The organism is Modicisalibacter radicis (assembly GCF_900961225.1).
In the GTDB taxonomy this organism is placed as follows: Bacteria; Pseudomonadota; Gammaproteobacteria; order Pseudomonadales; family Halomonadaceae; genus Modicisalibacter.
In genome coordinates, this window is record NZ_CAAHFN010000109.1 from 113,111 (window position 1) to 197,198 (window position 84,088).

The window sequence follows — 84,088 nt, forward strand, 5'->3', positions numbered from 1 at the left end:
CTCCAGCTTTTAACCGTAAGCCATTTAAAGGCAACTACAGGATAAGCTCGTCATTTAACTTGAGGCGGAAACACCCGATCACCGGCCGTGTTAGCCCGCATCGAGGCACTGACTTTGCGGTAATTACTGGCACGCCAATCCAGTCTCCAGCAAATGGGCGTGTAGTCAAATCGGCCTATCAGGCAAATGGCGCGGGGAACTACGTTGTGATCCGCCATGATAACGGCTACAAGACTCGTTACATGCATCTATCCAAGCGTTTGGTATCTGAGGGTGAGCGCGTCTCCATAGGTCAAAAGATTGCACTATCCGGAAACACTGGCCGTAGCACGGGGCCGCATCTCCATTATGAATTAATGATTAATAACAGCCAAGTCGACGCCATGCGTGTCCAGTTACCGGAAGGCAAGCGTTTATCTGGACAAGCATTAGTAGCCTTTAAAAAGGACGCTAAGCAGTTTTTAGCTCAGCTCGATCACGATACAACTTCATCTATGGTTGCGAGCCGATCGAAACAACCCTAAAAAAAGCTAGCATCCTTCTCTGCCTTCAAGCTTTCGGCTGCGAGGAGTAACAAAGCAGCTGACTCCCTGTACTGGAAGAGGTGAACTAAAAACGCATCAGCCTGGGCAACCAGAAAAACTTTAACAAAATTAACAAATCGCGAGGTGCTTAACCCACGATCAAGAATGGCTATATTTAATATTTTAAAACAACCTTTATTCTATCTTCATGAGACTGCATTGATTGCGCCTCATCCAGCTGTCGGCCGGTCTCGGCGTCGGTGACGATGATATCGAACTGATCGAGGTCGGCGAAGAACGCCGGGCGAATGACCCCCAGCTTGCTGCCATCGGTGACCAGGATGCGCTGACCGGCGCTGGCGATGGCCGCCCGCTTGGGCACCACCTCGTGGAAATGAAAGCAGCTTACGCCTTTCTCGGGGTGGATGCCCGCCGCCGATATGAATGCCTTGTTGATGCCCAGACGGCTGATGGCCGCCGGCATGGCGTCGCTCTCGAACGATGACGACGAGGCATGGAAGAGCCCGCCGAGCAGTACCAGCCGCACATTGGCCAGATGACCGACCGCATTGGCGACATTGAGCGCATAGGTGACGACGGTCAGTTGCTCGAAGTTCCCCAGGGCGCCCACCAGCGGCATCAAGGTGGTACCGCAGTCGATGAACAGCGAATCGCCCTCGTCGATGAAGCTCGCCGCACGCTGACAGAGCCGCTGCTTGGCCAGCGGATGACTGCCCTTCTGCTCGTCGAGGTCGTAGAGCGGCGCGAACTGCGGATCGCCGGCCATCATCAGCCGGCCGCCGAGAAAGGTCATGGTGCCGCCGCTGGCCGCGACATCGCGACGGATGGTCATTTGTGAAACGCCGCACAGCCGCGCGGCATCGGCCAAGCGCAGCGTGCCGCCGCTGGCCAGCGCCTGCTGCAATCGCGCCAGGCGTATCGCGCTTTGCCCCTTCATTGGCTCTCCCCGTTGATGCTCAATGGCCCGATTGTTACCCAGATCGCCGCAAATCCCCAGCTTTGACGTTTGACAGCGCTCCCGGGTTGCGGCTATTCATGTTATTAAAATAACATTTGCGTGTTACCTGAATAACACCCTGAACGCTCACGACGACGGCCGCCGCGCCGCGCAGTGCGGTCGTGATCCTTCATTGCGCGTGACAACTACAACACCCAAGGAAACTGCCCCATGCTGAACGCCTCCCTTCGCCGTCTTGCCCCGGCCTTCTCCGGTGGCGCGCTACTCGCCGTCAACGCCCTGCCCGCCAACGCCGCCGGCCTCGACCCGCTGTGGTCGTTCGCCAACGTCTCGGTCAATTACCTCGACTGGTCGGATGGCACCGAACAGCGTACCGAGACCAATGCCGCCAAGGGCGACTTCTTCTATCTCGAACTGGAAGGCGGGGTCGGCTTCGACTGGGGCGAGTTCTACGGCTTCTACGATTTCGAGAACCCGCACAACGACCAGCTCGAGGAGGACGGTCGCGACAACCGGCGCAGCGCCGCCAAGGTGACCTCGCACATCTATCTCGGCGACACCCCCTTCTCGCTGTATTTCCACGTCTACGACTTCCGCGACTACGGCTACGACAGCGAGGAGCAGGACCGCGTCGTCGGCTTCGGCTATCGCCACACCTTCGACAACGGGCTGTGGTTCAAGCCGTTCGTCGGCAAGGCCTGGGTGGAAAGCCAGTCCAGCGCCTACAGCGGCGAGAACGGCTACATGCTGGGCTGGGTGCTGGGTTACGACTTCCAGGCTCATGGCGAGGATTTCAGCATCACCAACTGGCACGAGCAGACCTTCGACCGCGACGACGCGTATCTCGAGGAGAACTACGTCAACGGTCCGGCCGGCAGCCTGGGTACCAATGGCGCCGTGGCGCTGTGGTGGCACCCGGTCGAGGCCATCACCACCGGGGTCCAGTACCGCTACTCCAACAACAAGCTGGGCACCGCGGATCACTACCAGAACGCGATAATCTACACGCTGAAATACAACTTCCTTTGAGGCTTAATGGGCGGGCCCGGCCTCCTCGGCAGAGACCGGCCCCGTCTCGATGACGCGTGACGAACCGTTCGAGCTGACAAGACGTTAACAAAGGGAAGACCCATGACCATTATCATGAGCCTGGTCGGGATGGCGGTGCTGATCCTGATCGCGCTGCTGTTTTCCAGCAACCGGCGCGCCATCCGCCTGCGTACCGTGGGTGGCGCCTTCGTCATCCAGGCGTGCATCGGCGCTTTCGTGCTCTACGTGCCGTTTGGCCAGGCCGTACTCAAGACCATCTCCGACGCCGTCAGCCAGGTCGTGCAATACGCCGACGACGGCATCACCTTTCTGTTCGGCAGCCTCGCCGACCCCGGCAGCGGCGTGGGCTTCATCTTCGCCATCAAGGTGCTGCCGGTGATCATCTTCTTCTCGTCGCTGATCGCGGTGCTCTATTACCTGGGCATCATGCAGTGGGTGATCCGCATCCTGGGTGGCGCGCTGCAGAAGGTCCTGGGCACCTCGCGGACCGAGTCGATGTCGGCCACCGCCAACATCTTCGTCGGCCAGACCGAGGCGCCGCTGGTGGTGCGTCCGTTCATCGCCAACATGACCCGTTCCGAACTGTTCGCGGTGATGTGCGGCGGGCTGGCCTCGGTGGCCGGCTCGGTGCTCGGCGGCTATGCCGCGCTGGGCATTCCCATGGAGTACCTGGTCGCGGCGTCGTTCATGGCGGCACCGGGCGGTTTGCTGTTCGCCAAGCTGATCATGCCCGAAACCGAAAAGCCCAACGACGACGCCCACCAGGTCGAGCAGATCGAGGCCGAGGAGAAACCCTCCAACGTGCTCGACGCCGCGGCCGGCGGGGCCTCCTCGGGGCTGCTGCTGGCCGCCAACGTCGGCGCCATGCTGCTCGCCTTCATCGCGCTGATCGCGCTGATCAACGGCATGCTCGGCGGCGTCGGCGGCTGGTTCGGCATGGACAGCCTGAGCCTGGAGATGATCCTCGGCTGGCTGTTCTCGCCGCTGGCCTTCCTGCTCGGGATCCCCTGGAACGAGGCCATCGTCGCCGGCTCGTTCATCGGCCAGAAGCTGGTGGTCAACGAGTTCGTCGCCTTCATCAATCTGGCCCCCTATATCGAGGGCGAGCAGATGGTGGCGTCCACCGGCCAGATGATGAGCGAACACACCCAGGCGGTGCTCTCCTTTGCGCTGTGCGGTTTCGCCAATTTGTCGTCGATCGCCATCCTGCTCGGCGGTCTGGGCAGCATGGCGCCCAGCCGTCGCCACGAAATCGCCAGCTTCGGCCTCAAGGCGGTGCTCGCCGGCACGTTGTCCAACCTGATGTCCGCGGTGATCGCCGGGCTGTTCATCAGCCTGGCCTGAAGCACCTGTCGCCCCGGGCCGGCGAATCGAGCGTCGCACGCGGCGCTCGATTCGCCGGCGCTCCCAGCACGCTCTCTCTACAACGGTACAACGGTGACCTAACGATGACAGCACGCCAAGACGTTGCCCGTCGGGCCCTCGCCCTGATGGACCTGACCAGCCTCAACGACGACGACGACGAGGCGCGGATCAGCGCACTGTGTCGCCAGGCGGACACCCCCGCCGGCCACCCGGCCGCGGTCTGCATCTACCCACGCTTCATCGCCACCGCCCGCGAGGCGCTCGGCGCTGCCGGGCTGGCCGGACGGGTCGGCATCGCCACGGTAACCAACTTCCCCCACGGCGCGGCCGATGTCGCCGCCGCCGAGGCCGAAACCCGCCAGGCGATCGCCGACGGCGCCGATGAAGTCGACGTGGTGTTCCCCTACCGCGCGCTGATGGCCGGCGACGAGGAGATCGGCCGAGCGCTGGTCGAGGCCTGCAAGGCGGCCTGCGGCGAGCGCTGCCTGAAGGTGATCATCGAAAGCGGCGAACTCGCCGATGCCGAGCTGATCCGTCGGGCAAGCGAGATCGCCATCGCGGCCGGCGCCGACTTCATCAAGACCTCGACCGGCAAGGTCGCGGTCAACGCCACCCTCGAGGCCGCCGAGCTCATGCTCACCGTAATCCGCGACAGCGGCCGCGAGGTCGGCTTCAAGGCCGCCGGCGGGGTGCGCAGCGCCGACGACGCCGCACAGTACCTTGACCTGGCGGCGCGACTGATGGGCGAGGCCTGGATCAGCCCCGCGCATTTCCGTTTCGGTGCCTCGAGCCTGCTCGGCAGCCTGCTCGACACGCTCGATATCGCCCAGCCCGGCGACGGGACACCATCGGGAGGCTACTGATGCTCGCTTCGGAGATCATCCGCGCCAAGCGCGACGGCAAGGCACTCGAGGCTCGAGAGATCCGCCGGTTCGTCGACGGCATCGCCGATGGCAGCGTGGGCGACGAGCAGATCGGCGCCTTCGCCATGGCGGTGTTCCTCAACGACATGAACGACGCCGAACGCATCGCCCTGACCGAGGCGATACGCGACTCGGGCGAGGTGCTGGACTGGCGCGACATGGACCTGCCCGGCCCGGTGATCGACAAGCACTCCACCGGCGGCGTCGGCGACGTGGTGTCGCTGATCCTCGGCCCCTGGGTCGCCGCCTGCGGCGGGCACGTGCCGATGGTATCGGGGCGCGGGCTGGGCCACACCGGGGGCACGCTGGACAAGCTCGAGTCGATTCCCGGCTACGACATCGCTCCCTCCAGCGCCCGATTCCGGCGGCTGGTCAAGGAGGTCGGCGTGGCGATCATCGGCCAGACCGGCGATCTGGCACCCGCCGACAAGCGCTTCTATGCGGTACGCGACGTCACCGCCACGGTCGAGTCGATCCCGCTGATCGTCGCCTCGATACTCGGCAAGAAGCTCGCCTGCGGGCTCGATGCGCTGGTGATGGACGTCAAGACCGGCGGCGGTGCCTTTATGCCCACTCATGCCGCCTCCCAGGAGCTGGCAGTGGCCATCGCCACCATCGCCACCGGTGCCGGCACCCCGACCACCGCGCTGATCACCGACATGGACCAGGTGCTGGCGGGCAGCGCCGGCAACGCCGTCGAGGTCGCCGAGGCGATCGCCGTGCTGCGTGGCGAGCAGCGTGACGGCCGCTTGTACCGCGTGACCCGCGCGCTGGCCACCGAGATGCTCAAGGCCGGCGGGCTGGCCGGCGACGACGCCGAGGCGGCCGCGCGACTCGACAGCGCGCTCGCCTCGGGGGCCGCCGCCGAGCGCTTCGCGGGGATGGTCGCCGGGCTCGGCGGCCCGGCGGACATCGTCGAGCGCAGCGACCACTACCTGCCCAGGGCACCGATCGTGCGCCCGGTCTACGCTGGCGATAGTGGCCAGCTCGCCGCCATGGACACCCGCGCGCTGGGCATGGCGGTGGTCGAACTCGGCGGAGGTCGCCGCCAGGCCGGCGCGGCGATCGACCACGCCGTGGGACTGAGCGATATCGCCGCGCTCGGCGAACGTGTCGACGCCGAGCGCCCCCTGGCCTTCGTCCACGCGCGCAGCGAGGCCGACGTCGAACGCGCCGCGGCCAGCCTGCGCGCGGCCATGCAGCTCGGCGAGGCGCCCCCGCCGCGCCCGCTGGTCCACGCCATCGTCGGTCCCGACGGTCGCGTCACCGAACCCGGAGGTCAGTCATGAAACGCGCCATCGTGCTGGTACTCGATTCCTTCGGCATCGGCAACGCACCGGATGCCGGCGATTACGGCGATGCCGGCGCGGACACCCTCGGCCACATCGCCCGCCATCGGCTCGAGGCCGGTCGTCCGCTCCAGCTGCCCAACCTGGCGAGGCTGGGTCTCTACCATGCCCATCGCCTGAGCACCGGCGACTGGGCGGCGGGCGTCGACGTTCCCGAAACCGTCGAAGGTGCCTGGGCCTGCGCCCGCGAGATCTCCTCGGGCAAGGACACGCCCTCCGGCCACTGGGAGATCGCCGGGGTGCCGGCGCTGTTCGAGTGGGGCTATTTCCAGAAGCGCGAGAACAGCTTCCCGCCCGAACTGCTGGAATCACTGATCGAGCGCGCCGAGCTGCCCGGTGTGCTCGGCAACTGCCACGCCTCCGGCGTACCGGTGCTCGAGGCGCTGGGCGAGGAGCACATCGCAAGCCACAAGCCGATCGTCTACACCTCGGCGGACTCGGTGTTCCAGATCGCCGCCCACGAGACCCACTTCGGCCTGGAGCGGCTGTACCGACTCTGCGAGATCGCCCGCGAGCTGCTGATGCCCTACAACATCGGCCGCGTCATCGCCCGCCCCTTCGTCGGCGAGACGCCGGACACCTTCGAGCGCACCGGCAACCGCCGCGACTATGCCATCGAGCCACCGACGCCGACCGTACTGCAGAAGCTGCACGACGACGGCGGCACGGTACTCGGCGTCGGCAAGATCGGCGATATCTACGCCCACTGCGGGGTCACCAAGGTGATCAAGGCACACGGCCACGAGGCACTGTTCGACGCCACGCTCAGCGCCATCGACGAGGCCATCAACCGGACGCTGGTGATGACCAACTTCGTCGACTTCGACACACTCTACGGTCACCGTCGCGATCCCGAGGGCTACGCCGGCGCGCTGGAGGCCTTCGACCGCCGCGTGCCGGAGATCATCGACCGGCTCGAGCCCGGCGACCTGCTGGTTTTCACCGCCGATCACGGCAACGACCCGACCTGGCGCGGCACCGACCACACCCGCGAACAGGTGCCGGTGCTGATCGCCGGCGACGTCATCGCCTCCGGCGGCCACGGCCGCCGCGACACCTTCGCCGATATCGGCCAGACCCTGGCCGCACATTTCGGCCTTTCGCCGATGGAACATGGGCGATCGCTGCTGAAAGAGAACCCCACGAACGGAGACGAATGAGATGGCCACGCCGCATATCGAAGCCCGGCCGGGCGACTTCGCCGACACCGTACTGATGCCCGGCGACCCGCTGCGCGCCCAGTTCATCGCCGAGACGTTTCTCGAGGAGATCGAGTGCGTCAATCGCGTGCGCAACATGCTCGGCTTCACCGGCACCTATCGGGGCCGTCGAATATCCGTGATGGGCAGCGGCATGGGCATACCGTCGCTCTCCATCTACGCCAAGGAGCTGATCACCGAGTACGGCGTCGAGCGCCTGGTGCGGGTCGGTTCCTGCGGCGCGGTGCGCGACGACGTCGCGGTCGGCGATATCGTCGTCGGCATGGGCGCCTGCACGGATTCCGGGGTCAACCGTTCCCGCTTCAATGGGCACGATTTTGCCGCCATCGCCGATTTCGACCTGACCCGCCATGCCTTCGATGCCGCCCGCGAACGCGGCACGCAGGTCAAGGTGGGCAACCTGTTCTCGGCGGACCTGTTCTACACGCCCGACGTCGAGTTCTTCCAGACCCTGAAGCGTCACGGCATCCTCGGCGTCGAGATGGAGGCCGCCGGTCTCTACGGCGTTGCCGCCGAATTCGGCGCCCGCGCCCTGACCGTGTGCACGGTCTCCGATCATATCCTCGAGGGCGAAGCGCTCGATGCGGTGACTCGCCAGACCGGCTTTGCCGAGATGATGGCGGTCACCCTGGAGGGGCTCTCGAGGGATGACCGGGCGAGGCCGACGTCATGAGCGGCATCGACCCGAGCATCGTCGAGCGTCTGCTGGCGGTGCGCGACCAGGCCTACGCGCCCTACTCGGCGCATCCGGTGGGCGCGCTGATCGAGACCGCCTCCGGCCAGCGCTACGCCGGCTGCAACGTCGAGATCGCCAACTACAAGGGGCTGTGCGCCGAGGCCGGGGCGATCGCCGCGATGGTCGCCAACGGCGAGCGGCGCATCGACACGCTCTACGTGATCGGCCCCGCCGGGCATCTGTGCACGCCCTGCGGCGACTGCCGGCAACGGATCCGCGAATTCGCCTCGCCGACGACGCGCATCCACGTCCTCGACGGCCGGGGTCAATGGCTGAAGAGCTACTCCATGGACGCGTTGCTGCCGGACTCGTTCGGCCCCGAGAACATCGGCAAGCCCTCGCCGATGCACGACTGAACGGGTCCCGCCTCGCTCGAACGGCGCTGCGTGAGACCATCGGCGCAGTGCCGCCCCATCCATCCAACGCACCACTTGGGTATACTCGGCCTTCCGTCAGTCGCTCGCTCAATTCCCGCACCCCGTACGGAGTCGTCGATGGTCTCAGCGCGTTTCTCGCCGTTCGAGTTGCTGCTCCTCAAGAGCCGCAACCAGACGGATACCGCGGCCCTGCTGCTGCTGGCCTGGGTGATGGTCAGCAAGGGCAACGTGCTGCCCGAGGACCAGCAGTACCTGGAGACCCTGGCCGACGGCTTTCGCCACGGTCACGCCCTGACGCCGCTGATCGAGATCGCCGCCGGCCAGGACATGGCCGCCGTCCAACTGGCCGCCGAGGTGCTGCAGAAGGACTGGTGGAGCGAGCAGTCGTTCCCGTTCCTGCGCCAGGCCATCGGCCTGGCCACCAGCAACGGCCAGCTGGCCGCCAGCAACAACCATATCCTGCGCTTTCTCGCCGATCTGCTGGGTGTCGCGCCGGCAGCCTTCAGGGAGCTTTTTCAGGAGGTCGCCGGCCGGCCGCTGGAAAGCCCCGAGGATCCCAGCCGCGCCGACTACTGGCAGGCACGCGAACACGCCCGTCAGCAGCAGTCGCAACGCGACCACGAGCGAGAGCGGGAACGGGAACGGCAGTCGCGCCAGCGTCATGAGGAGGAGCGCCAGCGTCGCGATCACGAAGAACGGCAACGCCGGGAGCGCGAAGAGCATGCCTACCAGCGCCACTCGTACCGCCAGGGCGCCGGCGCCGAGGATCGCCACGAGCGCCGCCGCGACGAGCGACCGCCCCCCGGCGATCGTTCGCTGCGCGCACTGCATGTGCTGGGGCTCGACGCCCGGGCCACTCGCAGCGATATCAAGAAGGCCTATCGGCGGCTCGCCCAGATCCATCACCCGGATCGCTTCTACAGCCACGGCGAGCGGCGCATGGCGACCGCCTCGCAACGCTTCCAGCGAATCAAGAACGCCTATGAGTATTTGATGCAAGATGCGCGATCTGTATAAACGCCTGGGGGTCGAGCCGAGCGCCGACGACACCGCGATCGGCGCGGCCATCGACGCCTGCGACAACAGCGCCCTCAAGGCCGACGCCGCCGCGGTGCTCAGCGTCGGTGCCCGGCGCGAGGCCTACGATGGCCTCCACGGCATGCTCAGCGAACTGGGCCGGCTGCGTGCACGGCTGGGGCTGACCCACGGCGCGCACTGGCAGGGCGACGTGGCCAACGACTTCTCGCTGGCCCCCGATCTCGCCCAGTCGCGTCACGACCAGCTGGTCGCCAAGCTCGACGCCGCAGTGGCCGCACAGTCGACGCTGGGACGCTGGCGGCGCCGGATGCCGTGGTGGCTGGCCGGCGTGGCGACGCTGGGGGGCGCCGCCTTGGCGCTGGGCTGGTGGTTGAGCGGCCTCTAGTATCGCAGGCAACCGGAACGGTCGATCGCCCAGTCGGGGCGTTGCTCCCTGCTGCCCGTTAGTCGTTGCCCTTTGCCCTTCCCCTTCTTTTCGCGCTTCCTTCTACCCTGGCCCGCCTTGGCGCCACGCGTCCATCCAGGCCGTGTCGCTGGCCGCGACTCTTCGCGGCCAGCCATGCGCTGCACGCATGACCTCATTCCCAGTTTGCGTTTGGGAGCCCCCATGACGGGAGGGTTAGAGTAGTTCGTCATGCCAGCGGCGCATGAGCCGCACGATAACGACAACGGGAGACGGGTATGCAGACTTCGCTACGGCCACTGGTATTCTGGCCGACCTTTCTGATATTGCTGGTCGCGGTTATTGCCAGCTATGTCGACCTCGACGCCTTCCTGGCCACCGCCAGCGCGCTAAACGACGCGGTCCTGACCAACTTCTCGTGGCTGTTCAGCCTGGGCAGCCTCTATCTGCTGATCATGGCGGTGATCGTCTATTTCTCTCCGCTCGGTCGTATCCGCATCGGCGGCCGGGAGGCCACCCCGCTGCTCTCCCGCTTGCGCTGGTTCTCGATCACGCTGTGCACCACGCTGGCCGTGGGCGTGCTGTTCTGGACCACCGCCGAGCCGCTCTACCACTACATGGGCCCGCCCGCTTCCAGCGGCCTGGAGGCCGGTTCGAGCGATGCCATGCTGTTCGCGATGTCGACCATGTTCCTGCACTGGTCGTTCACGCCCTACGCCATCTACGCCGTACCGGCGCTGATCTTTGCGCTCGCCTTCTACAACCTGCGCCTGCGCTTTTCGATCTCGAGCATGCTGGAGCCGATCTTCGGCCCCGCGATCAAGCGCTTCGGCGGGCTGATCGATGCCATCTCGCTCTATGCGCTGGTCGCCGGCATGGCGTCTTCGCTGGGCACCGGCGCGCTGACCCTGGCCGGCGGCGCGGGCCAGTATCTCGGCGGCGAAACCAGCCCGCTGCGGCTCGGCGTGATCATCGCCCTGATCGTGGTGACCTTCGTGCTGTCCGCCGCCAGCGGTCTGCAGAAGGGGATCGCCCGGCTATCGTCGCTGAACGCCGTGCTGCTCGCGATTCTCGGCGTCTTCATGTTCATCGTCGGCCCGACGGTGTTCTGCCTGGCGCTGGGCGTCGAGTCGTTCGGCGTCTATCTCGACGGTTTCTTCACCAAGAGCCTGTTCACCGGCGCCGCCGCCGACGACCAGTGGCCGCAGTGGTGGTCGATCTTCTACTGGGCGGTATGGTTCGCCTGGGCGCCGGTGGCGGCGCTGTTCCTGGGCAAGATCTCGCGGGGCTATACCGTGCGCGAGTTCCTGCGCGTCAACCTGCTCTACCCGGCGCTGTTCGCCAGCGTGTGGATCCTGATCTTCTCCGGCACCGCGCTCTACTTCCAGTCGCATCTCGACACGGGCGGCGCCGATCTGTATGCCGTGCTCAACGATCGCGGCGTCGAGAACGTGCTCTACGAGCTGTTCCGCCAGTTGCCGTTCTCGCAGGTGTGGATTCCGCTGCTGCTGTTCATCGCCTACATCTCCTACGTCACCGCGGCGGATTCGCAGACCGACGCCATCGGCAATCTCTGCACCCGCGGCCTGACCGCCGACTCCGACCTCAATGCCGGCGTCCCGATGAAGGTGATCTGGGGCGTGATCGTCGGCGTGGTCTCCTGGGTCATGGTCAGCTTCGTGGGGATCGACGGCATCAAGATGCTCTCCAACCTGGGCGGGTTGCCCGCCATGCTGATCGTGCTGCTGGCCAGCGGTTCGCTGTGGGTCTGGCTCAAGCATCCAGGGCGGCTCGACACGGTGCCGACACGCAAGACCCCCTCACCCACCGCCAAGGACGAGGCATGAAGATCAGACAGGACTTCCCGCACCGCGTGCGCGAAATCGAGAACCAGTGGATCGTGCTGGCCGACGGCACTCGCCTGGCCGCCAGAATCTGGCTGCCGGAGGATGCCGAGTCAAGGCCGGTGCCGGCGATCCTCGAGTACCTGCCCTACCGCAAGCGGGACGGCACGGCGGTGCGCGACGAGCTGACCCACCCCTGGTTCGCCGGCCACGGCTATGCCTGCGTGCGGGTCGACATGCGCGGCAACGGCGAATCCGACGGCCTGATGGAGGACGAGTACGCCCCCCAGGAGCAGGCCGATGCGCTGGAAGTGATCGACTGGATCGCCTCGCAGCCCTGGTGCGACGGCAAGCTCGGCATGATGGGCATCTCCTGGGGCGGCTTCAACGGCCTGCAGGTGGCCGCGCTCAGGCCGGAGCCGCTCAAGGCGGTCATCACGCTGTGCTCCACCGACGACCGCTACGCCGACGACATCCACTACAAGGGCGGCAACATGCTGCTGGAGAATCTCGGCTGGGCGGCGACCATGCTGAGCTTCTCCGCGGCGGTGCCCGACCCGGCGCTGGTCGGAAGCCGCTGGCGTGAGATGTGGAAGCACCGCCTCGACAACATGCCGCTGCTGGCCGATCCCTGGCTCGAGCACCAGCACCGCGACGACTACTGGCGTCATGGCTCGATCTGCGAGAACTATGCAGCGATCGACGCCGCCGTCTACATGATCAGCGGCTGGGGCGATTCCTACGTCAATACGATCCCGCGCATGATGGAGAATCTCTCCTGCCCGAAAAAGGCGCTGCTGGGGCCGTGGATGCACAAGTACCCGCATTTCGCGATTCCCGATCCCGCCATCGGCTTCCTGCAGGAGGCGCTGCGCTGGTGGGACTACTGGCTCAAGGGCATCGATACCGGGATCATGGACGAGCCCGAGTGCACCTTCTACCTGCAGGATGGCGTGCCACCGGCGCCCAAGTATCTCGAGCGTCCCGGCCACTGGGTTCGCACCCACGGCTGGCCGGCACCGGCCGACGAGATCGAGACGCTGACATTGGGTCTCGGCGATCGGGGCCTGGAAGCCGATGGCCGTCTGAGCGCCGACCGCCTGATCGCCTCGCCGCTCACTGCCGGCTCGCTGCAGGGCGAGTACATCCCGCTGTGGTTCGGTGCCGACTTCCCGCCGGACCAGCGCCGCGACGACGGCCTGTCGCTGACCTTCGACTCCGAACCCTGCGCCGACGGGCTCGATATCCTCGGCCAGCCGGCGGTGTCGGTGACCCTGACCAGCAGCGAAGCGTGCGGCCAGTTCCACGTCCGCCTGTGCGACGTCGCCCCCAGCGGCGAAAGCGCGCTGATCAGCTACGCCACGCTCAACCTCAACTTGCGCGACGACCCGGGCAGGCTCACCCCGCCGGTACCGGGCGAGCCGATGGACGTGCGCGTGGCGCTGGATCTGATCGGCTATCGCCTGCCCAGGGGACACCGCCTGCGCGTGGCACTCTCCAGCGCCAGTTTTCCGCTGGTGTGGTCGCCACAGAAGCGCGCCGATCTGACACTCAAGGCCGGCGCACCGACGCTCGAGTTGCCGCTATCGAAAGCGGAGGCCATTCCCATGCCGTTCGAGCCACCCGAGAGCGCCACACCCTGCCGGGTCGACACCCTGCGTGCCGGCCGGCCCAAGCGCACCATCAGCGAGGATGTCGGCAGCGGCGAGGTCACGGTGATCGTCGAGGACGACATGGGCGATATCCGCTTCGCCGATCACGGCCTGCGCGTCGAGCAGAAGGCGAAAGAGGTCTATACCAGCCACCCGACCGACGCCACGCGTACCCGTGCCGACATCGAGTGGGTCTACCGCGCCCGCCGCGACGAAGGCGACGGGCAGTTCGCGGTCGAGGTGACCAGCCGTTATCAGCTGCACTGCGACGAGACCACCTTCTACCTGCGTGCCGAGCAGCTGGCGTACGAGGGCGAGACGCTGGTCAGCGACAAGCGCTGGGAGCGGGAGATTCCGCGTACGGCGATCTAGCCGTGAGCCGCCGAGCGACGACGGTTTTCGGCGCGCCGCATGCTATGCTCCGGGGCCGAGAGAACTCGGTTCCGGATGCTTTCATGTCTACTCGCGATGCGCTTCCTCCTCTGGCCTGCCTGCGTGCCTTCGAAGCCGCCGCCCGCCACTGCAGCTTCACCCAGGCGGGCAACGAACTCCACCTGACCCAGAGCGCCGTCAGCCGGCAGATCAAGCGGCTGGAGGACGACCTCGGTCGCCCGCTGTTCGAGCGTCACCACGACGGCCTGCGCCTGACGCCCGCCGGCGAGCATTACTTCCGCGTGGTTCAGGGCCTGCTGCGCGAGCTTCGCGACGAGACGGCACGCCTGCGTCGGCGCAGCGGCGAGCGTCAGCTCACCCTGGCCTCGAGCCCGACCATCGCCTCGATCTGGCTGGCGCGACAACTGCCCGACTTCCAGCATGCCCATCCCGATATCGAAATCCGCATCCTCACCGTCGAGGACCCCCACCGCCTCGACCTGGCGGAGTTCGACCTCGGCATCTATTACCACGTGCCGCACGAGGTCGACCCGCCCGGCCTGAACGCCGAGGCGATCTTCGATCACGAGGAGGTCGCCGCGGTCTGCAGCCCGGTCTACCTGGAGCGCCAGGGTGGCGTGCGCTCCCCGGGCGATCTGCTCGCCCATCACACGCTGATGGTGGTCGAGGACCACTACCGTGACTGGCTGACCTGGGAGACCTGGTTTCGCGCACTGGCGTTCGACTGGCATCCGCCCGCCCATACCCTGCGCGCCAACAGCTTCCAGCTGCTGATGAACGCCACCCTGGCCGGCCAGGGAGTGACGCTGGGCTGGACCCGGCTGCTGGCCGCCGAGCTCGACCAGGGCACGCTGGTGCGTGCCATGCCCCACTCGCTGCCCAGTCGTGGGCGACTCTCGCTGCTCATGCCGCGGCATCGCCACCTCAGCGAACCGATGCGCGCCTTCCGCGAGTGGGTATTGTCGCCCTCCGCCTGAGCCGGGCCGTGCGCGGGGCCCTGGCCGCTGCCTATCTAGCGCGGCATCACCCGCACCTCGCCCAATGCCTCCAGCGGACAGGGCCGATCGATCAGGAACCCCTGGGCGTAATCCACCCCCAGCCGTTCGAGCTGGTTCATGATCGCCCGGCTCTCGACGAACTCGGCAATGGTCCGAAGACCGAGCGTGTGGCCGACGGTATTGATCGCCTCGACCATCGCCCGATCGATGGGGTCGTTGTCGATGTCGCGCACGAAGCGCCCGTCGATCTTGAGGAAATCCACCGGCAGCTGCTTGAGATAGCCGAACGACGACAGTCCGGCGCCGAAATCGTCGAGCGCGAACTTGCAGCCCAGCGCCTTGAGCCGCTGGATCAGTTCGGTGACCCGCGACAGCTGGGCGATCGCGGTGCTCTCGGTGATTTCGAAGCATAGCGTGCCCACGGGCAGCGCGGCGGCGGCGACCCGCTCGATGAGCTCCTCGCAGAAGCGCTCGTCGGACAGCGACGCGCCGGACAGATTGACCGACCACAGACCGCAACCCTCGCGACAATCGCGACTGTCGGAGAGCCACGCCAGGACGTTGCCAACCACCCAGCGATCGATTCGTGGCATCAGATTGTAGCGCTCGGCGGCGGGCATGAAGGTGCCCGGCTCGACCAGCCGGTCGCCCTCCTGAATGCGCACCAGGATCTCGTGATGGCGCGGCCCATCCGGCCGGCCGATGGCGACGATCGACTGAGCAAACAGCCGCAGGCGATCCGCGTCGAGCGCCGCCTGCAGGCGTGGAACCCACTGCAGCTCGCCGTGACGTTCCATCAGCACGCTGTCGTCCGTCTGGTAGACGTGCACGCGATTGCGTCCCGCTTCCTTGGCCGCGTAACACGCGGCATCAGCGGCACTCAGTACGTCGCTCAGGGGACGCGCCCCGGAGACCTCGACCAGGCCGATGCTCACGCCGATCGAGAACGACCGCCCCTGCCAGGCGAAACGGAAGTCGTCGATCGCCCCGCGCAGCCCCTCGGCGAGCGCCCGGGCCTTGGCCAGCGGACAGTCGTAGAAGATGATGCCGAACTCGTCGCCACCCAGCCGGGCAAGCAGGTCCGAGGTGCGCAGCCTGTCGCGCAACAGCGCGCCGACCTGACGCAGCAGCTCGTCGCCGGCCATGTGTCCGCAGGTATCATTGACCACCTTGAACTGGTCGAGATCGAGATAGCAGAGCACATGATGGCCGCTTGTTCGCTCGACCAGTTCACCCAGCGCCGCCTCGAAGCGACGCCGGTTGGCCATGCCGGTAAGTGCGTCGTGATTGGCCTGATGATTGAGCTTGCGCGACAGGTCGCGGGTCACCGAGACATCGTGGAAGACCACCACCGCGCCGATGATGTAACCGTTGCGGGCGCGAATCGGCGCCGCCGAGTCCTGTACCGGGCAGGGCTCGCCGGCGCGTGCCCTCAACAGATGCGAGGCCGAGGCGGCGATCGGCTTGCCGCCGCTGAGCACCCAGCGCGCGGGGTTGGCGACCGCCTCGCCGCTGACTTCGTCGATCAGCTGATAGATTCGCCCGATCGGCTGGCCGAGCGCCGCCTGCCGGTCCCAGCCAGTCAGCCGCTGGGCCTCGCGATTGAGGAAAGTGATCAGCCCACCCTCGTCGGTGGTGATCACCCCGTCGCCGATCGAGGCCAGCGTGACCTGAGCCAGATCGCGCTCGCGATGCAACTGTTCCTGGATACGCCGCCGTTCGGTGACGTCGCGCACCAGCGCCGCGCATTCCGCCTCGGAACCCGACGCACCCTCGCTGAACTGCAGCTCCAGGTAGCGGGCGCCCTGCCGGGGATCGTTGACGCGCAGCTCGCGGCGCTGACCGGGCTGCGGCGGGGCGCCGCCGATCAAGCGCTCGAGCGGCTGGCCGACGATCTGCTCGGCGCTCACCCCGAACAGCGTCTCGGCGCCTGGATTGAGGCTGGTCAGGGTGCCGTCGGCGCGCCAGGTCACCAGTCCGTCGCGCAGATTGCGCACCAGGACCTGGGTCCGCGCCATGGCCTTTTCCAGCGCCGCCGAGACGCGATTGTAGCTGGCGGCGATCTCGCCCACCTCGGTGAAGGGGTCGGCGGCGACGCGACCCTGCACGTTGCCTCTATGCTCGTGCTGGCGCATCGCCTCGAGCAGCTCGAAGAGTTCGCTGCGTGCGCCATGCTCGGCGACGTTGAGACCCAGCTTCTCGGCTTCGGGCGAGACCCGCAGCGCCATCGCCCGGCCGATCAGTGCCAGCAGCAACCAGGCGCTGCCGCCGCCCCACAGCGCGCAGACGACAATGCCCAGGCACTGCGCCTCGATCTGCTGCCAGCGGGTCAGGCCGGTGCCCAGCAACGCGAGATCCCCCATCAGGCCGACCGCCAGGGTTCCCCAGATTCCCGCCACCAGGTGCGCGGGAATGGCCCCCACGGCGTCGTCGATGCGCCAGCGAAGCAGGGCCTCGCTGCTGAGGACCATCAACACGCCGCTGACCGCGCCGATCGCCAGCGCCTGTTCGGCGGTCAGTGCATGCGCGCCGGCGGTAATCGCCACCAGCCCGGCGATGGCACCATTCATGGCATAGGTCACCTCGGCATAACGACGCAGCCGCCAGCCCACCAGCATGCCCGACAGCACGCCGCCGACTGCACCCATCACGGTATTCACCAGCACCCCCGGAACCCGGGCATCGAGCGCCAGGGTGCTGCCACCGTTGAAGCCGAACCAGCCGAGAAACAGCAGCAGCACGCCGAGCATCGCCAGCGGCAGGTTGCTGGCGGGGACCGGCGTGGCCGGCTGGCCGTCGGTGAAGCGACCCTGGCGCGGGCCAATGCGCAACACCGCCACCAGCGCCACCCAACCGCCCAGGCTGTGGACCACCGTAGATCCGGCGAAGTCGACGAAGCCGCGCGTCTCGAGCCAGCCGGGATGCTCGCCCAACGCGCTGGCCCAGGCCCAGTGGCCGAACAGCGGGTAGACGAACACGCCGACCAGCAGGGTAATCAGCAGGTAGGCGAGAAACGGCATGCGCTCGGCCACCGCACCGGAAACGATGGTGGTGGCGGTGGCGCAGAACATCGCCTCGAACAGGAAGAAGCAGGCCAGCCAGGCATCCTCGCCGACCGCCAGACGGGGCAGAAAGTGCGAGCCGCCGACCATGCCGGCGATGCTGTCGCCGAACATCAGGCCGAAGCCGAGCAGCCAGAAGGCCGCCACGGTGACGGTGAAATCGGCGAGGTTCTTCATCGCCACGTTGATGGCGTTCTTGCCGCGGGTGACCCCCGACTCGAGGCACAGGAAGCCGGCCTGCATGATGAATACCAGCATCGCCCCCCACAGCACCCACAGCATATCCAGTAGCGAGACATCCATCGGCATGCGCTCCTCACGCTCTGCGACGCACCTTCACTCCCTGAATGCGGCCATGGGGGCTCGGTCCCGACCAGACGGGAACCGAGCCGTGTCGAGCACCCCGACGGTGCATTCGTCGCTCGCGGGGCATCAAAGCGGTGCCCCGGGCCGTCTCCGTCCGGGGGTCGGCCCGCCTGCGCCGCGCCACGACGTCGATGACAGGGCTCCTACATTAGTGAAAGCAATATCGGTGCCAGCCGCCACTACTGGGGCGCCTCGCCCTCCTGGGCGCCTTCCTGGGAGCGGGATGTCTCGCCCGGGGCGGTCATGGTCCGGCTGGCATCCTCGGAGGCGCCGCGCCCGGGGCCGGCCCCGTCGAAGGGCGGATTCTCGAACGTCACGCTGAGCCGCGGCAGCGACAGGTCGATGCCGTCGCCGTCCATGCGTTGCTTGAGACGCAGGTTGAAGGCCCGCGCCACGTCCCACTGCATCAGCGGGCTGGTGCGCATGCGCACGCGCAGGATCGCCGCGCCCTGGTCGAAGCTCTCGATGCCCTGCAGCTCGAGCGCCGACCAGATGTGATGCCGCATCATCGGGTCCTGGCGCAGTTCGTCGGCGACCTCGCGGACCAGGGCGACGGCGTCGTCGATGGGCATGTTGTGGGGGACCCGGATGCGCAGCAGGGCGATGCCGAATTCACGGGCGAAGTTCTGGATGCCCTTGATCTGGCTGAACGGGATGATATGCACGATGCCATCGAGATCGCGCAGCCGCACGGTACGCAGGCTGAGTCCCTCGACCGTGCCCATGTGGCCGCCGACATCGACGAAATCGTCGATCGACAGCGAGTCCTCGATGAGGATGAACAGCCCGGTGATCAGGTCCTGGACCAGCGTCTGCGCGCCGAAGCCGATCGCCAGCCCGATCACCCCGGCACCGGCGAGCAGCGGTGTGACGTTGACGCCGAGATTGGCCAGCCCGACGATCGAGGCGATCACCAGGATGGTGAAGAACACCACATTGCGGACCATCGGCGTGATGGTCTGGGCACGGGTGCTGTTGATGCGCCGCCCGCGGGTGCCGGAGGCGCTGCGCAGCGCCCGCTGGATGGCGGTATCGGCGAAGATCCACACCAGCCACGCCAGCAGCACGGTCAAGCCGATGCGCAGCAGGGCCTGACCGATGCGCGCGCTGACCGCGCCTTCATCGCCGATCCCCAGCAACGAGAAGCCCCAGATACGCAACGACAGCTCGGCGAACAGCACCCAGCACAGGAATTGTCCCAATGTGTAGAGGAAGCGCTTGAGCCGACGCCGGTACTGGGAGGTGCGCCTGGCCGCGCCGACCCGTTCGGCATGCCGCCGCAACCCGCCACTGGCGACCAGCGTCAGGATCAGCAACGCGGCGCACAGAATCGCCCGGGTGAAGGCGCCGTCGGCCTCCCCCGCCGAGACGAAGATCGCCGCCAGCGAGGCGCCGATCAGCAACAGCGCGGGAATGTGCCAGTAATTGCCCAGCATGATCGCCAGGTCGCGTAGCGAGCTCTGATCGCGGCGCTCGGCGTAGGGACGATTGCGAATCAGGTGCTTGACCGGACGCCGCAGGCGTATCACCAGAACCCCGCTCATCACGCCGGCCAGCACGTTGGCGAGTACCGATAGCCAGCTGGCCAGGTCGCCGCCCAGCAGCGTCGCCAGCCGTTCGCTGTTGACCGCATCGCTGAAGGCGGCCAGCGCGCCGATGATGAACAGGCGGCGCGGCGCCTGCCGGCGCAGGAGGGCCACCGCCACCCGACGATGCCCCCGGGTGAATACCGAGATCACCGCATCGAAGACCGTCGACAGGAAACGTCCACAGAGCGTCACGTAGGCGATGACCAGCACCGTGGCGCGGGCTGGCGTGGGCGCCGATAGCCAGCGCAGGCTGGCCAGCATCACGACGAAGGCCGCCACCCAGGGCAGCACCTTGCGCAGAAAGTGGATGGCCAACAGCTTGACGCCCGGCTCCGGGGGCAGCGCCAGCGGCCAGTCGCGGCGGCGTGCCAGCAATCGACCGCCGCCCATCAACAGCGTCAGCAGACCGAACCACACCGCCAGCAGCACGGCCGCCTCGGCGAGCTGACGCGCCAGCTCGGCACGCCCCATCGACTCGACCAGCTGGGCGGTGTCGTCGGCAGCGCGCCGGGCGCGTTGCGCCCAGATATCCAGCGGTGAATGGCCGGCCTCGGCCTGCTCGCCGAGATCGGTGAACGACTCGGCCAGCGCCCCCAGCAGGCCCTGGGGCGCTTCGCTCTCCTCGCCCGCTTCGAGCGCCCCGGCGCTGGCTCGCAGGCGCTTCAACTGGGTCAACAGCTCACCGCGCTGCGCATCGTTCTCGAGGGTGGCGATCACGCTATCCAGCGACTCGCGCAGCTGACCGGGATCGGCCGAGGCCTGGGCCTGCTCGCCGCCGCCCCCGGTGAGCGCGCTCAACGACATGCCCTGGCCCGGCGATGCGCTCGAGAACGCCACGCAAAGGCCTATCAGCCCGGTTCCAAGTAGCCGCTTTAAAAGCCCCCTGAACGGCATTTCCTCTCCCCCTGTGAGATCCGCGATAGGCAAGCCTGACGCCTGACAACGACAAAGCCAAGACCCGCAGGCCTTGGCTTTGCTCACGGACCCGGGCCGGGTTCAGCGGCCGGGATTGTCGCTCGCGGGCTGCGTGGAGGCCCCCGTGGTGGACTTGCCACGCTTGCGGTCGAACCAGTCCTCGAAGCGCATCACCAGCATGTAGAACATCGGCACGAAGAAGATCGCGATCAACGTGGCACCGAGCATCCCGCCGATCACCGCGGTACCGATCGAGTGGCGACTGGCCGAGCTCGCCCCCGAGGCGATCGCCAGCGGAATGACGCCGACGATGAACGCGAACGAGGTCATGATGATCGGCCGGAAACGCAGCCGCGCCGCCTCCTTGGCCGATTCGACGATGCCCTTGCCCGCCTGGTGCTGCTCGACCGCGAACTCGACGATCAGGATCGAGTTCTTGGCCGCCAGGCCGATCAGCACCAGCAGGCCGACCTGGAAGTAGACGTCACCCGCCAGACCGCGCAGGTACATCGCCAATACCGCGCCGAGCATGGCGAACGGCACCGCGGTGATGACCACCAGCGGCAGCGACCAGCGCTCGTACTGGGCGGCGAGGATCAGCACCACCATCACGATGCCGAAGACGAACGCCAGGGTCGAGTTGCCCGCGGAACTTTGCTGCTGGAAGGCTTCGCCGGTCCAGCCCAGCTGGTAGCCGGCGCCGACCGCTTCGCCGACCACCTCCTGCATCGCCGCGATGGCCTGTCCGGAGCTGTAACCCTCGGCCGGCTGACCCTGGATCTTGGCCGCCGGGAACAGGTTGAAGCGCTGGATGATGCTCGGCGCCTGGCTGCGCTCCATCGATACCACGCTGGACAGCGGTACCATCTCGCCGCTGTCGGCACGCACGTAGACCTTGCTCAGGTCGTCCGGGGTGTCGCGGTACTCCCCCTCCGATTGCAGGTTGACCTGGAAGTTGCGACTGAACATCGTGAAGTCGTTGACGTACAGCGTACCGAAGGTGCTCTGCATGGTGGTGTAGACGTCATCCAGCGAGAGGCCCATGCTGCGCGCCTTGTCGCGGTCCACCGTGGCGCTGTAGGTCGGCACCTGGGTGTCCATGGTGGTACGTACCTGGGTCAGTTCCGGGCGCTGATTGGCGGCCTCGACCAGCGCCTGCGCCTTGGCCTCGATCTCCTGCGGCGAGGCACCCTCGGTGGATTGCAGGAAGCCTTCGAAACCGCCGGTGGTGGACATGCCCTGGATCGGCGGTGGATTGAAGGCGATCACCCGCCCCTCGGGATGCCGGGCGCCCATCTGGATCGTCCGACCGACCAGTTCCGGCGCGGTCGCCTCGCGTTCGGCCCAGTCCTCCAAGGTCACGAAGGCCACCCCGGCGTTGGGAAGCTGGGCACTGGCGAGGAGGTCGTACCCGGCGAAGGAGACCGCGCTCTTGACCCCGTCGAAGTCGAGAATGTCGTCGATGACCGCCTGGTTGAAGTCATCCGTGCGCTGCAGCGACGATGCCGCCGGCAACTGGGTGATCGCCAGATAGAAGCCCTGGTCCTCGGACGGCACCAGCCCGCTGGGCAGCCGCGTGAACAGAAACGCGGCGATGCCGCAGAAGCCCAGGAACAGCACCACCCCGAGCAGCGCGCGCTTGATCATGAAGCTCACTCCGCTGAGATAGCCGCGGGTGGCGCGTGCGAATACCCGGTTGAACCAGCGGAACGGCGCCGCCGGCTGCTTGTCGTGGGGCTTGAGGAACAGCGCGCACATCGCCGGCGACAGGGTCAGGGCGACGACCGCCGAGATCAGCACCGAGATGGCGATGGTGATCGCGAACTGACTGTAAAGCTGTCCCGATATGCCGCCCAGGAAGGCGACCGGTATGAACACCGCCGCCATTACCAGGGTGACCGCGACGATCGGCCCGGATATTTCGGTCATCGCCTTGAGCGCGGCCTCCTTGGCGGAGACATCCTCCTCCTCCATGATCCGCTCGACGTTCTCGATGACGATGATGGCGTCGTCGACGACGATCCCGATCGCCAGGATCATCCCGAACAGCGTCAGCAGGTTGATCGAGTACCCCAGCAGATACATGCCCGCGAAGGTGCCGACGATCGAGATCGGCACGGCAATGATCGGCACGATCGCCGCGCGCCATTTCTGCAGGAACACGAAGACCACGAACACCACCAGCGCCAGCGCCTCGATGAAGGTGTGCACGACCTCCTCGATCGACAAGCGCACGAACTCGGTGGTGTCGTAGGGAATCGAGTACTCCATGCCTTCGGGAAAGTTCGCCGAGAGTTTTTCCAGGGTCTCGTTGACCGCCGTGGCGGTTTCCAGCGCGTTGGCCCCGGGTTGCAGGAAGATCCCGATCGGCACGGTGGGCTGGTTGTTCAGCCGGCCGACGAACGAGTAGTCCTGGGCCCCCAGCTCGATCCGCGCGACGTCACTCAGCTTGAGCGAACCGCCGCTCTCGTCGGTGCGCAGCAGGATGTTGCGGAACTGCTCGACGTTGGTGAAACGCCCTTCGGTGGTGATGGTGAACGTGTACGGGCGCGGATCCTTCATCGGCTCGGCGGCCAGCTTGCCGGCCGGGAACTGGGTGTTCTGCTGACTGACGGCATCGGCCACCTCGCTGGCGGTGATGTCGTAATCGGCCATCTTGGCCGGGTCGAGCCATACCCGGATCGAGTAGTCCTTGGCGCCGAACAGCTGCGCGTTGCCCACGCCCTGGGTGCGCTTGAGCGCGTCGATGATGTTGACCAGCGCGTAGTTGCTGAGGAAAACCGGATCGTACTCGCCGTTGGTCGACGACAGCGTCGCCACCTGGAGAATGCTCGACGAGCGTTTCTGGACCTGCACGCCCTGCTGCTGAACGACGCTGGGCAGTTGCGCCATGGCCTGCTGAACGCGGTTGTTGACGTCGATGGTCGCCTGGTCGGGGTCGGTGCCGATGGCAAAGGTCACCGACAGCGACAACGCCCCGCTATCGGCACTCGTCGAGTTGATGTAGAGCAGATTGTCGACGCCGTTGATCGCCTGTTCCAGCGGTGCCGCCACGGTCTCCGAAATGGTCTGGGCGCTGGCCCCCGGGTAGCTGGCGCTGACCTGGACCTCGGGTGGCACCAGTTGCGGATACTGCTCGACGGGAAGCACGCGCAAGGCCATGACCCCGGCGATCACGATGATGATCGACAGCACCGTGGCGAACACCGGTCGCCGGATGAAGAAACTCGAGAAATTCATCAGCCGTTGGCCCCTTGCGCGTCGTCATCGCTGTCGTCGCCCTGCTGCGCATCGCCCGACGAGCCGTTCGCTTGCGGCGAGCCAGATGCCTGGCCTTGCTGCCGGGCGTTGCCTTGTTCCCCGTCGCTCTCCGGCGAGGGGGTCTTCTCCGCCTCGCCGTCGAAGGGCCGTGCCTCGATCGCCCGGCCCGGCTGGGCGCTGGGCACGTTGCTGACGACCACCCGCTGCCCGGCCTCGAGACCGCTCTGGATGGCGATCCAGGGGCCGGAGCGTTCGCCCAGCTCGACCGTCACCGGCTTGGCCTTGCCGTCGGCGTCGACGATGTAGACCTGGGGCCCTTCGCGGCCCTCGGTGACGGCGATCTCGGGCACCGCCAACAGACCGGGCAGGACCAGGCCGTCCAGCGTCACCCGCACGAACTGGCCGGGCAGGAACAGCGCCTGCGGGTTGTCGAAGGTCGCCTGGACCTGAACCGTGCCGGTGTTCTGGTCGACCAGCGAACCGAGGAAGCTCAATTCGCCGGTCAGTCGGTCGCCGCCCTGGCCGCTACGCGCCGAGGCCACCGGGGTGATCGGGCGTTTCTCGTCGCTCGCACGGCGCTGCTGGCGAATCGCCATGGCGTCTTCGGGCGGCAGCGAGAAGCGCGCCTGCAGCGTCTTCAAGGGCGTTATGGTGGCGAGCAGCTGGGGCGCCTGAACCAGATTGCCGACATTGACCTCGCTCAAGCTGATCTGGCCCGCGACCGGCGCCTCGATGGTGCTGTAATCGAGATCCAGCTGGGCATCGTTCAACGCCGCCTGGGCCTGGGCGACCGAGGCCCGGGCGGCGAGCAGGTCGGCACGCGCCTCGTCGCGCTGCTGCTGGCTGACCGAGTTCTGCTGGTAAAGGCGCTGGTAGCGCTCCCAGTTGCGCTGGGCCCGGTACAGCTCGGCCTCGGCGCTCTCGAGGTCGGCCTGACTCTGACCGACCGCCGCCTGGTAACGATCCGGCTCGATGACGAACAGCGGATCGCCCTTTTCGACCTGGGCGCCTTCGTCGAACTGTCGCTGCTGCAGCACACCGGTGACCCGCGCCATTACCTCGACCTGCTGCTCGCTGCGCAACAGCGCCGAATACTGCTTGTCGACCGGCAGGTCGCGCGGTTCGAGTTCCAGCACCTGAGCCTCGAGCGGCGGCTGTTGCTGCTGCCCGCCCCCCGACGGTTGCGAGGACTCCTCGCCACAGCCGGCCAGGCCCAGCGCCAGAACCGTCAGCCACACCCAGCCCGAACGGCCTGCGCTCACCGATGTACGCATCGCATTATCCCTTAGTCGTGTAGCAGTTGGCCGGAAGCCTACAACCATACACCAATGAATGTAAATACACGTTCGTTGCGTTAAGATGACTTCAAAAAAGCTTCCCCATTTCGCACCCAGAGAATCCACGCGCCATGGTCAGACGCACCAAAGCCGAAGCCGAAGCCACGCGCGAAGCGCTGCTCGACGCCGCCGAGTCGCTGTTTCACGACAAGGGCGTCGCGCGCACCTCGCTCGAGCAGATCGCCCGTCACGCCGGCATGACCCGCGGCGCGGTGTACTGGCATTTCAAGAACAAGGCGGACCTTTTCCACGCCCTGCTCGAACGTGTGCGGCTGCCCTTCGAGGAACTCGCCGAGGATATCGAGGCCGCGCATGGCAACACCTCGCCACTGGAGTGCATCCGCCTGGCCTGCCACGAAAGTTTCCAGCGCCTCGAGCAGCCCAGCTACCAGCGCATCCATTCGATTCTCATCCATCGCTGCGAATTCTTCAGCGACATCGACCCGCTGGAGATGCAGCGCCGCCTGAGCCGCGAATGCTTCGACGCGATGCTCGAAAAGTTCCAGCAGGCCGCACAGGGGGACCAGCTGAAAGCGACGATCTCGCCGAAGATGGCCACCGAACTGCTGCAGTGCTGCCTCGGCGGACTGTTCCACGACTGGCTGCGCGACCCCCGGGCGCACTCGCTGCGCGAACGCGGCGAGCCGATCGTCGACACCCTGTTCGGGTTGCTGCGCAACGACAGCGGTTAGCCAGGCAAACCTGGCTGCTGCATCGCAGCATAGACGCTACACTGAGCGCATCGCCAAGGCCGAGGTCGCCCTTTCCATGGATGCACTCGAACTGATCCGCCACCGCGCGCTGGAGATCGCCGTGCGCGTCTGGCATCCCGACGCCGACAAGACGCTCGTCGCCTGGCACGGGTTGTCCCGCCACGGCGGCGACTTTCACGAACTGGCCCGGCGGCTCGGCCCCGAGTGGCGGGTGATCGCCCCGGACACTCCCGGGCGCGGACTGTCCAGCTGGTCGCTGTTTCCGGCCCACGATTATCTGTACAGCCACTACCAGGAAGTCGCGCTGGCCGTGCTCGACCATTTCGGACTCGAGCGCGTGGCCTGGCTGGGCACCTCGATGGGTGGGCTGCTGGGGTTGCTGCTGAGCGCAACGGAACAGGGCCACGGGCGTATCGAACGCCTGATCGTCAACGACGTGGGCCCGGAGATCGACGCCGACAGCCTGGCTCAGCTGGCCAGCTATTTCGCCGTGCCGCATCGCTTCGCCACCTTCGGCGCGCTGATCGAGGAGCTGCAGCGGCATTACGCGGAATTCGGCATCCAGGGCGATGCCGCCTGGCGGCGCCTGGCGTTGGAAAGCTCACGACGGCTGATCGATGGCAGCTGGGGGTTTCATTTCGACCCGCGTATCGCCGAGCAATTCATTCATGACAAACCGCTCGACCTGTGGCCGACCTGGGCCGCCATCGACCGCCCGGTCATGGCGATCCGCGGCGCGCGCTCGACGATCCTCTCGGCGGCGACCCTGGCCCGCATGCACGACGCGCAACCCGGCCTGCGCGTGCTCGAGGTCCCCGACTGCGGCCATGCGCCGATGCTCAACCAGCCCGCCCAGGTCGAGCCGATCCGCGATTTTCTCGACGCTCCGGCAGACCGGCCAGCGAACGGCCTGCTGGCCCGGCTGCGGCAGAGCCTGCGGCGCTGGCGCCGAGGCGCCTAGCCGGGGCAGCGCTCAGGCGAGTTCGGCGATGCCGCGCGTCACCGCGCTGCGATAACCGCCACCGAACAGCAGCAGATGGTTGAGCAGCGGGTAGAGCTGGAACAGCGTCCGGCGGCGTGGCCAGTCGCCTGGCTCGCCGGCGTCCCAGTAGGCCTCGAAGAAGGCGCCGCCCGGCGCGCCGAACAGCGTCAGCATCGCCAGGTCGACCTCGGGATAATGGTAATAGACGGCGGGATCGATGATCGCCGGGCCGCGTCCGGTATGCAGCACGTTACCCGACCACAGGTCGCCATGCACCAGGCTCGGCGGCGCGTCGGGCAGCCACTCCTCCAGGCGCCGGGCGACGCTGCCCAGCGCATCCAGGCTGGCGGCATCGAGCAGGCCGCGCTCGGCGCAGGCCTCCCCCAGCGGCAGCAGACGCTGCTCGCGCTGAAAGACCCGACCGTCGGCGCACGGCGTGTTGCGTTGCGGCGTGGGGCCGCAGCGGTTGTCGCTCGACCAGCCATGGTACGCGCCGGTCACCCCGTGCAGCTCGCGCAGCCCCTCGCCCAGTTGCGCTTCGCTCCGGCGACCGCGCGGCGCGCTGTCCAGCGCCTCCATGATCAGCAGGTCGTCGTCGAGCGCGACCACCTCGGGGACGATCAGCGAACTGCCGGCCCGGCGCAGGGCGCGCAGGCCATCGGCCTCCGCCGCCAGCGTCTCGGCGGCATCCCGCTTGACCACCAGCGCGCCGTGGGCGGTGGTCAGCCGCCAGACCTCGGCGATGTCACCCCCCGCCAGCGGCTCGGGGTCGCCGCGCGGGACGATGTCGAGCGCCTCGAGGCGCCCCAGCCAATCCGGACGTGTCATGGCTCCTCCTGAGGGTCGTGGATGTCAGCTTGCTTCCGGCTCGCTGCGGGCGGCGCCTGGCGCCTCGTCGCGCGGCGGCCGGCCGCTCAGCTCCTTCTGGAACAGCGAGCTCAGCTCCGCCATCGCCGCCCGCTCGTTGGCGACCAGCGACTCCTCGTCGTGGCGGATCTCGTAGGAGTCCTTGAGCAGCTTGATATCGAAATCGCGGAAGGTGCGCACCGCGTCCATGGCGTTGGAACTGGGATAGCCCACGCCCTTGAGCACTTCGAGGCTCATCTCCATGCTCGCCGCGAAGGTCTCGCGGACCACCGCCTCGACGCCGATTTCCATCAACTGCCAGGCATGATGGCGGTTGCGCGCCCGGGCGAAGATCTTGAGTTGCGGAAAATGGTGACGCGCCATACGGGCGATCCGCGTGGTGGTCTCGGCGTCGTCGACGGCGATCACCAGCACCCGGGCCTGCTCGGCGCCGGCGGCGCGCAACAGGTCCTGGCGCGAGGCATCGGCGTAATAGATCTGCGAGCCGAAGCGGCGAATGAATTCGACCTGGCGAATGTTCGGATCGAGCGCGGTGAAGCTGATGCCCTGGGTCTTGAGCACGCGGGCGACCATCTGGCCGAAACGCCCCAACCCGGCGATCAACACCGGCGGCGTGCGGTCGCCGAAATCGCCATCGAACGGACGACTCTCCTTGAAGCGGTTGCCGAGGCGCTCGCCGGCCTGGTAGAGGAATGGCGTCAGCGCCATGGTCAGTGTCACCGCGGCGATGCACAGGCTGGCAATACGCGCCTCGAACACCCCGGCGCTGACCGCCGCCGTCAGCAGCACGAAATCGAACTCGCCGCCCTGGGCGATGACCGTCGCCAGACGCGGTATCTCGGGTTTGGGCAGTCGCGCCGCCAGCCCCACCAGCGCGATAACGACCAGCTTGGCGGCGAGCAGGCCCAGGGTGATGCCGAGTACCCATAACAGATTGTCGAAGACCAGCGCCAGATCCACCGACATGCCCACGGCGATGAAGAACAGCCCCAGCAGCAAGCCCTTGAACGGCTCGATGTTGGCTTCCAGCTCGTGACGGTAGACGGTATCGGCCAGCAGCACGCCGCCCAGGAAGGCCCCCAGCGCCATCGACAGGCCGGCCCACTCCATGACCAGCGCCATACCCAGCACCATGAACAGTGCCGCGGCGGTGAACACCTCATGGACCTCGCTGCGGGCGACGAAGGCCAGCACCCGCGGGAACACCAGCCGACCGAAGCCGATCGCCGCCACCACCATGCCGACCCCACGCAGCACCTCGAACCAGGTATCGCCCGAAGCGGCACTGATCTCGTTGGCGAACAACGGCAACAGCGCCAGCAGCGGAATCACCGCCAGGTCCTGGAACAGCAGAATGGCGAACGCCGCCTGGCCGTGCGGGCTGGCCAGCTGATGACGCTCGTTGAGCACCTGCAGGGCGAAGGCGGTCGACGACAGCGCCAGGATCAGGCCGAGCAGAATCGACACCTCGAGGGTCAGCCCCAGCACCAGCCCGAGCGGTGTCAGCAGCGCCGCGCAGCCTGCCAACTGCAGGCTGCCCAGTCCCAGCAGGCGCTTGCGCAGGGTCCACAGCCGCGCCGGCTCGAGTTCCAGGCCGATCACGAACAACAGCATCACCACCCCGAACTCGGCGAAGTGCAGCACCGTTTCCGGCTCGGCGATGAACCCGCTGACCGATGGGCCGAGCACCAGCCCGGCGGCCAGATAACCGAGAATCGAGCCCAGCCCCAGGCGCTGGAACAGCGGTACCGCGATGATCGCCGCGCCCAGCAGCACGGCGGCTTCGAACAGAAAATCCATTGTGATCGTTCCTCGAGATCCTCGCATGCATGCTACAGCGAGCGGCTCCCCGTCAGCCAGGGCGTGGGTGCTGCGGACTCAATCGCGGCGAAACGGCAGGCGGGCCTCGGCGTCGCGATGGTAGGCCGCGACATGCTCGCGCTCCTCGGCGCAGAAGCGGGCCACGGCATGGCGAAAGCCGGGATGGGCGATGTGGTGCAGCGAACGCAGCCGGCGCGGCGCGAACCCGCGACTGAGCTTGTGCTCGCCCTGGGTGCCGGGGTCGAAGCGCGTCAGGCCGTTGGCCAGACAGTGCTCGATGCCCTGGTAGTAGCAGGTTTCGAAATGCAGGCAGTCGGCCTCGACCTCGCTGCCCCAGTAGCGCCCGTAGAGAGTATCGCTGCCCTGCAGGCACAGCGCGGCGGCCAGCGGCCGTTCGCCGTGGCGCGCCTGCACCAGCACCAGTGCATCGGCCATCGTCTCGCGCAGGCGGCGAAAGAAATCCAGCGTCAGGTAGGGCTGCTGGCCGCGCTCGAAATAGGTCATCTGATAACAGCGGTAGAAATGTTCCAGCGCGGCCGCATCGATTGCCGGGCCGGTCAGGCGTCGCAGGGTCAGGCCCTGTTCGGCGACCCGTCGGCGTTCGCGACGAACTTCCTTGCGGCGCTTGGCGTTCATCGCGGCGAGAAAGCCCTCGAAGTCGCCGAAACCGCGGTCCCGCCACTGGAACTGGACCGCCTGACGTTCGAGCAGCTCGGGTCTGATCGCCAGCCAGTCGTCGACCTCGTCGTCCTCGGCGAACAGCAGGTGCCAGCTGGACAAGGCGTCGTCGCAACACGCCCCGGCCAGGGCCGCGATCACCGTCCGTCGCTGCCGGCGCTCGACGATGTCCTGCGCCAGCAACAGTCGCGGGCCAGGCACCGGGGTGAAGGGGACCGCCGTCAGTCCCTTGGGGTAGTAATCGCCACCGGCACGCTCCCAGGCGTTCGCCCAGGCCCAGTCGAAGACGTATTCGCCGAAGGAGTGGTCCTTGCGATAGCGCGGCAGTGCGGCGGCGAGTTCGCCCCCGACACGCACCAGCAGGTGCTGCGGCGTCCAGCCGCTCGCCGGGCACACCGCTCCGCTGGCCTCGAGGGCATGAAGGAACTCATGACGCAGGAAGGGCTGGTCGGCCGGCACCAGGGCGTTCCAGTCGGCGGCCGGCACCTGCTCCATGGCATCGATCGTCTCGATCTCGCAATGCATCGTTCCCTCCCTGTGGTCGTCCTGCGCGGCTAACGCGTGCGCGTTGCATGCCCATCGTTCGCCCGGTAGTGATAGGGTATCGCCATCGACGATACGCGCGAAGTCACGACGCCGCGCGAGCGAAGCCTTGAGAGAACGAAGCCATGGATCGACGCCCCACGACCACGCCCCCCGCCGTCACCGGCGGCACCAACCTGATGGCGCTTGCCGCCTTCGCCCTCAGCGTGGTGTCGCTATTCGTTGCTCCCGCGGCCGTCGCCGGGGTGGTTTGCGGCCACCTCGCCCGCCGCCAGATCCGCCGGAGCGCAGAACGCGGCGACAGCTGGGCGCTGGCCGCGCTGATCATCGGCTATGTGATGATCGTGCTGGCGCTGGGCGGCCTGCTGCTGTTCGGCGGCTTCATGCTGACCCTGTTCGGCATCATGGCATTCACCGTCTAGCCGGGAGGCGCCATGGACACACCACAGACCGCGCTGGAGGCCCTGCTCGAACGGCAGCGCAAGGCCTTTCATGGCGATCCCTGCCCCGACCTGGCGACACGCCGCGAGCGTCTTGCCCGGTTGGCCCGGCTGACACGCCGCCACGCCGACGAGATCGAGGCAGCGATCCGCCAGGATTTCGGCCATCGTTCGGACGTCGAGACGCGGCTGGCGGAGCTCGCCACGCTGCTGCAGGCGATCGGGCACGCCCGGCGCCGACTCAAGCGCTGGATGCGTCCGCAGCGCGCCGCCGTCGACTGGCGCTTCATGCCGGCCCGTGCCGAGATACGTCGCCAACCGCTCGGCGTGGTGGGCATCATCGCGCCGTGGAACTACCCCTGGAGCCTGGCCATGCTGCCGGCGCTCGACGCCCTGGCGGCGGGCAACCGGGTGATGATCAAGCCCAGCGAGCTGACACCGGCCACCGCGCAGCTGATGCAACGGCTGGTGGCGCGTTACTTCGCCGACGACGAGCTGTGCGTGGTCACCGGCGACGCAGCGGTCGCCCGCGCCTTCGCCGCACTGGCCTTCGACCACCTGCTGTTCACCGGTTCGACGGCAGTAGGACGAGAGGTCGCTCGCGCCGCGGCCCGCAACCTAACCCCGGTGACGCTGGAGCTGGGCGGCAAGTCGCCGGCGATCATCGATGAAACGTACGATCTCGACGACGCCGCCCGGCGCATCGCCTTCGGCAAGTGGCTGAACGCCGGGCAGACATGCATCGCCCCGGATTACGTGCTGGTCCCGGAATCACGCCTCGGCGCCTTCTGCGAGGCCCTGGAACGGGCCGTCACCACGCTTTACCCCAGCCCGGCCGGCAACGGCGATTACACCGCCATCATCAGCCGGCGCCATCGGCAGCGGTTGATTGCGCTGCGCGACGAGGCGCACAACCATGGCTGCCGGGTGATCGAGATCGGCGCCAGCGCCGAACAGCTGGAAGCCAGCGGCAAGCTGCCGCCGACGCTGATCATCAACCCGCACGCCTCGCTCGGCGTCATGCGCGAGGAACTCTTCGGCCCGCTGCTGCCGGTCGTCGGCGTCACGGACTTCGCGGCGGCGCTCGACTTCGTCAATCGTCGCAGCCACGACGCCCGGGCGCACCCGCTGGCGCTATACGCCTTCAGCCACGACACCGCCCACCAGGCACGGCTACTGACCGATACCCAGTCGGGCGGCGTGGTACTCAACGATACGTTGTGGCATATCGCCCAGACCTCGCTGCCCTTCGGTGGCGTGGGCGCCAGCGGTCATGGCGCCTATCACGGCGAGCACGGCTTCTTGACCTTCAGCCATCGGCGCAGCGTGTTCCGCCAGTCGCGCCGCAATGCCGCGCGGCTGGTTCATCCGCCCTACCGCCGCTGGCTGCTCAAGTTGCTGCGCTTGATCTGAAGGGCTTGCCCCTCAGCTCTGGTTGAGCGCCTTGTCCAGCGCCAGCAGCGCAGCCTGCCAGGAGGCGGCATCGGCCGCGGCGTCGTAGCCGAGCGGCAGGCCGTGCTCCTCGCCCACGGCGGTGGCATCGGGATTGGTGAAGCCATGCTTGGCGCGCGGATAGTTGACCACCTTGATAGCGGCGCCCTGCTCCTTGAGCTTGGCGGCCATGGCCTTCAGCGCGTCGCGCTTGACCAGCGGATCGTCGGCGCCGTTGTGCAACTGGACGATGCCATCGAAGGGCTGTGGCTGGTTGACCGCCTGAGTGGGGCTGCCGTGAAAGCTGATCGCCGCGTCGATGGGCATGCCGGCCAGCGCCATGTTCATCACCACGCCCCCTCCGAAGCAATAGCCGATCGCCGCGATATGCTCGCCATCGACCGCCGGGTTCTCGCGCAGCTTGGCCATCGCCGCCTCCAGACTCGCGCGCGCCGTCGGCCAGTCCTGCATCACCCGGCTGGAGAACTCGCCCGCTTCGTCGGGGTGACCGGCGGTCCGGCCGTTGCCGTACATGTCGACCGCCAGGGCGACGAAGCCCAGCGCCGCCAGTTGATCGGCCCGCTGCTTGACATAATCGTTGAGCCCCCACCACTCATGGACGATCAACACCGCCGGGCGTGGCTCGGGGTCGGCGACGTTGCGTGCCAGGTAGCCCTGGTAGGTCTCGCCGCCGGTGGAGTACTCGAAGGGTTCGCCCTGGACCCTCGGCCCCTGGTCGATGGTCACCGTGGGCTCGGCCGTTTCGCTGGCCTCTTGTTGTGCCGTCGCCAGCGGGGCAACGGCCAGCGCGGGAATCAACCACATCAGCTTGAACAGGGTGCGCATAGGTTTCCTCGTTATTTAGGGTCTTTGCTTGACGGCATGGGCTCGGGCTCCGCACGCCGCTCGGTGAGTGCCTGCTGGACCCGGTTGCGGCCCTTGCGCTTGGCCTCGTACAAGCCCATGTCGGCACGGTGCATGAGTGCATCGGGCGGTTCGCCATCGCGGCGTTCGGCGACGCCGAAGCTGACGGTGAAATTGAGCCACTGCCCGTGAAACTCGACCCGCACGTTCTCGAACTTGCGTCGCAGCCGCTCGGCGAGCATGGCCGACTCGACCAGCGACTGACCGTCCAGCATCAGCGCGAACTCCTCACCGCCGATGCGGCCGAAGAGATCGTCGGCGCGCAGCGTGCTGCGGCAGATTTCCCCCAGGCTGGCCAGCACCAGGTCACCCGCGGCGTGACCCCAAGTATCATTGATCGCCTTGAAATGGTCGATGTCGAAGTACACCAGCGATAACCGGGAGTCGCGGCTATCGACGCCTTCCAGTTCACCGCGCAGGCAACCCAGAAAGGCGGCGCGATTGAGCGCACCGGTCAGGCTGTCGGTGGTCGACAGCTCGTGCAGCCTGACCTCACGCTGCTTGCGCTCGGTAATGTCGCGGGCGATGGCCAGCAGCCAGTCATGCCGACCGTTGAGCGAATTCACGTAGGAGGAACAGCCGACCTCCAGCCAGACATAATGCCCCTGGGCGTGGCGGACCCGCATCTCGAGCTGAGCGCCATTGTCGCTGGCCATGGCGTCGGCGATATGCCGCTGGACCCGGGGCGCATCATCGGGGGGCAACAGTTCGAGCAGCGCCCGCAACTGCAATGTATCCGGGGCGTAGCCGAGGATCCGTTCGACCGAGGGCGAGACGAAGCGGCACAGGCCGTCGGCATCGACCAGCAGGATCAGGTCGCTGACGTTCTCGACGATGAAACGGTAGCGACGCTCGCTGTCGACCAGCGCCAGCTGAGCCTGCTTGCGCAGCGTTATGTCCTCGCAGAAGCCGTGCCACAGCACGCTGCCATCGGCCTGCCGTTCGGGCGTCGCGCGGCCCTGGACCCAGCGCGGGTGGCCATCGGGGTGGCGATAGCGAAACTCGTGCCGCCAGACGCTCAGCCGGCGTGCGCTGCGATGGATGCTGTGCCACAGGCCATCGAGGTCGTCAGGGTGTACCCGGCCGATGGCCGCCGAGGCGTCGCGCATGATGACCTGCGCCGGCAGGCCGAAGAGACGCTGGACGCCAGCGCTGATGAAGGGAAAACCGAGTGCGCCGCTATCGTCCAGGCGGCACTGATAGAGCGCTCCCGGCAATTGATCGCCCAGCTTGGCGAAACGCTCGAGCAGCACCTGACGCTCGGTGACATCGACCAGCGACCCGACCAGCTCGATCACCTCGCCATCGTCGTCGCGATGCAGCACGATGTCGTCCTGCAGGTAGTGCACGCTGCCGTCGCTGTGGGCCAGCGAGTAATTCAGACTGAGGTGACGCTGGCCATTGCAGCGCGCTTCGTCGAGGCGTGCCAGCAGGGCATCCCGCGCCGCGCCGTCGAGCCGCTCGAGCCATAGCTGCGGCCGTTCGCGCAACGCCTGGCGTTCGAGGCCGCTCAGATCGGCGACATTGGCGCCCAGATAATGCAGCCGCCCCAGCCACCAGTCGCGATCGGTAGCGTAGACCACGGCGGACGATGCCCCCAATAGCGCGTCCATGAAGCGCGGCAATAACTGCAATGACGATGCCGGCATTCCTTACGGCCCCCACGTGAGTTCCCTGTACATCGCGTCGCTGCTTCAGGAGGAATGCAATGAGCTTGACGCGAAAGTCGTGCTTCCCGTGACGATCGGTCAAGCCCGGCGGGTCCCTAGTCGCCCGCCGTGCGCCGCCATGTCATCGAGAGCGCCGACGCCCCGCCAGCGCTCCCTTCATCGCTATCTTCGTGTCTTCCTGCATCGGCATGCCTCGCCCCCTGCGGAGCGACACAGGCCTGCACCAACGCATGCAGCTCATGCTGCGCCAGTTCGGCACGCTGTGCCTGTGGCTGGTCTTCCCAGACGACCCACAGGGCGGGGGCTTCACGGGTCTGATCGACGCCGACGATGCGCCCTTCGCAGCGCCGCTGCGGATCGCGCAGGCGGGCGCCGATCAATCGATGGGCCTGATCAACGCTCGCGTTCATGGTTCCTCTGCATGGATTGGCTGCTCCGTCGCGTAAACGCTAGCTTAGCAGGCAACCCGCGAGTCCTCGAACCGGACTTGCCCGCGAGCGAGGCGCCACCACCCCGACTCGAGACGCGAAGGGCGCCCTCGGGCGCCCTTCGATCACTAACGGAGGATGACATTCTGTGAGATGAACTAAGGCGGCGGCATGCCGATGCGACATCCGTGCGGAGCCGTGAGAGCGCGAAGAGATCTCACCGGCACACCGCCACACCCGGAGGAATACCGAACCGATCAGCGCGCGGCGGCCTGCATCGCCAGGGCGGTATCCAGCATGCGGTTGGAGAAGCCCCACTCGTTGTCGTACCAGGCCATGACCTTGACCAGCCGACCGTTGACGCGGGTATGGTTGGCATCGAAAGTGGACGAGTGAGCATCATGGTTGAAGTCGATCGACACCAGCGGCTGGGCGTTGACCGCCAGGATCGATGAGTCGGCCGCGGCCTTCTCGACGATGGCGTTGACCTCTTCCTTGCTGGTTTCGCGGCTCGCGGTGAAGGTCAGGTCGACCAGCGAGACGTTGATCACCGGGATGCGCACGGCCAGCCCGTCGAGCTTGCCATCGAGTTCCGGCAACACCAGGCCGACCGCGGCCGCGGCGCCGGTCTTGGTGGGAATCATCGACTGGGTCGCGCTGCGTGCCCGGTACGGGTCCTTGTGATAGACGTCCGACAGGTTCTGATCGTTGGTGTAGGCATGCACGGTGGTCATCAGCCCGTTCTCGATGCCCAGGGCGTCGTTGAGCGCCTTGGCCACCGGCGCCAGGCAGTTGGTGGTGCACGAGGCGTTGGAAACCACCCGGTGCTCGGCGGTCAGCACGTCGTCGTTGACGCCGTAGACCACCGTGGCGTCGACGTCGGTGCCGGGGGCCGAGATCAGCACCCGCCCGGCGCCGGCCTCGAGGTGCTTGGCGGCCGCCTCGCGCTTGGTGAACAGCCCGGTGCACTCCATCACCAGGTCGACCTCGAGATCGCGCCAGGGCAGCTGGGCAGGGTCGCGCTGGGCAAGCGTGCTGATCCGATCGCCGTCGACCAGCAGCGCCTCGTCGTCGTGATCGACATCGCGACCGAAATGACCGTGCACGCTGTCATGCTTGAGCAGGTGCGCGTTGAGGGCCGGATCGCCCAGGTCGTTGATGGCGACCACCTGGATGCGGTCCCGATAGCCGTTCTCATATAACGCTCGCAGAACGTTACGACCGATACGTCCGAACCCGTTGATGGCGACACGCAGTGTCATGGTGGCCTCCTTCAAAGCAACGTGGTGGCGTGAACCTGCTACGCGACTGCGTCGCGCGCTCGGGATGGAGCGGGAGGCAGTCGCCATGAAATAATCCTACGCTTTATGCACAATCTGGCCCAAAGAATGGCGACGTTCAAGTAAATTTTTTGGTAAATTTACGTACTACTTACCTGACCGTGACTAGGGGATGTCCATGGCTATCCACGACACCGTTTCCAGCGTCACCCAGCGCATCCGCGAGCGCTCGGCCGAGCGCCGCGCCGCCTACGAGCGTCACATGCAGGACCAGCACCGCCAGGGCGTGCATCGTGGCGAACTTTCCTGCGGCAATCTGGCGCACGGCTTCGCCGCCTGCGGCCCCCAGGACAAGAATCAGCTGAAACTGATGAACAGCGCCAACCTGGGCATTGTTTCGTCATATAACGACATGCTCTCGGCCCACCAGCCGCTGGCGCCCTTCCCCGACACGATCAAGGAAGCCGCACGCCAGATGGGCTCCACCGCTCAGTTCGCCGGCGGCGTACCGGCGATGTGCGATGGCGTCACCCAGGGCCAGCCGGGCATGGAACTGTCGCTGTTCTCGCGCGACGTGATCGCCATGGCGACCGGTGTGGCGCTGTCGCACAACATGTTCGACGCCGCCCTCTACCTGGGCATCTGCGACAAGATCGTGCCGGGGCTGTTCATCGGCGCGGCGCGCTTCGGTCACCTGCCGGCGATGTTCGTGCCGGGCGGCCCGATGACCAGCGGCCTGTCCAACAGCGAGAAGGCCCGCGTGCGCCAGCTCTACACCGAGGGCAAGGTGGGTCGCGCCGAGTTGCTCGAAGCCGAATCCGAGTCCTACCACGGCCCCGGCACCTGCACCTTCTATGGCACCGCCAACTCCAACCAGCTGATGATGGAGATGATGGGCCTGCACCTGCCGGGCGCTTCCTTCGTCAACCCCAACACGCCGCTGCGCGAGGCGCTGACCCGCTACGCCGCGGAGCAGTCGATCCGCAACAGCGAGCCGGGCGGCAACTATCGGCCGTTCTGGAAGCAGGTCGACGAGAAGGCGATCGTCAACGCCATGGTCGGCCTGCTGGCTTCCGGCGGGTCGACCAATCACACGCTGCATCTGGTCGCCATGGCCGGCGCCGCCGGGATCACCATCAACTGGGACGATTTCGCCGAACTGTCCGCGGTGGTCCCCAGCATGACCCGCATCTATCCCAACGGCCAGGCCGACGTCAATCATTTCCAGGCCGCCGGCGGCATGAGCTTCCTGATCCGCGAGCTGCTCGAGGCCGGCCTGCTGCATCGCGACATCGACTGCGTGTTCGGCGGGGACCTTTCCGACTACACCCAGGAGCCCTTCCTCGAGGATGGCGAGCTGGTGTGGCGCGAAGGCCCCACCGAGAGCCTGGATCCGGACGTGCTGCGCCCGGCCGGCAACCCGTTCTCGCCCACCGGCGGTCTCGCCGTGCTCGACGGCAACCTGGGCCGCGGGGTGATCAAGATCTCCGCGGTCAAGCCCGAGTTCCGTCGTGTCGAAGCCCCGGTACGCCTGTTCAGCGATCAGAACGAGCTCAAGGCGGCCTTCGATGCCGGCGAACTCGACCGCGACGTGGTGGTGGTCGTGCGCTTCCAGGGGCCGCGCGCCAACGGCATGCCCGAACTGCACAAGCTGACGCCCTACCTCGGCGTGCTGCAGGATCGCGGCTACAAGGTGGCGCTGGTCACCGACGGGCGCATGTCGGGGGCCTCCGGCAAGGTGCCGGCGGCGATCCACATGACCCCCGAGGCCTACGACGGCGGCCCGCTGGCACGCCTGCGCGAGGGCGACGTGGTGCGACTCGACCCCGAGAACGGCGAGCTCCAGGCGCTGGTCGACGACGCCGAATGGCAGGCCCGCGAACCCGCCACCACCGACATCGAGGCCTATCGCTACGGCATGGGACGCGAACTGTTCGCCGGCTTCCGCAGCCTGGTCGGCGGGGCCGAGGACGGCGCCGCCACCTTCGGCGGCTTCGAGGCCCGCGACGTCGACGACGGGGGCCATAGCGCATGACGCGTCCGGCGCTGATCGGCGACATCGGCGGTACCAATGCGCGCTTTGCGCTGGTGACCCCCGACGCCTTCGACCTGCAGGCCATCCAGACCCTGCGCTGTGCCGACTACCCGACGCTGGAAGCCGCGGTCCGCGACTACCTGACCCGCGTCGGCGCCGTCGGCGAGCGAGCCCCGCGCGAAGCCTGCCTGGCATTCGCCTGTCCGGTGCACGACGACGACGTGCGCCTGACCAACAACGCCTGGCGCTTTTCAAAGCGCCGGGTGAAGGCCGAGCTGGAGCTCGATCTGTTCAAGGTGATCAACGATTTCACCGCCCAGGCGCTGGGCGTGCCGCACATCGACGCCGATCAGTTGGTCGCGGTCGGCGAGGGTCAGGCCGAAGCCCATCGCGCCCGGCTGGTGATCGGCCCGGGCACGGGGCTGGGCATGGCGGGGCTGTTTCCCGGCCGGCACGACTGGATTCCGTTGCCCACCGAGGGCGGCCATGTCACCTTCGCCCCTACCGATGTCTTCGAGCAGCAACTGGTATCCTTCCTCCGCGACAGCTACGGTCGCGTGTCGGTGGAGCGCGTACTCTGCGGCCAGGGGCTGCTGGATCTGTACCGCGCCCACGCGCAGCACCAGGGTATCGAGCCCCGCTACGCCAGCCCCGCGGCGGTCACCGACGGCGCGCGTGCCGGCGACACCATCGCCGAGGCGACGATCCTGCGCTTTCTCAAGATGCTCGGCGACGTTTGCGGCGATGCGGCGCTGACCTTCGGTGCGCGCGGCGGGGTCTACCTATGCGGCGGTGTCGTGCCGCGACTGATCGATTGGCTGGCGCAGAGCGATTTCCGCCGCGCCTTCGCCGACAAGGGGCGCATGCGGGATTTCAACGCCAGCTTGCCGGTGTGGGTGGTCACGGCCCCCTGGACCGGCCTGCTCGGCGCCTGCGAAGCCCTGCACAACCAGGAGGTATCATGATCCCCGCAAGCCTGCGCCAACTGATCGACGCCACCGACGGCCGGCGCCACGCCGAATGGGAAGGCCGCGAGGTGTGGCTGGCCAACGAGTCCTGGGGCGAGCTCGCCGTCTCGCTGCAGGGGGCACAGGTGCTGCACTATTTGCCTTTCGCCCCCGAAACCGGGCGAGCCGCAGGCGCTTTACCTTCCGCCCCCGCAACCGGGCGAGCCGCAGGCGCTCAACCCGCGCCCGTCACCGAGGAAGGCTGGCTGTGGGTGACGCCGACGCCCCAGGCGCTGCCCGGGGCGATCCGTGGCGGCATTCCAGTGTGCTGGCCGTGGTTCGCCGACGAGTCGCCGGATGGACAGGGCCCGATGCACGGCCCGGCGCGCAAGGCCGAGTGGCGGCTCGACGCCGCCGACGAGCATCAGGAGGGCATCGAACTGCACCTGTCGCCGGTCGAGCGCCTGCATGACCAACTGGTGCCCCGGGTGGTGGTACAGGCCAATGGCAACCGTCTGCACGTCGAAGTAATCACCGAGCATGTCGGCGAAACGCCGGTCAAGTACACCGGCGCCCTGCACAGCTACTTCAGCGTCAAGCACTGCCACTGGTGTCGCGTCGAGGGCCTGGCCGGGGCGCGCTACCTGGACAAGCTCGAGGGCTTCGCCGAGCACGTCCAGCAGGGCGAGCTGGGCATCCGCGGGCCGGTCGATCGCATCTACCAGTCCAACCGCGAGACGATCCTCGACGACGGTGCGCGGCGCCTGCGCATCGCCAAGCAGGGCAGCGACTCGACGGTGGTCTGGCACCCCGACAGCGCACTCCCCGACGACACCCCCGCCGACGCGGGCCAGCGCTTTCTGTGCGTCGAAGCCGCGTGCACCCGGGTCGATCCGGTATGGCTGGTGCCCGGCGCCCAGCACCTGCTGTCGACCACCATCAGCCGCGACGGGGAGCCGACATGAACGACCCGCTGGCGTTCGATGCGCCCTTCCTGCTGGGCATGATGCGCCTTCACAGCGCCTACGACCTGTCGACGCCCGGGGCACTGGCCGACTGGCTCGAGGCGCGTCTCGACGAGGGCCTGCACTGGTTCGATCACGCCGACATCTACGGCAGCCGCGAAGGCGAGACGCGCTTCGGCGAGGCGCTCCGCCACCGACCGGCGCTGGCCTCGCGGGTGCGCGTGGTGACCAAGGCGGACATCGTGCTGCCCGCGCTCGACGCGTCGGGCCATGCCGTCAAGCATTACGACACCACGCCCGACTACCTGGCAGCCTCGATCGACGCCTCCCTGTCGCGCCTGGGCGTCGAGCGCCTCGACCACTTCCTGCTGCACCGCCCCGACCCGCTGATGGAGCCCGAAGCGACCGCCGAGGCGCTGGACGGTGCGATCGACGCCGGCAAGGTAGGCGCGGTCGGCGTTTCCAACTTCATGCCCGAGCAGTGGCGACGCCTGCAGGACGCGATGCGTCATGACCTCTACGCGCACCAGTTGGAACTCTCGCTGGCCCATGCCGAGGCGCTGTTCGATGGCCTCTACGATGCCGTGCTCAGCGACGGCCACCGGCCGATGGCCTCGTCGCCGCTGGGCGGCGGCAGCGTCTTCGAGGACGTGCTGGGCAGCTCACTGAGCTCACTGGCCGACGACCTCGGCGTCAGCCGCGCCGGGCTGGCCCTGGCCTGGCTGCGCCGCATACCCGGCTCGCCGGTGCCGGTGATCGGCACCCTCAAGGCTTCGCGGATCCGGGCGCTGGTGGCCGACAGCAGCCTGACCATCGACCGGGCCACCTGGTTCATGCTGCTCGAGGAATCGCGCGGCCATCGCGTCGCCTGAACGCCCCTTCGGCAAAGGGCGGATTGCCCGCCGCACTGACGCCTGAGATCATCACGTGACACGATTCACCGATCCGCGCGCGTAGCCCCCGCGGCGCAGGCCATCGATTTTCCATCAGTTGCTGACAACAAGAGGACACGCCCCATGTTCCAACTCACCCGCAGCGTGACCTGGCAGGCGCTGCAACGCCTGCATCGGGAAACCGCCGAGGATCGCATCCGCGACTACTTCACCGCCGACCCGGCGCGCTTCGACAAGATGAGCCTGCGTGTCGGCGGGCTGTTCCTCGACTACTCCAAGCACCACATTTCCGATGCGGTGCTCGCCAAGCTGATCGAGCTGGCCGAACACTCGGCGCTGGTACAGCGTCGCGCGCAGATGTTCTCCGGCGACATCATCAACGTCACCGAGGACCGGCCGGTGCTGCACACCGCGCTGCGCAACCTCGCCGACGAGCCGCTGATGGTCGACGGCAAGGACGTGATGCCCGAGATCCGCAGCACCCGCGAGCAGATCCGCGACTTCTCCGAGGCCGTTCGCGACGGCAGCTGGAAGGGCTACAGCGGCAAGCGCATCAAGGACGTGGTCAATATCGGCATCGGCGGCTCGGACCTGGGGCCCAACATGGCTTGCCGGGCACTGCTCAAGTACCGTCATTCCGAGCTCAATTTCCACTTCGTCTCCAACGTCGACGGCGCGCACATCCAGAAGGTGCTGCGAACGCTGGATCCGGCGACCACGCTGTTCATCGTCTCGACCAAGACCTTCTCGACCCAGGAGACGCTGCTCAACGCCAAGACCGCGCGGCGCTGGTTCCTCGACAACGCCGGCGAGGACGCCGATGTCGGCGCGCACTTCATCGCCGCCTCGACCAATCGCAAGGCGGCGATGGAATTCGGCATCCGCGAGGAGAACGTCTTCGAGTTCTGGGCCTGGGTCGGCGGGCGCTATTCGATGTGGTCGTCGATCGGTCTGCCGATCGCCCTGTCGATCGGCTTCGACGGCTTCATGGAGCTGCTCGAGGGCGCCTACGAGATGGACCAGCACTTCATCGAGGCGCCCTTCGAGCGGAACATGCCGGTGCTGATGGCGCTGATCGGCATCTGGTACATCAACTTCCAGGGCGCCGAGACCCAGGCCATCGTGCCCTACGATCAGGCCCTGCATCAGCTGCCCTCCTTCCTGCAGCAGCTCGACATGGAGTCCAACGGCAAGTCGGTGGACATCTTCGGCCACCCGGTGGACTACAAGACCGGACCGATCGTCTGGGGCCAGACCGGCTCCAACGGCCAGCACGCCTTCTTCCAGTTGCTGCACCAGGGCACGCGCTACGTGCCGATCGACTTCATCGCCTCGCTCAAGCCCGACGAAGGCGTGGAGGAGCACCACTTCGCGCTGCTCACCAACATGCTCGCCCAGGCCAACGCCTTCATGGAGGGCAGCCAGGAGGGCAGCCAGCTCGACCCCTACAGCTGCCCCGGCAACCGGCCGTCGAGTACCCTGCTGCTCGACGAGCTGACGCCGCGCAACCTCGGTGCGCTGCTCGCGCTCTACGAACACAAGGTGTTCGTCCAGGGGGTGATCTGGAACATCAACTCCTTCGACCAGTGGGGCGTGCAACTCGGCAAGCGCATCGCCGGCGAGATCAGCGAGCGCATCGACGAGCGCACCCAGGACTTCGACGCCTCGACCCAGGGCCTGCTAGCCTTGATGCGCGAGCACTTTCCGGCGCACCGTCCCGCCGAAGCGGCAGGACGCGAGGTCACCGACAAGAAGGCCTCGAAGAAGCCATCCACCGACCAGCAGGACAAGCGCTGATGACGCCCGTAATCGCCTTCGGCGAGGCTCTCGTCGACATGCTATCGAGCCGCCTGGGTGACGCCGGCGGTCCGGAAACCTTCACGCCCTACGCCGGCGGCGCCCCGGCCAACGTCGCCGTGGCCTGCGCCCGACTGGGCGTGCCCAGCCGCTTCCTGGGGATGGTCGGCGAGGACCGCTTCGGGCGGTTCCTGACCGCGGAGATGGCCAGCCACGGCGTCGACGTCTCGGGCGTGGCAACCACCGCCGAGGCCCGCACCGCGCTGGCCTTCGTCTCCCGCGATGCCCACGGCGAACGCACCTTCGACTTCTACCGGCCGCCGGCGGCGGATCTGCTGTTCCGCCTCGAGCACCTGCCGGCGGGAGTGTTCAGCACGCCGGCGATCGTCCACCTGTGCAGCAACAGCCTGACCGAGGAGCCGATAGCCGACACCACCCTGGCGCTGGCCGACATCGCCCAGCGCTCGGGAAGCCTGGTCAGCGTCGATGCCAACCTGCGCGCCAACCTGTGGCCGGATGGCCAGGTGGATATCGGTCGCGTCACCGCGCTGCTCGATCGCGCGCAACTGGTCAAGCTCTCCGTCGACGAGGTCGAGGCGCTGCGCGGCGACCATCCGGTGGATGCCTGGATCAGCCAGCGCCTGGCCGCCGGCGTGCGGCTGGTGGTGATCACCGATGGCGCCAGGCCGGTGACCGTGCATCGCCTCGATCAGCGCTTCGAGGTCGCCCCGCCCACGGTCCAGGCGGTCGATACCACCGCCGGCGGCGACGCCTTCATCGGCGGCCTGCTGGCGATGCTCGCCGAGGCCGACATCGACGCCGCCGACTTCGCCGACTGGTGCGACGATAGAGAGCAGCTGCATCGCGCGGTCCAGGTCGCCTGTCGCTGCGGCGCGCACGCCGTCACCCGCCCCGGCGCCTATGCCGCGCTGCCCTCGCGGGACGATCTCGAGCGGCTCAAGGACTGAGCCGGCCGGGCCGGCGCGCTCAGCCCAGCCGCCGGCCCAGCCAGTCGCCGATCACGGCGATCTGTTCAGGACACAGCGCGTGGGCCATGGGGAAACTGCGGTACTCGGCCGGCACGCCCAGTTCGCGGACCTTCTCGTAGCCCGCGCGGCCCAGCTGTTCAGGAACCACCGGATCGAAGGTACCGTGATGCACGGCGGTGGGCAGGGTCCGATTGGCGTCCGCCAGTTGCAGCGAATCGGCGGTGGCGAAGTAGGTCGACAACGCCAGCAGCCCGGCCAGCGGTTCGGGATAGCTCAGGGCCGCCTCGTAGGCCACCGCGCCGCCCTGGGAGAAGCCGGCGACGACGATCCGCCGGCTGTCGATGCCGGCAGCCCGCTGGGCGTCGATGAGCTCGTGAACGTAGGCCGCCGAGGCCTTGAGCTGCGCCTCGTCGATTTCCCTGGAAAGATCCATCGCCAGGATGTCGTACCAGGCCGGCATGCGCATTCCGCCGTTGACGGTCACCGCGCGTTGCGGCGCGTGCGGCAGCACGCAGCGCAGCGCCAGCCCCTGCGGCAGGTCGAGCGCCGGCAGCAGCGGGGCGAAGTCGTTACCGTCGGCGCCCAGCCCGTGCAGCAGGATCAGCGCCGCATTGGCGGGTGCGCCATTGCGCGGCTCGATAATCAATGGCTCTCGGGACATGCTCTCTCCTCGCTCGGTCGTTTTGCGCCAGCCTATCATGCGTCCGCTCGCCGGGCGGGCGTGCGCTACCGATCGCCGGGACGCCGACACCGGCCTTCAGCGGCACGCAACGACAACGTCGGCGGGGCGTTATCCAGGCGACGACAGGCGAGGCGATCCGGCGTAACGCCGGATCGCCGGATCGCCTCGCTTCGTGTCAGGCAGTGATGCGGTTGAACCGGGAAGACTCAGACATTCTGCTTGCCCGGGTGGGGCGCGCCCCCGAGCCCCCAGGTCGCCTTGAGCGACTGGATGGGCATCTCCTGATGGCGTTCCTCGGCCGGCAGGAGCGACTCGGTCGGGGCCTCGGCGGCGGCGTGGGCCACGGGCCGGCTCTCCAGCGTTTCCAGCCTTTCCAGGACCTCCGGCTTGTTGACGTCGGCCGGGATGCACATCAGGCCATGTCGTCGCAGCCATTCACCGCCGCGAATGCTGCTGGTATAGCGCAGCAATGGCGCCGCGCACACCATGCCCAGCAATACCGGCGACAGCCACCAGAAGAACAACGGGGCGTAGTAATAGCTGACCGTCCCCCAGACGAGCCCGATCAGCGTCATCGCCCCGGTGCGCCGCCAGGCGACGACCCACGGAATCAGCCGCCCGCCCCGTACCTGGGAACTCCACGACACGGTGCGTCCGATCAGCACGCTGATCACGAACCAGGCATGGAAGGCCATCATCAGTGGCGCGATCAGCACCGAGAAGACGATCTCCATCAGCGCGCTGACGGTCAACCGCAAGCCGCCTCCGAAATCGCGCCGCCGCTGCTGCAGGCCGACGACGATGCCCAGCAGCTTGGGCAACAGCAGCATGATAACGGTGATCGCCAGCAACGAGGCGATCATCGCCACCCGCGATTCGGGCCACTCGGGGAACAGCTGGTATCCCGAGTTGAAGAAACGCACCTTGGCGAGCGCATTGAAGACCGCGTCCACGGTGCTCAGGCTGAGCATGATCAGCCACAGCAGCGAGGCGACGTAGGCCAGCGCGCCGAGCAGGAAGTGCAGGCGGTTGATGGGATGCAGGCGCTTGGCGAACAGCAGCCGCAGGTGCTGCATGTTGCCCTGGCACCAGCGTCGATCGCGCTTGGCGTAGTCGACCATGTTGCCGGGCAGCTCCTCGTAGCTGTCCTCGAGGCCGGCGTGCAGACGCACCTCCCAGCCGGCACGTCGCAGCAACGCCGCCTCGACGAAGTCGTGACTGAGGATCTCGCCGCCCATCGGCGCCTTGCCGGGCAGCGACGGCAACCCGCAGTGCTTGACGAAGGCCTCGATGCGGATGATCGCGTTGTGCCCCCAGTAATTGGCGGTATCGCCCTGCCAGACGCTCTGTCCGGCGGCCAGCATGGGGCTGTAGAGGGTCGCCGCGAACTGCAGGAAGCGCCCGAACAGGGTGTTCGAGCGCACCGGCAAGGGCACGGTCTGCAACAGCCCCAGGCGCGGGTTGGCCTGCATCGTCGCCGCCATGCGCACCAGGGTGCGCCCGCCCATCACACTGTCGGCGTCGAGGATCAGCATGCTCTCGTAGTGCTGCCCCCAGCGCGAACAGAAATCCGCCAGGTTGCCCACCTTGCGGCCGATATTGCGCTCGCGACGCCGGTAGTAGAGGGTCAGGCCGGCCGGAAGTCGCTCGCGCAGGGCCGCGGCGGCGTGCCGCTCGGCCTCGGCGACTTCGGCATCGGTGGTATCGCTGAGCAGAAAGACATCGAAGGCCGCCGACTTGCCGGTGTCGACCAGCGACAGGCAGGTCGCCTCGAGCCCGGCGATCACCCGCTCGGTATCCTCGTTGTAGACCGGCATCAACAACGCGATGCGCCGCTCGGGGTCGAGCGTCTCGTCGAGCGGTGCGGCCCGCCTGAGGGTCAAGGGGTCGCGCTTGCAGATGACCACCAGAAAGCCGGCGATCCCGGTCCAGAACGACACCGCGATCCAGGCGAACATGCACACGAACAGCACCAGAATCGACAGTTCGAGCACGGTCAGGCCGTTGGCGCGCAGGATGTCGAACATCATGTAGGCGCCCTGCAGGCTGGTCAGCAGCGACAGGGTGAAGAAGATCAATCGGCGCAGCCACAGCAGCGGCATACGCTGGTGATCGGGGACGCCGGGGCCAGCCCCGGCCGCGCCTGTCACGCCGTCAGCCCGGTCGCTGGCCGCCCGATCGCGGGCCGCCCGATCGCGGGCCGCCCGATCGCGGGGATCCTGTCCGTCGACCGCCGCGGCCTCGTCGCGCTTCAGCGTCCGTTCGCGAGAACCGTTTTCACAAGACATCGGGATTCCACAGGTAGCTCCAGGTTTCGGTCAGGCGACGGCCACGCAACTGAAGTTCGAGCTGCATGTCCGCGTTCTCGCCCTGAGTGGCCAGCTTGAAAGAGGCCCGCCACGTCTTGCCGTCGGGTAACTGGCGAACCTTGAGCTCGCTGACCTCGCCCTGCGAAACGTTGAGATTGGCCTCGACCGGCTGTGAGGCGGCCAGGCTGGACAGTTCTTCGCCACCGCGGAAGTCGACGATGAACTGGCGCAGGTCATGAGACGGCGGATCCTCCTGGTCGGGATTGGCGCCCCAGCCGTTGCGCACCCGCACGACCCGGCCCAGGGTGTGTTCGGGCACCGCTTCGCCGTAGGTCGACAGCCGATACTGGTAGCGACGCTGGTCGCCGGCCCGGAACTCGGCATCGGGTACCCAGTAGGCGACGATATTGTCATGGATCTCCTTCTCGGTGGGGATCTCGACCAGCTCGACGCCGCCCTCGCCCCAGTCGCCCTCGGCCGGACGCACCCACAGGCTGGGACGGTGCTGGTAATCGGCTTCCATGTCCAGGTAGTGCTCGAAATCCCGATCGCGCTGCATCAGGCCAAAACCGCGTGGCGAATTGTCGCGCAGCTGGGTGACATTGAGCGACGGCGGGTTGGACAGCGGACGCCATAGCCACTGATTGCCCGAGGTGTGCATCTGCACGCCATCGGAGTCGTGGACCTCGGGGCGGAAGTCATCGTGGTCGTCCTGGCTGTTCTCGCCATGCAGGAACATGCTGGTCAGCGGCGCGATGCCCAGCTTGCCGACGTCCTGGCGGGCGAAGAGCCGGGCATCGACATCGATGACGGTATTGTTGCCGGCATGCACGTCGAAGCGATAGGCCCCGGTGACCGAAGGGCTGTCGAGCAGCGCGAACAGCGTCATGTCGGCGTCGTTGGGCTCGGGGCGCACCAGCCAGAAGGCGCGGAAGGCCGGGAACTCCTCGCCCCCCTGGGTCGCCGTGTTGACCGCCAGCCCACGCGCCGAGACGCCGTAGCCCTGGCCCCGGCCAACCAGCCGGAAATACGACGCGCCGAGAAAGACCGCGATCTCGTCCTTGTAGTCGGGGGTGTTGATCGGAAAGTGCAGCCGAAACCCGGCGAAGCCCATCTTGGCGGGGTCGATCCCGGCCACCAGATCCTTGAGTGGCGCGGCGCTGTTCTCGTAATTGAACATCGCCGGGTCGAAGCCGACTTCATCGACACGGCCACCCTTGAGCACATGCATCTCGACCGGCTCGTCGTAGAGGAAACCGGGGTGGAAGAACTGCACTTCGAACAGGCGATCGTCACGCCACAGCGCATGCTCGTTGCGGAAACGGATGTTGCGGTAGTCGTTGTAGCTGAGGTTCTTGAGCTTGTCCGGCAACGGTGACTGCGGAGCGCTATAGGAACTCCCGGCGAGGTCCTTGGCACGTGCGATGACTCGCTCGAACAGCACCTCCGGGGTCACTTCCCGGTCGGCCTGCTCTCCCTCGGCGGCAGCGCCCTCCTGCCCCTCCGCCGAGTCGCCCTGCTGCTGCCCGTTGCTGGCGTCTTGCTGCTCTTCGCCGCCAGCATCCTGTTCGTTCGGTGACGCATCCTGGTTCGACGCATCGTCGGCGGTCTGTTCCTGCTGGTTCTGGCCAGAGGAATCCTGCTCCTGGGCCTCGGCGACGGTCATCCCCAACGAGAGGCCGACCAGCACCAGGCATTGCCACACCTTCATGTGTAATTCCTCATTCCCTTAATGGACCAATGCGACCCCTCAGTCCCTGCACACTATAGCGTCTTGGTTTTATCCCTGCGCTCGCCTCGTAACATGGAACCCTGCCACGCTTCGGCGGTCATCTGCCTACCCACGTGGAGTAATCTTTTGTATCACAACCTGCTTGCCTTGCTCGTCATCAATTTCCTGCTACTGGGCCCACAGCTACTCGGCCATCCGGCTCAGTCATCGTGGGTAGCCCTCGAGGCACTCTGGCTGGTTGGCCTGCTGAGCCTCGTCGACCGCCGCTGGAGAGGCCGCCTCGCCGCCATCGCCAGCCTGATGCTGTGTCTCGGGCTGCTGCTCGCCGGTGCCGACCAGCTGGCTCGGCTGAGTCTCGGCCGCCCCTTCAATCCCTGGCTCGACCATGTATTGCTGCCCCCAGCCTATCATCTGTTGATCGATAACGTCGGCCGGAGTCTCGCCTGGTTGATGCTCGCGGCCGGTACGGCGGCCATCGCCGTCGGCATGTGGCTGATCGCCCGGGGACTGGCCCGGGTTCGCCCTCTGGCGCTGCGCAGCGGCGCCCGGCACACAGCGCTGCTGGTCTGGCTGGGCCTGTTGCCGCTGCTGCCCGGGCTGGCCGCCCAGGCCCGGTCGCTAGCCACACCGAGCCTGAGCCTGTTTGCCGAACACTGGCAACAGGGGCGCGAAACCCGCCGGGCGCTGGCCGATTTGCAAAGCCAGCTTACCGCACCCGACGCTCCTCGGGCACGTCCGCTACCCGGTCTCGCCGGACGTGACGTGACGCTCGCCTTCATCGAGTCCTACGGCATCTCGGCGCTCACCGATGCCCGCTACGCGGCCACGCTGCAGCCCCGCCTGGCCGCCCTGCAGTCACGCTTCGCGGCGGCCGGGCTGCATGCCGCCAGCGCGACCGTTACCGCGCCCATCCAGGGCGGCCAATCCTGGCTGGCCCACGCCAGCGTACTCAGCGGGCTGTGGCTGACCAGCCAACATCATTACGACCTATTGCTGAGCGCCGGCCATTCTACGTTGATCGATGATTTCGCCGCTACCGGCCACAAGACATTGGCGATCATGCCGGCGATCACCGCCCCCTGGCCGGCAGGTCGCCAACTGGGCTATGACCAGATCCTGGCCGCCGACGATATCCCCTATCGCGGCCCCGCGCTCAATTGGGTGACCATGCCCGACCAGTTCACCTGGCGATACTTCGAGAAGGTGCAGCGCGCGCAAGACAGGCCGCTGTTCAGTGAACTGGCGATGATCAGCAGCCACGCGCCATGGACGCCGATCGTGCCGCTGCTCGATTGGGAGGCGATGGGCGATGGCGGGGTTTTCGCTGCCTGGGCCGACGCCGGCCCCACACCGCAGGCGCTATGGCAGGACAGCGAGCGGGTACGCGCGCATTATGCGCAGGCGCTCGATTATGCGCTGGCGGCCATGGGCGGCTTCGCCGCGCGTTATCTCGGTCCGCAGGATCTGCTGATCGTGCTCGGCGATCACCAGCCGGCACCATTGATCACCGGTGTCGATGCCCGCCGCGACGTGCCTATCCACGTCATCGGCGGCGACCCGGCACTGATCGACCGGTTCGTCGAGGCCGGCTTCGCGCCCGGCCTCGAGCCACCCGCCGGCCCCGCGCAGTGGCGACAGGATGCGTTGCGCGGGCTACTTCACCGGCTGTTCGGCGAAGATGAGGCGGCGGACGCGGCTCAGTAGTCGACCACCACGTTGCCCTTGGGCCGGCTGCAGCAGGAAAGGATATAGCCCTCGGCGATGTCCTCGTCGGTGATTCCACCGTTGTGATCCATCTCGACCTCGCCGGCCTTGAGCCCCACCCGGCAGGTGCCGCAGATCCCCATCCCGCAGGCCTTGGGGATGTGCAGGCCAAGCTTGGCGGCAGCGGCGTGCACCGTCTCGTTCGGCTGGATGCGCACGCTCTTGCCGGAGCCGGCGAACTCGACCTGCACCAGATCGGCGTAGTCGACTTCCTCGGCGGCGGCCTCGGCCTGCTCGGCGAGTTCCAGCACGTCCTCGCGCACGTCGAGCGGCGTGGCGCCGAACGACTCCTCGTGGTAGTGGCTCATGTCGAAGCCGTTGGCACGCAGGATGTGCTTGATGGCGTTCATGTAGGGCGGCGGGCCGCAGCAGAAGATCTCGCGCTCGAGATAGTCGGGCGCCATCATCTCGAGCATCGGCTGGGTCAGGTAACCGCGGTAGCCGGCCCAGGCCTCGCCGATGTCGTCCTTGTTCTCGCAGATCACGTGCAGCTTGAACTCGGGGATCCGCGAGAACATGTGCACCAGCTCGCGGTGATAGATGATGTCGCGCGGGCTGCGCGAACTGTGCACGAACTCCAGATCGACGTTGGCGTTGGTGTCGAAGAACCAGCGGGTCATCGACATCAGCGGCGTGATGCCCACCCCGCCGGAGAGCATCAGAATCTTGTCGGCGGGAAAGTCGATGGCGTTGAAGTTGCCGACCGGACCGTGCACCACCAGTTCGTCGCCCACCTTGAGATTGTCGTGCAGCCAGTTGGAGACCTGCCCCCCCGGCAGGCGCTTGACGGTGATCGAGAAGCTGTAGGGAATCGACGGCGAACTGGAGATGGTGTACGAGCGCATCACCGGCTCGCCGTCGACCTCGAGCTCCAGGGTGACGAACTGGCCCGGCTTGAAGAAGTAGAGCACCGGCTGCTCGGCCATGAAGCAGAAGGTGCGCACGTCCCAGGTCTCCTGGATCTGCTTGACGCAACGCACCTGATGACGGCCGTTGGTCCAGGTCTGGGTAGTGACCGGGTTGAAGAAGTTGGTCGTGGTTGTCATCGCTGTCTCTGCCTGCCGGAACATGGACCGCCGCACGCCGCCGTCTCGCCCGTCCGAGATCCGTGCCGCTTTCGCGCATTCTGGGCACAGCCGGTCGCGGCGACTTGTCTGCCAACGACGCACGCATGCCACGCCCACCCAGCACGCGCAGGCAAAAGGCAGGGGCACGTCGCGCTGGTATCGTCCGATGTCGTGCGCAGACAATCGTCCGGCACGTCGCCCACCCACAATCACTCGACACCTTGAAGCGATAGGGACATCGCCAGTCCGCCGCATCGCGCATCACACAAAACCCTGACACTGACCGTGCGCCACCCCCGGGCCTGGCGCCGCATGAGGACGTAGCATGGATCCAATCGCCTCTTCCCGGTTCGACGACCCGCTGGCCGCCGTCAAGGAAACCACCGCCAACCTGCTCCACGAGCGTCAGCGCAACTTTTCGTTGCCCCAGCCGTTCTACAACGACGCCCGCCTGTTCGCGCTGGACATGCAGGAGATCTTCGCCAAGGAGTGGCTGTTCGTGGCCATGACCTGCGAGATCCCCGCCAAGGGCAACTTCGTGACCGTGGAGATCGGCGACAACTCGGTGATCGTGGTGCGCGGCGCCGAAGGCCAGGTGCACGCCTTCCACAATGTCTGCCGCCACCGGGGTTCACGTCTGTGCGTCAAGGACAAGGGCAAGGTCGCCAAGCTGGTCTGCCCCTATCATCAATGGACCTACGAACTCGATGGCCGGTTGCTGTTCGCCGGCAGCGACATGGGCAGCGATTTCGACCTCGCCGCCTACGGCCTCAAGCCGGTCAACGTGCGCACCGCCGGCGGCTTCATCTTCGTCAGCCTGGCCGAACAGCCACCGGCGATCGACGATTTCCTGGTGACCCTCGAACACTATCTCGAGCCGTATCGGATGGACGAGGTCAAGGTCGCCGTCGAGTCGAGCATCGTCGAGCAGGCCAACTGGAAGCTGGTGCTCGAGAACAACCGCGAGTGCTACCACTGCAACGGCGCGCACCCGGAGCTGCTCAACAGCCTGCAGGAGTTCGACGACACCGACGATCCCCGCGCCACGCCGGACTACAAGGCGCTGGTCGCCCGCAAGCAGGCCGACTGGGACGGCGACTCCGTGCCCTGGCAGCTAAAGCGCTTCGGCAAGCGCAACCGCCTGACCCGCACACCGCTGCTCGACGGCATCGTGTCGATGACCATGGACGGCAAACCGGGCTGCAACAAACTCATGGGCCGGCTGGCCAGCGCCGACATGGGCTCGCTGCGCATTCTTCACCTACCCAATTCGTGGAACCACTTCATGGGCGATCATGCGGTGGTGTTCCGGGTGCTGCCGCTGGGGCCGCAGCAGACCGTGGTAACCACCAAGTGGCTGGTTCACAAGGACGCGGTGGAGGGCGTCGACTACGATCCCGCCGCGCTGCGCCAGGTATGGGACGCCACCAACGACCAGGACCGGCGGCTCGCCGAGGAGAACCAGCGCGGCATCAATTCGATGGCCTACGAGCCCGGCCCCTACTCCGAAACCTATGAGTTCGGGGTCATCGATTTCCTCGACTGGTACAGCGAGCGGATGCTGGTCAATCTCGGCCACGCTCCCGCGCTACAGCTCGCCCAGGGCTGACTCGCCCAGGACTGAACGGCCGTGCACATCCCGGGCCGCCCTGCCGGCGGCCCGGGAAACCGGCCCAGGGGTGGACGCCGCGGGTGGCGCATGGTGGGATGGCGGTTTCCATTCCGACCGTCACGAGGCTCCGATGAGCGCCACGCCGAACGCCGACCCCGCCTTTCACGACGTCGCCGAGCTCGATTCCGCGATCGTCTACCGCCTGATGTCCGGCTCGATAGCACCACGCCCGATCGCCTGGGTATCGACCGTCGATGCCGAGGGCAACGCCAACCTGGCGCCGTTCTCGTTCTTCAACGTGGCCAGCGTCGACCCGCCGGTACTCGCCTTCGCGCCGTTGCTCGATGGCCAGGCACGCAGCAAGGATACGATCAACAATCTGCGCGCGGTTGGCGAATGCGTGGTGCATATCGGCGGCGAGGCGTTGATCGAGGCGCTCAATGCCACCAGCGCCACGCTCGCCCCGGGGGAGGACGAGTTCGCTCACGCCGGACTCGAGAAGGCGACGCTGGGCAAGCTCCGGGTACCGCGCATCGCCGCGGCGCCGATCGCCTTCGGCTGCCGGCTTCACCAGATCATCGACTTCGGCGATCGGCCGCGGGCAGGCCGCCTGGTACTCGCCGAAGTGGTCGTCATCCACGCCGATCCGGCGGTCTGGGACGGGCGCCACGTCGATCTCGCGACGCTGCGCCCGGTGGGCCGCCTGGCCGGTGCCGACTACTGCCGTGCCAGCGACCTGTTTGCGCTCGAACGTCCGGCCTGAGAGGCCGGCGCCCGACGGTCGACACGCCTGATGCGATCGCGCTGCGCGGTCGATTCGGCGGCGTCCGACACGGGCTCAGCGCCTCGAGCGCTCACGCTCAGCCAGAGGAAAGCGCCGGGAGCAGGCACTCCTCGATGGCCTGACGCACCGAGGGCAGCATCACATCGCGATGCTGCATCAGCTCGCGAACCGTCTCCTCGAGTCCCGGCACCCCCATCTCGCGGTGCTTGCACAGTGCCATGCGCGCGCAGGTCCGCGGACAGGCGTCGTCGGACACACGCACACCGAGCGCCTGGATGCGTGCGCGAAAGTCATCGCCATCGATCAGATCAACGATCATCATAAGGGCCTCCGTCATCGGCCTGTACCCGTTGAGTCGCCCAGTCCGCGGCCGCTTGACCGAGCGGCACGGAACCATTCGGCACCTGCAGCGATAGTCGCTCGCCACGCGGCCCACGACAATCCCCCCGCCGCTACAGCGACCGCCGATGGCGGCCATCGTCATGCCGATGTCGCTGCAGGCAGATCCCGGCAATGGCGTGGCAGGCCCTCGCCCAAGAAGAAGGGCCGCGCCGGTTGGCCGGCGCGGCCCTCTACATCGTTACCGGTTCATGCTACCGGTTGCTGCCAGCCTTACCGACTGACGCATCGCATCGGCTGCAATGCGATCAGTCGCAAGCGCTTACGACTGGCCAGCCATGCTCTGAACTTTCTTCATCAGCTCGGGATCCTGCTGGACCGCCTGGCCGATGGCATTGAAGGTCTCGACGGTCAGACCGCTGTCTTCAACGACGGCAACCATCTTCTCGTTGGCTTCCTTACGGATCTCCTGCTGCTCTGACTGGCCTTCGGCCTCTTGCAGGCGCTGGGTGTAGTCCTGCGAGATACCGGCGATATCCTGCGAGGCGTCGGCGAACTGCTGGAGCTGCTGCTCCGAGAAGTCCTGCGCGGTCGGCGCAGCCTGCTGAGTCTGCTGCTGGGCGGCATTGTCGCCGCTTTGCTGGGCCATGGCCGGTGCCGATACCATGCCCGCCGTCAGCAGGGACGCAGCAAACAGTGCAGTGATCTTGCGCATGTAAAACCTCCAATACTCATTTCTAGGCGTGTAGGGGTGTGACGGCAGGTCATGGAAAAGGTTCCGGAATTCTTGTAACGCATTGAAAAATCAAGTTCCCGGCACATAACCTCTGTCGCACGAAAGCGACAGCTCACCGCCGACAGCGTATCAGTCACTCGCTCCCGCGTCAGTCCCGCTCGAGCCAGTCGACGATCGCTTCGATCCCCTCCCGGGTCTGACGTAGCGTCGGCGACCCCAGCACCTCGCCGGAAGTGGCGAGCAGCTCGCCACCCTCGAAATCCACGTAGGCCAGCCGCACCGTCAGCTGTTCCGGCGGGCAGCCGAAGGCGCTACCCGGCAACAGTGCAACACCCGCCTCGTCGAGCAACCGCCGGGTCAGCTCACGGCTGGTGGCGATGCCCCGCGACGCCAGGCGCCGGCGGTGCATGGCGAAGTCCGGGAACAGGTAGAAACCGCCATCCGGCGCGTGGGTACGCACGCCGGCGGCGTTGAGTCGCGCCGCGCACCAGCCGCCGATCTCGGCGAGCACCGCGCGCTGGCGCTGCAGGTAGGCGTCGAGCTCGGGCCCCGGGGTGTAAGCGGTCATCGCCGCCTGCTGGATGGGACTGGCAACGCTCGACCAGGTCTCCGAGGCGACGCCGAGCAGGCGCTGGAACAGCTCGTCGCCCAGGGATGCGGGGGCGTGCATCACGCCCAGCCGCCAGCCTCCGGCGCCGCACCACTTGGACAGCCCGCCGGTGGTCACGGTGCCTTCCGGGTAGTCGCGGGCGAAGGCACGATACGCGCCGCGATGGTGAAGCAAGCCATAGATCTCGTCGGCCAGTACCAGCACGCCATGGCGGCGCGCCACATCAGCCAGGCGTTGCTGGGTGTCGGCATCGGGCGCCAGCCCGGTGGGATTGCCCGGTGCGTTGTGGATCAGCACCTTGAGCCGTTCGGGCCGCTCGCGACAATGCCGCTCGAGGGTCTCGGGGGTGACTTGCCAGCGCTCGTCCCAGGTAGCCTCGAGGCGCACGGCATGTTGCCCGGCCATGCGCGCCTGCGGCGCGTAGGAGACCCAGGCCGGCGCGGGGATCAGGATATCCGCCGCCGGCAGCGACTTGATCAGCGCAAACAGCAACAGCTTGCTGCCGGGGCCGACCAGCACCCGCTCGGCCTCCCAAGGGGTCTGATCGACGACGCCGTGGAACGCCGCGACCCGTTCGCGCAGCGCCGGCAACCCCTGTACCGGCAGGTAGGCCTTCTGCGCGGCGTGCGCGGCCAGCGTCGCCACCGCGGGGGCGAAAACCGGAAACGGCGACTGGCCGAAGCCGAACTTGTAGATGCGTTGGCCGCTGGCCTCGAGCAATCGCGACTGCTCGTTGATCAATAGCGTATCGGATGACGGCGTGGCGTCTTCCGCCTTGGCATAGCCTGCCTGCAGGCGGCCTGACACGGGGCTGGCGGGCAGGTCATCGGATAGGTCGGTGGCACGGGTCATGCGGGCCTCCTCGAGGCACGGTAGGGACGGGAACGGCTGATCGGAAGCGGCGCCGATCATTCGACGCCCAGTCGGGCGATCAGCGCCTCGCGCCGGCGGATCGACGCCACGGCGTCCTCGCCGAGCCGCACGGCGACACGTGACAGCAGCATCTCGAGTAGCAGGAAAAGGCTGCTCATCGGGTTGAAGAAGAACGGCCCCTCGGCCGGCGCTATCAATCGGCAGTCGGCAAGACCCGCCAGCTGCGAACGCGGGTGGTTGGTCAACGCCACCAGCTGGGCGCCCTGCTCCACCGCCAGCCGGCAATAGTCGACGCTGGCCCGCGTCTCGGGGCGAAAGGCGATGCCCACCACCAGGTCGTCGCCGTCGAGCCTCAGGGCCCGCTCGACGTCGATGCCGGCCTGACTGTCGATCAATTGCACGTCGTCACGCAGGTAATCGAGGTAGTAGGCCAGGTAATGCGCCGCACCGAAGCTGGCGCGCAGGCCGATCACCTGAACCCGGCGCGCGGCCGCGAGCCCCGCGGCGGCACGCTCGATCATGGCCTCGTCGAGGCCCTCGACCGCGGCCGACAGGTTGCCCATCTCCCGCTCCCAGAGGGCCCTGTCCTGGGCGATCCCCGGGCGCTTCACCGGCGTCTCGCCGAAATCCAGCAAGCGCTCGGCACGCGTGGAATAGAAGGCACGCCCCGACAGGTCCTCGCGGAACAACGCCTGGAAGGCCTTGAAGCCGGAAAAGCCCAGCGCCCGCGACAGGCGCGTCAGGCTCGAGGGATTGACGGCGTGCCGGTCGGCGAGTTGCGAGATGGTCGAGAGGCCGACCCGCTCGGGGGTCGCCAGCAGTTCCTCCAGCAATGTCCGGGCCTTGACCGATAGCGCCGGCGCGCCGTCGTCGCGACGCCGGATGCGCACGGCGAGCGCCTGCAGGTCGGCAAGGTTGTCGGGAGCGCGAGGGGCATCGGCATGCATGAAAGTGACTCCGGCTGTGTCGCCCCAGTATGGCGTGCCGCCGGAAGCGTTTGCAAATTTTTTTCCACCAAGCACATAAAATTACCAACCCCTCGATATCGACGAAGCAGTTGGTCGCCATAACGGGATCTGCTAAATTGAACCATCGACATACATGCCCGTATGTTAACCACTCAAGGAAGAGCCATGCCGCCTATTTCCCCCAACCGCTTGCGCCCCGGCCTGTTGCTCGCCGGTCTGCTCGGCCTGCCACTCCTCGCCCCGCTGGCGAACGCCGAAAGCCTCTACTCGCTCAAGGTGACCAACGACCTGTTTTCCTCGAGCGACGATGGCCACTACACCAGTGGCGTCGACCTGATGCGCACCACCACGCCCGAGGCCGATCACTGGTCGCGCCGGCTGGCCGGGTGGCTGCCCGGCTGGACGGCGAACGGCCTGGATGCCGTCGGTTACCAGTTGAGCCATCAGATCTATACCCCCAAGGCCATCGAGCGCCGCGCGCTGATCGAGGACGATCGCCCCTATGCCGGACTGCTGCTGGGCGGGCTGTCGCTGTTCGACGATGTCCAGCATCGCGGCTGGCGCGAGGCCTCGACGCTCAACCTGCAGGTCGGCATGGTGGGGCCCGCCGCAGGCGGCGAGCCGCTGCAGAAAGGCGTCCACGACCTTCTCGACAGCGATGAACCGCGCGGCTGGGACCATCAGCTGGAAAACGAACCGATCGTCAACCTGGGCTGGCACAAGGCCTGGTGGCTGCAGAACCGCTGGGCCGGGATGGAGTGGGAATATGGCCCCAGTGCTTCATGGCAAGTGGGCAATCTCTACGACTACCTGGGCAGCGGCGGAGCGATCCGCTTCGGCGAGGGGCTCGACAAGAGCTTCGGCATTCCCAGCGTGGCGCCGGCGCTGGGCGGCCGACAGGGCTTCAGGGCCCACCAGGGTTTCGGCTGGTACGGCTTCGTCGGTGTCGAGGGTCGCTACATGGCGCACAACCTGCTGCTCGACGGCAACACCTTCGAGGACAGCCACAGCGTCGATCGCCGCGAGTGGGTGGGCGACATCACCGCCGGCGCGGTGGTGAGTTTCGATCGCTGGCAGCTGGCCTTCACCAACGTCTGGCGCAGCCATGAGTTCGAGGCCCAGGAAGAAGCCGATCACTTCGGCTCGATCACCCTGTCCACCTGGCTGTGACTACCGTCACGAACCGAAACGGGCGCCCGAGGGCGCCCGTTGTGCATGGGCCCCTGCTCAGCCATAGACCAGATTGGGCAGGAAGGTGATCAGCGCCGGGAACAGGATGACCAGCAGCAGACCGAACCCCTGGATGCCCAGGAACGGCAGCGACGAGCGGAAGATCTGCGCCATGGTGATGTGCGGCGGGCAGACCCCCTTGATGTAGAACAGCGCATAGCCGAATGGCGGGCTCAGAAACGACATCTGCATGTTGACCAGATAGATCACGCCGAACCACAGCGAGACATCCCCCGCGCCGACCCCCGGCAGCCCGAACAGCCCATCGAAGGAGAGCGGCTGGATCAGCGGCACGAAGATCGGCACCGCCAGCAGCAGGATGCCCACCCAGTCGAGGAACATGCCCAGCGCGATCAGCAGCACCATCATCACGAGCAGTACGCCATAGGGACCGAGGCCGGCTCCCGAGATCAGCTCCTGGACGAAGTCCTGACCGCCCTGCAGGATGTAGAAACCGACGAAGATGGTCGCGCCGAAGATGATCCACATCACCATCGCGGTGGCGACCAGCGTGGTCATGCACGCCGCATGCAGGTTGGGCCAGGTCAGACGCCCGTGCATGGCGGCCACCACCAGCGCGCCCAGGGTGCCGATACCCGCCGCCTCGACCGGCGTGGCCAGGCCCGAGAAGATCACCCCCAGCACCACGATCACCAGCACGATCGGCGCCAGCATCTTGCGCAGCAGGCGCAGCTTCTCGCGGGTACCGATACGGTCCTCGACCGGCAACGGCGGAGCCGCCTTGGGATTGAGAGTGCCGCGCATCCAGCAGTAGAAGGCGTACATGCCCGCCAGCAGCAGCCCGGGAATCAGCGAACCGAGATACAGCTCACCCACCGATTGCTGGGCGACAACGCCATAGATGATCGCCAGAATCGATGGCGGAATCAGGATCCCCAGCGTACCGCCTGCCATGATCGAGCCGATCGCGATCTCGGGATCGTAGTTGCGCTTGAGCATTGCCGGCAGCGCGATCAGCCCCATGGTCACCACCGCCGCGCCGATCACCCCGACCATCGCCGCCAGCAGCGTGGAGGCGACGATGGTGGCGATCGCCAGCCCGGCCTTGAGACCGCCCATCCACTTGTAGACAGTGTCGAAGAGTTCCTCGATCAATCCGGCCTTCTCGAGTACCGCCGCCATGAAGATGAACAGCGGAATCGCCGAAAGCTGATAGTTGGTCATCATCGGGAAGATTCGCGACGGCAGCAGGTTGAGCATGAACTGGTCGCCGACCAGATACAGGAATACCACCCCCAGCCCGCCGGTGACGAAGGCCAGCGGCAACCCTGCCACCAGCACCAGCATCAACGAGCCGAACATCAGCCCGGTCAGGGTACCGATCCCCACGTTGGCCAGGCTGTTCTCGATGCTCAACGGAAAATGCTCGTAATCGTTGACGGCCACGTTGACGATCTCGTGCAGCGCATATGCCGCCAGTACCGCGCCCAGCAACAGCATCGCCCAGGCGAAGGTTGCGCCGCCCTGATGATGGCGCCGCGCATGCCGGAAAGCCTGACAGTCCTTGATGAACTGAGCGATACCCTGGAACAGCAGCAACAGACCACCCAGCGCCAGCGTGGACTTGATCGGGTAATACTGCACCGACCACTCGGTGAACGAGGTCTCGTTCGAGTAACTCTGGCCGAAGAATACGGCGTCCTGACTGACCGATTGGGCGAAGAAATTCCACCCCGTCGAAATCAGCGCCAGCACGAAGATGAAGAAGAACACCGAGGTCATCAGGTCGAGCGCGGCGCGCGTCATCGGTCCGGCGCGGACATACAGGATGTCGACGCGGACGTGCCCGCCCTCGCGCAGCGCGAAGGCCCCGGCCAGCAGATACTGCATGCCGAACATCAGAAACATCGACTCGTGCGCCCAGTTGGTCGGCGAGTTCAGGGCATAGCGGACGAACACCTCGTAGCAGTAGACGAACGGCGCGATCAACGACCAGTAGGCAACATAGCGACCGGCGAAGCCGGAGACCTTGTCGATGACCCGGGTAAAGCCGTTGCCCGGCGGCCGATAGGCGCCGCCCTCCTCACCGACCGGCACCTCGGCGGTGGTATTGCCGCTGACGGTACCGCCGCGACGAAAGCTGCGATCGACAAAGAACATCACCGCCAGTGGCAACAGCAGCAATAACGACCAGTACAACCAGTGCGGTAATACGAAATTGACCTCGAGATTCATGAACCCTCTCCCGTGGCGACGGCGGGCGTCGAAAACGGTGTGACTGGACGTTGTCGTCCGGGTGATAGAAGGTGATTCGCTCACTCGCGGGCGCCACCACCTGAAACGTGGCAGCGCCCGCGAAGGGGACATCAAGCCCCGTCAGGCATTCAGCGTATGACCCTGGAGATCCTCCTCGGTGACCAGGGCAACGGCAGGGTCCTGCATGGTTTTGAGGTGTGCCTTGAATAGCCGGGCAGCATCGGCATCCTTGTTGGCCCACTTGAACCACAGCGGAATCGCGGCCTTGCGGAAGCGGTCGGCATCGTCCTCGGTGAGATGGATGATCTCGACGCCCTTCTCTTCATACTTGGGCCAGGCCTCGGCGTTGGCAGCCTGGATCGCCGCGTAATGCTCACGTGAATAGGCGGCGACCAGTTCATGCATGAGATCCTGCGTTTCCGGGGACATGCGCTCGAAGACGCGCCGATTGATACCGATGTCCATGAGGTCGACGGCCTGGTGCAGACAGGGCGTCGACGGCGGCCCCATGATGATGTAGTCGGTCACCTGCCAGAAGCCCAGCTCATAATTGACCGCAGCGCCGGTATAGTCGGACGCGTCGATGGTGCCTTTCTCGAGCGCCGGATAGACCTCCGAGCCGGGCAACAGCGTGGTCCTCGCGCCGATCGAGGCGAAGGTCTCGGCGACGATGCCGCCAGGCATACGGATCTTGAGGCCGTTGAAATCGTCGAGACTGCGCAGCGGCACCTTGGAGTGGATCAGGTTGAGGTCATGATGGACGTGGCCGAGGAATTCCTGACCCTGCTTGCGATAAAGATCCTTGGCAATACCGAAGCCACCATAGGCGCCGAACATCATGTCCCACTGGTGCGGCATCGACAGCCCCATCGGGTAGGCAGTCATGAAGACCCCGGCGGGCATCTTGCCGGGCCAGTAGACGGTGAACCAGTTCTGGCCTTCGAGTACCCCGTTGCGTACCGCGTCGGCAACCTCGAAGGCGCCGGCCACCGCACCCGCCGGAAACGGCTCGATGCTCACCTCGCCACTGGTCAGTTCCTGAACCCGGTTCGCCCAGTTCTCGAAGGTCTTGTAACCGGTGGTGCCCGGCTGCCAGGAGGACTGCATACGGATGCGGATGCCCTGCTGCGCCTGTACGCTGCCGATCCAGGGCGCGGCGACCGCCGCCGCCGAGCCCAGCGCCGCGCCCTTGAGAAAGGTACGCCGGCTGGCCGGCTTGGCGGCCGCGCTGGCGGGCTGAGAGACGCTATCCTGGTCGATGGCCGCCGGTTGGCGTGTCTTGTCATGCATGGCGATGTCTCCTGGGAGTCGGGCCCACCCGAAGCGAGCGAGCCTTGTTGTTGTGCGGTTATCGTGCGCTTGCCGCGCCGTGTGTCCCGAGAATCACAGTAGCCGAGTTGCGTTGGCACGCCATCGCTTTCGTCAACGCTAAAAACGCCCCAGCCCCCTGAAAACATGGTCAAAATGGCTCCCGACCACGCCACGTCCGGGCCGCTCTGGTCCGACCAATTTACCGCTGTAGATCACGTTTTAGACCAAAGCACGACCCCGATAGCGGCATTTGCACGCCGTGCTGGTATACCGCGCACCGATCTGGTGTGCTTGTCGTTCATTATCTGGAGGAGCCCGCGATGTTCCGATGCCTGCGTCCCCTGCTGTGGTGCCTGTGTCTCTCGGCGGCACTGCCGGCCTCCCTCGCCGCGGCCGCCGAGAATCCCGCCAACCCGCTGATAACCGATCGCGGTCTGTTCCGTCCGCTGATCGTGGTTGCCGACAGCGCCGACGATCCGGATTTCCAACGCATGCTCGCACGGCTCGAGACACGCCGGGCCGCCTTCGAGGAACGCGAGATGCTGCTTTATACCCTCGCCGGGGGGCGCGGCGAACGTGCCGGCAGGCCGATGACCGAGGCCGAGGTCGGAGCCCTCGTCGAGGCCATGAAACTCGACCCGCAGGGGCCGACGACGGTGATCCTGGTCGGCAAGGACGGCGGCAAGAAGATGCAGCTCGAGGGCTACGTGGCGCCGCAGCAGGTCTTCGACATCATCGACCGCATGCCGATGCGCCAGCGCGAAGCCGGGCAGAACCGATGAACGTCCCGCCCTTTCGTGCCGGCGCGGAATCGCCCTGGCTGGCGACGATGCCGGCGCTGTTCGTGGTGCTGTGGAGCACCGGCTTCATCGGCGCCAAGTTCGGCCTGCCCTATGCCGAGCCGTTCACCTTCCTGTTCATCCGCTTCGCCTTGACGCTGGCGGTGCTGCTGCCGCTGACGTGGCTGTTCCAGGCGCCGTGGCCGCGCTCGCCGGCGCTCTACGGCCACGTCGCGGTGACCGGCCTGCTGGTTCATGCCGTCTATCTGGGCGGGGTGTTCTACGCCATCGAGCGGGGCCTGCCCGCCGGCCTGGCGTCGTTGCTGGTGGGGCTGCAGCCGCTACTCACCGCCGCGCTGGCCTTGCCGTTGCTCGGCGAACGCCTTGCGGCACGTCAGTGGCTGGGACTCGTGCTGGGCCTGGTGGGCATCACCCTGGTGCTCGGCGGCAAGCTCGCCCCCACCGCCGGCCATCTGTTCGACGGCTTCGGCATGGGGGCGCTGGCCTGCGTGCTCGCCTCGCTGGTGGCGATATCCGCCGGCACCCTCTACCAGAAACGCTTCTGCACCGGCGTACCGCTGCTTGCCGGCAGCGTTATCCAGTACCTGGCCGCGGGGGTGGCGCTGGGCGCCGGCGCCTTGTGGCTGGAAAGCCGCGAGGTGATCTGGACAGCCACCTTCGCCGTGACGCTCGCCTGGCTGGTGCTGGGCCTGTCGGTGGCCGCGATCCTGCTGCTGATGGCGCTGATCCGGCGCGGCGCGGCCTCGAAGGTCGCCAGCCTGTTCTACCTGGTGCCGCCGCTCACCGCATTGGAAGCCTGGTGGCTGTTCGACGAGACGCTGGGGCCGGTGGCGCTGGTCGGCATGGCGATCAGCCTGACCGGGGTGGTGCTGGTATCGCGTCCCTCCAGGACTCGCCGCTAGCTGCCGATAGAGCGACGGAGTACCGCGACGATCCAGGTTATGTCATCCAACGCCACGTCTGCGCTATATCCCTCGAGGCGGGCCGCGCGCCCGAGCGACACCCAACAACCGGGGAACGACAACACCATGAGTCATTGCGCAAGGGTCGAGAATCACTGCGGGCGCTGCGATACACCGCTGCCGTTCGATTTCACCATGGCCTTCCAGCCGATCGTCGATGTCGAGCTGGGTCGGGTGGTTGCCTTCGAGGCGCTGGTACGCGGCACCCAGGGCGAGTCGGCCGGACAGATCCTCGGCCAGGTCGACGAGAAACTGCTCTATCGCTTCGACCAGGCCTGCCGGGTCAAGGCCATCGAACTCGCCAGCCGGCTGGACATGCGGGAGACGCTGTCGATCAACTTCCTGCCCAACGCCGTCTACGAACCCACCGCCTGCATCCAGGCCACCCTCGAAGCCGCACGGCGCGCCGACTGGCCCATCGGACGCATCAACTTCGAGATCGTAGAGAGCGAAGCCGTCAGCGACCGCGCTCATCTCAAGCGCATCGTCGACAGCTATCGCGAGATGGGTTTCTTCACCGCGCTCGACGACTTCGGCGCCGGTCATTCGAACCTCGATCTGTTGACCGAGATGCGCCTCGACACGCTGAAGCTCGACCGTCAGTTGATCATGCAGATCGACGGCGACCCGCGCCGCCAGGCGATGGTTCGTGCGGTAGTGGCGATGGCCGCCGAACTGGGCTGCCAGCTCGTCGCCGAAGGCATCGAGACGCTGGCCGAGGCACGCTGGCTCAAGCGCGCCGGAATCGTCCGGCAACAGGGCTATTTCTTCGCCCGTCCCGCGCTCGAAACGTTGCCGGGCGTGCCCGCGGCGCGCTTCGCGGACATCGAAGCGTGAACGCTTGCCGTGCCCGCCGAAAGCGGGCACGGCCGGTCATGCGGGCAAGATTGGCTGCCTGCCACCAGGCCATCCTGGCGGCGCCTGGCAGGCCCCGGCGACCGCGGGGGCGCGTTCAGGCGGCCAGGCGGCCATGCGGATCGATGACGAATTTCTTGGCCACGCCGCCATCGAAGTCCGCGTACCCCTGGGGGGCCTCGTCCAGGGCAATGACCTGGACATTGACCGCGTCGGCGATGTTCACCTTGTCGAACAGGATCGCCTGCATCAGCTGGCGGTGATACTTCATCACCGGACACTGACCGGTATGGAAGGAGTGGGACTTGGCCCAGCCCTGACCGAGGCGCATCGACAGATTGCCCAACTTCGCCTCCGAGCTGGCGGCGCCGGGATCTTCGGTGACATAGAGTCCCGGAATGCCGATCTGGCCGCCGGCACGGGTAATGTCCATGCAGGCGTTGAGCACCGTGGCCGGCTGCTCCTGGGCGTGGTTGTGGCCATGGCAGCGCGCCTCGAAACCGACGGCGTCGACGGCACAGTCCACTTCGCGCTCGCCGAGAATCGGCTCGAGCATGTCGGCCATGGGCGTGTCGCTACGCAGGTCCAGCGTCTCGCAGCCGAAGCTTCTGGCCTGGTCGAGGCGCTGCGGATTCATGTCGCCGACGACGACACAGGCCGCTCCAAGCAACTGGGCAGATACCGCCGCGGCCAGGCCCACCGGACCGGCTCCCGCGATGTAGACGGTGCTGCCGGGACCCACGCCGGCGGTGGCGCAGCCGTGGAAACCGGTGGGAAAGATATCGGACAACAGGGTCAGGTCGCGAATCTTGTCCATGGCGATATCGCGGTCGGGGAACTTCAGCAGATTGAAGTCCGCATAGGGCACCATCACATATTCGGCCTGGCCGCCGACCCAGCCGCCCATGTCGACATAGCCGTAGGCGGCCCCCGGACGGGCAGGATTGACGTTGAGGCAGATGCCGGTTTGACCTTCCTTGCAGTTGCGGCAACGGCCACAGGCAATGTTGAACGGCACCGAAACGATATCGCCGACCTGGACGAATTCCACGTCGCGACCGCATTCGACGATCTCGCCGGTGATCTCGTGGCCCAGAACCATGCCGGATGGCGCGGTGGTCCGCCCACGGACCATGTGCTGGTCGCTGCCACAGATATTGGTGGTAATGACCTTGAGGATCACGCCGTGCTGGCATTTCCGGTTACCCAACGCCAGCTCGGGGAAGGGGATCGGCTGGACCTCGACATGGCCGGGGCCCATGTATATCACCCCGTGATTGGCTGCACTCATGGTTTGTTTCCTTATGGCTTGTTGCAAGAGGCGGAAGCCCGCTTATCGAACATAGCCACTTCACGAGCTAGCACTGTTCCCAGCGAGTCGCCGCCATGTCAAAACGAGACATCGGCCGACGTGGATGACTGCCCTGTCGCTTTGCCTGTATGACGCTCGCCCTGGAACGGCTGATTCGAGCCCCCGGAATCTAGCTGCGACGCACCACACCCTCTTCCTCGAGCAGCTTGAAGATCGCCTCGGCGCCCTGCTCGGGCGTCGCCCCTTCCAGCACCTGGCCGCCACCGCCCTGAGCCTTGGCCGCGGCAGCCTTGAAGCGATCCCGCGCCGAGGCCGCCTTGACGATCTTGAGCCGCTTGGGCCGCTTGCGCGCCGGCTGCACGTGCCATTCGGAGAGCGCGTCGTCCCTCACGCCGTCACGCGTCTCGGGGTCGAAGCCGCCACGCCGCGCCGGACCGAAAGCACTCTGGCGCGCCGCCGGCGCGCTGCTTTCCACTGTCGCGATGGCCGGCAGGCGCACGCGCAAGCGGCGTCGCTGGCCGCGCGGCAAGGCCTGCAATACCGTTGCCATGCCGTGCTCGACGCTTTCCACCGCGGCGAGGCCCGTGACGATCGGCCAGCCCAGCCAGTCGGCGAGCAGGTAGGGCAGCAGCCCCGAGCCTTCGCCGGTCTCGGCCCGCGCGCCGGTAAGGACCAGTTGGGGCGAGGCATCGCGCAAGACCGCCGCCAAGGCCGGCACCACATCGGCACCGGACGGCTGCTCGAGCAGGCCGATCGACGCCAGCCCCATGCCCAGGTAACCACGCAGCGCGCTATCGCTGTCGTCGTCATGGCGGCCCGCATGGATCAGCCGGACATCGGCGTCCGGCAGCGTCAGCGCCATCTCCACCGCACGGGCGTCCTGGTCGGCGCGCCGGGCCCGCGCGGTCAATGGATGTCGCCCCACCGAGACCAGCACGGCCACGTTCAATTCGGTCTCGGCGGGGGTAGCGACGTCATGCGGCATCGCGATTCTCCTGTTGCTGTTCCCGATAACGCTCGACCATCGCCACCAGGGCAGCGAGGATCTCGCCGGCGTCGCCGATCACGGCGAGATCAGCACGCTTGACCATGTCGCAGCCGCCATCGAGGTTGATGGCCACGACCTTTTCGCAACTCTGGATGCCCTGCAGGTGCTGGATGGCGCCACTGATGCCCACCGCCACGTAGACCCTGGCGGTGACCCAGGTGCCGGTTGCGCCGACCTGGCGATCGCGCGGCATGAAGCCGTCATCCACCGCCACCCGCGACGCGCCCTCGGTGGCGCCAAGGATCCTGGCGGCGCGATGATAGGCCTCCCAGTCCTTGACCCCGTTACCGGCGGAGAGAATGAATTCGGCCTCGCCCAGCGCCACTCCGGCGGGATCGACGGCCACCGCGCCCAGGTCCTCGATGCGCGCCAGCACCTGGGGCGGCCCCTGCGTCAGCTCGACGGGCCGGGCGGCATGGCGCGTCTCACTGACCGGCTCGGCGCATTCCGCCAGCGCCATCGCCACACGCGGCAGGGGGCGGGTCATGTCCGTGCCGCCCGCCGCACCGCGTGCGATACAGCGCCAATCGGTCTCGCTGACGGCGTCCGCCTCGATCTGCCATACCTGGGTCGCCGGACGCTCGCCCAGACGCACCGCCAGCCGCCGACCCAGGTCGGCGCCGCCGAGGGCGGAATCCGGCAGCAACCAATGGCGGGGCGCCAGCTCGCGTTCGACGGCCTGCAGGGCGGCAACCCGCGCTTCCGGCGCATAGCCATCGAAACGCGCATCGCCGCCACCGTCTTCGCCTGCCCCGCCGAGAGACAGCAGACGATCGATGCCGGCTTCGTCGAAAGCGGCTTCCCTGGGCTCAACGAAGACAACGGCCAGCACCGCACCGGGCCGCTCGGGGTCGGCATCGGCCAGTTGCCGCGCCATCCCCAGCAGGTCGCGATCGTGGGACGACAGCCTGCCGCCCGGCATGTCGGGCACCACGGCAACCAGGAAATCCGGCGCATCGATATCGACCCGGCGTCGCGTGTCCTTGGGCTGCGCTTGGCGGCCTCCGGACTGAGTCGCTGCCTGCTGCGCACCGCTGCGGTCGATGCGCTTGATGCCGTTGGGGCCGATGAAGCCGACGGCACGCGGGTTCCGGCGCGTCAGGCCGTTGGGGCCCGGCCACTCGCTGGGCGATGCGGTGCCGTGCGGATCCACCCGTACCGCGAGATGCTCGGGATGCAGGCGGTTACGGGCGATCCACTCCCGGCGGGGATCGCGTCGGACGATATCGCTCATAGCGCAACCTCCTCGGTATCGCGCCGGGGGCGATTGCCCGCCCCGCCTGGCGCGGCGTTCTCGACCAGCGCATCGGCGACCAGCTCGGCGATGTCCTTGACCTCGGCACGCTCTTCCGCCACCACGCCCTCGAGCATCGCCGTGCACTGCGGACACCCCACCGCCACCAGCTCGGCGCCGGTCTCACGCACGTCGTTCATGCGCATGTCGGGTATCCGCTGCTTGCCGGGGACGTCGGTGATCGGCGCGCCGCCGCCGCCACCGCAGCAGCGCGAGCGATAGCCGGAGCGCGCCATCTCCTTGAGTTCGACGCCCAGCGCCTTGAGCACCTCCCGCGGGGCCTGGTACTCGCCGTTGTAGCGGCCCAGGTAGCACGGATCATGGTAGGTCACGCTGCTCGCCTTCATGGCCTTGAGATTCAACCGCCCCGCCTCGATCAACCGGTGCAGGTAGGTACTGTGATGGAACACCTCGTAGTTCCCGCCCAGCTCGCCGTACTCGTTCTTCAGCACGTGGAAGCTGTGCGGGTCGCAGGTGACGATATGCGTGAAGCGATACGGCGCCAGGGTGGCGATGTTGCGCCGGGCCAGGGACTGGAAGGTCGCCTCGTCGCCCAGTCGCCGCGCCACGTCGCCGCTGTCGCGCTCCTCGGCGCCGAGCACGGCGAAGTCGACATCGGCCGCGCGGAGTACTTTCACCAGCGCACGCAGCGTGCGCTGGTTGCGCATGTCGAAGACGCCGTCGCCCAGCCACAACAGCACCTCGGCCTCGCGCTTGTCGGCCATCAGCGGCAGGTCGAGATCGGCGGCCCAGTTGAGCCGCGAGCCGGGATCGAAGCCACCCGGGTTGTCGGTGGCGATCAGGTTGTCGAGCACCTCGGCGCCCTTGTTGGGCGTATTGCCGTGCTCGAGGGTCAAAAAGCGCCGCATGTCGACGATGGCGTCGACGTGCTCGATCATCATCGGGCACTCTTCGACGCAGGCGCGGCAGGTGGTGCAGGACCACAGCGTCTCGGCATCGACCAGCGCCGTGCGGCCTTGTGCCTGTGCGGAGGGCCGCGCGACGATCGGGCCGTGCGGCTCGCCGGCGTGCTCGCCCACCGGCTTGCCCGGATAGGGCGAGCCGGCGTAGCGGGCATCGCTGCCGCCCGCCATGCCGACGACCATGTCCTGGATCAGTTTCTTGGGGTTGAGCGGCTGGCCGGCGGCGAAGGCCGGGCATGCCGCTTCGCAGCGGCCGCACTGCACGCAGGCATCGAAACCGAGCAGTTGGTTCCAGGTGAAGTCGGCGGGCGTCTCCACGCCGAGCGGGGCCTGGTCATCCTCGAGATCGAGGGCCTTGAGCCCGGTCGAGCGGCCTTCGCCACCCCGCTTGTCCGAAAAGCGCTCGGGGCGGCGATGGAAGGCCAGGTGCAGCGCGCCGGCGAAGGCGTGCTTCATCGGCCCGCCCCAGGTCATGCCGAACACCAGCTCGGCCAGGCCCCAGGCCACCACGGCGGCCAGCACCAGCGCGACCAGCCAGCCGCCGGCGGGCAGCACGCCCACCGCCGGCAGAGTCACCACGAAAATGCCCAGCGAAAACGCCATCAGACTCTTGGGCAGGCGCATCCAGGGGCCCTTCGACAGGCGCGCCGGCGGATTCCGCCGACGCCGGGCGACGAACAGACTGCCCGCGAACATCGTCGCGCTGGCCGCCAGCAGCAACCAGCCCAAGACGCCCTCGGCGAGGCCCAGGCCGTGGACGACGATGGCCAGCACCGCCGCCAGCACGAAGCCACCGGCGGTGGCCACGTGGGTATTGGACATCGTCTTGTCGCGGGCGACGATATGGTGCAGATCGACTAGGTAGCGTCGCGGCATCGCCGCCAGGCCCCGGATGAGCGGGACCGGCGAGGACCGCCCCTGGCGCCACAGGCGAACGCGGCGCACGGCGCCGACCGCCGCCAGCGCCAGGGCGGAGAAGATCAGGATCGGCAGGAGGGTGTCGAGCATGGTGGCAACCTCGGTATTCGGGCTTCGAGCTTCGAGCTTCGAGCTTCAGGCTTCAGGCTTCGGGCTACAGTGTTGCTCGCGGCTCGTTGCCCGAAGCCCGTGGCTGACGCGAAGCGTCTTCAGAAGTCCTTGCAGAGCCTGATCGCGTCGTAGATCGCGGCATGCGTATTGCGCGGCGCCGTGCAGTCGCCCAGGCGGAACAGCAGGAAGCCATCGCCGTCCTCGGATAGGCACGGCTGCGGCTGGATCGCGTAGAGCGCTTCGAGATCGATCTGCCCCTTGTTGCGCGACTGCTGCTTCAGCGCGTAATAGAGCGTCTCGTCGGGACGCACGCCGTTCTCGACCACGACCTGGTCGACCACCCGCTCCTCCTGGGCACCGGTGTACTCGTTCTCGAGCACCGCCACCAGCGAGTCGCCCTCGCGATAGACCTTGTGCAGCGCCAGGTCGGAGGACATGATCACCTCCTTCTCGTAGAGGCTGCGATAGTAGGTCGGGAAGGTGGTCCCGCCGACCGCCGCGCCGGGCTTGATGTCGTCGGTGACGATCTCGACCGCCGCCCCCTTGTCGGCCAGGTAATCCGCCGCCGAGACGCCGGCGAACTCGCAGATGGTGTCGTAGATCAGCACGTTCCTGCCGGGCTCCACGGCACCGCTCAGCACGTCCCAGGTGCTGACCACCAGGCTCTGTCCGCGATCCTCGGAATAACCCCATTCGGGCACCTGAGACAGGAAGGGCTGGCCGCCGGTGGCGAGGATCACGATGTCCGGCCGCAGGTCGGCGATCGTCGCCTCGTCGGCGCGGGTGCCCAGGCGCTGGTCGACACCCAGACGCGCCAGCTCCAGCTGGTACCAGCGGGTGATGCCGGCGATCTGGTCGCGCTGCGGGGCCTTCGCCGCCAGGGTGATCTGGCCGCCGAGCTGCTCGGCGGCCTCGAACAGGGTGACCTCGTGGCCGCGTTCCGCCGATACCCGCGCGGCCTCCATGCCGCCGGGGCCGCCGCCGACCACTACCACCCGGCGCCTGGGCCCTTCGCTCTTGTCGATGATGTGCGGCACGCCCAGGTACTCGCGCGAAGTCGCGGCGTTCTGGATGCACAGCACGTCGAGCCCCTGGTACTGGCGGTCGATGCAGTAGTTGGCGCCCACGCACTGCTTGATCTGGTCGACCTGGTCCATCTTGATCTTGGCGATGAAGTGCGGGTCGGCGATGTGCGCGCGGGTCATTCCCACCAGGTCGACGTAACCGCCCTCGAGGATACGCTGCGCCTGGTTGGGATCCTTGATGTTCTGGGCGTGGATCACCGGCACGCCGACCACCTCCTTGATGCCCGCCGCCAGGTGCAGGAACGGCTCCGGCGGATAGGACATGTTGGGAATCACGTTGGCCAGGGTGTTGTGGGTATCGCAGCCCGAGCCGACCACGCCCAAGAAGTCGATCATGCCGGTGGCATCGTAATAGGCGGCGATCTGTTTCATGTCGTCGTGGGTCAGACCGTCCGGATGGAACTCGTCACCGCAGATGCGCATGCCCACCACGAAGTCGTCGCCGACCTCGGCGCGCACCGCCTTGAGGACTTCCATGCCGAAGCGCATGCGATTCTCGAAGCTGCCGCCCCACTGGTCCTCGCGCTTGTTGACGCGCGGGCTCCAGAACTGGTCGATCAGGTGCTGGTGCACGGCCGACAACTCGATGCCGTCGAGGCCGCCTTCCTTGACGCGACGCGCGCCCTGGGCGAAGTCGTCGATGACCCGCCAGATCTCCTCTTCCTCGATGGTCTTGCAGGTCGAGCGGTGCACCGGCTCGCGAATGCCCGACGGCGACAGCAGCGTCGGCCAGTCGAAGCCGTCCCAGCGCGAGCGCCGGCCCATGTGGGTGATCTGGATCATGATCTTGCCGCCGTGCTCGTGCACGGCGTCCGCCAGGTTTTGGAAGTGCGGAATGATCCGGTCGGTGGAGACGTTGACCGAGCTCCACCAGGCCTGGGGGCTGTCGATCGACACCGGCGAGGAACCGCCGCAGATGCACAATCCGCAGCCGCCCTTGGCCTTCTCCGCGTAGTACTTGACGTAGCGATCGGTGGTCATGCCGCCGTCGGTCGCATGGACCTCGGCGTGGGCGGTGCTGACCACGCGGTTGCGAATGGTGAGATTGCCGATCTCGATCGGCTTGAACAGCGCGTCGAATGCCATCTCGGTAACCTCAGCCTGCCAGGGAGTGACGGGGAGCGACCGTGAACCGGCCGACGTCGCAGCCTTCCTCGGCGGCGCTCTGGGTCTGCTCGGCGAGCGTGCGCATATTGCTGCCGCGGGCGGCGAGAATCTGATCCATGGCCCCGGCGAACCAGCCGGTGAACATGTACTCGACCTTGCGCCCGACCTTACCCAGTTGATAGACGAAGGCGCTGTGCTCGAGACGCACCTGGGCGGTGCCGGCGTCGAGGTCGATCGCCTCGGTGATGAAGAGCCCCCAGCCGCGCTGGGATAGCCGCTTCATGTAGTGCTCGAAGACCTCCACGCCCTCGAGGCCGTGGCATTCGGCTTCCTTCTCGCACCAGTGCCAGGCGCTCTTGTAGCCGGCGTGGTAGAGGATTTCGGCATACTTCTCGGCACCCAGCGCCTCTTCGACGGCGACATGGTTGTTTATGAAGAAATGCCGCGGCACGTAGAGCATCGGCAGCGCGTCGGTGGTCCACACGCCGGTGTCGCTGTCCACCTCGATGGGCAGTTCGGGAGCCAGCTTGGTCACGGTGTTTACCTCAAGATATAGTTATTTGATTCGGCTTCGGGCTTCGGGCTTCGGGCTTCGGGCTTCGGGCTACAGTGTTGCTCGCGGCTCCTTGCCCGAAGCCCGTGGCTTATTGCCCCCAGACATCGCCCAGTACGCGCACCCAGTTCTCGCCCATGATCTTGCGTACCTGGCGCTCGGAGAGGCCGCGCTTGAGCAACGCCTCGGTGAGATTGGGAAATTCGCCGATGGTGCGGATGCCCTCGGGGTTGACGATCTTGCCGAAATTGGTCAGCCGCCGCGCGTAGCCCTTGTCGTGGGTCAGCCACTCGAAGAAGTCCTGATCCTGCCCCTGGGTGAAGTCGGTGCCGATGCCGATGGCATCCTCGCCGACGATGTTCATCACGTACTCGATCGCCTCGACGTAGTCGTCGACGGTGGCGTCGACCCCGGCACGCAGGAAGGGCGTGAACATGGTCACGCCGACGAAGCCGCCATGCTCGGCGATGAACCTGAGCTCCGCGTCGGACTTGTTGCGCGGGTGCTCCTTGAGCCCCGACGGCAGGCAGTGCGAATAGCAGACCGGCTTTTTCGATTCGAGAATCACTTCCTCGGAGGTCCTGGCACCGACATGGGAGAGATCGCACATCATGCCCACGCGGTTCATCTCGGCGACGATCTCGCGACCGAACCCGGACAGGCCGCCGTCGCGCTCGTAGCAACCGGTGCCGACCAGGTTCTGGGTGTTGTAGCACAGCTGCACGATGCCCACGCCGAGCCGCTTGAAGATCTCGACGTAGCCGATCTGGTCCTCGAAGGCATGGGCGTTCTGGAAGCCGTAGATGATGCCGGTCTTGCCCTCCTCCTTGGCGCGGGTAATGTCGGCGGTGGTGCGAACCGGGCGCACCAGTTCGCTGCACTCGGCCATCAGCCGGTTGGAGGCGACGATGTTGTCGACCGTGGCCTGAAAGCCCTCCCACACCGAGACCGTGCAGTTGGCGGCGGTCAAGCCGCCGCGTCGCATGTCCTCCAGCAGTTCGCGGTTCCATTTGGCGATGATCAGGCCATCGATGACGGTGGCGTCGTCGTGCAGTTCACGCGGGGTCATGGGGAGCTCCCGAAGGGTTGGCGTCATGCCCGCAGAATAGCCCCGCGCCTCGCCGCCCCGGCACTTGGAAGCGACGACGAGAATCGCAAAAGCGTCACGCCTGTCGCGGATGCGACGCAAGCCCGGACGGCACGCGGCGAACGTTGACTTCCAGGCGTTCTTTTTATAGAACGTTCTTTAAATAGAACACTCAGCCAGGCCGGATCATGGACAAACGCTCGCTGCAGACCCTGGGCCACCATCTGCAGACCCTGCGCCAGGCACGCGGATGGTCGCTGTCGCAGCTCGCGGCACAGGCGGGAATCGCCAAGTCGAACCTGTCGCGTCTCGAGCAGGGCGACGGCAATCCCACGCTGGATACCCTGTGGCGCCTGGCGATGCGACTCGAGATTCCCTTCGGCACGCTGGTGGCGCCGATCACTGCCGTCCTCGGCGAGGACGGCGTCACCGTGCAGCTGATCGATCAGGGCAAGGGCCAACCGGCGGTGGATGCCTACTGGATGCGTTGCGAGCCCCACACCCATCGCCGGGCCGAGCCGCACTCGCCGGGCACCCGGGAATTTCTCAACGTGGTCAGCGGTGCGCTCGCCGCCGGCCCGGTGAACGACATGCAACGGCTGGCCGCCGGGGACCGTTTCGAATTCCCCGCCGACCGGCCGCATGCCTACCGCACCGAAGCCGAGGCCGCGACCTTCCTCATGACCATCGTCTACACGGGGGGCGACACGCCATGAGCGACGAATCGATCCGTCATGCCCCGCCGGCCTGGCTGCTCGGCCTGCGCGAGGCGATACCCTTGCTCGGTGGCTACGTGCCGGTGGCCATCTCGTTCGGACTGATCGCCGCCCAGGCCGGCTTCTCGACCTGGGAGATCGCCGCGATATCGACGTTGATCTACGCGGGGGCCTCGCAGTTTTTGTTCGTCGGCATGGCCGCCGGTGGCGCGCCGCTATGGCTGACGGTGGCCATGACGCTGCTGATCAACGTTCGCCACATGGTCTATGCCCCCAACCTGGCGCCCTGGCTGACCGACAGCCGCTGGTGGCCCTGGCTGATGCATGGCCTGACCGACCAGGTGTTTGCCCTGGCCCATGCGCGCCTGCCCCAGATAGCGACGCCACAGCGCCTCGGCTGGTTCACCGGCGCCGCCTTGCTGGCCTGGGCGAGCTGGGTGGCCGGCAGCATCCTCGGCGCCGTCGCCGGCGAGTGGTTGACCCGACGCTGGCCACTCGCCGGCGAAGTGATGCCGTTCGCGCTACCGGCGCTGTTCCTGGTTCTGCTGGCCCCCCGATTCACCTCGTTTCGCTGGTCGCTGGCCCTGGGCGTCAGCGTGATCGCGGCGCTGGCGCTGACCCTGGGCGGACTGACCAACGTCAGCATTCCGCTGGCCGCAGCCTGCGGAATGCTGTGCTTCCATGCGGTCAGGCAACGTCCACGCATCGCCGGGAGGAAAGGCCCATGAGTGGCGCGATGTGGCTGGCGGTGATGGCCGCCGCGCTCGGCACCCTGGCCTTGCGAGCGCTGCCGCTGGTCTGGATGAGGCGTCGGCTGCGCCGCTCCGAGGATGACCCCGGACTGGATGCCATGCCGCCCTGGCTAGGCGTGCTGGGGCCGTTGATGATCGCCGCCCTGTTCGGCGTGTCGCTGGTGCCGCAACGCCAGGACCCCGTCGGATGGCTGGCCACGCTGATCGGCCTCGCCGTCACGCTGATGGCATGGCGCCGCACTCGCACCCTGGGCTGGCCGGTCATGGCCGGTGTCGTCGCCTTCGGCCTGGTTGCGATCGTGGCGAGGCTGGGATGAGCGTGGACGGTAATGCACGTTAGAAGTCTCGGGACCATCCAACTAGGCTTGTTCGCTAGGCGATAGCGAACGAGCAGGCCCCCTCTGCCTTGCTCGGCTTGGTCGGTCGAGGCTTCCGAGAACGGGAGAGCGTCGTCTGTTATGATTAAGCCGCTAACGTTTCCCGGCCCGGTGCCATGCCGCCGATGTCGGAACAGGAGCAAGCGCACCCACAGTTCAAGGAGACAGAACGACATGTCGCAATCTCACTCGTCCCGATCGGGCGCCATCGTGCTCTTCGTGGCTTCGCTCGCGGGATTCGCCATCGCCCTCTACGCCTACGTCACGCCACTGACCGGCGTCACCGACACGCTCGGCGCGCTGGTCGCCATCCTGGCCTGCGTCGCGCTCGCCGTGATGGCGCTGATCCTGGCGGCGCTGAAAGGACGCGGCACGCGCAATGCGCTGCGCGTGCTGATCCTGCTGGGCCTCGTCGGCACCGCTTTCGCGGGCCTTCTCCTCCATCAATGGTGGATCGTCGTCGCCATGCTGGTCGGTCTTGTCGGGCTGATCCTCGACATGCGCCGTCCGACCCACACGACTCGCCCCGCCCATTCCTGAGGAGCCGCTCCATGCCGACATCACGACTCGCCGCGCAATATCGCGGTCAATTCGCCGCCCCCCGGCTCTCCCTGTTCGCCGCACAACGTCTCGGCACGGCCATCGCGCTGGCACTGCTCATGTCGCCCGCGCCGCTGCTGGCGCAGGATCAGCCGGCCGACCAGAACCAGAACCAGAACCAGAACCAGAACCAGAACCAGAACCAGCAGAGCGTGCAAGGCCAGCCGGCCACACCGCAGGACGGCGCGCCACAAGACGCCGCCCAGTCCGAGCCGATTCCGCTGGTCCCCGAACAGCCGACCTGGGACAGCTTCCACGGCCAGCTCAACGCGCAGAAATACAGCCCGCTCGACCAGATCAACGCCGACAACGTCGGCGAGCTGGAAAAGGTCTGGGAACTCCACACCGGCGACGTCGCGGATGGCAAGGGCGACCTGCCGCCCACGGTCTGGTCGGCGACGCCGGTCTTCGCCAACGACACGCTCTACATCGGTACGCCGTTCTACCGGATTCTCGCGCTCGACCCCGCGACCGGAGAGCAGAAGTGGAGCTTCGACACGGAGTCCACGCTCGAAGCCCTGACCCAGCCCGCGCTGAAGAACCGCGGCGTCGCCTACTGGGAGGCGGAGGATCCGGTCGCCGGCGAAGCCTGCCAGAAGATCGTCTACATGGGCACCATGGACGCGCAGCTGTTCGCGGTCGACGCCGACACCGGCGAGAAGTGCACGGACTTCGCCGACAACGGCGTGCTCAACGTCAATCAGTGGAACGACACCCACGACAAGTGGCCGCTGTCGCTGCTGCAGCCGCCGACCGTGGTCGGCGACCACCTGATGCTGGGCTGGGCCGGCATGGACTGGGCCTACGAGCAGGCCCCGCCCGGCACCATATTCTCGATCAACGCCCGCACCGGCGAGCGCGAATGGACCTTCCAGGCGCTGTCCGACGAGATGCGCGAGCAGAGCGGCACGGCCAACGTCTGGACGCACATGTCAGCCGACGAGGAGAACGGCCTCGTGTACCTGCCGGTGTCCTCGCCCTCGCCGAACTACTGGGGCGGCAACCGCACCGAGGAAGTGCCGCTGGCGACCTCGACCACCGCGCTCGACGTCGATACCGGCGAAGTCGTCTGGTCGCGTCAGTGGGTTCACCATGATATCTGGGATTACGACATCAACGCCGCGCCGACGCTGATGGACATCACGGTCGACGGCGAAGAGATCCCGGCACTGGTCCAGTCGACCAAGATGGGCTTTCTGTTCGTCGTCAACCGCCTGACCGGCGAGGACGTCTGGCCGATCGAGGAACGTCCGGTGCCCGGCGGGGACGGGAGCGTCGACGGCGAGGTCTACGCCCCGACCCAGCCCTTCCCGACCAAGCCCGCCCCGCTGCTCGATCAATCCGAGAAGCCCGAGGTCTGGGCGCTTGCCGATGCCGCGAGCGGTGGCGAGTGCTCGGCGCTGTGGGACGACCTCTGGTATGAAGGCATGTACACGCCGCCCACCACCCAGGGCGAAGGCACGCTTACCTACCCCGACAGCGCCGGCGGCGTACAGTGGGGCGGCGTAGCCTTCGATCCCGAGAGCCAGACCGCGATCGTCAATACCTCGCACATCGTGCAGTACCTCAAGCTCTACGACCGCGAGGCGTACGAAAAGGCCAACAGCGGTTCGGGCAACGAGAGCGGTTTCGCTCCACAGGAAGGCGCGCCCTACGGCATGCGCCTGGAAGTGGCGCTGAACTGGCTCGGCATGCCCTGCTGGGAACCGCCCTTCGGCGAGATCGTCGCGCTCGACATGCACACGGGTGACGTCAAGTGGCGCCGCCCGGTCGGCGCTTCACAGCAGTATGGCTTCTTCATGCCGGAAAGCTGGGGCTCGCCCACCATCGGCGGCCCGGCGGTAACGGCCGGCGGCGTCATATTCATCGGCGCCTCGATGGACGCCAAGGTGCGCGCCTATTCGCTGGAAACCGGCGAGGAGCTGTGGTCGGACCAGGTCGAGGCACCTTCGGTTTCGAACCCGGCGGTCTACGAGTACGAGGGCCGCCAATACGTCGCCTTCATCGGCGGCGGCAACACCATCCTCAAGGACCAGGTCGGCGACCAGATCGCAGTCTACGCGCTGCCGGAAGACTGACCACCGACTGCCCGGCGCAGAACGACGGGGCGGCCCTTGGGGCCGCCCCGTTCACGTTGCGAGAAGGGTATTTCCAGTCCGGCTGTGAAAACGACCGGGAGCTACTCGACAGCCTTGCCTCCGGCATTGCCGGGAGGCGGGAAACACGCTCAGGCCATGATCTGGAAGCGATAGCGGGTACGCAGGGTCTGCCTCTTGCTCAGCTCGACCAGGCCCTGGTCGAGCGGCGCCGCGCCATGGTGGGCATCGACGTCGTGACTGACCGGCTCGAAGCAGAAGAAATCGGCCTCACGGCCCGGCGAGTAGACCAGGTAGCGCGGACACGGCGGGTCGCTGTCGATGTAGAGCGTCAGGTCATGCTCGGGCCAGACCAGCCGCGCCTGCCCGTTCCAGCCGGTGAACAGATTGTCGATCGGCCCGTCCGGCAGCCTGCCGCCACGGCGGAAATCCCACTCGCTCGCCGCGTCGATGGCCCGCCAGCCGGTGGGCAGTTGCGCATCGTCGACGTCCCACACGCCGTCCGCCGGCGCCTCGATGGCCACCCCGGCGCTGCGCGGGAACCAGGGATGCACGCCCATGCCGTAGGGGGCGGGCGTCTCGCCCCGGTGGGTGACCACCAGTTCCACGGTCAGCGCCGCGCCGTCGATCCGGTAGATCAGCCGCGAGCGGTAGTCGAACGGTGGCTGGTGGCTGGATTCGCGCTCGAGGGTCAGTTGGGTGGCGGTCCGGTGGGCGACGCGCCATGCCGCCTGCCAGCCGTCGCCGTGGATCGGACAGGGCTCGCCGTCGCGGTTGGCCGTCAGCGGATAATGCACGCCCTGCCACTCGAAGCCGCCGGCGCCGATACGGTTGGACCACGGCACCAGCGGGTACAGGCCCATGGCGTCGGGATCGCTGGCCGCGCTGTCGCCCGGGCGGAACAGGGCGATGTCGCCCCCCTTGCGCAGCGCCTCGAAGCGCACCACCGAACCGCCGACGTCCGGCGCCACCTCGAGCCGCAATAATGTGTTTTCGAGCGTAATCGTCATTGCCTGGCCTACTCCGCTGAAATCGATCGCCACAGCATACCGTACCAGGGCCTTTGCGGGGTCGGGTTGGCGGTGCCGGGTACAGCCCGGCGCTTACTTGCACGAAGACATTTAGCTCAGGCACTAGGCCGCTTCAATGCCAGCAGGCCGATACCGAATACCAGCATCAGGCCGCCGCCAGGAATACCCGCAAAAGCTCCACGTCCACATCACCCTCCTTATATTTATTATCGCCGATCCAAATCCACAAACATGTCGTTCGAAGTTACGTTAAAGTAAAACGCAAAGTAACTTAGGAGTGCCCCATGTCGCTCGAGCTCTGGCTATCGTTCATCCTGGCTTCATTCTTGATCGTTGCTTCCCCAGGCCCCGCTGTCGCCCTGCTGATCGCTACGGGCCTCAACCAGGGGCGTAAAGCCGCCCTAGCCATGCTGCCAGGGTTCTTCCTAGGCGATCTGGTTGCCATGTCCCTGTCGTTTGCCGGCGTTGGAGCGCTACTCATGGCCTCAGCTGAGCTCTTCAATATCATTAAATGGCTCGGGGCCGCCTATCTTATTTATATGGGTATAAAGATGTGGCGCGAGGCCGGACAGCTCAATGACCTGGAGGCCGCGGGCGCTAAGCTACATATCGGCACCGCCAAGGCATTCCTGGTCACGGTGCTCAATCCCAAGAGCATTTTGTTCTTCATGGCCTTTATGCCTCAGTTCGTCGATCCCGGCGCTGCGCTGCTCCCCCAACTGGCAATTCTCTTCTCGACGTTCCTATGTATCGGTGTCGTCACTGACCTGGGATATACACTACTCTCGACCACCGGGGGGCGATTGATGACCGCCAAGTTGCGCCGCGTCATGCATCGCTGCGGTGCCGGCAGCCTGGTAAGCGCCGGCCTATTGATGGCCGTGACGCGCCGCCCAGGAACATAGCGAGGCAGTTCGAAACATAGCTTCTCCGCTACTTAACAACCATCCTGCCGACTGGCTCAGTCGTGATAGACCGCGCTGCGCCCGCCGTCGACGGTGATGCAGGTGGCGTTGATGAACGGCGCCTCGTCGGAGGCCAGGAACACCGCGGTCATGGCGATCTCCTCGGGGCGGCCGAGCCGACCCGGCGGATGCAGCGCCTCGATGCGCCCACGCGCTGCCGCCGGATCGTCGAAGCCCTGCCAGTGCGCCTCGACCGCCGGCGTGGCGATGTAGCCCGGGGCGATGGCGTTGACGCGCACGCCGCGGTCGGCGTACTCGACGCCCAGCGCCCGGGTCAGGCCGATCAGGCCATGCTTGGCGACCGGGTAGGGAAAGCAGCCGCGAATGATCGCGAAGCTGTGGGTCGAGGCGATGTTGACGATCGCCCCGCCGCCCTGGGCGATCAGGTCGGGCAATACCGCGCGGCTGCAGTGCCAGGCGCCTTCGAGATCGACCGCCAGGCAGCGCTGCCAGGCGTCGTCGGGCATCGCCAACGGCTCGTGGAAGACGTTCATGCCGGCGTTGTTGATCAGCGTGGTCAACGGCCCCAGCGCCTCGCGCGCCCGTTGCACGGCGGCCTCGACCGCATCGCGCGAGGCGATGTCGCAACTCACCGCCAGCGCAGCGTGGCCGGCCTCGCGCAGCGTAGCCGCCGCCCGCTCGGCGCCGTCGAAGTCGCGATCGGCCAGGCACACCGCCGCCCCCTCGCCGGCACAGGCCGTGGCAATGGCATGGCCGATGCCGGCCGCCGCGCCGGTGACGAAGATCCGCTTGCCCGCCAGGCGTCCGCTCATCGCTCGCTCCCGGGCACCGCGAAACGTCCCGCCGGCAGGCCACGTACCCCGGGCACGACCCGGAACAGTCCCCCCGCGAGGGCCTCGTCGTCGCGCTCGACCGCCGCCGTGGTGATGTACAGCTGGTCCAGCCCGGCGCCGCCGAAGGCGCACGAGGTGACCCGCGACGCGGGCACCGGCAACGTCTCGTCGAGTTCGCCGTCGGCGCGAAAGCGGCTGACCCGGCCGCCGCCCCAGTGGGCGACCCACAGGCCGCCCTCGGCATCGCAGGTCATGCCGTCGGGGCGGCCCTGGGTTTCGGCGAAGCGGATATGCTCGCGCTTGTTGGCCAGTTCCCCATCGGCCCGGAGGTCGAAGGCGTAGATGATGCCCCGGGGCGTGTCGCTGTGATAGAGCGTGGCGCCATCGGGGCTGATCGCCGGACCGTTGGCGACCCGATAGCCCTCGTCGACGCGGCTTATCGTCTCGCCATCGAGACGGTAGAAGAAGCCGCTCGAGCGCTCGGCGGCATCGTCCATCGAGCCGAACCACAGCCGCCCGCGAGGATCGACCTTGGCGTCGTTGAAGCGGTTGCCGGCCGGCTCCTCGGGCGTCGTCCAGGGGCCGACGACGCGCGGCCCGGCGTCGGTCAGGCGCAGGTGAACCAGCCGCGAACGCAGTCCGGCGATGAAGCCATCGCCGTCGTCACGGGCCGCCAGCCAGCAGCACGGCTCGTCGAGCGTCCAGCCCCGGGTGCGGCCGCTGGCCGGATCGAAGGCATGCAGGCGCCCGGCGAGGATGTCCACGAACAGCAGTTGCCCCTGCGCGCCGCGCTCGGGGCACCACAGCGGCCCCTCGCCCAGTTGGGCGCGCCCCGCCCAGACACACTCCACGCTATTGCTGGCGATCATTGTGCGGTCCTGTTGCTGCCGAGCGTGATGGCTTCAATGCGAATGCCTCGGCACCTCGGCGCCGCGACAGCCGACCAGGAAGTCGAAGTCGCAGCCCTCGTCGGCCTGCAGCACCCGCTCGATGTAGAGCTGACGATAGCCGCCGCTGGCGGCGATGGTCCGCGACGCCGCGGTGGGGTCGCCCTCGGCCAGCCGGCGTTCGAGCTCGGCATCGTCGAGTTCCAGGTGCAGCGTCCCGGCGTAGGCGTCCAGCGCGATCCAGTCGCCGTTTCTGACCGCGGCCAGCGGGCCGCCGGCGGCGGCCTCCGGGGCGACGTGCAGCACCACGGTGCCGTAGGCGGTGCCGCTCATCCGCGCATCCGAGATGCGCACCATGTCGGTGACGCCCTGCTCGAGCAGCTTGGCCGGCAGGCCCATGTTGCCCACCTCGGCCATGCCGTGATAGCCCCGCGGCCCGCAGTGCTTCATCACCAGGATGTCGTCGGCCTCGACGTCGAGCGCGGGGTCGTTGATGCGCGCCTTGTAGTCGTCGAAGTCCTCGAACACCACGGCGCGGCCGCGATGGGTCATCAGTTCGGGGGTGGCGGCGGAGGGCTTCAGCACCGCGCCGTTGGGGGCGAGGTTGCCGCGCAGCACGCACATGCCGCCGTCCTCGCGCAACGGGTTGTCGAGCGGGCGGATCACTGCCTCGTTGTACTGCGGGGCGTCCTTGACGTTGTCCCACAGCGTGCGGCCGTTGACGGTCAGGGCGTCCTTGTGGGGCAGCCGGTCGGCCTCGCCGAGCCGGCGCAGCACCGCGGGCAGGCCGCCGGCAT

69 protein-coding genes (1 of these 69 only partly in view) are annotated in these 84,088 nt (G+C 67.0%); 36 read left to right on the forward strand and 33 right to left on the reverse strand.

Annotated elements, in window-relative coordinates; genetic code table 11:
* On the forward strand, positions 1 to 524 hold the 3' end of the coding sequence (locus tag HR9077_RS18735; protein ID WP_244613362.1) for a peptidoglycan DD-metalloendopeptidase family protein. 886 nt of this gene lie to the left of the window's left edge; only the last 524 of its 1,410 coding nucleotides appear in the window; its start codon lies off the left edge, out of view; the stop codon is at positions 522 to 524.
* Positions 525 to 699: 175 nt separating this feature from the next.
* On the opposite strand, the gene HR9077_RS18740 is transcribed toward HR9077_RS18735, so the two are convergent.
* Entirely contained in the window at positions 700 to 1,482 is a 783-nt protein-coding gene (locus tag HR9077_RS18740; RefSeq protein ID WP_136068821.1) for a DeoR/GlpR family DNA-binding transcription regulator, read from the reverse strand.
* Between the two features lie 231 nt (positions 1,483 to 1,713).
* On the opposite strand from HR9077_RS18740, the gene HR9077_RS18745 reads away from it, so the two are divergent.
* The 12 genes from HR9077_RS18745 (at position 1,714) to HR9077_RS18800 (ending at position 14,830) form a co-directional block, all read left to right on the forward strand.
* The gene (locus HR9077_RS18745) at positions 1,714 to 2,532 is read left to right on the forward strand and encodes an outer membrane protein OmpK (protein WP_136068822.1); all 819 of its coding nucleotides are present in this window, start codon (positions 1,714 to 1,716) and stop codon (positions 2,530 to 2,532) included.
* Positions 2,533 to 2,634: 102 nt separating this feature from the next.
* Positions 2,635 to 3,897 carry a NupC/NupG family nucleoside CNT transporter gene (locus HR9077_RS18750; protein WP_136068823.1) on the forward strand — a complete coding sequence of 421 codons (1,263 nt, stop codon included), beginning with the start codon at positions 2,635 to 2,637 and terminating at the stop codon, positions 3,895 to 3,897.
* Positions 3,898 to 4,001: 104 nt separating this feature from the next.
* Complete coding sequence (deoC, locus tag HR9077_RS18755; protein WP_136068824.1) at positions 4,002 to 4,781, forward strand: deoxyribose-phosphate aldolase; 780 nt, start codon at positions 4,002 to 4,004, stop codon at positions 4,779 to 4,781.
* Positions 4,781 to 6,130 (forward strand): thymidine phosphorylase, encoded by a 1,350-nt coding sequence (gene deoA / locus HR9077_RS18760; RefSeq protein WP_136068825.1) that lies wholly within the window; start codon positions 4,781 to 4,783, stop codon positions 6,128 to 6,130. The genes deoC and deoA overlap by 1 nt, the downstream gene beginning before the upstream one ends.
* Entirely contained in the window at positions 6,127 to 7,350 is a 1,224-nt protein-coding gene (locus tag HR9077_RS18765; RefSeq protein WP_136068826.1) for a phosphopentomutase, read from the forward strand. The genes deoA and HR9077_RS18765 overlap by 4 nt, the downstream gene beginning before the upstream one ends.
* Before the next feature lies 1 nt (position 7,351).
* Complete coding sequence (deoD, locus tag HR9077_RS18770; RefSeq protein WP_136068827.1) at positions 7,352 to 8,083, forward strand: purine-nucleoside phosphorylase; 732 nt, start codon at positions 7,352 to 7,354, stop codon at positions 8,081 to 8,083.
* Positions 8,080 to 8,502, forward strand: a complete 423-nt coding sequence (gene cdd, locus HR9077_RS18775) for a cytidine deaminase (protein ID WP_136068828.1) — start codon at positions 8,080 to 8,082, stop codon at positions 8,500 to 8,502. The genes deoD and cdd overlap by 4 nt, the downstream gene beginning before the upstream one ends.
* 138 nt (positions 8,503 to 8,640) lie before the next feature.
* On the forward strand, positions 8,641 to 9,540 hold the full coding sequence (locus HR9077_RS18780; protein WP_136068829.1) for a J domain-containing protein: 900 nt from the start codon (positions 8,641 to 8,643) through the stop codon (positions 9,538 to 9,540).
* Complete coding sequence (locus tag HR9077_RS18785) at positions 9,524 to 9,946, forward strand: hypothetical protein (protein ID WP_136068830.1); 423 nt, start codon at positions 9,524 to 9,526, stop codon at positions 9,944 to 9,946. The genes HR9077_RS18780 and HR9077_RS18785 overlap by 17 nt, the downstream gene beginning before the upstream one ends.
* A gap of 296 nt (positions 9,947 to 10,242) precedes the next feature.
* Complete coding sequence (locus HR9077_RS18790; RefSeq protein ID WP_136068831.1) at positions 10,243 to 11,811, forward strand: BCCT family transporter; 1,569 nt, start codon at positions 10,243 to 10,245, stop codon at positions 11,809 to 11,811.
* Positions 11,808 to 13,832 (forward strand): CocE/NonD family hydrolase, encoded by a 2,025-nt coding sequence (locus HR9077_RS18795; RefSeq protein WP_136068832.1) that lies wholly within the window; start codon positions 11,808 to 11,810, stop codon positions 13,830 to 13,832. The genes HR9077_RS18790 and HR9077_RS18795 overlap by 4 nt, the downstream gene beginning before the upstream one ends.
* A gap of 83 nt (positions 13,833 to 13,915) precedes the next feature.
* Positions 13,916 to 14,830: a LysR substrate-binding domain-containing protein gene (locus tag HR9077_RS18800; protein WP_136068833.1), complete on the forward strand. Its 915-nt coding sequence runs from the start codon at positions 13,916 to 13,918 to the stop codon at positions 14,828 to 14,830.
* A 35-nt stretch (positions 14,831 to 14,865) separates the two neighbouring features.
* Here the strand turns inward: HR9077_RS18800 and amt are convergent, their stop codons facing one another.
* The 4 genes from amt to HR9077_RS18820 all read right to left on the reverse strand — a co-directional run bounded on the left by amt (position 14,866) and on the right by HR9077_RS18820 (position 25,318).
* Entirely contained in the window at positions 14,866 to 18,216 is a 3,351-nt protein-coding gene (amt, locus tag HR9077_RS18805) for an ammonium transporter (RefSeq protein ID WP_136068834.1), read from the reverse strand.
* Between the two features lie 242 nt (positions 18,217 to 18,458).
* The gene (locus tag HR9077_RS18810; protein ID WP_244613364.1) at positions 18,459 to 20,705 is read right to left on the reverse strand and encodes a mechanosensitive ion channel family protein; all 2,247 of its coding nucleotides are present in this window, start codon (positions 20,703 to 20,705) and stop codon (positions 18,459 to 18,461) included.
* 159 nt (positions 20,706 to 20,864) lie between these two features.
* On the reverse strand, positions 20,865 to 24,023 hold the full coding sequence (locus tag HR9077_RS18815; RefSeq protein ID WP_136068836.1) for an efflux RND transporter permease subunit: 3,159 nt from the start codon (positions 24,021 to 24,023) through the stop codon (positions 20,865 to 20,867).
* On the reverse strand, positions 24,023 to 25,318 hold the full coding sequence (locus tag HR9077_RS18820; RefSeq protein WP_136068837.1) for an efflux RND transporter periplasmic adaptor subunit: 1,296 nt from the start codon (positions 25,316 to 25,318) through the stop codon (positions 24,023 to 24,025). The genes HR9077_RS18815 and HR9077_RS18820 overlap by 1 nt, the downstream gene beginning before the upstream one ends.
* Positions 25,319 to 25,452: 134 nt before the next feature.
* On the opposite strand from HR9077_RS18820, the gene HR9077_RS18825 reads away from it, so the two are divergent.
* Together HR9077_RS18825 and HR9077_RS18830 are read left to right on the forward strand one after the other, a co-directional pair.
* Positions 25,453 to 26,073, forward strand: a complete 621-nt coding sequence (locus HR9077_RS18825; RefSeq protein ID WP_136068838.1) for a TetR family transcriptional regulator — start codon at positions 25,453 to 25,455, stop codon at positions 26,071 to 26,073.
* 76 nt (positions 26,074 to 26,149) lie between these two features.
* Positions 26,150 to 27,055, forward strand: coding sequence for an alpha/beta fold hydrolase (locus tag HR9077_RS18830; protein WP_136068839.1), 906 nt, complete (start codon positions 26,150 to 26,152; stop codon positions 27,053 to 27,055).
* 12 nt (positions 27,056 to 27,067) lie between these two features.
* On the opposite strand, the gene HR9077_RS18835 is transcribed toward HR9077_RS18830, so the two are convergent.
* The 3 genes from HR9077_RS18835 to HR9077_RS18845 all read right to left on the reverse strand — a co-directional run bounded on the left by HR9077_RS18835 (position 27,068) and on the right by HR9077_RS18845 (position 30,967).
* Entirely contained in the window at positions 27,068 to 27,904 is an 837-nt protein-coding gene (locus tag HR9077_RS18835) for a fructosamine kinase family protein (protein ID WP_136068840.1), read from the reverse strand.
* A 24-nt stretch (positions 27,905 to 27,928) separates the two neighbouring features.
* The gene (locus HR9077_RS18840; RefSeq protein ID WP_136068841.1) at positions 27,929 to 29,743 is read right to left on the reverse strand and encodes a monovalent cation:proton antiporter-2 (CPA2) family protein; all 1,815 of its coding nucleotides are present in this window, start codon (positions 29,741 to 29,743) and stop codon (positions 27,929 to 27,931) included.
* A 78-nt stretch (positions 29,744 to 29,821) separates the two neighbouring features.
* Complete coding sequence (locus HR9077_RS18845; protein WP_136068842.1) at positions 29,822 to 30,967, reverse strand: GNAT family N-acetyltransferase; 1,146 nt, start codon at positions 30,965 to 30,967, stop codon at positions 29,822 to 29,824.
* 143 nt (positions 30,968 to 31,110) lie between these two features.
* On the opposite strand from HR9077_RS18845, the gene HR9077_RS18850 reads away from it, so the two are divergent.
* Both HR9077_RS18850 and HR9077_RS18855 read left to right on the forward strand, forming a co-directional pair.
* Positions 31,111 to 31,407 (forward strand): DUF4190 domain-containing protein, encoded by a 297-nt coding sequence (locus tag HR9077_RS18850; RefSeq protein WP_244613366.1) that lies wholly within the window; start codon positions 31,111 to 31,113, stop codon positions 31,405 to 31,407.
* 12 nt (positions 31,408 to 31,419) lie between these two features.
* Positions 31,420 to 32,838 (forward strand): coniferyl aldehyde dehydrogenase, encoded by a 1,419-nt coding sequence (locus tag HR9077_RS18855; protein WP_136068843.1) that lies wholly within the window; start codon positions 31,420 to 31,422, stop codon positions 32,836 to 32,838.
* A 12-nt stretch (positions 32,839 to 32,850) separates the two neighbouring features.
* Here HR9077_RS18855 and HR9077_RS18860 read toward each other — a convergent pair whose 3' ends face one another.
* The 4 genes from HR9077_RS18860 to gap all read right to left on the reverse strand — a co-directional run bounded on the left by HR9077_RS18860 (position 32,851) and on the right by gap (position 37,140).
* Entirely contained in the window at positions 32,851 to 33,702 is an 852-nt protein-coding gene (locus HR9077_RS18860) for a dienelactone hydrolase family protein (RefSeq protein ID WP_244613368.1), read from the reverse strand.
* An 11-nt stretch (positions 33,703 to 33,713) separates the two neighbouring features.
* Positions 33,714 to 35,429: a sensor domain-containing diguanylate cyclase gene (locus HR9077_RS18865; protein WP_136068844.1), complete on the reverse strand. Its 1,716-nt coding sequence runs from the start codon at positions 35,427 to 35,429 to the stop codon at positions 33,714 to 33,716.
* A 116-nt stretch (positions 35,430 to 35,545) separates the two neighbouring features.
* Positions 35,546 to 35,860 (reverse strand): hypothetical protein, encoded by a 315-nt coding sequence (locus HR9077_RS18870; protein ID WP_136068845.1) that lies wholly within the window; start codon positions 35,858 to 35,860, stop codon positions 35,546 to 35,548.
* A gap of 275 nt (positions 35,861 to 36,135) precedes the next feature.
* Entirely contained in the window at positions 36,136 to 37,140 is a 1,005-nt protein-coding gene (gene gap / locus HR9077_RS18875) for a type I glyceraldehyde-3-phosphate dehydrogenase (protein ID WP_136068846.1), read from the reverse strand.
* Between the two features lie 196 nt (positions 37,141 to 37,336).
* Here gap and edd point away from each other — a divergent pair, with 196 nt between their 5' ends.
* The 6 genes from edd (at position 37,337) to HR9077_RS18905 (ending at position 44,763) form a co-directional block, all read left to right on the forward strand.
* The gene (gene edd, locus HR9077_RS18880) at positions 37,337 to 39,193 is read left to right on the forward strand and encodes a phosphogluconate dehydratase (RefSeq protein ID WP_136068847.1); all 1,857 of its coding nucleotides are present in this window, start codon (positions 37,337 to 37,339) and stop codon (positions 39,191 to 39,193) included.
* Complete coding sequence (glk, locus tag HR9077_RS18885; protein ID WP_136068848.1) at positions 39,190 to 40,158, forward strand: glucokinase; 969 nt, start codon at positions 39,190 to 39,192, stop codon at positions 40,156 to 40,158. The genes edd and glk overlap by 4 nt, the downstream gene beginning before the upstream one ends.
* Entirely contained in the window at positions 40,155 to 41,105 is a 951-nt protein-coding gene (locus HR9077_RS18890) for a D-hexose-6-phosphate mutarotase (RefSeq protein ID WP_210725974.1), read from the forward strand. Before glk ends, HR9077_RS18890 begins: the two co-directional genes overlap by 4 nt.
* Positions 41,102 to 41,977 (forward strand): aldo/keto reductase, encoded by an 876-nt coding sequence (locus HR9077_RS18895; protein ID WP_136068849.1) that lies wholly within the window; start codon positions 41,102 to 41,104, stop codon positions 41,975 to 41,977. The genes HR9077_RS18890 and HR9077_RS18895 overlap by 4 nt, the downstream gene beginning before the upstream one ends.
* A 144-nt stretch (positions 41,978 to 42,121) precedes the next feature.
* Positions 42,122 to 43,795, forward strand: a complete 1,674-nt coding sequence (pgi, locus tag HR9077_RS18900; protein WP_136068850.1) for a glucose-6-phosphate isomerase — start codon at positions 42,122 to 42,124, stop codon at positions 43,793 to 43,795.
* Entirely contained in the window at positions 43,795 to 44,763 is a 969-nt protein-coding gene (locus HR9077_RS18905) for a carbohydrate kinase family protein (RefSeq protein WP_136068851.1), read from the forward strand. Before pgi ends, HR9077_RS18905 begins: the two co-directional genes overlap by 1 nt.
* A 19-nt stretch (positions 44,764 to 44,782) precedes the next feature.
* Here the strand turns inward: HR9077_RS18905 and HR9077_RS18910 are convergent, their stop codons facing one another.
* The 3 genes from HR9077_RS18910 to HR9077_RS18920 all read right to left on the reverse strand — a co-directional run bounded on the left by HR9077_RS18910 (position 44,783) and on the right by HR9077_RS18920 (position 49,486).
* Positions 44,783 to 45,445 (reverse strand): alpha/beta hydrolase, encoded by a 663-nt coding sequence (locus HR9077_RS18910; RefSeq protein ID WP_136068852.1) that lies wholly within the window; start codon positions 45,443 to 45,445, stop codon positions 44,783 to 44,785.
* A gap of 227 nt (positions 45,446 to 45,672) precedes the next feature.
* On the reverse strand, positions 45,673 to 47,754 hold the full coding sequence (mdoH, locus tag HR9077_RS18915) for a glucans biosynthesis glucosyltransferase MdoH (protein WP_244613369.1): 2,082 nt from the start codon (positions 47,752 to 47,754) through the stop codon (positions 45,673 to 45,675).
* Entirely contained in the window at positions 47,744 to 49,486 is a 1,743-nt protein-coding gene (locus tag HR9077_RS18920; RefSeq protein ID WP_136068853.1) for a glucan biosynthesis protein, read from the reverse strand. Before HR9077_RS18920 ends, mdoH begins: the two co-directional genes overlap by 11 nt.
* Positions 49,487 to 49,633: 147 nt before the next feature.
* On the opposite strand from HR9077_RS18920, the gene HR9077_RS18925 reads away from it, so the two are divergent.
* A complete protein-coding gene (locus tag HR9077_RS18925) occupies positions 49,634 to 51,211 on the forward strand; it encodes an alkaline phosphatase family protein (RefSeq protein ID WP_136068854.1) in 1,578 nt (525 codons plus the stop codon).
* On the opposite strand, the gene HR9077_RS18930 is transcribed toward HR9077_RS18925, so the two are convergent.
* On the reverse strand, positions 51,205 to 52,317 hold the full coding sequence (locus HR9077_RS18930; RefSeq protein ID WP_136068855.1) for an FAD-binding oxidoreductase: 1,113 nt from the start codon (positions 52,315 to 52,317) through the stop codon (positions 51,205 to 51,207). The genes HR9077_RS18925 and HR9077_RS18930 overlap by 7 nt on opposite strands.
* Before the next feature lie 346 nt (positions 52,318 to 52,663).
* Between HR9077_RS18930 and HR9077_RS18935 the strand changes: the two genes are divergently transcribed.
* Together HR9077_RS18935 and HR9077_RS18940 are read left to right on the forward strand one after the other, a co-directional pair.
* A complete protein-coding gene (locus tag HR9077_RS18935; protein ID WP_136068856.1) occupies positions 52,664 to 53,947 on the forward strand; it encodes an aromatic ring-hydroxylating oxygenase subunit alpha in 1,284 nt (427 codons plus the stop codon).
* 133 nt (positions 53,948 to 54,080) lie between these two features.
* Positions 54,081 to 54,713, forward strand: a complete 633-nt coding sequence (locus HR9077_RS18940) for a flavin reductase family protein (RefSeq protein ID WP_136068857.1) — start codon at positions 54,081 to 54,083, stop codon at positions 54,711 to 54,713.
* 97 nt (positions 54,714 to 54,810) lie between these two features.
* Here HR9077_RS18940 and HR9077_RS18945 read toward each other — a convergent pair whose 3' ends face one another.
* The 4 genes from HR9077_RS18945 to HR9077_RS18960 all read right to left on the reverse strand — a co-directional run bounded on the left by HR9077_RS18945 (position 54,811) and on the right by HR9077_RS18960 (position 58,239).
* On the reverse strand, positions 54,811 to 55,056 hold the full coding sequence (locus tag HR9077_RS18945; protein ID WP_136068858.1) for a hypothetical protein: 246 nt from the start codon (positions 55,054 to 55,056) through the stop codon (positions 54,811 to 54,813).
* Between the two features lie 339 nt (positions 55,057 to 55,395).
* Entirely contained in the window at positions 55,396 to 55,788 is a 393-nt protein-coding gene (locus tag HR9077_RS18950; protein WP_136068859.1) for a DUF4168 domain-containing protein, read from the reverse strand.
* 169 nt (positions 55,789 to 55,957) lie between these two features.
* Positions 55,958 to 57,271, reverse strand: coding sequence for a pyridoxal phosphate-dependent aminotransferase (locus HR9077_RS18955; RefSeq protein WP_136068860.1), 1,314 nt, complete (start codon positions 57,269 to 57,271; stop codon positions 55,958 to 55,960).
* A 56-nt stretch (positions 57,272 to 57,327) separates the two neighbouring features.
* Positions 57,328 to 58,239 (reverse strand): MurR/RpiR family transcriptional regulator, encoded by a 912-nt coding sequence (locus HR9077_RS18960; RefSeq protein ID WP_136068861.1) that lies wholly within the window; start codon positions 58,237 to 58,239, stop codon positions 57,328 to 57,330.
* 186 nt (positions 58,240 to 58,425) lie between these two features.
* On the opposite strand from HR9077_RS18960, the gene HR9077_RS18965 reads away from it, so the two are divergent.
* Positions 58,426 to 59,430: a lipid A deacylase LpxR family protein gene (locus HR9077_RS18965; RefSeq protein WP_136068862.1), complete on the forward strand. Its 1,005-nt coding sequence runs from the start codon at positions 58,426 to 58,428 to the stop codon at positions 59,428 to 59,430.
* Positions 59,431 to 59,487: 57 nt separating this feature from the next.
* Here the strand turns inward: HR9077_RS18965 and HR9077_RS18970 are convergent, their stop codons facing one another.
* Positions 59,488 to 61,686 carry a TRAP transporter large permease subunit gene (locus tag HR9077_RS18970; protein WP_136068863.1) on the reverse strand — a complete coding sequence of 733 codons (2,199 nt, stop codon included), beginning with the start codon at positions 61,684 to 61,686 and terminating at the stop codon, positions 59,488 to 59,490.
* 141 nt (positions 61,687 to 61,827) lie between these two features.
* Positions 61,828 to 62,997 (reverse strand): TRAP transporter substrate-binding protein DctP, encoded by a 1,170-nt coding sequence (gene dctP, locus HR9077_RS18975; RefSeq protein ID WP_244613370.1) that lies wholly within the window; start codon positions 62,995 to 62,997, stop codon positions 61,828 to 61,830.
* 341 nt (positions 62,998 to 63,338) lie between these two features.
* On the opposite strand from dctP, the gene HR9077_RS18980 reads away from it, so the two are divergent.
* The 3 genes from HR9077_RS18980 (at position 63,339) to HR9077_RS18990 (ending at position 65,617) form a co-directional block, all read left to right on the forward strand.
* Positions 63,339 to 63,800: a DUF4174 domain-containing protein gene (locus HR9077_RS18980; RefSeq protein ID WP_136068864.1), complete on the forward strand. Its 462-nt coding sequence runs from the start codon at positions 63,339 to 63,341 to the stop codon at positions 63,798 to 63,800.
* Entirely contained in the window at positions 63,797 to 64,720 is a 924-nt protein-coding gene (locus tag HR9077_RS18985) for a DMT family transporter (protein WP_136068865.1), read from the forward strand. The genes HR9077_RS18980 and HR9077_RS18985 overlap by 4 nt, the downstream gene beginning before the upstream one ends.
* Before the next feature lie 126 nt (positions 64,721 to 64,846).
* Positions 64,847 to 65,617 (forward strand): EAL domain-containing protein, encoded by a 771-nt coding sequence (locus HR9077_RS18990; protein ID WP_136068866.1) that lies wholly within the window; start codon positions 64,847 to 64,849, stop codon positions 65,615 to 65,617.
* A 115-nt stretch (positions 65,618 to 65,732) separates the two neighbouring features.
* On the opposite strand, the gene fdhA is transcribed toward HR9077_RS18990, so the two are convergent.
* The 7 genes from fdhA to HR9077_RS19025 all read right to left on the reverse strand — a co-directional run bounded on the left by fdhA (position 65,733) and on the right by HR9077_RS19025 (position 75,055).
* Positions 65,733 to 66,926, reverse strand: coding sequence for a formaldehyde dehydrogenase, glutathione-independent (gene fdhA / locus HR9077_RS18995; RefSeq protein ID WP_136068867.1), 1,194 nt, complete (start codon positions 66,924 to 66,926; stop codon positions 65,733 to 65,735).
* Positions 66,927 to 67,116: 190 nt separating this feature from the next.
* Positions 67,117 to 67,932: an electron transfer flavoprotein subunit beta gene (gene etfB, locus HR9077_RS19000; protein ID WP_136068868.1), complete on the reverse strand. Its 816-nt coding sequence runs from the start codon at positions 67,930 to 67,932 to the stop codon at positions 67,117 to 67,119.
* Positions 67,922 to 69,229: an electron transfer flavoprotein subunit alpha gene (gene etfA / locus HR9077_RS19005; protein WP_136068869.1), complete on the reverse strand. Its 1,308-nt coding sequence runs from the start codon at positions 69,227 to 69,229 to the stop codon at positions 67,922 to 67,924. The genes etfB and etfA overlap by 11 nt, the downstream gene beginning before the upstream one ends.
* Positions 69,226 to 71,220 carry a (Fe-S)-binding protein gene (locus HR9077_RS19010; RefSeq protein WP_136068870.1) on the reverse strand — a complete coding sequence of 665 codons (1,995 nt, stop codon included), beginning with the start codon at positions 71,218 to 71,220 and terminating at the stop codon, positions 69,226 to 69,228. Before HR9077_RS19010 ends, etfA begins: the two co-directional genes overlap by 4 nt.
* 119 nt (positions 71,221 to 71,339) lie before the next feature.
* On the reverse strand, positions 71,340 to 73,412 hold the full coding sequence (gene dgcA, locus HR9077_RS19015) for a dimethylglycine demethylation protein DgcA (RefSeq protein WP_136068871.1): 2,073 nt from the start codon (positions 73,410 to 73,412) through the stop codon (positions 71,340 to 71,342).
* A gap of 10 nt (positions 73,413 to 73,422) precedes the next feature.
* Positions 73,423 to 73,968, reverse strand: a complete 546-nt coding sequence (locus tag HR9077_RS19020; protein WP_136068872.1) for a DUF5943 domain-containing protein — start codon at positions 73,966 to 73,968, stop codon at positions 73,423 to 73,425.
* A 109-nt stretch (positions 73,969 to 74,077) separates the two neighbouring features.
* Complete coding sequence (locus HR9077_RS19025) at positions 74,078 to 75,055, reverse strand: dipeptidase (protein WP_136068873.1); 978 nt, start codon at positions 75,053 to 75,055, stop codon at positions 74,078 to 74,080.
* Positions 75,056 to 75,261: 206 nt separating this feature from the next.
* On the opposite strand from HR9077_RS19025, the gene HR9077_RS19030 reads away from it, so the two are divergent.
* The 5 genes from HR9077_RS19030 (at position 75,262) to HR9077_RS19050 (ending at position 79,596) form a co-directional block, all read left to right on the forward strand.
* Positions 75,262 to 75,789 carry a helix-turn-helix domain-containing protein gene (locus HR9077_RS19030; RefSeq protein ID WP_136068874.1) on the forward strand — a complete coding sequence of 176 codons (528 nt, stop codon included), beginning with the start codon at positions 75,262 to 75,264 and terminating at the stop codon, positions 75,787 to 75,789.
* A complete protein-coding gene (locus HR9077_RS19035) occupies positions 75,786 to 76,517 on the forward strand; it encodes an AzlC family ABC transporter permease (RefSeq protein WP_136068875.1) in 732 nt (243 codons plus the stop codon). The genes HR9077_RS19030 and HR9077_RS19035 overlap by 4 nt, the downstream gene beginning before the upstream one ends.
* Positions 76,514 to 76,858: an AzlD domain-containing protein gene (locus HR9077_RS19040; RefSeq protein ID WP_136068876.1), complete on the forward strand. Its 345-nt coding sequence runs from the start codon at positions 76,514 to 76,516 to the stop codon at positions 76,856 to 76,858. Before HR9077_RS19035 ends, HR9077_RS19040 begins: the two co-directional genes overlap by 4 nt.
* A gap of 234 nt (positions 76,859 to 77,092) precedes the next feature.
* On the forward strand, positions 77,093 to 77,458 hold the full coding sequence (locus tag HR9077_RS19045; protein ID WP_136068877.1) for a hypothetical protein: 366 nt from the start codon (positions 77,093 to 77,095) through the stop codon (positions 77,456 to 77,458).
* An 11-nt stretch (positions 77,459 to 77,469) separates the two neighbouring features.
* Positions 77,470 to 79,596 (forward strand): pyrroloquinoline quinone-dependent dehydrogenase, encoded by a 2,127-nt coding sequence (locus tag HR9077_RS19050; protein WP_210725975.1) that lies wholly within the window; start codon positions 77,470 to 77,472, stop codon positions 79,594 to 79,596.
* A 149-nt stretch (positions 79,597 to 79,745) separates the two neighbouring features.
* On the opposite strand, the gene HR9077_RS19055 is transcribed toward HR9077_RS19050, so the two are convergent.
* Complete coding sequence (locus HR9077_RS19055) at positions 79,746 to 80,624, reverse strand: aldose 1-epimerase (protein ID WP_136068878.1); 879 nt, start codon at positions 80,622 to 80,624, stop codon at positions 79,746 to 79,748.
* A 305-nt stretch (positions 80,625 to 80,929) separates the two neighbouring features.
* Here HR9077_RS19055 and HR9077_RS19060 point away from each other — a divergent pair, with 305 nt between their 5' ends.
* The gene (locus tag HR9077_RS19060; RefSeq protein ID WP_136068879.1) at positions 80,930 to 81,550 is read left to right on the forward strand and encodes a LysE family translocator; all 621 of its coding nucleotides are present in this window, start codon (positions 80,930 to 80,932) and stop codon (positions 81,548 to 81,550) included.
* Between the two features lie 56 nt (positions 81,551 to 81,606).
* Here the strand turns inward: HR9077_RS19060 and HR9077_RS19065 are convergent, their stop codons facing one another.
* The 3 genes from HR9077_RS19065 to HR9077_RS19075 all read right to left on the reverse strand — a co-directional run.
* Positions 81,607 to 82,383 (reverse strand): SDR family oxidoreductase, encoded by a 777-nt coding sequence (locus HR9077_RS19065; RefSeq protein ID WP_136068880.1) that lies wholly within the window; start codon positions 82,381 to 82,383, stop codon positions 81,607 to 81,609.
* Entirely contained in the window at positions 82,380 to 83,273 is an 894-nt protein-coding gene (locus tag HR9077_RS19070) for an SMP-30/gluconolactonase/LRE family protein (protein WP_136068881.1), read from the reverse strand. The genes HR9077_RS19065 and HR9077_RS19070 overlap by 4 nt, the downstream gene beginning before the upstream one ends.
* Positions 83,274 to 83,306: 33 nt before the next feature.
* The coding region (locus HR9077_RS19075; protein WP_210725976.1) for an IlvD/Edd family dehydratase at positions 83,307 to 84,088 on the reverse strand (782 nt) is incomplete at its 5' end.

Coding starts and splice junctions, on each gene's coding strand:
- HR9077_RS18940 (WP_136068857.1), top strand. CDS start 54,081: ATGAGCGCCACGCCGAACGCCGACCCCGCCTTTCACGACGTCGCCGAG.
- HR9077_RS18860 (WP_244613368.1), bottom strand. CDS start 33,702: ATGCGCACCCTGTTCAAGCTGATGTGGTTGATTCCCGCGCTGGCCGTT.
- HR9077_RS19040 (WP_136068876.1), top strand. CDS start 76,514: ATGAGTGGCGCGATGTGGCTGGCGGTGATGGCCGCCGCGCTCGGCACC.
- dctP (WP_244613370.1), bottom strand. CDS start 62,997: ATGCATGACAAGACACGCCAACCGGCGGCCATCGACCAGGATAGCGTC.
- HR9077_RS18780 (WP_136068829.1), top strand. CDS start 8,641: ATGGTCTCAGCGCGTTTCTCGCCGTTCGAGTTGCTGCTCCTCAAGAGC.
- HR9077_RS18985 (WP_136068865.1), top strand. CDS start 63,797: ATGAACGTCCCGCCCTTTCGTGCCGGCGCGGAATCGCCCTGGCTGGCG.
- HR9077_RS18790 (WP_136068831.1), top strand. CDS start 10,243: ATGCAGACTTCGCTACGGCCACTGGTATTCTGGCCGACCTTTCTGATA.
- HR9077_RS18765 (WP_136068826.1), top strand. CDS start 6,127: ATGAAACGCGCCATCGTGCTGGTACTCGATTCCTTCGGCATCGGCAAC.
- HR9077_RS18865 (WP_136068844.1), bottom strand. CDS start 35,429: ATGCCGGCATCGTCATTGCAGTTATTGCCGCGCTTCATGGACGCGCTA.
- HR9077_RS18920 (WP_136068853.1), bottom strand. CDS start 49,486: ATGAAGGTGTGGCAATGCCTGGTGCTGGTCGGCCTCTCGTTGGGGATG.
- HR9077_RS18845 (WP_136068842.1), bottom strand. CDS start 30,967: ATGCATTGCGAGATCGAGACGATCGATGCCATGGAGCAGGTGCCGGCC.
- HR9077_RS18980 (WP_136068864.1), top strand. CDS start 63,339: ATGTTCCGATGCCTGCGTCCCCTGCTGTGGTGCCTGTGTCTCTCGGCG.
- HR9077_RS18855 (WP_136068843.1), top strand. CDS start 31,420: ATGGACACACCACAGACCGCGCTGGAGGCCCTGCTCGAACGGCAGCGC.
- HR9077_RS18905 (WP_136068851.1), top strand. CDS start 43,795: ATGACGCCCGTAATCGCCTTCGGCGAGGCTCTCGTCGACATGCTATCG.
- HR9077_RS18945 (WP_136068858.1), bottom strand. CDS start 55,056: ATGATGATCGTTGATCTGATCGATGGCGATGACTTTCGCGCACGCATC.
- deoA (WP_136068825.1), top strand. CDS start 4,781: ATGCTCGCTTCGGAGATCATCCGCGCCAAGCGCGACGGCAAGGCACTC.
- etfB (WP_136068868.1), bottom strand. CDS start 67,932: ATGCCGCATGACGTCGCTACCCCCGCCGAGACCGAATTGAACGTGGCC.
- deoD (WP_136068827.1), top strand. CDS start 7,352: ATGGCCACGCCGCATATCGAAGCCCGGCCGGGCGACTTCGCCGACACC.
- HR9077_RS18830 (WP_136068839.1), top strand. CDS start 26,150: ATGGATGCACTCGAACTGATCCGCCACCGCGCGCTGGAGATCGCCGTG.
- HR9077_RS18815 (WP_136068836.1), bottom strand. CDS start 24,023: ATGAATTTCTCGAGTTTCTTCATCCGGCGACCGGTGTTCGCCACGGTG.
- HR9077_RS18990 (WP_136068866.1), top strand. CDS start 64,847: ATGAGTCATTGCGCAAGGGTCGAGAATCACTGCGGGCGCTGCGATACA.
- HR9077_RS19065 (WP_136068880.1), bottom strand. CDS start 82,383: ATGAGCGGACGCCTGGCGGGCAAGCGGATCTTCGTCACCGGCGCGGCG.
- pgi (WP_136068850.1), top strand. CDS start 42,122: ATGTTCCAACTCACCCGCAGCGTGACCTGGCAGGCGCTGCAACGCCTG.
- HR9077_RS18740 (WP_136068821.1), bottom strand. CDS start 1,482: ATGAAGGGGCAAAGCGCGATACGCCTGGCGCGATTGCAGCAGGCGCTG.
- HR9077_RS18785 (WP_136068830.1), top strand. CDS start 9,524: ATGCGCGATCTGTATAAACGCCTGGGGGTCGAGCCGAGCGCCGACGAC.
- HR9077_RS19030 (WP_136068874.1), top strand. CDS start 75,262: ATGGACAAACGCTCGCTGCAGACCCTGGGCCACCATCTGCAGACCCTG.
- HR9077_RS18820 (WP_136068837.1), bottom strand. CDS start 25,318: ATGCGTACATCGGTGAGCGCAGGCCGTTCGGGCTGGGTGTGGCTGACG.
- cdd (WP_136068828.1), top strand. CDS start 8,080: ATGAGCGGCATCGACCCGAGCATCGTCGAGCGTCTGCTGGCGGTGCGC.
- etfA (WP_136068869.1), bottom strand. CDS start 69,229: ATGAGCGATATCGTCCGACGCGATCCCCGCCGGGAGTGGATCGCCCGT.
- HR9077_RS18935 (WP_136068856.1), top strand. CDS start 52,664: ATGGATCCAATCGCCTCTTCCCGGTTCGACGACCCGCTGGCCGCCGTC.
- HR9077_RS19055 (WP_136068878.1), bottom strand. CDS start 80,624: ATGACGATTACGCTCGAAAACACATTATTGCGGCTCGAGGTGGCGCCG.
- HR9077_RS19025 (WP_136068873.1), bottom strand. CDS start 75,055: ATGACCCCGCGTGAACTGCACGACGACGCCACCGTCATCGATGGCCTG.
- HR9077_RS18870 (WP_136068845.1), bottom strand. CDS start 35,860: ATGAACGCGAGCGTTGATCAGGCCCATCGATTGATCGGCGCCCGCCTG.
- HR9077_RS18840 (WP_136068841.1), bottom strand. CDS start 29,743: ATGGATTTTCTGTTCGAAGCCGCCGTGCTGCTGGGCGCGGCGATCATC.
- glk (WP_136068848.1), top strand. CDS start 39,190: ATGACGCGTCCGGCGCTGATCGGCGACATCGGCGGTACCAATGCGCGC.
- HR9077_RS18960 (WP_136068861.1), bottom strand. CDS start 58,239: ATGCATGCCGATGCCCCTCGCGCTCCCGACAACCTTGCCGACCTGCAG.
- HR9077_RS19045 (WP_136068877.1), top strand. CDS start 77,093: ATGTCGCAATCTCACTCGTCCCGATCGGGCGCCATCGTGCTCTTCGTG.
- edd (WP_136068847.1), top strand. CDS start 37,337: ATGGCTATCCACGACACCGTTTCCAGCGTCACCCAGCGCATCCGCGAG.
- HR9077_RS18895 (WP_136068849.1), top strand. CDS start 41,102: ATGAACGACCCGCTGGCGTTCGATGCGCCCTTCCTGCTGGGCATGATG.
- HR9077_RS19035 (WP_136068875.1), top strand. CDS start 75,786: ATGAGCGACGAATCGATCCGTCATGCCCCGCCGGCCTGGCTGCTCGGC.
- HR9077_RS18850 (WP_244613366.1), top strand. CDS start 31,111: ATGGATCGACGCCCCACGACCACGCCCCCCGCCGTCACCGGCGGCACC.
- fdhA (WP_136068867.1), bottom strand. CDS start 66,926: ATGAGTGCAGCCAATCACGGGGTGATATACATGGGCCCCGGCCATGTC.
- HR9077_RS19060 (WP_136068879.1), top strand. CDS start 80,930: ATGTCGCTCGAGCTCTGGCTATCGTTCATCCTGGCTTCATTCTTGATC.
- gap (WP_136068846.1), bottom strand. CDS start 37,140: ATGACACTGCGTGTCGCCATCAACGGGTTCGGACGTATCGGTCGTAAC.
- HR9077_RS18965 (WP_136068862.1), top strand. CDS start 58,426: ATGCCGCCTATTTCCCCCAACCGCTTGCGCCCCGGCCTGTTGCTCGCC.
- HR9077_RS18835 (WP_136068840.1), bottom strand. CDS start 27,904: ATGACACGTCCGGATTGGCTGGGGCGCCTCGAGGCGCTCGACATCGTC.
- HR9077_RS18970 (WP_136068863.1), bottom strand. CDS start 61,686: ATGAATCTCGAGGTCAATTTCGTATTACCGCACTGGTTGTACTGGTCG.
- HR9077_RS18750 (WP_136068823.1), top strand. CDS start 2,635: ATGACCATTATCATGAGCCTGGTCGGGATGGCGGTGCTGATCCTGATC.
- dgcA (WP_136068871.1), bottom strand. CDS start 73,412: ATGGCATTCGACGCGCTGTTCAAGCCGATCGAGATCGGCAATCTCACC.
- HR9077_RS18795 (WP_136068832.1), top strand. CDS start 11,808: ATGAAGATCAGACAGGACTTCCCGCACCGCGTGCGCGAAATCGAGAAC.
- deoC (WP_136068824.1), top strand. CDS start 4,002: ATGACAGCACGCCAAGACGTTGCCCGTCGGGCCCTCGCCCTGATGGAC.
- HR9077_RS18825 (WP_136068838.1), top strand. CDS start 25,453: ATGGTCAGACGCACCAAAGCCGAAGCCGAAGCCACGCGCGAAGCGCTG.
- HR9077_RS18910 (WP_136068852.1), bottom strand. CDS start 45,445: ATGTCCCGAGAGCCATTGATTATCGAGCCGCGCAATGGCGCACCCGCC.
- HR9077_RS18890 (WP_210725974.1), top strand. CDS start 40,155: ATGATCCCCGCAAGCCTGCGCCAACTGATCGACGCCACCGACGGCCGG.
- HR9077_RS19070 (WP_136068881.1), bottom strand. CDS start 83,273: ATGATCGCCAGCAATAGCGTGGAGTGTGTCTGGGCGGGGCGCGCCCAA.
- HR9077_RS18955 (WP_136068860.1), bottom strand. CDS start 57,271: ATGACCCGTGCCACCGACCTATCCGATGACCTGCCCGCCAGCCCCGTG.
- HR9077_RS19010 (WP_136068870.1), bottom strand. CDS start 71,220: ATGCTCGACACCCTCCTGCCGATCCTGATCTTCTCCGCCCTGGCGCTG.
- HR9077_RS18745 (WP_136068822.1), top strand. CDS start 1,714: ATGCTGAACGCCTCCCTTCGCCGTCTTGCCCCGGCCTTCTCCGGTGGC.
- amt (WP_136068834.1), bottom strand. CDS start 18,216: ATGGATGTCTCGCTACTGGATATGCTGTGGGTGCTGTGGGGGGCGATG.
- HR9077_RS18930 (WP_136068855.1), bottom strand. CDS start 52,317: ATGACAACCACGACCAACTTCTTCAACCCGGTCACTACCCAGACCTGG.
- HR9077_RS18800 (WP_136068833.1), top strand. CDS start 13,916: ATGTCTACTCGCGATGCGCTTCCTCCTCTGGCCTGCCTGCGTGCCTTC.
- HR9077_RS19050 (WP_210725975.1), top strand. CDS start 77,470: ATGCCGACATCACGACTCGCCGCGCAATATCGCGGTCAATTCGCCGCC.
- mdoH (WP_244613369.1), bottom strand. CDS start 47,754: ATGTCTTGTGAAAACGGTTCTCGCGAACGGACGCTGAAGCGCGACGAG.
- HR9077_RS18950 (WP_136068859.1), bottom strand. CDS start 55,788: ATGCGCAAGATCACTGCACTGTTTGCTGCGTCCCTGCTGACGGCGGGC.